The following is a 111751-nucleotide window of genomic DNA, read 5'->3' on the forward strand; positions in this document are numbered from 1 at the left end:
ACACCGGCTCGCTGCCAGCGGCGGAACAATCCATAGACCGCTTGCCAGGAGCCGTAACACTCCGGGACATCCCGCCAGGGCGCCCCGACGCGGACCCGCCAGCGGATCCCGTCGATGAGCTGGCGTTTCGTCCACTTCGACGGTCGGCCTGGCCGGGTGGGCACGGGCAGCAGGGGTTTCAGCCTCGCCCATTGCGCATCAGTCAGGTCGAACCGCCTCGTCACCGCTAGGGTGGCCACGAGGCCTCCGGTTACAGGTTCTGCTTGGTCGCTGAACCACCTACCGGAGGCCTCGCTACTTATCGAACACGACACGCCGTCATCCCGGACACAAACCGCACTTCGAGACAGCCCCTAGGTCCGGCATCTGGTACGCCATCGCCAATTTCGGGGACGACTCCCCCTACCTGTCGATCGCCACGAGCGGCGACTACGTCCAGGTCAAATAGCACGAATGGCGCGGTGGCGGCTCCGGGCAGGGCTCAGAGCCACCGCCGCACGCATCACAGGTCGTGGCCGGAGCGGATGGCGTGCAGCCAGGCGGACGCCTCGGCGAAGTCGCTGTCGTGGGTGCCCCGGCGGATCTCGATGCGGCCCTGGTCGGCGCGCGGGTAGCTGCCGAGGAACCGCACGTCGGAGCAGATGCGGCGCAGGCCCATGAGCGCCTCGCCGACCCGCGCGTCCGCCACGTGGCCCTCGCAGTCGATCCAGAAGCGGTAGCGGCCGAAGCCGTCCCCGGTCGGCCGGGACTGGATCAAGGTCAGGTTGACGCCGCGGACCGCGAACTCGGTGAGGAACTCCAGCAGCGCGCCCGGATGGTCGTCGGTGAGGTACGCCATCAGCGAGGTGCGGTCGAAGCCGGTCGGCGCCGTGGGCGGGCCGGGCGGCCGGACGAGGACGAACCTGGTCACCGCGCCCGGGCGGTCGGCGATGCTGTCCGCGGCGGGCACCAGGCCGTACCGCTCACCCGCGATCGGCGCGGCGATCGCGGCGTCGTAGCCCGAGGTGGGGTCGGCGACCGCCATGGCGGCGCCGGCGGTGGACGTCCCGGTCGCCACGTGGGCGTGCGGGAGCGTACGTGCCAGCCAGCGACGGCACTGCGCGTGCGCATGCGGGTGGGTGCAGATGTTCTTGATGTCCTCCAGCGCGGTACCCGGCCGGACGAGCAGCGCGAACTCCACGGGGAGGAGCACCTCGCCGGTGATGAGCAGCATGTCGCCGTCGGCGAGCTCGTCGACGGACGTGGGCACCGGGCCCTCGACGGAGTTCTCCAGAGGGACCATCGCGGCGTCGGCGTCACCCCGGCGGACGGCGTCCAGGGCCATCGGCACGGTGGTGAACGGCTCGCGAACGCCCTGCCGCGCCTCGGGCAGTGTGAGGAGGGCGGCCTCGGTGAAGGTGCCCTCAGGGCCGAAATACGCGAAGCGTTCGGGTCGGTCGGCCGGTGCCGCCGCGTTTCGCGGGCTGTCGTCGGTCACGGAGTCCCCTCATGCCGCTGCTGAACAGATCCGGCGTCATCCCAGGTTACGGGCGGTCTCGTGCGGATGAGCACCGGTCGCCCGTCACGTGGACGCGGGGGGTCGCCCGTTCACGCCGATGTCGCGCCCGTCGTCGAGCCGGATCTGCGGCCCCTGACCGAGCCTGGCCGCGCGTACGACCTGGTCCTCTTCCGGAGAGAGCAACTGGAGACTGCGGCCACTGCTTACGATCTTGGCATAGGTGCGGGTCTCGGTGCGCCCGTTGATCGAAGTGAGCACGATGCCGTCTCCCGCGGCGTTGAGCATGGCGAGGGAGAAGGACAGGCCGCCGGCGTCCTCGCGCAGCGCGTCATAGTGGACGATCGCGACATCGCGGATGGCCCGGCCGTCGGTGACGTCGGCGCTCGTCTCCAGGCGACGGCGCACCATCTCGACGCACTCCTCGACCGCCTGCGCCGCGCGGCGCCGAGCGGTCAGCCCGGTATAGAGGCCGAAAAGCCCGATGCCGACGGAGGCCAGGGCGATCGTGATGAGGATCACGGTCCGAGCGTACCCACCCGAGGCTCGTCACGCGACGCATCCACGCGATCACTTTCGGATTCGCGTTCCGGAATTTTCCCCACGGACCGTCGCCGATGGAACACGAAGAGGAGTCCGAGCGCCCCGAGACCGTACGCGTCCTGCACGATCCGTCCGATCGGGCGGGGGCCGATGTGGTAAGCGAGCAGGTCGATCCCCCACCACGGGATCGTCAGGACGTAGAACAGCCAAACCCCGGCGGCGAGCGCGAGCGCCTTCCGGCCGCGGCCGGTCCCGACCAGTGCGCCCAGGACGACGACCAGCCAGGCGAGATGGTGGATCCAGGACACCGGCGAGACGAGCACCCCCACCAGCCCGGTGATCGCGATCCCGCCGATCTCGTCGCCCATGAGCGCGGTACGGCGCGCGGCGCGGAAGCCGACGTAGGCGATCACGGCCGCGCACAGCAGCCACAGCGCACTCGCGACGGAGTCCGGCAGGTACGCCCGCAGCAGCATGCCCCGGATCGACTGATTCGTCGTGGCGGTGTTCGAACCCAGCCGTTCGCTGTCGAACAGGGCACGGAACCAGTAGTCGGCCGAGTCCGCCGGCAGGATCAGGAACGTCCCGAGCGAGACGACCGCCGCGCCGACGACGGCGGTGACCGCCTCCCGGCGGCGGCCGGTGACCAGGAAGTAGACGATGAAGACGCCCGGCACCAGCTTGATCGCGGTGGCGAGCCCGACGAGCAGGCCCCGGGGCCAGCGCGTACGCGGCGCGGCGCAGTCCGCCACGCACATCGCCATGAGGAAGACGTCGACCTGCCCGAACCGGAACTGGTCCCGCAGCGGCATCGGGTACGCGCACAGCGCGACGATGATCCCGGTGAGGACGGGCGCCCAGCCGGGGAAGCGCGCGAGCAGGGGACGGAACGCGTAGCGGACCGTGATCGTCAGAGCGAGCAGGATCAGCGCGGCCCAGAGCCACTGGGCGACGCTCCACGGGACGAAGGCGAGCGGCACCGCGATCAGCACGGCGAAGGGCGGATAGGTGAACGGCAGCAGTTGCGGCGGCTGGGTCATGAAGTCGTAGACCGGCGCGCCGCGCAGCACGGCCTGCCCACCGGAGCGGTAGACGTCCAGGTCGACCATCCGCTGGTCGGGCGCGTTGGTCAGCCACTGCAGCGCGAGCGGCCCCACCGCGGCCACGACGATCGCGAGACCCGCGACGACCATCGCGATCTCGCGTTTCGTCCTTCGCTCAGCCATGGGTCCATCCTGTCCCACGTCGAATACTGCTCGGAGCGACCCGGTCGGGGACCCGGCGGTACGTCGACCGGGGGCCGGGGGCGGCCGGTCGGGACGCGAAGATCGCAAAGCGGCGTACCCCGGCGAGCATGGTGGACACGGCACTAGCCTGGGGACGTCCCAAGATTCCGGAGGTGATCGTGGCACGGCCACGAAAGGCGGAACGTCACCGTTTGGGCACGGCGGTCGCCGCGTTGGTGGTGTTCACGGCCGTGTCGCTGGGCCTGCTGCCGGGAGTGGCGGCCGCCGCGCCGGCCGACCCGACCGGCCCGGTCGTGAGTCCGCCCCCCACCACCGGACCGACGGCCGCCGCGTCGCCGACACCGGGCACCGCGAGTCCCACGCCGACCACCTCCACCGGACCGGCCTCGAAGACCGCGGGCGCGTCCTCCAACGGCCGGGGGCGGGTACTGCTCATCGGCGTTCCCGGGCTGCGCTGGAGCGACATCCGCCGGACCGGCACCCCGAACCTCTGGAACCTGACCGGCCAGGCCGCCGTCGGCGCGCTCTCGGTGAAGACGGTGGCCGGCCACACCTGCCCGATCGACGGCTGGCTGACGGTGTCGGCCGGGCAGCGCTCCCAGTTGCGCCACGGCAGTTGCGGCCTGCCGGCCGCGCCGACCGGCACGACCGTCCCGGGCTTCCCCGGCATGCGCGAGGACAACGCGAACAGCAAGTACGGCTCGAAGCTGGGCCTCCTCGGTGACGCGGTGCACGGCGCCAAGGGCTGCACGCTGGCGATCGGCCCCGGCGCGGCGGTCGGCGCGGCGGACCGTACCGGCCGCGTGGACCAGTACTTCCCCTCGGTCGACAAGACGCCCGCCGACGCGTGGTCGCACTGCGCGCTCACGGTGGTCGACGTCGACGACGTCGTCCGGGCCTACGTCGACGCCGGAGTCGACGTGGACGGCCACCAGGTCCGGGTGACGCCGAAGGACCGTGCGACGGCCGCGTCGGCCGCCGACGCACAAGTCGGCCGGATCCTGCGGGCGACGCCCGCCGGCACGACCGTGCTGCTGGCCGGCCTGTCGGACAACACCGGCAGCTCACGCCTGCACGTCGCCATGGCCACCGGGCCGGGCTACACCCCGCGGTACCTGACGGCGAACTCCACGCGCACGGTCGGCCTGGTCACGCTGACCGACGTGACGTCGACGATCCTGCACACGCTCGGCGTCGCGCAGCCGAAGGACGCGGTGGGCTCGCCATGGCGGCCGGACGGCCGGAAGTCGGCGTCCGTGTCCCGCGTGGTGCACGCGATGGCGGACCGCGACACCCACGCGCGGATCTACAGCCGCTACGTCTTCCCCTTCTATATGGTCCTCATCGCGGCGCAGCTCGCCCTGTACGCGTTCGCGACGGTGGCGCTGCGCCGCAAGAGCGACCGGCGGCTCGCGGCGACCAAGGTGCTGGCGCTGGCCGCCGGGGCGCTGCCGGTGGCGTCGTTCCTGGCCAACGCCGTCCCGTGGTGGCGGAGCGGGCAGCCCGCGCTGACGTTGACGCTCCTGATCCTGGCCGGCGTCGTGGTGATCACCGCGGCCGCGGTGGCCGGGCCGTGGCGCCGGTCCGTGACCGGGCCGGGCGCGGTCGTCGCCGGGGCGACCGCGCTGTTCCTGAGCCTGGACGTGATGACCGGCAACCACCTGCAGAACTGCAGCATGCTCGGCTACACGCCGGTCGTCGCCGGCCGGTTCTACGGCTTCGGCAACACGACGTACGCCCTGTGGGTCACCGGGTTGATCATCGCGGCCGGCGCGCTCGCGGGCCTGCTGATCGCCAGGCGGGGCGACCGCCGTCTCCTCCCGCTCGCCGTCGTCGTCGCGGCCGGGGTGATCGCGCTCGTCATCGACGGCGGGCCGATGTGGGGAGCGGACTTCGGCGGCATCATCTCGGTGATCCCCGGGTTCACCGTGTTCGCGTTCATGCTGACCGGACGCCGGATCCGCCTCACTCGGGTGATCGCAGTGCTTGTGGCCGGGGCCGTGCTCATCCTGGGTATCTCGTTCCTGGACTCGCTGCGGGCGAACCCGACCCACATCGGGGAGTTCTGGAACGAACTGACGAGCGGCGACGCCGGAACGGTCGTATTCCGGAAGTTCCTCGGCATGATCGGCACGTTCGCCAACTGGAAGCTGTCGGTGATCATCGTGCTGGGCATCGGGTTCCTGTTCTTCGCCCTGCTGCGGCCGCTGGCCTGGCGCGCCGCCGCGCTGCACATGGCCTACGAGCGCGCCCCCGCGCTGCGGGCCACGCTCGCCGCGGCGCTGGTCACGACGGTGGTCGGCATGCTCGTGAACGACTCCGGCACGGCGATCCCCGCGATGGCGTTCACGGTCGCGGTTCCGCTGGCGCTCGCGGCGAGCGTACGGGCGCTGGAACTCGCCGGGCCCGAAGCGCCACCACGACCAGAGCGATCAGAAGAGCCGTCAGCAAGCACGGGGTGACCCGCGAGCGCACGTCGGTGATCAGCCAGTCGAGGGAGCGCGGGAGGCCGGCGAGCCGCGGGTCGCGGGCCGGCAGGTAGGCCAGGGCCAGCAGGCTCGTACGGGCCAGGAGCAACCCGTCCAGCCGTGACCAGGGCACGAGCGCCAGCGTCGCCCAGCCGAGGCCGTCGTACCAGGGCAGGGCGTACGGCGCGGCGAACAGCCAGGCGATCGCCAGCACGGCGCTGATCCGCAGGGCGTCCTCGCCGGCCGGATCGGCGGCGACACGGACGTCCCGTACGCGCGGCCGGGGCGCGGCGCGCAGGAGCAGGGCGGCCAGGACGGCGGTCAGGAGGATGGCGGCGTCCTGCACGGCCGAGCGCGGCAGCGTCAGCAGGAGCCCGCCGTTCGTCCCGGCGAACAGGTGCCAGGGGGTGGCCAGCGCGACCGACTTGGACGCCCGGTCGAGCTGGTCGAACGCGTGCGGCCCGGCCATGAGGTACGCCAGGCCGGTGACGGCGAGCGCCGCGCCGGGCAGCGACAGGAGCCGGACGACCGCCGCACGGGCGCCCGGCCGCACGGCCGGTCGCGCGGCGCCGGTGGCACGGCGGGCCTCCCACCACTCGCGCAGCAGGATCCAGCCCGGCCCGGCGCCGACGATCGCCACGTTGAGCTTCACGGCCGCCCCGGCGCCGATGAGGATCCCGGCGGCGGCGCAGCGGCCGAGCGTCCGGGCGTCCTGCCGGCTCGACCACGGCGGGTCGGGCAGCGCGAACACCACCAGCCCGGCGACCGCGAAGGCGAGCGCGAGGACGTCGTTGTGCGCCCCGCCGACCACCGCGTACAGGATGAGCGGGTTGGCCGACCACAGCAGCGCGGCGCGCAGCCGGCGGTCGCGGTCGCCGCGGGCGGCGTGTGACAGCAGCAGGCCGACGGCCAGGAAGGCGAGCACCTCGGTCACCGACATCACGAAGACGGTGAGCCGGGCGGAGTCCCCGCCGATCAGCGAGGCGAGGGTCTGCTGCGCCGTCGCGATCGGCCCGTACAGTGTGGGGGCGTTCCGCCAGTCCTGCACCACGCCGACCACCGGATCCGCGGGCAGGTCGCGCGCCGCCGTGGCGTACGGGTCGTTGCCGGTGACCGCCATGCGGCCGTACGCGGCGTAGTTGAGGTGGTCGGCCGAGCCGATGGGCGGCATGAACATGAACGCGACCGCCGCGACGGCACCCGCGATCAGCAGGATCCGCGGCCGGATCCACCAGCCGCGCCGGGACGCGTAGAGGCACGCGCCGAGGCCGAGCGCCGACAGTCCGACGCCGGCCGCGGTGAGCGCGAGGACCAGGTGCGCCGAGGGATGCACGGCGAGGGAGTACGGCGGCTGTCCGGCCGATCCGGGCAGGACGGGCTCCATCACCGAGGGTCCGAGCAGCGCGACGGCCAGGAAGCAGCCCAGGCCGAGCGCGCCGGCGGTCAGCCCCGCGAAGCCCAGTCGGTCAGCGCGGGTCACGACGCAGCCGGGCCAGTTGCCGCGCCACGGCGGGCTCCCGGGCGGCGAGCGCCCGCCCGACGTCCCGGAACTGCCGCGCGCGGTGGACCTGGGCACGCCAGTCGGTGCCGGTGGCACGGTGCGCGAGGGGGACCTCCACCTCGGTCACCTTGAAACCCTGGCGCAGCAGGTCGATCGTGAGGCCGGTCTCGACCCCGAAGCCGGGCGCGAGCGGCAGGGCGGCCTCGAACGCCTGGCGCGTGAGACAGCGCTGGCCGTTCAGCGGCTGCGTCGCGGTCCAGCCGGTGAGCCGCTGGATGCCGTCCCGGGACAGGCGGACGACGAAGCCATGGCCGCCGAGCTTGACCCGATCGCTGAACGCGGCGATCGTCATCGCGGCCGTGCCCGCCCGGACCGGCTCGATCAGCGGCCCCGCCTGCCGGGCGGTGTCGCCGAGGTCCGCGTCGAGGAACAGCAGATGGCGGGGCACGTCGCCGTCCAGCAATCGGACGGCGGCGGCACCCGTCTCCATCGCCGCGCCTTTGCCGCGGTTGCGCGAGTGTCGTACGACCTTCGCGCCCGCGCCCTCGGCCAGCCGCCCCGTCGCGTCGGTGGACCCGTCGTCGACGACGACGACGAGGTCCACGCCCGGCAACGACGCCGCCGCCTCCACCGTCGCGGCGATCCTGTCCTGTTCATCCTTGGCCGCGATGATGACGGCCGTGTCCGCCTGCATGAAGGCGATGGTAGTGGCGGTCAGGTGCCTTCCAGGGCCGGTAGGGCATCGTGCACGGAGAAGACCGTGTCGAGGCCCGTGACCTGGAGGATGCGGCGCACCGCCGGACGCGGCGACGCCAGCTCCAGTGTGCCGCCGTGTTCACGGAGTCGTTTCATGGCCGAGAGCAGGACGTTCATCCCTGTCGAGTCACAGAACTCGACCCCGCTCAGATCCACCACGACCCGGCCGGCTCCGTCGCGTACGAGCGAGGCCAGCTCGGCTTGCAATCTGGGTGCCGTATAGAGATCGACCTCGCCGTAGACGAATACGACGGCGTGTCCCCCCTGAGATGCGGTCGAGACCTTTAGCTCCACGAGCCGCACACTAGCGCCCTGGGAGCGGGTGAACCAGAGCCGAACGGGATTAGGTCCTGCACATTGCCGGGCTATGGGCGGCACTTTGCCAACAGGCCCGCGACTTCTGCACCTTATGCGGGAAATGTCCGTCAATTCTGGCCCTGGCGCGGCGACATGGAGATCTTCTCAATTATCGCCGTCGAAGTCCGCGAATCCGTCCACCGGCGCGTCGCCATGCGAGAAGCTGGGATGGTGACACGACGCGCGATGACCGCCCACATGTCCGGCGATTTCGGACACCGCCGTGTCCGTGAACGTCTGGAGACGATCCGCACCAGATCCGAGAAGTCCAGTTCATGGCGTTCCATGACCCAGTATGTCTCCCGCCTGGTCAACCGCGAGGGATACGTGCCGGTGAAGGCCCGACTCGCCCGCGAGGACATCGTCTTTCTCGCCGCCGCCCGCGACGACGTGATCACCTTTTGCGAGATGACCTTGCGCCTCATCGATCTTCACCAACCGCGCGACGCGGGCGGGATCACCAGTGACATCGGCAATCCGATGTGCCGGTGCCGGGCGTGCATGTGGCGCTGGCCGTGCCCGACCTTCCGCGCCATTCAGGACGCCGTCGACCGGACTCCGGGGTCCTGACCGATTCCTGTCGGCGATTTTTCCGCTCCTGTCAACCGGTCGGCCGCGGTTCGCGGGAATTCCGCGCACGAGGAATCACGGTGCCGATCGAGTGCGTCTCCCGGGAATCCCGGCCGCCGATGGAAGCGGCCGTCCACGGACGCCCCGGGGACGACTGGCACCGGACAGGGCGCCGGGACTCGACGGGGCCACGGTTATCCACAGGGTGTGGGTTCCGTCGTCCACAGGATGCGCAGCAGGGGGACAAGCGCGTTGACCAGGCGGGCACGGGCCCGCGCGCGCACGCCGCCCGGCCGCACCGCGCCGTTTTCCGTGAGTTGTCCACCGGTTGTCCACAGGGCGGCGGCTGGCGGTGGACGAACGTGAGAGGCCGAGGGAGATACGAGATCGTGACCGGGATCGGCCTGGTATGCCCCGTGACCACGGCCTGAACGCGTACGCTCGCTTCCATGGGGCGGACGATTCTCACCATCATCGGGATCCTGCTGGCGATCTGGCTGTTCTTCACGGTCCTCGGAATGCTCGTCGCCGCATTGAAGTTCCTGATCTGGCTCGGCCTGCTGGCCGTCGCCGGCGCCATCATCGTCACGGTGATCAGCAAATTGTCGAAGAGCTGACAGCGGGTCTTGTGCCTCCGCACGGCGGGCGCGGATGATTCGCGCATGGACCTGACGGGCATCCTGCGGAGCCGCGCGGTCGAGAAGCCGGACGCGACCGCCTTTCTCTACGGCGGCCTCCGCGTCACGTACGCGGAGTTCGACCGCCGGGTGGACCAGGTCGCGGCGGCCCTGCGGGCGTCCGGAGTACGGCCGGGCGACCGGGTCGCCGTGCTCGACAAGAACTCCCTGGCCTACGTCGAGCTGCTGTTCGGCGCGGCACGGATCGGCGCCGTGCAGGTCCCGATCAACTACCGGCTGGCCGCCGACGAGGTCGCCTACATCGTGGACAACGCGAAGGCGCCGGTGCTCGTCGTGGGGCAGGAGTTCCTTCCGGTGCTGGACGCCGTCGCGGATCGCCTCGAGCACACCGAGCACCTGATCGTCGTCGGCGGCGGTACCGGTCACCGCCACGTGGACTACGACGCGTGGACCGACCGGGACGCCGAGCGCGTGGACGAGCCCGGTCAGGTCTTCGTCCAGCCGTACTCCTCGGGCACCACGGGCCGCCCGAAAGGGGTCGTGCTGACCCACGAGAACTTCCTGACCGCGGTGCCGATGACCGAGGCGCTCTGGAACCTGCGTTCCGACAGCGTGCTGATGGTCGCGATGCCGATGTACCATATCGCCGGCTGCATCCTCGCCGTCATCGCGGTGTACGACGGCATCCCCTGCGTGCTCGTCCGGGAGCCCGACCCGGTGGGGATCGCGCGGGGCATCGAGGCGCACCGGGTCACCCACATCTTCCTCGTCCCGGTGATCATGCTGTTCATGCAGCAGATCCCGCAGGTGCGCGACACGGACCTGACCAGCCTGCGCCTGCTGATCTACGGCGCCTCGCCGATCAGCGAGGAGGTGCTGCACGGCGCGATGCGGATGCTGCCCGACTGCGAGTTCATGCAGGTGTACGGCCTGACGGAGACGACGGGGGCGATCACGCACCTGCCCCCGGCGGATCACGTTCCCGACGGCGGCCGGCTGCGCAGCGCCGGCGTCGCGAACCCCGGCACCGAGCTGAAGATCATCGATCCGGCGACCTCCGAGCCCGTGTCGGCCGGGCAGGTCGGCGAGATCGTCTGCCGGTCCGCCCAGAACATGTCGGAGTACTGGTCGCTCGACCAGGCCACCAGGGATGCCACGCTTCCCGGCGGCTGGCTGCGCACCGGTGACGTCGGCTACCTCGACGAGGACGGTTACCTCTACATCCACGACCGCGTGAAGGACATGATCATCTCGGGCGGGGAGAACATCTACCCCGCCGAGGTGGAGAACGTCCTGATGAGCCATCCGGCCGTGGCCGACTGCGCCGTCATCGGCGTGCCGGACGCCAAGTGGGGCGAGACGCCGAAGGCGATCGTCGTCCGCGAGGGCGAGGTCGGCGACCGCGAGCTGATCGACTACTGCCGGGACAGGCTGGCCCACTTCAAGTGCCCGACCTCGGTGGAGTGGACGGACGCCATCCCGCGCAACCCGACCGGCAAGGTGCTCAAGCGCGATCTTCGCCGGCCGTACTGGGAGCACGAGAGCCGGTCCGTTCGTTGATACCGGGCGGGGAAGGGGGTCGTACGAGGCCGAGAGGAGTCGCCGCGCGATCCACCGGACCGGTCGACGCCGGTACGGCACACCGAACCGCTTACAGGGGGAGATCTTGAACGCGTTCTCGCCAGGACCGCCGCCGGGTCCGCCCGAGCCCCCGTCGGGGCCGTCGGACTCCGCATCGTGGCCGCCGGCACCGCCGGGACCGCCCCCGCCGTCGGCACCGCCCCCGCCGCTCGGACTGCCCGGACCGCCACCGCCGCCCGGACCGCCCGGGGCGCCGCCGCCGATGCGGCCGACGCTTCCCCCCGACCAGCTCCGCGCCATCCTGCACAGCGCGATCATGCGTCAGGCGGCCATGGGATGGCGCGTGCAGGCGCAGTCCGACACCCAGGCGGTGATGTCCAGCGGCGGCCAGGTCAACCACGTTGTACACCTGCTCATCACGATCTTCCTGTGCGGGCTGTGGCTGCCCGTCTGGATCATCCTCGCCCTCACCGGGAACGAGAAACGCCTCACGATCACGGTCGACCCGTACGGCGTCCTGCTCTACAACGGCCGTCCGGTGACGCCGCTCGGGCCGCCGATGCCCATTCCTCCCGGGCCGCCGCCCGGCAACGTCAACGCCCAGGCCGTCGCCGCCGCCAACCAGCGGCGCGACCTCCGGCGCAAGGCCCGGGACCAGGCCGCGGCCGACGTCGTCCTCGCCCGTGAGCTGCGGATCGGCCGCCCGGACCTGCCACGCCAGTACGACGACGGCGGGCTGATCGACGTCAACCACGTGCCCGCGCAGGCGCTGACCCTGTTCTCGGGAGTGACGCCGGAGCTCGCCGAGCACATCGCGGCCATCCGCGAGCACGTCGGCGGCTTCTCCTCCGCGGAGGAGCTCGCGGCAACGGCGGATCTGCACCCCGACCTCCTGCCGGAGATCGCGGAGTACGCCATCTTCCTGCCCTGACCACCGATGTGACTCAGGTCACCGGAACTCGGTGGGCCGACCGGACAGTCCCGTGCCGTGGAGATCAGTATGCGTGCCCGGGTACGGGCCGGTGATCCGGACGCGTTCCGGCAACTGTTCGACGAACACGTCCGCTCGGTCTACAACCACGGCTTCCGCCTGACGGGGGACTGGTCGACGGCGGAGGACGTCGTCTCCCTGACCTTCCTCGAGGCCTGGCGGTTGCGCGACCGGGTCGACGTGGACGGGGAGGACGTGTCACTGCGCCCTTGGCTGCTCGGCATCGCCACCAACGTGTCACGGAACGTCCGTCGTGCCGCCCGTCGATACGACGGTGCGGTGGCGCGTCTCCCTCGGCAAGAGGCGGTGCTGGACTTCACCGAGGAGGTCACGGGCCGCATCGATGACCAGGAACGGCTCGCCCTCGTCCGTACGGCACTGGCCGCACTGCGCAAGCCCGAGCGGGAGGTGCTGGCCCTCTGCGTGTGGTCCGGCCTCGACTACGGCGAGGCCGCCGAGGCGCTGGGCATCCCGATCGGCACGGTGCGGTCCCGCCTGTCGAGGGCCCGCAAGAAGCTGCAGAGGCTCGTCGACGCCGGGCGGCTTCGACCGCCCGAAGAAAATCGGGAACCGCAGCCCCGCCATGGACAGGAAGCAGGTGACCGCAAGATCGCGGTCCGGTCCGCTCAGGAGAACACCCGATGAACGCCACCCCGACTCAGCCCGGCCGCGACGATCGCGAGGAACTGGCCCGGTTGCTCCCGCCACCGGCGGAGCGGGATCTGCCGAGCGGCCGTCACCGAGAAGTCCAGGAGTTCGTGATGGCACAGATCCGCGAAGACCTTCAGTCCGCCGGACCGGCCCCACGCCGTACGCGCGGGCGCCGCCCCCTCGTCATCGGCGCGGCGCTGACGGCCGTGGCCGGGGCCACCGCCGTCGCCGTGGTCGTCGGCACCACCGGAGGCAGCGGGGGTTCCGTGAATGCAGGAGGTTCCCAGGCCCACAGCTCGCCCGGTCACTCGGCGGGGTCGCTGTCCGGCCGCCAGGTACTGCTGGCGGCGGCGAGCACGGCGGAGCGCGCGCCGGCGGGTTCCGGCACGTACTGGCACGTCAAGATCGAGTACTACACCAAGACCTCCAGCGGCGCCACGGGCACCTCGGTGATCGAGACGTGGACCCGGCGCGACGGCCGATCATGGGCCAGGTCGGGCTCGCCCAACAGTCCGGTCAAGGAGAACGGCGGCAAGTACGGCTACTGGAACGACGGTTTCACCGTGGGCAGCACCCATCTGAGCTACCGGCAGATCCAGCGGCTGCCCGCCGACCCGGCCGCGCTGAAGAAGTGGATCACCCACCACAGCGAGCTGATGAAGGACGTCGGTCAACACCACGGCACCACCGTGTCCGTGGACGATGTCATCGTCGGCGGGCTGTCCGGGCTGCTCGAGATGACTCCGGCTCCGCCGGCGGTCCGCGCCGCGGCGTTCCGCGCGCTGGCCTCCCTCCCGGAGGTCCGGAACCTCGGTCGTGTCGACGGCGGGCAGGGCCTGCAGATCACCAACTCCGACGGCACGCTCAGGATGGTCCTCGACCCGGCCACCTCGCGGATCCGAAGCTCCAGCTTCACCGGCAAGGGGGCGAAGACGAAGAGCGGCACGGACAAGGTCGACGCCGCCGAGTGGACGAACGCGGCGCCCCGATAGACCGTCCCGGCAGCGGGCGGAACCTGAGACGTGCGGGACCGGCGGTCCCGCACGTCTCAGGCCGGCGTTCCCGCAGCGGTCTCCCACGGGACCGGGCGGAGGAAGCGCGTTCCGAGCAGTCTGGTGTGGTTCCACTGGTCGTCGTCCGGCGCGTCGAGGCCGTCGAGGACCAGCCGCGCGGGCGGAAACGGCCGCCCCTCGCGCAGCTGTGCCAGGTCGGCCAGGCGGGCCCGGTCGGCTGCGAGGTCGCCGGGACGGTCGAGGCTGTCCAGCGCGGTACGCAGGTCCCGGTAGAACCGCTCCTCGTCGTTCAGCACCGCGATCTCGTAGAGCTCGATCGTCACGGATCGGCCCGGCATGGACGCCAGGCCCTCCCGCAGCAGCGCGGCGTGGTCGTCCAGCGGTCCGGCGCCGTCGAAGATCCGGTTCAGCGCCGGGATGGCCGCGTCGAGCTGGGCGAGCGCGCGTTCTTTCGGCGCGAGCGGCGCGGTGGCCTCGATCGGCCCGTCCTCCTCGTCGTCCTCGTCCTCCGGCGGGAACGTCGCGGTCACCAGGTCCGCCGGCCGGAACATCGCCAGCCACAGCAACGGCACACAGAAGACGTCCTCGGCGAGCACCTGATGCTCGAGGCCGGGGATGCCGCCCTGCCATCCCGGGTTGATCCCGTCGTAGTCGCCGACGAGCAGATAGGACCGGTTCGCCATGGTCGGTGACCTTAGCGCCCGACCCGGCGCGGACAGCCGTAGTTGTGGCAACTGTTCCATTGTGGGGTCTTTGGTCTGTTCGAGACGATCTGAAGAGGTCAGGGGCTGAATATCCGGGTTAAGCTCCACCTGTGACTCATGTGCATCGCGTCGACAGCGAGGTCGGTCGTCTGCGCACGGTCCTTCTCCACCGGCCGGGCCCAGAGCTCAAGCGACTCACGCCGCGCAACAATGATCAACTTCTCTTCGACGGCATCCCCTGGGTCGGCCGCGCTCAGCAGGAGCACGACGCCTTCGCCCAGGCGCTGCGCGACCACGACGTCGAGGTCCTCTACCTGACCGAGCTGCTGCAGGAGACGCTGGAGTACCAGGACGCGCGCAGCGAGGCCATCGCCGACGTCCTGAGCGACCAGCGGCTCGGCGACCAGCTCCGCGTCATCCTGGAGAGCCACCTCGCCGACCTGACCACCGAGGACCTCACCCAGGTGCTCGTCGCCGGCCTCGCCCACGAGGAGCTGAAGACCGGCCGCGGCCTGGTCTACCGGCTGATGGACCGGCACGACTTCGTCATCGACCCGCTGCCGAACCTCCTGTTCACCCGGGACTCCAGCGTGTGGGTCGGCGACGAGGTGGCCGTCACGAGCCTCGCGATGGACGCGCGCCGCCGCGAGACCGCCCTCACCCGCGTGATCTACCGCCACCACCCGCGGTTCGAGGGCACGCGGCACCTGTACGACCCGGACCTGGAGCACATCGAGGGCGGCGACGTCCTCCTGCTGGCCCCCGGCGTCCTGGCCATCGGCACCGGCGAGCGTACGACCCCGGCGGGCGTGGAGCGGATCGCCCGGCGCGCGTTCGACGCGGGCCTGGCGCACACGGTCCTCGCCGTGCCGATCGCGCAGGAACGCGCGACCATGCACCTCGACACCATCTGCACGATGGTCGACGTCGACAAGGTCGTGATGTACCCCGCCGTCGCCTACTCCCTCGTCGCCTACACGGTGACCAAGGACAACGGCGACCTGCGCGTCTCGCGGGCGCGGCCGTTCCTGGAGGCCGCCGCCGACGCGATGCGCATCGACCGGCTCCGGGTCATCGACACCGGCCTCGACCCGGTGACCGCCGAACGCGAGCAGTGGGACGACGGCAACAACACCCTGGCCATCGGCCCGCGCCTGGCGGTCGCGTACGAGCGCAACGTCGAGACCAACGCCCGCCTGGAGGCGGCGGGCATCGAGGTCATCCGGATCCAGGGCAGCGAGCTGGGCAGCGGTCGCGGCGGCCCGCGCTGCATGTCCTGCCCCATCCTCCGCGACCCGGTGTAGCCGGACCTCGCCTCCTGACGAGCACCCGGCGCACCTCGGCGCCGGGTGCTGTTTTCGTGCGCGCTCCTCGCGTACGCGCTCCAACCGCCGTTCGTACAGCGCCCGGGAACGGCGCAGGACCGAGCCTGAGAACTCACTTCCGCGAGCCGCGGGCTCCGCGACAGCGCGGTCATGTGATGTACATCACTAATCGGCGATGTCACACAGCGGCCGAAAGCCCCGTCTCGTACATTGCACGGTCCCCGCCGCACCACATGGTGGCCCCAAAAGGGGCGTGGCGGGGGGACCGACGAAGGACGTCGGTCACGAACAAAGGAGACAGCAATGCAGACAACAACGGGCGCCCCGGGCCCTGTCGCCCGCCGGAACGGCGCGTTCGACTGGGGCCGGTTCAACGCGCGCGTCTACTGGGGCGACAACTTCTCGTCGCTGCGCGGCGACGACCGGGAGATGCTCGAACGGGGCGTGCGGTGGTTCGACGCGTCGACCGGCGGTCAACTCCTCCACGGGGTCGACGGCGGGGCGGGGGCCAGTGTCGGCCTCGCTCTCGCCACTCCCAGGGGTACGTCGTGGACGGCATCCGGTGGCCCGCCACGTCGGTCGGCGTGGATGACGTCCACGCCGCCCTGGCCGAACGCGCCACCAGGCTGCGGGTGGGCCGCCTCGACCCCGACCCCAAGCCGCTTCGCCCCGGCTACACCGGATACGTGGTCGCGACGGGCATCCGCGACCACGGCCCCCGGCCGGCCGCCGCCTGACCCGTGCGGAACGCGGCGTCCAGCCGCGTTCCGCATCGCGGATGACATCCGCATGAGCGAACACGCAGTGGAGGCGCGGTCCGCGGGCTCAGGCGGACTGGTCGAAGGCGATTCGCAGCGGCTGCATCAGGGGGACGGCATGGCCGTTGTCGGATGGCTGGGCGGCGCGGAGCTCGGCCCAGACGGTGGTGCTGTCGGACTCGTGGGAGACCCCCCACCCGTCCGAGAGCGCCTCGACGATGCTGAGGCCGCGGCCGCCGAGTGAGGAGAGGGCGGCGCGGGTGCGACGCGGCTCGGTCATCGAGCCACCGTCGCTGACGGCCAGTTGGATGAGGTCGCCCTCGTATGCCCAGGACACGCGGATGTCACCGGACGGCAGAGGACGTGCGTGCCGCAGCGCGTTGCTGATCAACTCGCTGATGATGACGGCTGCGTCATCCGCGACCTCCTCGTACACACCGGACGCGCGGAGTTCGGAACACAGGCGCTTTCGCACGTCCGAGACGCTGGACGGCGCATGTGGCAGGAACACGACGCTCGACACCCTCACCTCCCCGGGCAGTTGGCCCCGGATACTCCCCGTAACTTGGTCACCCCGGTAACGACCGAAATGCCCACTTAAAAATCCCGGAAACCGCGCCACAGGAATCTGTTACCAACACCACGTGTAACTGTGACCTCGAACACGTGGCGAAGGTCTCACCCTGCTGAGCGGTATGCCCAAGTATGGCCGGTTACGCATTGTCACGATCGCGGGGGAGGGTGAAGCGCATGCTGGTGCCCTCCAGCCCGTCCGCGCGCGGATGCGCGGAGACATCGCCCTGCTGGGCGCGGGCGAGCCGGCGCACGATGTAGAGGCCGAGTCCGAGCCCCCCGAACCGGCGACGGTCCCCCGCCTCCCCCTGCACGAAGCGCTCGAAGACCCGCTCCCGGTCGTTCGCCCTGATCCCGATCCCGTCGTCCTCCACCGTCACCGCGATCACGTCGCCCTCGACGCCGGCGCGTACGGTGATGACGCCGCCGTCCGGGGAGTACTTGACGGCGTTCTCCAGGAGCTGGCCGACGATGATGTCCGTGGCCATCGAGTCGCCCAGGGCCGACGGCAGGTCGTCGGCGACCTCCAGCTCCACGGTATGGCGCTCGGACACGCCACGGAAGCCGTACGCCGCGCCGCGCAACAGCCCGGCCAGGTCGAACGGCTCGCTCGTGACGGTGAGCCCGTTCGGGACCGCACGGGAGTACAGCAGGTTGTCGACCAGGCGGCCGAGGGCGTCCGCGCGATCGGCGATCGTCGCGACCGCCCGCCGCCGGTCCGCCTCCTCGAGCTTCTCCCAGCGGTCGACCAGCGTCTTGGCGAACCCCTGCACGACCGTGATCGGCGTCCGCAGCTCATGGCTGGTCATGGACAGGAAGAGGTCCTTGGCCGCCTCGAGGGACTTGGCCTCGGTGACGTCACGGAAGTCCACGACCACCTCGGCGTGGCTCTCGATCTCGGTGTGCAGGACGTTGAGCCAGATGCCGGACTCGAGCTGGATGGTCGGCTCGCCGTCCAGATCGGGCAGCGGGAACGGCAGCGGCCGGCCGATGACGTCCCCGGCGGCCAGGCCGGTGAGCCGCTCCGCCGCGGGGTTCCACCGTTTGACGACGCCGTCGCGGTCCAGCACCGCGATGCCGTCCGCGCTCGCCTCGATCACCGCCTGCTCGTGCCGGCGTTGCCGGACCGCCTCGTCGTAGTGCAGGGCGTTGCCGATCACCACGCCCGCGTGCCCGGCGAACAGCTCGAGCAGCTCGAGTTCGATGTGGCCCGCCCGCCGCCCGGAGAACAGGGCGTACAGCGCGCCGTACGGGCTGCCCCGGACGTTGGAGATGCCGACGGCGATCGTGTGCAGGCCCTCCAGCTCCGACCAGATCAGGTCGCCGAGGGCGCGCGTGTCGGAGGTGGCCAGCATGACCGTACGCCCGGAGCGGAGCAGCTCGCCGACGAGGCTGGCGCGCAGGTCGGCGGTCGAGTCGCGCAGATTACGCGGCAGCCCGGTCATGCTGACGAGCTTCAGCGTGTTGGTCTGCTGCTCGATGACGACGAAGCCGGCGGCGTCCGCGCCGGTCAGCTCGATGAGGCCCGAGGTGACCCGGTCCAGCACCGCCGACAGCGCCGGCTCGGTGTTGAGGTCGGCGACCACGTCGTTGAGCCGCCGGACGAGGCGGATGCGCTCGGCGGTCTGGTGCTGGACGGCCTCGTCCTCCCGCACCGGCCGGTAGAGGCCGACCCAGCCGAGGAACCCGCCGTCCTCGTCGCGCATCGCGCTGACGACCGCCCGGACGTCGAGCAGCCGGCCGTCGCGGTACAGCCGCCTGGTGAGGAACGAGATGTGGCCGCCCTCGCGGACGCGTTCGAGGACGGCGCGGTGCTCCGCGGTGTGCTCCTCAGGGATGATGCGCAGCCGCCGGCCCAGGACGTCGGCCGCGGCCCAGCCGAACACCCGCTCGGCGGCCGGGTTCCACAGCCGGACGGTCAGGTCGGCGTCCACCGCGATCATCGCGTCGGCGGAAGAGGCCACCGCCGCGCGCATCATCGCATCCGAGGCGCCCACGGAGCCCATAGTGCCACTCGCGCGGGACACCTACGCGAAGGTCAGCACCAATCCGCACTTACGGCATCGTTTCTGGTTGGGGGCCGTCTGCACCCAGTCGTGCTCACACTGCGCCATGGTGATCGCCTCCCCGCGCTCCGTACACCCATGATGACCGCCGTACGGCCGCTGCGCCCGGCTATTCGGCACTCTCGACTGCTGATCGCTGCGCAGGAAGGCCGACCGGCCGCTACCGCTCGCGGGCGCGGCATGGACGCTCCCGATAGTCCACAGCCGCCGCCGATGCACGGTGTGCCCTGCGCGCCGGGGGTGGTGCCGGCACCACCATCAACGGGGGCGTCGCCCTATCGAAGCGCATCACGGTGGCCTCTAGCTTCTTCGACATGGACGACCGCACTCGAAGGAGAACCGGCGTGGCACGACGGAAGATCAAGGGGCTCGGCTCGACCGGCTCCCGGCGGATGGCGGCGGTGCTGGGGCTGGCACTCGGTGTCGGTCTCGTGGCGGCCGGTCCGGCGTCGGCGCAGGTGCACAGAGGCGGAAGAGACACCGCGCAGGCGTCGCTGGCCCGGCAGTTGTTCGAGAGCGCCGACAAGGCCACGGCCGCCGGTGTCCCAGGGGTCATCGTCCGGGTGGACGACGGGCACGGCCCGGTCGTCAACATCGTCCGGCAGGCCTCGTGGAGCATCCCTGATCACGCACTGGCCGAGAACGACGAGTTCCGGATGGGCTCGAACACCAAGACGATCATCGCGACGCTGGTCTTGCAACTCGTCGCCGAACACCGCGTCGCGCTGGACGATCCCATCCAGAATCGGCTTCCCGGAGCCGTTCCGAACGGCCGGAACATCACCGTGCGGATGCTGCTGAACCACACCAGTGGCCTGGCCGACTACGCGTACGAACCCGAGGCGCTGGCGCTGATGACCGGCCGGCAGACGGAGCGGCCCACGGCCGCGCAGTTGCTCGCCGTGGGCACGAGGCTGCCGGTGGAGTTCCCGCCCGGTCAGGGCTGGACCTACAGCAACACCAACTACATCGCGCTCGGCCTGCTGGTGGAGAAGGTCACCGGACACAGCGTGGCGGATCTGATCCAGCACCGTATCGCCGGGCCGCTGGGGCTTCGGCACACCTACCTGTCCACCGACGCACCCGACCCCGCCGACCGCCGGTTCGCCCACGGGTATGAGCCCGACGCGGCGCACCTCGCGCCCATCCTGCCGCCCGGTACGCCGGCGGGTTTCGGTTTCGTCGGACCGGCCCGCGGCGAGCGGGTCGACGTCACCGGGATCGACCAGTCGTGGGACGGGGCGGCCGGTTCCATCGTCTCCACTACGAGCGACTGGTCCCGGTTCGACAAGGCTCTGATGTCCGGCCGGCTCTTCCCCAAGCCACTGCTCGCCCAGATGCGGGTCACCACCCAGGAGGACGAGGAGAACGGACTGAACCGCTTCTACGGGCTGGGCCTGGAAGAGGTCCACACCCCGTGCGGCACCGTGTGGGGGCACGACGGCGCACTCCCCGGATACCGCAGCGACAACTACACCGACTCGTCGGGACGGCGCACCGTCTCGGTACTGAGCACCACCCACTTCGGTCTCAAGACCGACACCGCGGCGGGGACGGCCGAGGACGACCTGGTCACCGCGGCCATCTGCACGATGCTCGACAAGCCCATCCCCGCCACCGGCTGATCCCGCCCGGGCACGCAGTTCGATCCCGTGCTCGTCGACGCCCTCATCACCGCCCTGCACCGAGACGGCTGGGTGAAGGGGACTGTACGGTTTTCGGCTCTGTCGCTCTTTCGGTGGTAACCGAGGGTGAGCTACTGGAGGAGGATGCGGTGGCGTAGCAGGTGGAAGCCTGCTCGGCCGTACATCTGCCGTTTGATCAGCTTCGTCTTGGTGTTGACGCCTTCGGTTCCGCCGTTGTGGTGTTCGCTGGTGAGGGCTGCGTGGACGGCGTCTTGGTCGAGTCGCAGACCGCGGATGAAGGAGTGGACGTGGGGCAGGTTCGCCTCTTCCGCGGTGCTGGTCCACTCCTGTAGCCGGCCGGCGTTGTCGTCGGCGGGGGTGAGGAGCTGGGCGAAGCCGCGGACCAAGGCGGCGAGCCGACTCATCTCCGGGCAGGCGCTGGTGGTCTTGGCCAGGAGTTCTTGCTGGTCGGGCCGGAGGGTGTCGGGGCGGCTGAGCAGGAGGCGGGCGAGCCTGCGGGGTGAGATGGCGGGCCGGTCCTCTTCGACGCGGCCTTGGGTGATGTAGCGGTAGAGGAGGTTCTGGCTGCCGGTGTAGCCGCGTTCGCAGATCTCGCGAAGAAGCTGAAGGACGGGGACCGCGGGGTCTTCGGCCCGGCATTTATGCAGGTACTCGCGGTGTGGGTCGACGAGGGTGGGACGGTACTGCGGCGCCCGCCGCACCTGGGCGGGCTCGGGGATTCGCGCGTAGCGTTTGACGGTGTTCAGCGCGAGGTTCAGCCGCCGGGCGCATTCGAGGAGACCGACACCGGCGTCGAGTAGGTCGTGGACCTGGTGCCACCGGGCGAGGGTGGTGGTCGTTCCGCCGTTGAGTTTGCGCACTCGGGAGACGCTGGCCCAGCAACCGCTGTGAACCGCCACTTCCTTTCTGGCCGCCTCAGCGAAGTTGTGCCAGATGTGCCACCGGTCCCCGACCTGCAGGGCAGCGGGCAACGCCTGGTGCACGGCGTCGGCGTAGCCGGCGGCGCCGTCCCGGCAGACGATCTCGACGCCCGGATGCTCACGCAGCCACGCGGCAAGAGTGTCGGACCTGCGGTCGGCCAAGACATCGACCCGCTGGCGCGTCTCGGCGTCGATCAAGACGGTGGCGTAGGTGCGCGAACGCCGTAACGAGAAGTCATCCACGCCCAGCACGCGCGGCGTTAGCACCGGCGGAAGCGCGATACCCAGCAGCGCCCGCAGCGCGGCATGGCGAGAGATCGGTACCCCCAGCGCGGGCAACACGCGGGCGCTGGCCCGGCCGGCTAACTCCCGCACCACGGCGGCGACCTGGGCGGCCAGGCGCACGGTTCGTCTTTGGTACCGCTCCAGCACCCCAGCCACCTGTTCCCGGAACGTCCGCCGGGGACACCGCCAATCGCGGCAGGCCAGTCGGCGCAGCCGCACGTTCACCACCACCGGCCGCCCGTCGAGGGCGACATCGGCCACGACCCGCTCGCACCAGGCGTGGACACGCGCGGTCTGGACGGCGCATCCCGGGCACGGCACGGGCACCTGCCGGCTACGAGCCCGCACCCGGATCCGCTCGCCCTCATCCGTCACATCGTCGATGACCAGGCCCAGTTGATCTTGCTCTGGCAAAGGACCGTTTATGCGAGGCGCCCCCGCCTACGCACCGGCCAGCGCGGAAGGACGACGGCCGAAGGAGTAGACAGATGCCCGCCGAGCAGGCCGACACACTGCTTAGGCGCTTGGCGCTTGTGCATCGAGGTTCGTGGAGCTGGTAGCCGAGACGCTGCGCGGAGGGGTGGCTGGTCGTCGGAGGTCCGGACAGTCCTGACGCGGTCTCTGCGGCCGTGTCTCGGTGAGCCCGGGTGGTGGATCACACAAGTTATCTGAACTTGCAGCCGCTGCGAGCAGCGGAAACCGTCGGTTGGTTCACGCTGTCGAGCCGGACGTGGCGGTGCTTCGATCGACCGATGAAACGGTTTTGTGCCGATCGGTGAATCAGGGCGTTCATGCACGCTGCGCGGAAGGCAGACGATGATTCGAAGGATTCGGACATGGCCGTGGTGACGCGCGCGCTATCGACGGATGTAGCCGGTGACGCCGTGGTCATCGAGCGGTCCTGGCGGGAGCCCGAGTGTTTCGCCGAGGTCTTCGACCGCTACTACCCCCAGATCTACGGCTTCGCGGCGGAGCGGCTGGGCCGGAGCACGGCCGATGACGTGGCGGCGGAGACTTTCATGATCGCGTTCGATCGGCGGGACCGCTACGACCTGTCCCGTCCGGACGCCCGGCCCTGGCTGTATGGGATCGCGGTGAACCTGATCGCCCGACATCGGCGGGCCGAGGCGCGCCAGTACCGGGCGCTGGCCCGTACGGATGTCACCGAGATCAGTGAGGGCCACGCGGACCGCGTCACGGGCCGGCTCGACGCCCAGGCCCACCGGGGACCGCTGATGGCGGCGCTGGCCGAGATCTCCGACAAGAACCGGGACGTGCTGCTGCTCGTCGCGTGGGCTGAGCTGACCTGCGAAGAGGCAGCGGAGGCTCTCGGCATCCCGGCCGCGACGGCGCGCGTGCGGCTGCACCGGGCCCGCAAGAAGCTGCGCGCCGTACTGACAAAGACCGAACCGACCACAGAGAAGGGCCGTTGACCGATGGATGACGACATGAAGGTTCTGCGCGCGGTGCGGCAGGGGCATCTGCCCTCCGACGCCGCCCACTCGGCCGCCAGGGCGGCCCTGCTCGAGCGCGCCGCCGCCGCGCCGCTGGCGGCCCCTGCACCGGTCCGCCGGTTCAGGCTGCCGCGGGTGGGCTTCCGGCTCGCGGCGGTCGGCGCCCTGGCTGTCACGATCGCGGCGGGCGTGACCGTGGCCGGGTACGTGGACGGCCCGGCCCACAGCGGCGAACACCGCCCCAGCACCCCGGGTGTGTCCGCTGCCCCGGTCGCCTACGTGCTGGACCAGGCTGCCGACGCCGCGCAGGCCCGGCCTTTCACCGCACCACGGAACGACCAGTGGGTCTACGTCGAGGTGCGATACCAGTCTCCGGGCAAACCGATCAATGGTCAGGTCCAGACGGCCGGGACACCGCTGAAGACGCGAGTCGGCCGGACATGGACGCGCGCCGACGGGACGAAAGTCGCCACCGTGGAGAACGGCAAGATCGCCGTCAGCCCCGTGGGGGGTCAGCCGCGTACGGATTACGCCACCCTCAAGGCGCTGCCGCGCAACCCGGCCGCGTTGCTGGCCTGGGTGCGCAACGAGGCCGTAGCGTCCGGTCCGCGGAAGGAACGCCCCGGCCAGAAGACAGACCACGACGCCGTGGCCTTCAGCATCTTCAACTCCATGCTGGTCAACGGCGTCATGCCTCCCGCGCAGGAGGCCGCGATCTTCCGTGCTGTGGCCAAGCTCCCCGACGTGACGGTCGACCGGAAGGCGGTCGACGTCGACGGACGACCGGTGCTGGCAGTTTCCCACGTCACTGAGGGCTGGTTGAACCAGGAGCTCCTGCTCGACCCGGCGACCTACGCGTACCTGGGCCAGCGGAACGTCGCGATCAAAGACCACACCGAGATCTGGTCCGGTGGCACGGCCACGACGAAGGAGGGCGCGATCGACGTTCTCATCAGCCGTCTCGCCGCCGGCGTCGTCGACCGGCCCGGACAGCGCCCCTGAGCCCGGCCGGATCGACAACAGGAGAGAAGACATGGTTCTGAAAAAGGCGTTCACGGCCGCTGCGCTGACGCTGCCTGCGCTCGGCGTGATGGCCCCGCAGGCGGTTCACGCGGCACCCGTGGTGGTCGCGCACAATCCGCCAGGACGTTTCGTACGCGGAGACGTGGTGACCGGCAAGACGTTCCAGCATTCCGCGCCGCGACCTGCGAGATCGCCTGCCGCCGGTACGCACACGCTGACGCTCGACGTGCTCGACCGCGCAGGGCAGCCGCCCACAGACGATCACGACGGCGTAGTGGACCTCATCTCACTGGACGGAGGAGATGACTCCTCGGCGGCGCTGACGAACGGGCACGGCGAGACCTCTGTACCGGACGGGAAGTACGCGGTGACCACCCAGGTGATCACCGCCGAACCGGGCGGCGGGACGTCGACCACCCTGATCTACCTGGCGAAGGTCTCCATCACCAGCGACGCCTCCCTCATACTGGACGCCCGCATGGCAAAACCGGTACGGGTCGCGGTCGACCGGCAGGACGCCCGGCCGACCTCGGTCGCCGTCATCGTCTCGCCGGAAGGCGGCGACGCGGACATCGTGCTCGATGGAAACGACCTGTACGTCACGCCGACGGCGGCCGACTCCGGTCTGACCTACCGCCTTCAGGCACGCCTGACCCGAAACGGCGCCCAGACGGGCAGTCCCTACATCTACAACGTCGCGACCACCGCCGACGACATCCCCGCCGATCCGGGACTGAGCGTACGGACCAAGGATCTGGCCGCCGTACGAACCGACTACGCGAGTGAGGGCGGCCCCGCCTGCGCCGGGACACATGCGGCCGTGGACTGGGGCATCGGCCTGCAGGCCGGGCTCTACGCCGGCATCGGCGCACTGCCCGCGAGCCGCGTCGAGTATTTCACCCCGGGACTCACCTGGAGCAGCGACGAGGGCGTCACCACCGCCGACTGCGGATTCGCAGGCGGCAACCTCGACGGCTTCGGACGCCAGGACGTCTTCCCGCGCGCGGGGTCCTACAGCCGGCAGTGGAACGCGGCTCCATTCGGCCCCGCGGCCGGCTACCTCGATCTCAACGACGCAGGCGGCGCGGTGCTCGATGTCCCGATGCTGTCCGGCCCCGATCTGGAGAGCGGCCCGGCACCGTACTCCTACACGACCGGCACCTCGACACTACGCGACGCCACAGGAACCGTCGTGGAGACCGCCGACCAGCCCGGCTTCGAACGGACCTGGAAAAAGCCCGCCCCAGGCAAATACCAGCTCACCGTCGACGCGCGGCGTGCGGCACCCTGGTCGGACCTGGCCACCCGCCAGCACGTCGTATGGGACCTCACGGTCGGCGACAGCGGAAAGATCACCCTGCCAGCCGTCCGCTACCGCACGACACTCGACGCGGACAACCGGGCTCACGCGGGAACCCCGCAGACGATCACGCTCGTACCGGATGGACTAGACCCATCCGCGAGCGGCACGCCGCAGCTCTGGGCGTCATACGACGACGGCGCGACCTGGAAACCGATCGCCGTCCAGACGAGCAGCGGCCAGTGGACCGCCTCCGTCCCCAACCCGGCGTCTGGGCACGTGTCGTTGCGCACGCGGATCCCAGGTCTCATCGACCAGACGGTGATCGACGCGTACGGCATCGGCTGACGAATCGAACCGCCCATCGCCGGGAGCACGCCCCTGAACGGTCCCGTCCGGTGATCCGGACGGGACCGTTCGGTTTCCACACCGCGCGGTGTCGGCGAACGACTGATCGGCTGTTCCCGCTGCGAACCCCACAATCCAAGATCATCCCAGTGTGGGTTTTGGGCTTACTTGGGCTGGACCCGATGAAAGCCCAGAGTTCGTGCGAACCGAAGGGTCCTCACGATGAACCCACGAGCCTTCAGGCTCTTTCGACAGTTCTGGCCATTGGGTTCGGGGGAACTGGCGGGGTCTTGTTTCTCGGCCATGGTCGTCAGTCACCGTGCGTTGAGCCCATCTAGGTGACGGTTCTGGCAATTCGTCGGGGGTTCGCGACCATGGCTCGTGATCTCTGACAGAGCAGGTCGATGTATGAGCCGGAGGGTCGACGAGCCTCGCCGTTGTCCGTCCGATTGACTCGACTCGCCAGCTCCCAACCCCGGCTGACGACATCGAAAGCCGCCGTGTGGGCAAATCGATGCGGGTGGCTTAAGGCCCTTGACCTCAACTTTGGTTCAGGTTTTAGGCTGAATGCATGACCTTCACCGATGCCGAGCTGGAGTACCTGACGGAGCATCCGCTCGGACGTTTGGCCACTATCGGGCCAGACGGCGCCCCGCAGGCGCACCCCGTCGCCTTCTGGGTCAACCCCGACAGCGGCATAATCGAGATCGGCGGCCCCGAGCTGTCCAAGAGCCAGAAGTTCCGGAACGTCAAGGCTGACCCCAGGGTCTCTTTCGTGGTTGACGATCAGGCCGAGACTCCCAACCCGATCGGCCAGACCGGACGAGGGATCGAGATACGCGGTCGGATCGAGATCGTCTCCCAAGACCCTCCGCTCATTCCCGGCTTCAGCCACGAAACGCTCCACCTTCACCCGCACCGGATCATCAGCTGGAATATCGGCGAGTTCGTACCGGCCGGATCGGCACATCCGGCGCACCTGCAGGGGTACAACTCCCGCGATGTCTCCCGATAGCCGTAGCCGCTGGCCCAGGCACGTAATCTCCTTATGACGAGTCCCACCTGGTTCGAGCCGGAAGACCCTTCGGTATTGCTGAATTTGGGGAACCCGGACAGATTCCCCGAGTTCGCGGGAACTGAAGGGCCCTCACGGTGAACCCACGAGCCTTCAGGCTTTATGGACAGTTCTGGCCCTTGGGTTCGGGGGAACTGGGTGTCTTCGGTACGCCTCAGGCGGTGGTCTGGCGGCGGTGGATGGTGCCGATCAGGGCGGTGACGGCCGCGGCGACGGCGAAGGAGAGCAATGAGGCGCTCATCCAGTCCGAGGGGGTGAAGTGCAGCGCGCTCTGGGCGTGCGTCCACAGGCGGGACCACCAGCCGACCTGGCCGGGGTTGATGAGCTGGTACGCCGCGATGCCAGCCGCCCAGGCGACGATCATCCCCCAGCGGGCGGGCGCCCGGTCGGAGACGTCCCAGCCGCGCCGCCCGGTGAAGCAGAAGAAGTCCACGGCCAGCACGCCGAGCATGGGCACGAACACCGACCCGATCAGCGTCAGGAAGCCGGAGTAGTTGTCCATGTTCAGCGCGAGCGCGAGCACCGTCGTCAGGGCGCCCAGCACCACGGTGAGCACCCGTCGGTCCGCGCGGGTCACGAGGTTCTGGATCGAGACCGCGGTCGAGTAGACGTTCGCGAACGACTGGTCGACCTCGCGCAGGACGAAGACCGCGAAGAACAGCGTGCCGAGGGCCACGTGCTGGAACGGGCCGAACACCTTCGAGGAGTCGCCGGCGACGAGCGCGAGCGCCAGCAGCCCGAGGACGTACGCGACGACCTGCGTCAGGCCGTACGCCACGCTCGCGGCGCCGAACGCCGCCCGCTCGGAGCGCGAGTGCCGCGTGTAGTCGGCCGCCATCGGCACCCAGGAGATGGAGACGGCCAGCGCGGCGTCCGCGCCGATCCAGAAGTGACTCCACGAGCCGTGGGTGAGGTTCGGCAGCGGCTGCCGGGCGAGCTGGACGTAGAAGTAGCCGAGGGCGAGGACGACCGCGACGGTGACGTACCGGCGCAGCACCCGCACGGAGCCGAGCGGCCAGAGCGTCAGCACGGTCGTGATCACGCCCGCCACGACCACGTACGCCCAGCGCGGGCCGCCGCCGGCGAGTTCCTTGGCCGCGCCCGCGATCGTGACCAGCTCGAACGTCCCCCAGCCGACCATCTGCAGGATGTTCAGCACGGTGGGGACGTACGACAGGCGGGTGCCGAACAGGCCGCGCAGCAGCATCATCGCCGGAACGCCGGCGCGGGTGCCGGGCACGGCGGCCAGCCCGAGCATGATCCCGCCGATCGCGGTGCCGACGACCATGGCGAGGATCCCGGCGACGATGGGGAGCCGGGGCGTGCCCTGGGCGTCCGGGGCGAGCACCGTGTACGCCCCGGAGAAGGCGAGAAGGCTCACGCCCAGGTTCGCCCAGAACGCGCTCTGGTCCCAGAAGCTGAGGACCTTCGGTGCGGGTTGGTCGAGGGTGTACGGGGCCTCGTTGTCAGACGATCGCTCTTCGACGGCGGCGCTCAAGGCACACTCCCTACGCCGGCATTACCCGGTCAGGTTCGAGCGGTCGGCGGCACCTGTGAAGCCGCCCTCTCAGCCCGGTCTTGGTCCGAGCTCCCGCGGGTCTTAACTTTTCCGCCGTAAATGTACCTCGTCAGGCGACGTATGGCTCCCCGCCCGATTCGCTGACCATCGGACGGCCCGCCGCCTCCCAGGCGTGCATGCCGCCCTGGACGTTCGCCGTCTTCCAGCCGGCGTTGTTGAACGCCGCGACCACCGACGCCGAGCGAGCCCCCGACCGGCAGATGACGAAGATGTCCTCACCGGTGGGCACCTCGGAGGCGCGGGCGCCGAGCTGGCTCAGCGGGATGTGCACCGCTCGGGGCGCGTGGCCGGCCTTCCACTCGTCCAGTTCGCGCACGTCCAGCAGGAACGCGTCGTCCGGGACCTTGGCGACCTCCACGGCGGGAATCTGTTCCCTGAAAGAGTTCACACGTCAAAGGAACCACGAGCCATCGCCCGGAGTCGAATCGTCATGAGGCAATCTCCATCCAGACTGCGACCAGCGACCCTCGCCATCCCCGGCATCGTCGTCGCCGCCCTCGCGCTGGGCGGTTGCAAGAACGGGGACGGTTCCGCGACGGCCGCGCCGAGCAAGGGCTCCGAGACCCCCACCGCGTCGGCGGCGCCCGGCACCCCGGCGCCGACGGCCTCCCCGACGGCGCCCGCACCGACCGGGTCGGCGGCCGGGACCCGGCTGACCGTGACCGTACGCGCGTCGGAGACGTCGGCGCCGAAGACCTGGACGCTCACCTGCGATCCCGTGGGCGGGACCCTGCCCAAGGCCGACCAGGCGTGCGCGGCGCTGGCCGCGGCGGCCGCGAAGGGGCAGGACCCGTTCGCGCCGACGCCGAAGGGCCAGATGTGCACCCAGATCTTCGGCGGCCCGCAGACCGCCACGGTCACGGGCACCTGGACCGGCAAGAAGATCGACGCGCAGTTCAACCGGAAGAACGGCTGCGAGATCAAGCGGTGGGGCAACCTCGTCGCGCTGTTCGGCCCGGTGCCGCCCGCAGGCTGAGCGGCACGGGGCCGCCGGTCACTTGAGCAGGCGGGACATCCGGCGGTCCGCCAGGGGCTTGCCGCCGGTCTGGCACGTCGGGCAGTACTGCAGGGCGGAGTCGGCGAACGACACCTCCTTGATCGTGTCGCCGCAGACCGGGCACTTCTGTCCGGCCCGGCCGTGCACCCGCAGGCCCTCTTTCTTCTCGCCCTTGAGGTCCTTGGCCGCCACGCCCCGGGAGCGTTCGACCGCCTCGCCGAGCGTGTGGACGATCGCGTCGTACAGCGTCGTGACGTCCTCGTCGGTGAAGCTCGAGGCCAGTTTGAACGGCGACATCCGCGCCACGTGCAGGACCTCGTCGGAGTAGGCGTTGCCGATTCCGGCGATCACGCTCTGGTCGCGCAGCAGCCCCTTGATCTGGGTGCGCCGCCCGTCGAGGATCTTCCTCAGCGTCTCCACCGTGAAGTCCGCGCCGAGCGGGTCGGGGCCGAGCGACCGGACGCCCGGCACCTCCGCGGGGTCGCGCACGACGTACACCGCGAGCCGCTTCTGGGTGCCCGCCTCGGTGAGGTCGAACCCGGAGCCGTCGTCGAGGTGGACCCGCACGGCGAGCGGGCCCTTGCCCGGGCGGGGCGGCGCGGGCGGCAGCGCGTCCTTCCACCGCAGCCAGCCGGCCCGGGACAGGTGGACGAGGAGGTGGATCCCGTCGACGTCGAGGTCGAGGAACTTGCCGTGGCGGTCGACCCCCGTGATCGTGAGACCGTTCAGCGCGGTGATCGGCGGATCGTACGTCTTCAGTGACGAGATGGCCGCCACGTCGATCCGTGCGATCGCCCGCCCGACGGCGTGCTCGCGGAGGAAGGCGGCGAGGGACTCGACCTCGGGCAGCTCCGGCATGGGTCCAAGAGTACGACTCCGTCCACAGGCTGTGGACGACCGCCGACCTCGGTGGACGATCGCGGCGGGTCTCGGTCGGGTGACCTCGGTGGGTGATCGCGGCCGTGGGACCTTGGTCCCTTGGCCGGGCGCGGTCGCCCCGGCCATCCTGGAGGCGGGAGTTCGGTGTGACCATGACGGTCGCCCTGGGCGGCGACACGATGCTGGGACGCGGGGTCGCGGAACGGATCGCGGCGTGCGGCCCGTACGGCATGTTCGCCGACGAGGTGCGGGAGATCTTCCGGTCCGCCGACCTGTCCATGGTCAACCTCGAGTGCTGCGTCTCCGCCCGCGGCGAGCCGTGGCGCGCCCCCGGAAAACCGTTCCACTTCCGCGCGCCGCCGGCGGCCGCGGAGACCCTCGCCGACCTGGGGATCGACTGTGTGACGCTCGCCAACAACCACGCGCTCGACTACGGCCCCGAGGCGCTGACGGACACGCTCGGCCACCTGGCCAGGGTGGGGATCCGGGTCGTCGGGGCGGGTCCCGACGTACGCCGGGCGCGGGAGCCGGCCCTGTTCGACACCGTGGACGGGCGGGTGGCGGTCCTCGGCGTCACGGACCATCCCGCCGAATTCGCCGCCCGCGAGAACCGGCCCGGAGTCGCGTACGCGGACCTGCGCCGCGAGGTCCCGGACTGGCTCACCGGCCGGATCCGCGAACTGTCCGCCGACGGCGCCCGCGTGCTCGTGCTGGCGCACTGGGGCCCCAACATGACCACGGAGCCCCCGCGCTACGTACGAGCCGCCGCCCGAGCGCTGGTCGACGCCGGGGCGACCCTGGTCGCCGGGCACTCCGCGCACGTCTTCCACGGCATGTCCGGCCGTGTGCTGTACGACCTCGGGGATCTCGTCGACGACTACGCCGTGGACCCGGCCCTGCGCAACGACCTCGGTCTGGTCTTCCTCGTCACCATCGCCGGGTCCGCGATCACCGGGCTGAGGGCGTCCCCGCTCACCCTGGAGTACGCCCGTACCCGCCTCGCCACCGGCACCGACCATGCCTGGATCCGGGATCGGTTCATCACCGCCTGCGCGGCGTTCGGGACGGAGGTCGTCGAGGAGGACGGCCGGCTGTCGGTGGCCGGCCCGGGACCGTCGTGAGGTCCTTCGACAGGGCCCCTGCCTTTGAAAATACCTTCACCATGACTCAAACTGGAGTTAGGGGCCACCGTAAAAAGCTGGGAGCGGCAACGGGCGGAGGTGGCCATGTCATTCGCGGAAATCACCAAGGTCCTGAGCAGACACAGCTGGTGGATGAGCGGATCTCCCGAGGAGACGCGGGAGACCCGGGCTCCGGTACCCGGTGACCTCCGCACCCTGACGGTGACGGCCGACGACGGAGTCCGGCTCCACGTCGAGGTGCGCGAGGCCCGTGGGGCGAAGGTGACCGTCGTGTTCTGCCATGGATTCCTGCTGAACTCCACGAGCTGGCACCTCCAGCGCGACGCGCTGGCCGGCCGGATCCGCGTCGTGCTCTGGGACCTGCGCGGTCACGGCCGATCGGGCTGGGGATCTCCGCCGAACGCCACGATCGACCAGCTCGGCCGCGATCTGTTCGCGGTGCTGGAGGAGACCGCGCCGCGGGGCCCCGTCGTCCTGGTCGGCCACTCGATGGGCGGCATGGCGATCCTCGGGCTCGCCGACGCGCATCCGGAGCTGTTCGGCTCCCGGATCGTCGGTGTGCTGCTCGCCTCGACCTCCTCGGGTGACCTGTCCTCCGTCACCATCGGACTCCCCGAACGCACCGCGCGGGTCCTGCACCGGATGGTCCCCGTCACGCTGAGCACGCTCCGCCACCAGGCCAGGCTGGTGGACGCCGCGCGCCGGCCGCTCGGCGGGATGTCCTTCCTGCTGACCCGCTCGTACCTCTTCGGCGCCCACGTGTCGAAGCAGGTCGCCGAGGTGACCGCCCGGCTGATGGCGTCCGTCCCCATCGAGGTGATCGCCGACTTCTACGCGGAGCTGATCGCGTACGACAAGCGGACCGCGTTGCCCGCGCTCGGCCGCGTGCCCGTGCTGGTCATGGTCGGCGACCGGGACCTCATCACGCCGATGCGGCACGCCGAGGCCCTCGCCGCGCAGATCCCCGGCGCCGATCTCGCGGTGATCCCCGGCGCCGGGCACCTGCTGACCCTCGAGCGCGCCGCCGAGGTCAATCACCACCTGTGGGCCCTGCTCCGGCGCACGACCGGCATTCGGCCCACCACCGAGCCCACCCCCATCGACGGCGAAGAACCCGCGGAGGAGGTCCGCCGGCATCGTCGGCCGCACCGCCTGATCCGACGCAGGCAGGCCGATCGATGAGCCGGCCGGGACGGCCGGCGGTCCACCGCCTGTCAGCCGCTGGCGAGCTTGATCACGGCCGCGACGCCCACACAGACGATCACTCCGCGCAGGATCGCGGGCGGCAGCCTGCGCCCCACCCTGGCGCCGAGGACGCCGCCGATCATGGAGCCCAGCGCCACGAGCAGCACGGCCCACCAGTCGACCTTCGCGACGCAGATGTACAGGACCGCCGCCGTCGCGTTCACGAGCATCGTCAGCAGGTTCTTGGCGGCGTTGACACGCTGCAGTTCCTCGTCGAGGAAGATGCCCAGCAGGCCGACCAGCAGGACGCCCTGCGCCGCGCCGAAATAGCCGCCGTAGACGCCGCCCGCGAACACGCCGAGCAGGAGCCAGGGCCCGCCGTGCGCCCGCCGAGGCCGGGAGGCGAGCCGGCGGCTGATCATGGGCTGGGTCAGCACCAGCACGCAGGACAGGCCGATCAGCACGACCACCACCGCGGTGAAGGCCTGCTCGGGCAGGTTGAGCAGGAGCAGCCCGCCGACCAGCGCGCCCAGCACCGAGGCCGGGGCCAGCCGGGCGAGCCGGCCGCGCTGGCCCGCCAGCTCGGCCCGGTACCCCAGCACGCCGGTGACGCCGCCGGGCACCAGGCCGATGTTGTTCGAGACGTTCGCCGTGATCGGCGGCAGCCCCACGGCCAGCAGCGTGGGGAAAGTGATCAGCGATCCCGATCCGACGATCGTGTTGATGGTTCCGGCCGCGATCCCGGCGGCGAGCACCGCCAGCACCGCCCACGGCCGCGCGGACAGCGCGAACACGGCGACGCATCCGGCCACCGCCACGGCGAGGAACAGGCCGATCAAGGCCCAGGGGTTGGGGGACCTCATGGTCGGCGACTCTAGAACATGTCTCGAAGATTAAGACAATCAATCTCAAACTAGGAGATTTCACACAGAAGAGCCGTACAGCACGGGGGGTGACACATGCTGAAGGTCATCGGGGCTGGACTCGGACGGACTGGCACGTACTCACTGAAAGTGGCTCTGGAACGCCTAGGCCACGGACCCTGTCACCACATGTCCTCGCTCGGCGGGGACCTCGACCGGATCCACGAGTGGGAAGCGGCCGCTCGCGGCGAACCGGTCGCGTGGGACGACCTCCTGGCGGGCTACCGCGCGACCGTCGACTGGCCCTCGTGCTTCTTCTGGCAGGAACTCGCGGACGTCTACCGGCAGGCACCGGTCATCCTCACCGTGCGCGACCCGGTCCGCTGGTACGCGAGCGTCCGCGACACGATCTACCGTTCCAGCCACCGGCAGCCGGGATGGCACGGCCTCGCGATGTGGCTGGAGGACATGGTCTGCGCGGGGCTCCGCGTCCGACGCCGGATGTGCGAACGGGTGATCTGGGAGGGCACCTTCGGCTCCCGCTTCGGCGACCCCGACTTCGCCCTCCAGGTCTTCGAATGGCACAACGCCCACGTACAGGCGGTGATACCCGATCATCGGCTCCTGGTGTACGACGTCGGCCAGGGCTGGGGGCCGCTGTGCGAGTTCCTCGGCGTTCCCAGGCCCGACGAGCCGTTCCCGCACCTCAACGACACGGCGGCGTTCCGCCGGATGGCGTCCCGGCGCCGCCGGCGGCTGCTCACGCTGCGCCCTCTCGGTTCCGACGAGCACACGGCGGTCCGATGAACGGGCGGTCGCACCCCGGCCACGGCATGCGCGACCTGGTCGCGTCGCTGAAGCCGCCGTCCTCGCGGGCCGGGCCGTACTACGCGGGCGGCCGGTGGCGCCGGGAGTCCTTCGTCGACGATCTCCGGACCGCGGCCGCGGACCTGCCCGACCGTACGATCTTCGTCAACTGGCGCCGCGACCTCGGACGCGAGGTCATCGTGACCTTCGGCGAACTGGCGGCGTACGTCGACCGGCTGTCCGCCGGGCTGCGCGACCTCGGGCTGCGCCCCGGTGACGTGGTCGCCTACCAGCTCCCGAACTGGTGGGAAGCCGCCGCGCTCGGCCTCGCGTGCCTGGACGCGGGGCTGATCGCCGTGCCGATGATGGCGACCCTGGGGGCGCGTGAGGTCGAGCGCATCCTGGCCGGGACCGAGGCGAACGCGTGCGTGGTCGTCGACCGATGGGAGACCGCGCGCCCCGCCCGCCTCCTCGCCGACCTGGACACCCGCCTGCCGAGGCTGCGCCACCGCGTGGTGCTCGGCGACGCGGCGGCGACCGGCTCGCTGGCGTTCGCCGACCTCCTCGGGTCCGACTCCCGTCCCCGGGCGCGCGTCGCCCGGGGGCCGGACGAGGTGTCCCTGGTGCTGTTCACGTCCGGGACGACGGGCGAGGTGAAGGGCGTACTCCACACCGCCAACACGCAGTACGCCTGCACCCGGCCGAGGCACCGCGCCGTACGCGACATCCCGGAGCCGCGGACGGCCACGCCGGCGAACCTGACCCACTCCGTGGGGATGCGGACGAACGTCCTGATGCCCCTGGTCACGGGCTGCAGCTCCGTGTTCGCCGACACCCGGGACCCGGACGTCTGGCTGGACCTGCTCGCCCGGCACCGCGTCACCCATTTCCTCGGCGCGCCCATGATGCTGGCCAGGCTCGTCGAGGCCCAGCGGCGGCACCACCGCCCCCTGCCCTGCCTGCACTTGATCATCAGCACCGGGGCCCCGCTCCCCGTCTCGCTCGTCGCCCCGGTCCACCGGTGGCTGTCCCCGGGCCTCGTCAACGGCTTCGGCATGACGGAGACGGGCGGCATCACCGCGACCGCCGTCGACGACCCGCCCGACTGGACGGGCCACAGCATCGGCCGCCCCGTTCCCGGCTGCGAGATCCGCCTGGTCGCCGACGAGCCGACCGCCGGGGACCGGGCGTTCCGGCTCTACGTACGCGGTCCCTCGGTGTGCGCGGGCACCTTCCGGCTGCACGACCGGCGGCCGACGTGGGACCCGGCGGCCACGGACGGCTGGTACGACACCGGCGACCTGGTAGGCGAGGACGGCAGCGGCGGCCTGCGCTACCTCTCCAGGGACGCCGACCGGATCGGCAGCCCCCTCCTGATCCCGATCCTGGAGGTCGAGGACGAGCTGCTGCGCCACCCCGCCGTCGCCGAGGTCGCCATCGTCGGCCGGCCGAACCCCGGCGGCGAGGAGACCGTGTGCGCCTTCGTGGTCCCCACCGGTCCCGCCCCTACCCTCGACGACCTGCGCGCGCACCTTCTCGGTACGGGCATGACGGAGTGGTACCTCCCGACCCGCCTCGAGTGCGTGGCCGCGCTGCCCCGCAACGAGCTGGGCAAGGTACGCAAGGCCGAGCTGCGCGACCGCCTCCGCCCACCGGAGAACGGCCCGGTCCACAACCCGTAGACCGAGAAGCCGCGCGGGCGAGATCGGTATTTGCCACGATGTTCTCCACGGAATGGGGCTGCTTTTCTCAATCCCGGTCCGGCCGAGCCGATGCTCCCCGAGAGAACGCACGTGGTTGGGGGAAGACGTGGCCTATCGCATCCACTTCACCGCGCAAGACCTGGCGCGGACACGTATAGCCGACAAGGCGATGCCGTTCCTCGAGCTGCACATCGCCATGCGGGCGGTGCAGAGCCGCACTCGGCGTGCGGCTCTGGACGCTTGGCGGCGAAGCGTCGACGCCCGGCTGACGGCGTCCGCCCGAATGGCTCTGTCACTCGTTCCCGTGGTCGGTTACGCGCAGTCGTTGTTCCCTCCCACGTGCGCCGGGGATCCGGAAGAACTACCGGACCGCGTGCTCGCCACGCCGCGCGCGGAGATCCGGGCGCAGATGAGCGCGATCGCCGAAGTACAGCCCGTGCCGTCCTGGACCCAGCGACTGGCCGATGACCGCTCGCTCCTGAAGCAGGTGGGGATCGAACTTCGCGGGCTGTACGACCACCTGCTGGGCCCCTACTGGGCGAACATCGAAGGCCTGTTCGCCCAGGACCGCACCGTACGGGCCCAACAGTGGCTCACCGGTGGCGTGGAGCGTGTCCTGGCGGAGGCGAATCCACGGTGGATGCGGTGGGACCCACCGGTGCTGGAGATCAAGATGGTGAACGGTGCTCAGCACGACCACATGCTCGAAGGCCAAGGCGTGTTGCTGCATCCGTCGGCGTTGTGCGACCGCACCATCATCGACTACGAGGTCCAGCCCCAGCCCGTCATCACGTATCCGGCGTGCGGCGACGACCCCCTGCGCCGGATGGCCGTCCTCACTCCGGAACCGGCCAGGGCCCGGCCGGGAGGCGCCGTGGCGGCCCTCCTCGGCCAGACCCGTTCGTCCGTACTGAACGTCATCGCCGAACACGCCGGCTGCTCAACGAAGGAACTCGCCGACCTCGCCGGCGTCGCCCCCGCGAGCGCCAGCGAACACGCCACCGTCCTCCGCGAAGCCGGCCTGATCCACACGGTGCGGCACCGCAACACCGTGCGCCACAGCCCGACCGATCTCGGCATCGGCCTCCTCGGTCTCGGCTGAGGAGCTCAGTGATGCCACTTGGCCCAGGTGCCCTTGCTGCCCCATTGATGCACCGGGTTGTTCGAACGCCGATCGTGATACTTCGGCTGCACGTACTTGTTGCCGCGAGGCGCCAGAAGATAGAAGTCCCGCTTTCCGGCGGCGCCGTACAGTTGGAACGACTGGTTGGTCTTGCCGTTGCACGGCCACTGCCCCAGCCTGGCGCCGTTCTTCTTGCTGCCTCCCAGTACGTCGAGGCACATGCCGCTGTGCTGGTTGACGAGTTCGTAGAGCACACCCGTGGTGCTGAGGATGGTCCACTTCTGGTTCGTCGCGCCGACGCAGCGATACAGATCGACCTTGGCGCCCTTGGCCCTGCTGGCGCCGTGGACGGTCATGCACAGGCCCGTCGCGCTGTTCACGAAGTTGGTCGGGCCCGACAGGGCGTGCACCGCTCGCGGGGACGCCTTCGACCCGGGTTCCGCCCAGGCCGGCCCCACCGCCGACCCGGCCATCGCCGCTCCGAGCGCGACCACCGTGAGCACACGCGCCTTGATGTGATGTCCCGACACCGCGGGTCCCCTTTCCGACGCTCGTACGGTCAGTGATGCCACCGGGCCCACTTCCCCTTGGCGGCCCACTGGTGGACCGGGTTGTTCGAGCGCCGGTCGTGATACTTCGGCTGGAGCTCTCGCAGGCTCACGGCGGACACGATCATGAAGCCGCCGCCGGCCATGCTGGTGATGAGGAACCGCTGATTGGACTTCCCGTTGCAGGTCCACTGCCCCAGTAGCGCCCCGTTGCCCTTCCGCCCGCCGAGGACGTCGAGGCACAGGCCGCTCTTGAGGTTCACGATCTGCTGCGTGTCGCGCATGGGAACGAGGGTCCATTTCTGGTTCGCCGCGCCGACGCAGCGATACAGATCGACCTTGGCGCCCTTGGCCCTGCTCCCGCCGTGCACGGTCATGCACAGGCCGGTCGCGCTGTTGACGATGTACCTCGGCGCCGAGCGGTACCTGGCGGCGGCCGGCTGCTGCGCGTTCGCGGGCGCCGCCAGCGCGATCCCCCCGACGAGTGCGGCGGCCGACCCGACGGCGATCAGGCCCGGTCGTACGTTCATACTTCGAGTCCTCTCTGGCATGCGAGGAACTCTTCACGCGTCGGAATGAACGCTCAAGAACGTTCGGTCTACGCCGAATAAGGACACAACAGGCACCCGTATCGCTGTACGAAGACCGGTCCCTGCTCTACGGTCCGGAGCACGAAGACGACCAGAAGGGCCGGCCGACGGCGTGACAAGGAGAAGCAGCATGGTCAGTGAGAACGCCGCCAAGCTCGCGGTCCTCATCGACGCGGACAACACGCGGCCGAGGATCACCGATGGGCTGCTGGCCGAGGTCGCCAAGTACGGCACCGCCCACGTCAAACGGGCCTACGGCGACTGGACCGGAACGAGCCTCAAGGGCTGGAAGGATCATCTGCTCGCCCAGTCGATCCAGCCGATCCAGCAGTTCGCCTACACCGTCGGAAAGAACGCCACCGACGCGGCGATGGTGATCGACGCGATGGATCTGCTCTATACCGGGCGCTTCGACGGATTCTGCATCGTCTCCAGTGACAGCGATTTCACCCGCCTGGCCGCGCGCATCCGAGAATCCGGCCTCACCGTGTACGGATTCGGCGAACGCAAAACCCCCAAGCCCTTCGTCTCGGCATGCGACAAGTTCGTCTACATCGAGAACCTTCCGTACGCGGACCGCGCCGCCACGCCCACCGACGAGACGCCCGTGCCCACCGAGCCCTCCTCCGCCGCGGCCCTCATGGCGGACGCCGGACTGCTGAACCAGCTCCGCAACGCCGTGGAGGCGGCATCCGACGAGGACGGCTGGGCCAACCTCGCGAACGTCGGATACATCGTCATCAAGCAACGCCCGGACTTCGACTCCCGCAACTACGGCTATCCCAAGCTGAGCGAGCTGATGGCCGCGATAGAGCTGTTCGAGCTCGACCGCCGTAGCCCCGGCGACGGAAAGCCGGGCGTCGTCTACGCCCGCGACCGACGCCGCCAGCCCTAGCCCACTACCGCGAACCCCGGCGCCCACAGCGGGCGCGGGATTCGGGGACGCCGTACGTCATCGGCCGACCGCTGGTGACTCCACCGAGCCGGGTGTGCGCGGGGACGCGGGCGGTTCGGCAGGCCGTTTCCGCGCGAGCCACAGGCCCGTCAGGATCGCGCCGGCCGCGGTGACGATGCCTGCGGCGAGGAACGCGGTGTCGAGTCCGGTCTCGAAGGTGGCACCGTGAGTCTGTCGGGTGCGGGCGATGGCACCGAGCACCGCGACACCCAGGATGGCGCCGATCTGCCGGGTGGTGCTGCTGACGCCGGAGGCCAGGCCGCCGTCTTGAGGATCGGCCGAGGACACGGCCGCGCCGGTCAGCGGTGACATCGCCAGACCGAAGCCGACGCCGACGACGGCCAGCCGCCACCACACGTCGCCATAGCCGGTGGCGTGCTGGACCGTGGACAGTGTCAGGAGCCCGATCGCCGCGAGGGCCAGTCCGGTGGTGACGACGACGCGGAAGCCGAATCGGGCGGCGATGCGACCCGCGTACGGGCTGATGATCACCATGGCCAGCGAGCTGGGCAGGGTTTCGATACCGGCCCGCAGGACCGAATGCCCCTGGACGAAGACGAAGAACTGGGAGAAGAAGAACGCCGAGCCCATCAGGCCGAATCCGACCACGGTCATGGCGGTGTTGGAAACGGTGAACAGTCGCCGCCGGAACAGCCGTAGCGGCAGCATCGGTGTCGCGACGCGAGCCTCGACGGCGACGAACACCGCGAGCAGGACGGTGGCCGCGGCGAGACTGCCGAGGATCAGCGGGGAGCCCCAGCCGTGGTCACCTGCTGCGATCAGACCGAAGGTGAGCGCGCCGACGCCGAGGATCGACAATGCCTGACCCGCGAGGTCGAGAGTGGGTGCCGCCGGATTGCGGGACTCACCCAGCACCCGCATCCCCATCAGCAGCGACACCACTCCGATCGGCACGTTGACCAGGAAGATGCCGGGCCAGCCGAACGTCTCGGTGAGGACGCCGCCCGCCACCGGGCCGGCGGCCAAGCCGACGCCGCTCAGACCCGCCCACAGCCCGATGGCCTTCACCCGTTCCCGCGGTCGCGGATATGCCGAGGCCAGCAGGGCGAGGGACGCGGGACTCAGCGCCGCGGCGCCGACGCCCTGCAGGATGCGCGCGGCGACCAGCCAGCCGAGCGTCGGAGCGACACTGCACAAGAGCGAGGCCAGCGTGAACACCGCCACGCCGGTCAGGAACCAGCGTTTGCGACCGAACCGGTCGGCGAACACGCCACCGGCCAACAGCAGCATCGCGACAACGAGCACATAGGCGTCCACGATCCACTGCAGACCGGTCAAGGTGGTGTGCAGCTCGACCTGCATGGTGGGCAGCGCCGCACCGACGATGGTGTTGTCGAGCAGCACCATGAACTGACCGACGCAGGTCAACGCCAGCAACGCCCGGGTGGACCGAACGTGTTCGGACACCGGCGACCCCCTCCTTCACGACCGGAACCGACGCCCCATGACGGGCGTTGGGAGGTGAACGCTAACGATTGACATCGATGTCACCTCAAGCCCAGGGCGTATCGTCGCCGTGGACAGGCGGCGCGCGACGTGAGGGGCTGCGATGCGGATCGGGGAGCTGGCGCGGCGGTCCGGAGCGAGCCCGCGTTCGATCAGGTACTACGAGTCGGTGGGACTCCTGGCGTCGCGCCGCGACAGCCGTGGATACCGCGAGTTCGATGACACCGCGATCGCGCAGATCGCGAAGATCAAACTGTTGTTGCGCGTCGGGCTGGACATCACCGACATCGTCGTGATGCTCCCTCGTGAGGACACGTCCGAGATCGTGTACTGCACTCGGGCCCAGCAGCGCATCGACGAACAGATAGCCCGCATCGAGCGCCAGCAGACGCTGCTGAGCGAAGCCCGATCGCTCCTGGTGGAACTCCAGCGTGTCGGACAGGTCACCGCCACCGTCCAGCCGTCCACCGAGCCCGTCCGAGCGGTGAGCGGCAACAGGATCGCGGGGATCCGCTGACCGCCGTCGCGTTCGAGGCGTCGACAGGCGGTGATGACTTTTGTCATCAGGGAAGCATGATCGCCGGTACTAACGGGCTGACCTGCGGATCTTTAACGTTACGGACATGACGAACACGGCATTTAACATCGCGGTCCTCGGCGGCGTCGAGCACAAGGCCGAACAGTCGATCCCCCAGCGCTTCGTCTCGATCTCCCCGATCGGCGGCGCCGACCTGGACCTGAGCCGGATCGACCACGACCTGACCGTCACCCAGATCTCCCTCGTGGGCGGCACCAAGATCACCGTGCCGGCCCACGCCAACGTGGACGTCGCCGGACTGGCCGTCCCCGGCCTCCTCGGCCGACGCCGATTCCGCGGAACCGCCGGACCCGACGCACCCACCGTCCGCGTACACCGCTACGGGATCTTCGGCGCCGTCAAAGTCATCCGCAACGCGTGAGCAGAACCCTCGGCGCCCGGCGCCGGTGTGGCACCGGGACCTTCCGAGGCGCGGCGACGTCCCGGACCTCTGCGACTCGTCAGGGCTCGAGGTCCGCCACTCCCTTGCCGCTCGCGATATCGAACGGCACGGAGATCTGGTCGTGCACGATCGACCAATCGCCGTCGATCTTCCGGAAGCAGAAGGTCGCCCGGACCCACATGCCGCCCGTCGCCGTCCCGTTCTTCAGCGTGCCGCTGAGCCGCCCGAAACCGTGCCCGAACGCCACGTCTTCGCCCGCGGTGACGGCCAGGTCGCGGACCTCATAATTCACTTCCTGGAAGAACGTGAACACGTTCGCCCAGTTCTTCAATTTCGCCGCTACTCCTACATGCTGCAGTGGCGGGTCGATGTCGAAGGACACGACATCCGTCGAGTAAAGCCGCTCCAGGCCCTCGAGATCCTTGGCTCGGATTCCTTCGATTATCTTCTCGACGTGCTGCTTGATCTTCGCTTCGTCTACCTCGCGTTGCGCGGACATCGCTCCCCGGCCCTTCCATTCGGTGTGGAATCTCAAGCGCTCACCAGTACGACGGAACGGCACCTCGGAATGTCAGGCCCACGGCCGCCGCGAGGTCAGGCGGCGCGGCGGCCTGACGATCCGGTGCGGTATCTCGTCGGACCGGTGAGAGCAATCCGACCCAGGGAGCCTCCGGAACCATGACCGACCACTCGGGGCCAGGACACGACCGGTCCGACGCGGGCCTGAACGCGATCATCAGCGAGCGGCGTCAACTGACCAATCTCGCCTACCGGCTGCTCGGCTCCCTGGCCGAGGCCGAGGACGCCGTCCAGGAGACGTACGCCCGCTGGTACGCCATGTCCCGGGAGCAGCAGGACGCCATCGCGTCCCCCGGCGCCTGGCTGAGCAAGGTCGCCGGCCGCATCTGCCTGGACATGCTCGGCTCGGCGCGGGCCTGACGCGAGCGCTACGTGGGTGAATGGATCCCCGAGCCGCTGCCCGACCGTACCGACTGGATCAGCACACGAGCGGGCACCGCCACCGCCGACCCGGCCGATCCGGCCGACCGGGTCACCCTGGACGAGTCGGTCGGCATGGCCTTCCTCGTCACACTCGAATCGATGACCCCGGCCCAGCGCGTCGCGCTCATCCTGCACGACGTCTTCGCCTACTCCTTCGCCGAGATCGCCGAGATCACCGGCCGTACCCCGGCGGCCTGCCGCGAGCTGGCCTCCTCGGCCCGCCGCCGCATCCGCACCGTCCGGCCGCCCGCGGCCCCGGCGGCCCACCAGGCCGGCCTGGTCAAGAATTTCAAGCAGGCCTGGGAGGCCGGGGACATCGACGCCCTCATCGGCCTCCTCGACCCCGGCGCCACCTTCACCGCGGACGGCGGCGGCCTGGTCATCGCCGCGCTCCACCCGATCGAAGGCGGCGAGCAGGTCGCGCGTTACATCACCGAGATCGCCGGCAGGTCATTCGACAAGGTGACGCTCCTGGAGCGCACGGTCAACGGCCAGCCCGGGCTGATGGCCCAGCTGGGGGACGTCACCGTGGGGGTGTACGCGTTCGAGGTCGCAGGTGACCGGATCAAGCACATCTGGGCCGTCCGCAACCCGGACAAGCTCCGCCCATGGACGGCAGGCTGACCCGCACCGCTCGCCCGCGAGGTACAGCGCCCGGACCGTGGAGCCCGCCCCATGAGCTCATCATCCGCGGTTCTCCTGTGGTGCGGGGGTGTTCCAGTCCCAACCGGTGATCGTGGTGCGCATCAGGCGGGCGGCGGGCGACAGGTGGCTGTCGGCGCCCCAGAACAGGGTGACCGTGCGACGGCAGTCGGCGCTGTCGACGGGGATCCAGATGAGCGGGGCGTGGGCGTCCATACGCCGGGCGAAGGCGGGGACGAGGCCGATGCCGAGTCCTGCGACGATCAGGGCGGCGATGGCGCCGAGCTCGTCGACCTCGCAGACGATCTTCGGCGTCAGGCCTCGTACGGTGAAGAGCCGATCGAGCAGGCGCCGTTGCCAGTGCCCCGTACGGGCGGTGACGAACGGCCGATCCGCGAGCTCCTCGACGCTCACCGACGTACGGCCCGCCAGTGGGTGGTCCAGCGGCACGGCCACTCCCACCTCCTCGTCGAGCAGCTGCACCCGCTCCAGTCCCTCGGCGTGGATCGGCTGGGAGGCGACACACAGATCGACGTCCTGGGCGCGTAGGCGGCGGGCCATGTCCTCGGCCGGCGACCAGTGGAGTTCGACCTCGACGGAGGGGTGAGCGCGTTTGTAGGCCGCCAGCGGCCCGGTGAGGGTGAGGAAGGTCTCCGACGCCAGCCTCACGGTGCGCACACCGTCGCTGGTGGCCTCGGCGACGGCTCGCCTGCCCGCCTCGAGCTCGCCCAGGGAGCGTTCAACGTAACCGCGGAAGAGCCGGCCGGCCTCGTTCAGCCGGAGACGGCCGCCCCGGTCGAACAGCGGCGCGCCGAGCTCGCTCTCCAGGCGGGCGATGGTGCGGCTCAGTGACGGCTGGGCGATGCGGAGCTCGTCGGCCGCACGGCTGAGGTGCTCCAGACGCGCCACCACGAGGAACTGCTTGAGCGAGTTCAGGTCCATGACCCCTCATACCTGCAGAAGCATAGCTGAATAGGAATATTGATCTTAGACAAGATAACTCACAAGTCATAACGTCGGGGCGAATCAAGAACGGAACGAGGAGGACGCCCTCATGGTCACCGGATGGGTGATGCGGGCCCTCGTCAGCGCACACGTGGTCGCGATCCTCGCCCAGCCCGTGTTCGCCGGCGTTTATCTGAGCGGTGACTTCGACGCCCTGCGCTGGCATGCGGCCGGCGCCGACGTCGTCACCTCCATCGGCTACCTGCAAGTGATCGCGGCGATCGTGGTCTGGGTCCGGTTGCGCCAGGCCTGGCCGTTCCTCGCCACGCTGGCCCTGGTGGCGGCCGAGACGGTGCAGTACTTCGCCGGGATGGACGGGGCACTGTGGCTGCACCTTCCGCTGGGCGTGCTGACCATCGTCGGGCTCGTCGTGCTGTTCATCGCCGTCTGGCGCCGGCCGGCCACGCTCGAGGAGGCCGACGTTGCGTGAGCCCATGGTGAACAGGCGCCAGGTGCTGGGGATCGGCGGAGCGCTCGGGCTGATGGCGGCCACCGGGCTGTCGACCGCGGCCGCGCTGTCCCGGCGGCCGTCGGCCACCGGCACCGAGTTGCGCAGCGCCGTACCGCTGCCGCCCGCGTTCCGGACGCCGTTGCCGCTTCCCTCCGCGCTGAAGCCGGTCAGCACCTCGGGCGGCGTCGACCGGTACGAGATGACACAGCGCGAAACGACCCTGGAGATCCTGCCCGGTGTCAGGACGCCGATGTGGACGTACGAGGGAACGTTCCCGGGGCCGACGATCGAGGCACGCCGCGGCCGCCCGATCGCCGTGACGCATCGCAACGAACTCCCCGTGCCGACCGTCGTTCACCTCCACGGCGGGCGGAACACACCGGCCTCCGACGGATACCCGACCGACCTCGTCCTGCCCCAGGGCTGGCCGGACCCCGCCGAAACGGCGCACAGCATGCCCGGCATGAGCGGGATGCACGGGATGAGCGGCATGGACGGGATGCACGATCCACGGGCGGTGGTGACGAGGCTGACCAGGGAGTACTCGTTCCCGCTGGACCAGCGGCCGACGATGCTGTGGTACCACGACCACCGGATGGACTTCACCGCTCCCGCGATCTGGCGGGGCCTCGCCGGGCTGCTGATCGTGCGCGACGACGCCGAGGACGCGCTCGGCCTGCCCGCCGGGCCGCGCGAGCTACCCCTCATGATCGCGGACCGCGCGTTCGCCCGCGACGGCAGCCTGCACTACCCCGCCCTGGACCCCACCCTGCGCGAGCGGCCCGGCGTTCAGGAGCGCTACCTCGCCGGAGTGCTCGGCGACGTGATCCTGGTCAACGGCGCCCCGTGGCCCGTGCACGAGGTCGACGCGGCCCGCTATCGGCTGCGCATCCTGAACGCCTCCAACGCCCGGCATTACGAACTCGAAGCGGTCACCGACGACGGACGCCGGCTCGACCTCGTCCAGGTCGGCGCCGACCAGGGACTGCTCGCGGCGCCGGTCACCCACTCGTCCCTGCCGATGGCACCGGCCGAACGCTACGACGTGGTCATCGACTTCTCCGGCGTCCCGGTCGGCGGCCGCGTCCGGATCGTCAACCGGCTGGGCTCCGGGCGCACCCGCGACGTGATGGCCTTCCGTATCGCGCGCAAGGCCACCGACCACAGCCGCATCCCCCGTCTCCTGTCGACCGATCTGCCGACGTGGCGCCGGTCGGACGCCGTGCGGGTGCGCGAGTTCGCCTTCCGCGCCGGGCGGATGCGCGGCGGTCACGGTTGGCTGATCGGCGGGAAACCGTTCGATCCCGCCCGTACCGACGTCACCACCCGTCTCGGCGATGTCGAGGTATGGCGGCTGATCGCCGACGTCCACCACCCCGTCCACCTGCACCTGGTCGGCTTCCGGGTGCTCTCACGCGGCGGGAGGCGGCCGCTTCCCCACGACGCGGGCCTCAAGGACACCGTCTCACTGCGGCCCGGCGAATCGGCGGAGATCATCACCCGTTTCGACGGCTACCGCGGCCGTTACCTCTTCCACTGCCACAACGCCGAACACGAGGACATGGGCATGATGGCCAACCTCGAGATCATTTAGAAGCAAGGCGGCCCAAATTCTCACCGACACCGGGCACGATGCGGGTAGGTGAGTTCTTGAGCTCGGTCAGGTCAAGGGCATGAGTCCGTACGGCCGGCGCGTCGAGTCCGGTGCGACACCCGCGGCGGACCACCGACCGCGGATCTTCCCCCTTGGCGACACCGAGGCACTGGACATGCTGCGCCAAATCGCCCCACAGCACCCGCGCAAGGCCTAACACCGACCAAGTCTCGGTAGATCTTCTCCCCAGCCCACGCATGGGGGGCTAGGGGGCAAAGCCCTCACAACCCCAAGCCCGCGCAGCGGGCGCAGGGGGGCGTGGGGGGCGCAGCCCCCCACCTCGGGGGGCTCGGGGGGTCGTCCCCCCGAAGAAACGACGAGGGGTCGACGGGAAGGAAGCGAAGCTTCCGACCAGCCGACCCCAACACCGAGTGGGCGAGGAGGGATTTGAACCCTCACGTCCTTGCGGACACACGGACCTGAACCGTGCGCGTCTGCCGTTCCGCCACCCGCCCCGGGCGCGTCCAAAGGTTAGCACCATTCCGGCGGTGGTCCGAATCGGTTGCTCGGGGCGAACCTACTCACAGATACGATCGTCTAGCAGTGGAGAGGGGAGGTGCACGTGGGTGTCCTACAGCGCTTCGAGCGTCGGCTCGAAGGCATGGTCGAGGGTGCCTTCGCTCGGGCTTTCAAGTCGGAGCTTCAGCCCGTCGAGGTGGCCAGCGCGATTCAGCGCGAGATGGACGAGCGCGCCGCGATCGTGGCGCAGGGTCGCACGCTGGTGCCGAACGACTTCGTCGTCGAGATCTCACATCCGGACGGCGAGCGGCTGGAGGTCTACGCCGACAGCCTGAGCCAGGAGCTGGCCAATCTCGCCCGTGAGCACGCGAAGGAGCAGGGTTACTCCTTCGTCGGGCCGGTGCGGGTGCGGTTCGAGAACGCCGATGACCTGCGCACGGGAATGTTCCGGATCCGGTCCGGGGTCATCCGTGGCTCCACCGTGGAGGGTGGCGAGATCCGCCAGCCGATGAGCGACATGCCGCCTCCGCCGCGCGGGTTCGCGGGTGGCCGGCCGCGGTTGCTGGTGAGCACGGAGGGTCAGCAGAGCCACACGTACGATCTGACCACTCCGGTGACGTTGCTCGGCCGGGGCACCGATTGTGATCTTCGGCTTGTCGATCCCGGCGTTTCCCGGCACCATGCCGAGATCAGAGTCGAGGGTCCGGAGGTGGTTGCGGTTGATCTAGGGTCGACGAACGGCACTTTCGTGAACGGCCAGCCGATCCGCCGTGTGACCCTGCATGACGGCTCACGCGTGACGCTCGGCCGGACAACCCTGGTGTTCCGCCGCGATAGGGAGTAGCTCCGACTCCGATGAACCAAATCACCCTGACGCTCATGAAGGTGGCGTTCCTAGCCGTGTTGTGGCTGTTCGTCATCGCGGCCGCGGGCGTCATCCGTGCCGATCTGTGGGGCTCGAAGGCCGCCGCCAAGGCCCAGCGGCCTCGGCAGGCCGCCCAGCCCGCCCGGCCGCCGCGGCAGGCGGCGGCGCCGCGCGTCAGGCGTTCGGAACCGACCAAGCTGGTCATCACCGAGGGTGCCCGGGCCGGCACGACGATGGACCTGGTCGGGACGGAGATAACCATGGGTCGTGGGAATGACGTCACGCTCCCGCTCGGAGACGACTACTCTTCGGGACGGCATGCCCGGCTCTTCTCGCAGAACGGTCAGTGGTTCGTGGAGGATCTCGGTTCGACGAACGGCACCTATCTCGGGCGCGCCAAGGTGAGCAGGCCGGAACCCGTCCCCGTCGGCGTACCGATCCGCATCGGGAAGACCGTCATAGAGCTGCGCAAATGACCATCGGAATTCACTTCGCCGCCCGGTCGGACGTCGGCATGCTCCGCGAGGGCAATGAGGACTCGGCGTACGCGGGCTCCCGGCTGCTCGCGGTGGCCGACGGCATGGGCGGCCATGTCGGCGGCGAGATCGCCAGTGCCGCCGCCATCGAGACCCTGAAGCCACTCGACCGGGACTTCCCGCCGCACGAGCTTGTCGGCGCCCTCGAGCAGGCGGTGCACCGGGCCAACGAGACCCTGCACAGCATCGTCGAGGGTGATCCGTCGCTGCAGGGCATGGGCTGCACGCTCACCGCGATGCTGTGGAACGGCCCGCAGGTCGCCCTCGTCCACATCGGCGACTCTCGCGCGTACCTCCTGCGGAACGGCGAGCTGTTCCAGATCACCCATGATCACACACTGGTTCAGTCCCTCGTCGACGAGGGCCGGATCAGCCTGGACGAGGCCGCGTCCCACCCGCAGCGCTCCCTTCTGTTGCGGGCGCTGGACGGCCGCGGCGAGGTCGACCCGGACATCTCGCTGCGCGAGGCGCAGCTCGGCGACCGCTACCTGCTCTGCTCCGACGGGCTGAGCACGGTGGTGAGCGCGGAGACCATCCACCACGCGCTGAGCACGGCGGCAGAGCCGGACCAGGCCGTACGCCAGCTCATCGACCTGGCCAACCGCGGTGGCGGCCCGGACAACATCACCTGTGTGGTGGCCGACGTGGTCGAGCTGGAGCAGCAGCAGGGCCCGCCGCCGGCCTCGATCACCGCGGGCGCCGCGCACAACGCCGGCCGGGGCCGCGGCGAGGCGGACATGCCGCCGCCCGGCGCGATGGCCGCGGAGACGCCGGCCCAGCGGGCCGCGGCGCTGCGGGAGCAGCAGCCCGCGCCGGTGACCGTGGCGGACATCCCGGCGGTCGGCCGACAGCAGCACGAGGACACACTGCCGCAGATGGCGGTCGGCCGGCGACGGCGCCGCTGGCCCTGGCTGGTCGCGGTGGCCGGTGTGGTCGTCCTGCTGGCCGCCGGCGGGTCGTACGTCGCCTGGAACACCGTCCAGGGGCAGTACTACGTCGCGGCGGACGGCGGCCAGGTCGTCATCTACCAGGGGATGAACCAGGACCTCCTCGGGTTCAAGCTGTCCCACCTGAAGGAGCGGCCCAGCCCGGCGCTGAAGGTCGCCGACCTGGCGCCCTCGGCGCGGGAGTCGGTGAACCACACGATCGACGGCCTGGGCAGCCTGAGCAAGGCCCATAACACCGTCAACACGCTGCGCAAGCAGGTCTGCCACCTCGTCGTCTCCGACAACAAGGGCGTCGTGACGATCTGGAAGGGCAAGGGCCAGCAGAGCACGCTGGGCTGTGAGGAGACGGTCGTCGAGCCGTCGAGTCCGCCGGTGCAGATCAACCTGCTGCCCAAGACGGACAAGGACAACGTGCACAAGGGCATCTCCGTCACGGACCTGACGCAGGCCCGCGCCAAGGTGCAGGAGCTCCGCGACCAGGCCGACCTCTGCAAGAAGCAGCCGGGCAAGAACGGCTGCCCTACTAAGCCGAACACCACTCACTGATGACTTCCGCAGCCGCCGAACCCGAGGTTCAGATCGCGACCCGCCCCCGGCGGAGCGCCCAGCTCGGCATGTTGATCTTCGCGTTGGTGATCACCGTCGCGGGTTTCGCCCAGGTCGGACTGGCGCGCGACGGCAGTCTGCCCGCCGGGATGTACGGATACGGCATCGGCCTCGGGATCCTCGCGGCCGGCGCCTACTTCGTCGTGGCCCGGTTCGCGCCGTACGCCGACCCGCTCCTGCTTCCGCTGGCCGTCTTCCTCAACGGCCTCGGGCTGGCGATGATCTACCGGCTGGACCTGAGCACGAGCGCCGACTGGAAGAAGGCCCTCCAAGAGGGCAAGAAGCTCTCCTACATCGGGCCGTCGACGACCGGGCAGCTCACCTGGACCGCGCTGGCGATGATCTTCTTCGCCGTCACGCTGTTCGTGCTGAAGGACATCAAGATCCTCCAGCGCTACATGTACACGATCGGCGCGGTCGGGCTGTTCTTCCTCGCCCTCCCGGGCTTCCTGCCCTCGTCGATCAGTGGCGCGCTGGGCGCGAAGATCTGGATCCGGATCGGCGGGTTCTCGATCCAGCCCAGTGAGTTCTCCAAACTCGCGTTGGTCGCGTTCTTCGCCGGATACCTGGTGAACAAGCGCCAGAGCCTGTCGATCGTCGGCAAGAAGCTCGGCCCGGCGAACCTTCCGCGCGCCCGCGACCTCGGCCCGATCCTCGTCATCTTCGTGATCTGCCTCGGCGTCCTGGCGCTGGAGAACGACTTCGGTACGGCCATCCTGTTCTTCGGGCTGTTCGTGAGCATGCTGTACGTCGCGACCGAGCGCTTCATGTGGGTGCTGATCGGCGTCCTGCTGCTGGCCTGCGCCTGCCTCATCGCCCCGGAGATCCCGCACGTCGCGCAGCGGATCGACACCTGGCTGGACCCGCAGGCGTACTTCGACGGCGGCTGCCGGATCGGCGGGAAGATCGTCAACCAGACGCACTGGGACGTCTGCAAGCAGAAGGGCGGCGTGTACCTCGCCGACAGCAGCCAGCTGATGTTCGGCCTGTTCTCGATGGGCCAGGGCGGCGTGCTCGGCACGGGCCTCGGCCAGGGCGAGCCGTGGCGCACTCCGCTGTCCTACAGCGACTTCATCTTCACCTCGTTCGGCGAGGAGCTGGGGCTGACCGGCGCGATGGTGATCCTCATCGTGTACGGGCTGATCGTGCAGCGGGGCATGAAGGCGGCGCTGGCCACGAAGGACAACTTCGCGAAGCTGTTCGCGGGCGGTGTGTCGTTCGTCTTCGCGCTGCAGGTCTTCGTCATCGTCGGTGGTGTGACGCGACTCATCCCGCTGACCGGCCTGACCACGCCGTTCCTCGCCCAGGGCGGATCGTCGCTGCTCGCGAACTGGATTTTGATCGCCATTCTGATCCGCATCAGTGACACCGCGCGGCGGCCCGCGCCGCAGCCGATCCAGGACGAGGGGATGACCCAGGTGGTGAGGACGCAGTGAACAAGCCGCTCCGCAAGATCGCGGTGGCCGGCATGCTCCTGCTGGTCGTCCTGATCGTGAACATCAACTACCTTCAGGGGTCCCAGGCGGAGAAGCTGCGGACCGACCCGCTGAACTCCCGGCAGTTCGCCCAGCAGTGGGAGCACAACCGGGGTCCGATCATGGCGGGGAAGGTCACGCTGGCCTACTCCGAGAAGATCGGCGGCAAGGACGGCAAGAACTACCAGCGGCACTACAACCAGGGCACGATGTACTCGCCCATCACCGGGTACGTCAGCGTGTTCAGCCGTACGGGCCTCGAGTCGGCGCAGAACGGCCTGCTGGACGGCACGGACAAGCGGCTGGCGCTGCACAACTGGTTCGACATGCTGGTCGGCAAGAAGGCCGCGGGCGCCACGGTGCAGACGACGATCAACCCGGACGCGCAGGAGGCCGCCTACAGCGGCATCAAGAACCGCACGATCCGGCGCGGCGGCGCGGTCGCCATCGACGTCAAGACGGGCGCCATCCTGGCGATGGCCTCCTTCCCGTCGTTCGACACGAACGACGTCGCTGTCCACGACGGGACGAAGGCGAACAAGGCCTTCACGGCGCTGAACAAGCAGAAGCCGGACCCGATGTTGAACTACGCGATGCGCGAGACCTTCGCGCCAGGCTCGTCGTTCAAGATCGTCAACTCGGCCGCCGCCATCGAGAGCGGGCAGTACAACAAGGACTCGGGGGTCGACGCCAGTGAGCTGCGGCTGCCGGAGTCGGGCCAGACGCTGCCGAACTCCGACGGCGACGAGCAGAAGTGCAGCGGCAGCCCGCCCCTGATCGACTCCTTCGCGGCGTCCTGCAACTCGACGTTCGGCCGCCTCGCGCTGAAGCAGGGCCAGGAGCAGCTCGGCGCGATGGCCGCCAAGTTCGGCTTCAACAAGCCGACCGAGGTCGAGAACGGCATGCCCAGCGCCACCAGCCAGTACCCGACCAAGCAGATCGGCGGCGACGCCCTGGCCCGCAGCGGCATCGGCCAGGAGGTCGTGACGGCCTCGCCGCTGCAGATGGCGATGGTCGCCCAGGCGGTCGCCAACGACGGCAAGATGATGAAGCCGTTCCTCGTCAAGCGAGTCGTCGCCCAGGACCAGTCAGAGCTGCTCACCGCCGAACCGAAGGAGCTCGGGCAGCCGATCAGCGCGGAGACGGCCGGCCAGCTCCAGGAGATGATGCGCGCGGTCGTCGAGCGCGGCACGGCGGCGAGCACGATCGGCGGGCACGACATCGCCGGCAAGACCGGAACCGCCGAGACCGGCGTCGGCGGGATCAACGAGGACTGGTTCGTCGGCTTCGCCCCGAAGAACAACCCCAAGATCGCCTTCGCCGTCGTCACCGAGGGCCCGGCGGGATCGAGCGGTGCGAAATTCTCGGCGCCGATCGCCCTGCGCATCGTCCAGGCGGTGCGCTGACCATGACCACCCCAGACGTCCTGAACGACCGGTACGCGCTCGACGAGCGGCTGGCCATCGGCGGGATGGGCGAGGTCTGGAAGGCCACCGACCGGCTCCTGGGCCGGCCGGTGGCGGTCAAGCTGCTGAAGCAGCAGTACCTCGACGACGAGACGTTCCGCGGCCGCTTCCGCGCCGAGGCGCGGTTCGCCGCGGCGCTGCAGCACAGCGGCATCGCGCAGGTCTTCGACTACGGCGAGCAGGACGACCTGGCCTACCTCGTCATGGAGCTGGTCGCGGGCGAGACGCTGTCGCAGATCCTCGCGCGCGACGGGCGGCTGTCCGCCGACGCGACCCTGGACCTCGTCGGCCAGGCCGCGCGGGCGCTGCACGTCGCCCACTCGGCGGGCATCATCCACCGGGACATCAAGCCCGGCAACCTGATGGTGACCGACGACGGCACCGTCAAGATCACCGATTTCGGCATCGCGCGCAGCGGTGACAGCTCCATGACCCAGACCGGCATGGTCATGGGCACCGCGCAGTACGTCTCGCCGGAGCAGGCGACCGGCAAGAAGGTGACCCCGGCCGCGGACCTGTACTCCCTGGGCGTGGTGGCGTACGAATGCCTGGCCGGAGGTCCGCCGTTCGTCGCCGACACGCCGGTCGCGCTGGCCCTCAAGCACGTGCGTGAGGAGCCTCCGTCGCTGCCGTCGTCGGTGTCGCCGGCCGTCCGCGGCCTGGTCTCCGCCATGCTGGCCAAGCATCCGGACGACCGCCCGCGCTCGGCGGCGGAGATCGCCGAGGGCGCGTACGCGATCCGCCACTCGCTGGGCGTCGGCGACGCCGTCGCCGCGGAGGAGACCGCCCTCGCCTACGGGTGGACGGTCGAGGCCCCTCTCGCCGGGGACTGGGCGGCGGGCGCCGCCGGGGACGCCCCACCGGACCAGGGCCCGGCGGCGGCCGCCGCGTTCGCCCAGGCCGAAGCCGCTCAGGCCGGCCCCGCGACCGAACAGATGCGCGCGCCCGCACCGCAGAGGTCGCATCGGGCCCGCGCCCGCCGGCGGGGGCGCGTCGGCCGGTTGGTCCTGGTGAGCGCCGCGGCCGTCGTCGTCCTCGGCGCGGGCGTGTTCACCGTCACAGCGCTCTGGAAGAGCCCCGGCCACACTAAGCTCGTGGACGGCAACCGGGTCCAGCCCGCCAGTGGGATCGCTCCGACGAAGCACACCAGGCGGCCTCGTCTTGGCGTGCCGACCGATCGGCCCGTACCCTCGGGTTCGACCTTCGACCCGACGACTCCCAGCCCGACGCCGAGTTCGGCGACGAGCTCGACGCCAGTCACGAAACCGACCAGAACGAGGAGTACCCCGACAACGACGCCTACCACACCGGCGGCGGATTCGCCGTCGACCTCTCCGGAACAGCCGCCTGTGAGCAGCTCTCCAGGCGGATAGGTTCGGAGAGCATGGTGTAGACGACGAGGGAAAGTGCGAGACATGACTCAGCCTCGGCTACTCGGTGGTCGCTACGAGCTCGATGGTGTCATCGGGCGTGGTGGCATGGCCGAGGTCTACCGAGCTCGGGATCTCCGTCTTGATCGTGTTGTCGCGATCAAGACGCTTCGGGCGGACCTGGCCCGGGATCCGACGTTTCAGGCGCGGTTCCGCCGGGAGGGCCAGTCCGCGGCATCGCTGAACCACCCATCGGTCATCGCCGTGTACGACACCGGCGAGGACATGATCGACGGTAACCAGGTGCCGTACATCGTCATGGAGTACGTCGAGGGGCGCACGCTCCGCGACGTGCTGCGGGACGAGCACAGGCTGCGGCCCGAGCGGGCGATGGAGATGGCCGACGGGATCCTGCGCGCGCTGGACTACAGCCACCGCGGCGGGATCGTGCACCGGGACATCAAGCCGGCCAACGTGATGCTGACCTCGAGCGGCGAGGTCAAGGTCATGGACTTCGGCATCGCCCGGGCGATGGCCGACTCGGCCGCCACGATGACGGCGACCGCGCAGGTCATCGGCACCGCGCAGTACCTCTCGCCGGAGCAGGCCCGGGGCGAGCGGGTCGACGCCCGCAGCGACCTGTACTCCACCGGCTGTGTGCTGTTCGAGCTGATCACCGGTCGCCCGCCGTTCCAGGGCGACTCGCCGGTGGCCATCGCCTACCAGCACGTGCGGGAGGAGCCGCCGACGCCGTCGCACATCGACCCGTCGATCCCGCACTGGGCCGACGCGATCATCCTGAAGGCGCTCACCAAGGACCCCAACTACCGGTACCAGAGCGCGGCCGAGATGCGCGGCGACATCCAGCGCGCGCTGCAGGGCATGCCGGTCTCCGCGCCGACCATGACGATGAACGGCGGCACCCAGGTCATGCAGGGCGGCCCGCCGACCCACGCGACCCGGCCGGCGACGATGGGCTACGACCTGCCGCCGGTCAACTACGCGGAGGCGGACGGGCCGGAGGGGCGTGGCAAGAAGATCGCGCTCGGGGTGGTCGTCGCGCTGCTCGCCGTGGGCGCGGTGACGGCGCTGTACTTCATGTTCAGCGGTAACGGCGGGAGTGCGAAGGACAGCACCACCGTCGCGATCCCGACCGGCATCGTCGGCGACGACCAGGACTCCGCCAAACAGCAGTTGACGACTCTCGGCTTCACGAAGATCAAGACGACGAAGAAGCCGAGCGACAGCGTCGACAGCGGCAAGGTCATCAGCGTCACCCCGACCGAGAACACCAAGATCGAGAAGGCCCAGGTGCCCACCACCGAGGTGACCCTGGTCGTGTCGACCGGCAAGCAGAAGGTCGCCGTTCCCTCGGTCCGGGGGAAGAGTGAGGACGAAGCGAAGAGCGCCCTGGAGAACGCCGGTCTGAAGGTCGGCAGCACGGACAAGCAGAACAGCTCGTCCGTGCCGAAGGGCTACGTGATCAGTTCCGATCCGAGCTCCGGCACGAAGGTGGCCAAGGACACCGAGGTCAACCTGACCGTCTCCCTCGGTCCCGGCAAGACCACGGTGCCCTCCGAGGTCGGCAAGCAGCTCTCCGACGCAAAGGCCGACCTGCGCAGCAACGGCTTCTCGGTTCGGGTGACCTACGTCGACCCGCAGAACGGCGAGGCACCGGGCACGGTCGTCGACCAGAGCCCCGGTGACGGCGACACGGCCAACCGCGGCAGCACGGTGACCCTGATGGTCGCCAAGCAGCAGACCCAGCAGCCGCCGGATCCGACCGCGGATCCCACACAGTCCGGCAAGCCGGGCTGGCCGGGCTTCTGACGAACACCGACGCGGCCTCCCTCCGCCCATCATCGGCGGGGGGAGGCCGCGTCGTTCGTACGGGTCGGTCGGATCCCTGGTCTCTGATCTCGCCGACGTCGTGTCACCCGTCGGCGGGGGCCGGGCCTCGAAGCGGGTCCGGACATGAGGGAGGGCTTCCGCCGCTCGGGGGCAACGGCGGAAGCCCTCACTCGTTGATCCGTCTTGACCCCCTATGGCGTTACACGGTCCGCCGAGAATCTTTTTACCGATGTTTTGCGGCCGGGCTCGGGGGTGCCGTAGCCGACGTGCCGCCGTCGTCCACCGTTCCGTGATCGAACTGGATCTGGGGCTCGAACCAGGGGAACACGACGTACCACAGCAGGACGCCGACGACGAGCAGGCCCACGACGGCGGTGTAGACGCGTGTCACCGTGTCGCCGGGGAGGTGCCGCCACAGCCAGGTGTACATCAGGAGGACGCTCCGTTCACCCGGGGGATCGAGCCGACCATCCGCCCGAAGACGATGAGCCGCTCGGCGGCGGAGTACTTCGGATGGCAGGTGGTGAGGGTGATCAGCCGCTGGGTCGGGTCCTTGGTGGGGTGTTCCGGCACCGGTGCGACGACGCTGACGTCACTGGGCGACACGACCTTCTTGCCGGTGACCTGGTAGGTGTACTGCCGGGTCCGGGTGTCGATGAGGATCTTGTCGCCGGGGTGCAGTCGGTCGAGGCGGTTGAACGGCGCCTGGTACGTCGTACGGTGCCCGGACACGACGAAGTTGCCGATCTGGCCGGGCATCGCGGTACCAGGGTAGTGACCGGGCCCCTTGCGCAGGTCGGCGATGGAGACGCCCTCGATGATCACGTAGTGGAAGCTCTTGCCCAGCCGGGGGATCCGGATCAGGGCGAGGCCCTGGCCGAGGCGGACGCGCTCGGCGGTCACGGCGCCCGGCGCCTTGCGCGGCGGTGGCGCGGCCCAGGCGCGAGTGAGCTCGCCGTCGAGCTTGTGCTGCGCGGCCTGCGTGTACGCGCCCGTGCCCCACAGCTCGTACGCGACGAACAGCAGCAGGACGGCCCCTGCGGTGATGAACAGCTCGCCGAGGCTACGGATGAGAGTTCGCACCGTCGGGCTCCAGCGCGGTGGCGTACTTGGGCTGCACGTTGCCCGTGTAGGCGGGCAACGTGGTCTTCTTGAGGGTTGTCACGGTGTACCCGAGTCCGTATTCGGCGACGTACTGCCGGTAGACCTGAATGGCCGGTGAGGCGTCCAGGGCCGCTCGCAGCCGGCCCGGATCTCCGACCGCGGTGATCCGGAACGGCGGCGAGTAGACGACGCCCTGGAGGATGAGCGTATTGCCGACGCAACGCACGGCGCTGGTGGAGATCAGACGTTGGTCCATGATTTGCACACCCGTTGCACCGCCGGTCCACAGCGCGTTGACGACGGCCTGGACGTCCTGCTGGTGGACGACGAGGTCGTCCGGGCCTGGGTCGCCGGGGATCCGCCGGCCGGTGGGCGCGTCGTCGAGGGTGACGCGCACGCCGTGTCCGGTGAGGGCGGCGAACCCCGTGCGGGCCGCGAGGCGGTCGGCGTCCTCCTGCGCGGCCTTGACCCGGGCGTCGCGCTGCGCGACCGCCCGTACGAGGCCCTCCACCTGCCGCCGCAGGTGGCGATAGCTCGCCTGGGAGCCCTGGTACTGCCGCTGCTCCTGGGCGATGAGCTCGGTGACCTTCGTACGGCCGCCGCCCCGCAGGTCCGTTCCGTGCGCGGTGCTTCCGCTGGCCGCGAACAGGGTGCCGGCGAAGATCGTCAGGGCGGGGATCGCGTAACGCCACGGCCGGCCGCCTCCGGTCATCCCGCCATTGCCGGGTTTTCGCCGCATCGCGACACCCCACCGCCCCCAATAAGGTCGTACGCTGCTCACCAGCGACTACGCTAACTGACAAATTGACCCATGCGCGGACCCGGCGTGCGGCCGCGTTCCGCCCGAGGAGAGACCCCGTGCCCAAGTCGAAGGTACGCAAGAAGGCCGTCTACACTCCGCCGCAGCGCTCGCAGAAGGTCTCGGTCAGCCCGAGGTGGCTGGTGCCGACGATGGTGGGCTGCTGGCTGCTCGGCCTGGCCTGGATCGCCGTCTACTACATCACGGCCAGCGTCAGCGCGACAGTGCCGCTGATCACCTCGCTGAGCAACTGGAACCTGCTGATCGGGTTCGGCGTGATCGTGGTCGGCGTGGTGCTGTCGACGCGCTGGCGTTGACTTCCCCACACGGTTATCCACAGCCTGTGGACTGCCCTGTGTGTTATCCACAGGAGTAGTCCCCAGCCTTCTCTCGTGCCGTGCGCCGCGGGCGGGCACGTCCGTGGCCGCCCGCGCGTGCGCTGACGTCGGCGGAGTGCGCTCCCTCGCGCGTCGCGTACGCGCGCGGACGTCCGTGCGGGGTGCTCTTCCTCTCGCGGCGCGCGGGTCAGGACGCGAGCGCGGTGGCCACGGCGGTGAGGATCACGAGCACCCCGGCGACGACCGCCGACGCGGCGACCTGGACGGCCTTCTGCCGCCGGCGCGGGGCGTAGGCGAACGCGACCGCGAGCACCGCGCCCGTGACCAGCCCGCCGACGTGCCCTTCCCAGGAGATCCCGGAGAAGGTGAACGTGAACAGCAGGTTGATCACGATGAGGAAGACGATGCCGCGCGTGTCGACGCCGAGCCGGCGGCCGACGACGAAGAACGCCGCGAACAGCCCGAAGATCGCCCCGGACGCGCCGACGGCGGGCTGCAGCGGGGCCACCAGGTAGAGCAGGACGTTCCCGCCGATCGCCGACAGGACGTACAGCACGGTGAACCGCACCCGGCCCAGCACGTGCTCCAACTGCGGGCCGAGCACCCACAGCGCCCACATGTTGAACAGGATGTGGGTGATGCCGAGCCCGCCGGCGTTCATCGGCACGTGCAGGAACGCCCCGGTGATCAGGCGGTACCACTCGCCGTCGGCGACGCCGATCCCGGGGAACCGGCCGCGCGCGGGCATTCCACCCACCATCTCGAACCGGTCGACGAACGCCGGCGAGGCCAGCTCCCCGAGATAGGCGAGGACGTTGAGGGCGATGAGCGTCAGCGTGACCGCCGGGCGGCCCCGCACCCGGCCGCCGAACACCGTGCGCGGCTCGCGCACCGTGCGGTTGCCGTCGTGGACGCACTCGGGGCACTGGTGCCCGACCGAGGCCGAACGCATGCAGTCCGGGCAGATCGGCCGGTCGCACCGCGTGCAGCGGACGTACGTCTCCCGGCCCGGATGCCGGTAGCACATCGGTGCCTCGGGGGCCGGGGCCTGCGCCGGATCGGTGCTCATCGTCGCCTTCTCGTCTGTGGCCGGATACCCGTCTAGGTCCGGATACCCGTCTAACGACGCTCGATCGTCACCGATTCCAGGACGATGTCCTCGGCCGGACGGTCGTTACGGCCGGTCTTCGCCTTGGCGATCGCGTCGACGACGTCGCTGCCCTGCACGACCTCACCGAAGATCGTGTGACGGCCGTTCAGGTGCGGCGTGGGGACGACCGTCACGAAGAACTGCGAGCCGTTGGTGCCGGGCCCGGCGTTGGCCATGGCCAGGAGGTACGGCCGGTCGAACCGCAGCGCCGGGTCGATCTCGTCCTCGAACTCGTAGCCCGGGCCGCCGAAGCCCTGGCCGAGCGGGTCGCCGCCCTGGATCATGAACTGGTCGATGACCCGGTGGAAGATCGTGCCGTTGTAGAGCGGGTTCCGCGACCGCTGACCGGTCTCGGGATGCGTCCACTCGATCGTTCCCTCGGCGAGACCGACGAAGTTCTGGACCGTCTTGGGCGCCTGCTCGGGGAACAGGCGGATGACGATGGGACCCATGGTGGTGTTCAGGGTCGCGATGAGCTCTCCGGCCATGAAGACCGCCTCCTCGTTTCGGAGTACGCCCTCGGTGGGCGTGTTCGGATACGTCACTGAGGTAGCCAACGCTACTGGCCTCCACCGATCCTCCGAACGACCCTCCGCCGAGGGGCTCCGACGACTGAACGGCGTCCTCACCGATCCGGTGATTGACATCGCTTACGGGGGGAAGAGGTTGGTCGAGACCGCACATAACGGAGGGGTATACATGTCCCTACGATCGACGACTCGCAAGAAGCCGCAGGTCAAGCTCAGCGGCTCACAGCTGACCCGGGCGCAGAAGCGCGCGATGCGCAGCGCACGGCAGCTGCGCCTCTCCGAGCTCAGCCGGGCACAGAAGCGTGCCATGCGATCGGCACAGCAGACCGCCCAGCGGACCGCGCAGTCGGCCCAGACCGCGGCACAGACCGCCCAGAACGCCGCGCAGCGGACGGCTGACCGGCTCGGCCCACCGGCCGGTCAGGCTCGCGACATGGCAGCGACGGGCCTGTACAACGCCCGGACCTGGGGCGCGCCGCGCCTCGACCGGGCCGGCGCGTACATCGAGAAGGAGCTCGCCCCCCGGGTCGGCTCGATGATGCGCCAGATGGCGACCCGACTCGAGCCGCCGAAGCCGCGGCGGGCCCGCCGTGGCATGGCCGCCACGCTGCTGCTGGCCGGTGGCGCGCTCGGTGCCGCCGGAGCGGTCGCGACGCGTCGCAACGCCGCGCGGAGGCAGGCCGAGGAGCCCACGTCCGCGCCGTCCGAGCACCTCTCCTCGGTGTCGGACAGCGACAGCGACAGCGACGACCGTGCTCGCACGTCCTGACGGGCGTCCATCGGCGGTGAGCCCGGCCTGACGGCCGGGCTCACCGCCGTTTTCCCCCGAAAAGGAATTCCTCGCGGGCCGGCCGGCCTTTCTCGCTGAACAGATGCAGCGCCGCAGTCCGCCCACTGGATGCCATATCGGGGATCAAATCGGACATCACATGCCGTACCGTTTCCGGCATGTCGCTAAGGTCGTCGATCGGTTCCGCGACCCGCAGGGTGGTGGCGGTGGCTCTGCACCGGGGCTGGGAATGGGTCCGCCGGCATGGCGAGATCACCCCCGGCACCCCGGCGGGACGGCGGTTCGGCCATCTGGGCAAGGGCGTCTGCATCGGCTTCCCCACCGGTGCGCTGTTCGGCGAACCCTGGATCCACATCGGTGACGACACGCTCGTCGGCGTGCACGTCACGATCTCCGCCGGTTTCGTCCCCGGCCTGGACCTGGGCCCGGACCCCATCGTGAAGATCGGCAAGGCCTGCTCGATCGGCCGCGGCAGCCACATCGTCGGCCACCAGTCGATCGAGATCGGCGACGACGTCTTCACCGGCCCGTACGTCTACATCACCGACCAGAACCACGGCTACGCCGACCCGGCCGTGCCGGTCGGCCGGCAGTGGCCGGTCAACGACTCGGTCGTCATCGGCGACGGCTGCTGGCTCGGCGCGGGCGCGATCATCCTGCCCGGTACCCGCCTGGGGCGGAACGTCGTCGTCGCCGGCGGCGCGGTGGTGCGCGGGGAGTTCCCCGACCACAGCGTCATCGCCGGGGTGCCCGCCAAGGTGGTACGGCGCTACGACCCGGAGTCCGGCTGGCGCCCGCCGTTCCCGGAGACGCCGCTGGACGAGGCCACACTCGCGGCGCTGGCCGAACTGCCGCCGATCCCGGGGTCCGGCGAGCTGGCGAGCTGACCGGCGTCCGACCCGCTCCGCCGCCGCCGTCGCCGATGACCGGCGACGGCGTCACCGACCGGCGGGTCGGGTGTCCGTCACGCGCCGACGTACGGCGGAGCGACGCCCCAGCCCCAGTGCGGCACGGGCGCCTGCTGGATCGGGTGCGCGTCCGGTTGGGAGTTGGCGAGCGCGATCCGGGTGCCCCACTCGATGTAGCCGAGGAAGGCGGCCCGGAACTCCGGGTCGTGCGGCAGTTCCACCTCGTCGGCCGCGTCGAGAAGGAGCTCGACCCACCGGCGGCGCTGCCGCTCGGTGATGGCCCTGCCCAAATGCTTGGACAGCATGTGGTGGTAGCCGCCGCGCCCGTCCGTGTAGCGCGTGGGCCCGCCGAACACCTCACTCAGCCACATGGCGACGTACTTCGGGTGGTCGCGGTCCATGTGGGCGAACAGCGGCCCGACGAGCTCGTCCTTGAGCACCTCGCGGTAGAACACCTCGGTCAGGCGCTCGAAGGCCTCCGTGCCACCGGCCCAGTCGTCCATGGTGGGCACCGACCCGCCCGTGCCCACGACGGCGGTGCGCCGGTAGTGCCGCATCTCCTCGATCTGCTCGACGTACGGGCGGATCTCGGCGAAGAACGCGGTGAAGTTCTCGCTGTTCCGGAACCCCGTCAGGTGATCGTCCGCAGAGGTCCACACGATCCGCAGGATGTAGGACTCCGGCTCGTCGACGCACCGCGTCAGTTCGTACTCCACGCACTGCGGCGCAGTGGCGAGCGGCACGGCGGCACGAGCGTACGCCGCCTCGAAGTCGTCGCACCGCTCGGCGGGTACCCGGTACCGGATGTACTCAACGATCACAGTCTTCCTCCAGAGCGCGGGGAACGCTGAAGCCATGTAATCATGTAATTTGATCAAGCGACAGCACGTCCGAACGGCTGAAACGTCGGCCCCGGGCGTAGGCCGCGTCGAAGGCGTCGGCGCCCAGCGCGGCGAGCGCGGCGGCCCGGGCCCGGTCGGTCTCCAGGCTCCACGGAGGGACGAAGCCCTGCAGGGCGTGCGCGCAGCCCAGGATCTCGGCCGCCCGGACCTGCTCGCCGCGCGCCGCCGCCAGCGCCGCCAGTCCCTCGGCGAACGCCCCCACCGTCTGATCGATCGGCAGCCGCCCGAGACCCGCGAGGATGGCGATGCCCTTGGCGTGCCAGTCGGCCGAGGAGCGCAGGTCGCCCTCCTCTTCGGCGAGACAACCGAGCCTGCCGTACACCGTCGCCACGGTGACCGCCAGATCGACCCGCGCCTTCCGCGGCTCGACGGTCTCCAGCGCGCGCTCCAGCAGCCTCCGAACCTCGCGTGGATCGCCGGACCGGCGCGCCACCTCACTGAGCCAGACGTGGCCGTGGGCGATGAGGCCGTACTCGCCCATGCGCTCACCGGCCCGTTTCGCTCGCCACAGCTCCGCACGGGCCCGTTCGGCGTCCCCCGCCTGACCGTACGCCCGGCCGAGCTGGATGAGCAGCATGCCGCCCTGCTCGGGGGTCACGCCCTCCGTCGCGTATCCGTAGGCCTCGCCGACCGCCCGGATGGCCTCCTCGGGAGCGCCGCGGACCAGGGACGACTCCGCGAGGATGCCCAGGCACGCGACCATGCCCCAGCGCTCCCCGAGGTCGTGGAAGGTCGCGTACGCCTGCTCCGCCTCGACGCGGCACCGCTCGATCTCCCCCCGGTTCACCGCCAGGTACGCGTGGAAGACGCGCACCGCGGCCCGCGTCCACGGATCCGGATGGTCGGCGATGCCTTCCAGCTCACGCCGGCAGGCCTCGAGGTCGCCGCCGAAGACGGTGGCGATGGGACGGCCCAGCGCCAGCACCGGGTGGGTCGGACGCTCGGGCAGCCGGGCCACCGCGCGCGCCATCGCGCCGCTCAGCGCTTCCAGAGACGGCCCGTCGCCGCCCGACATCTCTCTCATCAGCGCGGCGGTGAAGGCGCAGATCGCGTAGGCGTCCTCGACCCCGCCCGACACGTCGGGCGCGTCGGACCCGACCGTGTCCATGACCTCGGTGGCCCAGTCACCGGCCTCCGCCTCCATGTCCCGAAGGACCCAGAACCAGGTGAGGGCCCCGACGAGACGGACCGCCGTCGATCCGTCCCGGGTGTCGATCGAATGGCGCAGTGCCGCGTTGAGGTTGTCGCGTTCCGCGCTCAGGCGCGCGGCCCAGTACAGCTGGTCGCGGCGGCGCAGCTTCGGTTCAGCGCGTTCGGCCAGGGCGAGGAAGTACGCCGCGTGCGCGTCCTTGCGCTCCTTCTCCTCACCGGCCTCGGCGAGGCGTTCGGCGGCGTACGCCCGAACGGTCTCCAGCAGCCGGTAGCGGACCTCGCTGTCGCCCTCCGCCACCACGAGCGACTTGTCGACGAGCGCGGCGACCACGTCGATGACGTCCTCCCCGAGAACCCGCTCGGCCGCCTCCGGCGTCGCGCCTCCGGTGAACACCGACAGCCGGCGCAGCACGCGACGCTCGGCGTCGTCCAGCAGTTCCCAGCTCCAGTCGACGATCGCGCGGAGCGTCCGGTGCTGGGGCAGCGCGGTCCGGCTGCCGACGGTCAGCAACCGGAAGCGGTCGCCGAGCCGGTCCGCGACCTGCGAAGGGGTCAGTGCCCGGAGCCGGGCGGCGGCCAGCTCGATGGCGAGCGGGATGCCGTCGAGTGCGCGGCAGATCCGGACGACGGGACCGACGGTCTCGCCGTCGACCGTGAAGCCGGGCCGTACGGCCGCGGCGCGGTCGGCGAAGAGCCGGACCGCGTCATGAGCCATCGCCGTCTCGACGTCCGTGTCCTCGGGCGGCAGCGGCAGGGACGGGACCGGGCACAGCGCCTCGCCGGTGATGCCGAGCGGCTCCCGGCTGGTGACGAGGATCCGCGCGCCGGGTGCGGCGGCCAGCACCCGGTCCGCCAGCCGCGCGACCGCGTCGACCAGGTGCTCGCAGTTGTCCAGGACGAGCAGGATCCGCCGGTCCGCGAGCGCGTCGACGAGCCGGTCCAGCGGCCACACGATCTCCTTGGCCTCGATCAGCCGGACCGTCTCCATGATCCCCATGGCGACGACGACGGCCTGCGGCACCTCGGCCGCGTCCCGTACGGGCGCGAGCGGGACGAACCACACGCCGTCCGGCGTGTCGGCGACCGCCCGGGCCGCGGCCTCGATCGCCAACCGGGTCTTCCCCGCGCCGCCCGGCCCGGTCAGCGTGACGAGTCGCGAGCGGGTGAGCAGGTCGGCGACGCGACCCAGCTCGCGGTCACGGCCGATGAAGCTGGTGAGCAGGGCCGGCAGGTTGTGCATACCCTTCGCCGGGCCCGTCGCCCGACGTACGTCCGGTGGCCCGGCCGGCGGGGCGTCCCCGGCCGCCGACGCCTCCGGCTCACCGCGGAGGACGGCCAGATGGACGGCGGCGAGCTGCGGCGACGGGTCGACCCCGAGCGCGTCGGCCAGTTCCCGCCGGGTCTGCTCGTAGACGGCCAGCGCGTCCGCCCGGCGACCGGCCGCGCACAGTGCCCGCATGAGCTGCCCGCGCAGCCTCTCCCGCAAGGGGTTGCGCGCCGTCAGTTCCTGCAGTTCGGGGAGCAGACGCGCACCGTCGCCGAGGGCGAGTTCGGCGTCGACGCGGTTCTCGACGGCGGACAGCCGCAGGGCCTCGAGCCGCGCGATCGGGCCGGCGGCGAAGGCGCTGTCCGCGACGTCCACGAGCGCCGGGCCGCGCCACAGGCCGAGCGCCTCCCGGAGCAGGTCCACCCGACGCGCCGGATCGTCCTCGGCGTCGACCGCCCTCAGGAGTTCCTCGAACGCGACGGCGTCGATGTCGGCGGGGGCGACGGCCAGCCGGTAACCGCCCGGCGCCGACGCGACGAGGTCCCGGCCGCCGACACCCCGCAGGCGGGACACCAGGGCCTGCAGCGCGTTGACCGCACGGTCGGGCGCCGCGTCCTCCCAGATGTCCTCGATCAGCCGCTGGGCCGGGACCGTACGCCCCGCGTCGACCGCCAGCCGGATGAGCAGGGCGCGCAGCCGGGCGCCGCCGATCTCGACGGGTCGGCCGCTGCCGTCCCGTACGTCCAACGGCCCGAGGATGGCGATGCGCACCACGCCATTGTCTCCATGGGAGACACCGGCATCGGCGTCGTCGCCACGCTCGCCCCGGACATCGTCTCGGAGAAGGTCGGGAGCTGACCCGAGCGCTCGGCGCGGGTACCCGGCTCCGGCGATCGGCCGGCGTGGCCGACGCCGTGGCGGGACGCCCGGCTCATCCGGTGATCCCCGGTGTGCTACTGGTATGGGGTGATCACCGCCCACCTGCCCGTCCTCTTCGGGGTCGGCGCTCTGGCCGGGGTGGTCAGCACCGTGGTGAGCCTCGCGTCGGTCGTGTCCTACCCGGCACTGCTGGCGCTCGGACTGCCCGCTCTCAGCGCGAACGTGACCAACACGGTCGCGCTCGTCTTCACGGCGGTGGGCGCGACGGCCGGATCCCAGCGTGAGCTCACCGGGCAGCGGGGACTGGTCCTGCGGCTGGGCCTGCTGACGGCGCTCGGCGGCGCCACCGGCGCGGTGCTCCTCATGGTGACGCCGTCGGGCACGTTCGAGCTGATCGCGCCGTGGCTCATCGCGGGCGCGTCCCTCATCCTGCTGCTGCGGCCGAAGGCCGGGCGGCTCGCGGAACGCTCCACGGGTGAGCACGGACGGCTGCTCCGCCTGGCGCTGTTCACGGTCGCCGTCTACACCGGGTACTTCGGCGCCGCCGGCGGCATCCTCACGCTGGCCGTGCTGTCCGCGATGATCGACCTGCCGCTGGTCCGGGTCAACGCGGTGAAGAACGTCATCGCGGGCCTGGCCAACGGCGTCGCCGCGGTCGGGTTCGCGCTGTTCGGTCCCGTACGGTGGGACGCCGTCCTGCCGCTGGCGGCGGGCTTCCTCGTGGGCGGCTGGATCGGCCCCGCGCTCGTCCGCCGGCTCCCGGGTGAGGCGCTGCGCGTCATCGTCGCCGTCTGCGGCGTGGCCGTCGCCGTCAAGCTCGGCATCGACGCCTACGGCTGACGCCTCTGCCTGCGGGTATCAGCGAGGATCGTTCTCATCCATCCCGAATCACGAGGGTCCGGGCAACGGATATTTCCCTGGTTTTTAGGTAGGTATGGAATGATTGTCGCACTGCTGGACACCCAGCCGGGGAGGATGAATGGCCCTTCCGGACTTTCTGCTGATCGGTGCCCCGAAGTCGGGCACCACGGCCCTGCACGCCGCGCTCGCCCGCCACCCCGACCTGTTCATGTCTCCGGTCAAAGAGCCGAAGTTCTTCCTCACCGACGGGCCGCCGCCCACCCGCGGCGGTCCCGGTGACGCCCAGACCTACCGGGAGCACATCTGGCGGCGAGCGGACTATGAGGCGCTGTTCGCGGCGGCCCCGGAGGGGACGCCGCGCGGGGAGAGCACGCCGTTCTACCTCCACGACCGGGACGCCCAGCTCCGCATCCGCGCGCTGATCCCCGACGTGAAGCTGATCGCCGTCCTCCGGGACCCGGTGGAGCGGGCGCACTCCAACTGGACGCACCTGTGGTCGGCGGGCCTCGAGCCGATCGGGAACGTCGTCGACGCGTGCGCCGCCGAACCCGAACGGATCGCGGCGGGCTGGGCGGCGTTCTGGCGGTACGTCGACCTGAGCCGCTACGGCGAGCAGCTCCAGCACCTCTACAAGCTGTTCCCACGCGACCAGGTGCTGGTGCTGAGGTACCGGCGGATCCACGAGGAGCCCGCCGCGACCCTCGACCGGATCTGCGCGTTCCTCGGCGTGCGCACCGGTATGATCGACTCGATCCCCCGCGAGAACGTCACCAACCACGTGGCCGACTCCCCGGTCACCCGTGCCCTGCGGCAGGCGCTGCGCGCGGGCTCCCGGATCGGCCGGGACCTGCCCCTGCCGGTACGCCGGCTGGCCCGCGGTCCGCTGCTCGCCGCGCTGCACCGCGAGCGGCGCCCCCGGCAGCCGCTGACCTGGGAGGACCGGCAACGGCTGATCCCCTACTTCACCGAGGACATCCGGCTGCTGGAAGAGATCACTGGCGAGGACTACGGCGACTGGCTCAAGCCGCGATGAGCTCCGTGCGCAGCTCATGGGCGCCGTCCGCGCGGGTCGCCTCGTAGTAGAGCCGCCATCGGCCGCGTCCGAGGGGGAGGGCCGTCAGGTAGCGCAGGCCGCCGCCGGCGTACGGCGAGACGGCGGCCGGGCCGGCGCCCTGCTGCTCGAACATGCCGAACCCGTCACCGGTGGCGATGCCGGTGCGCTCCTCGTAGTTCTCCGCGGCGCTGGCCCGGCCGTCGTAGCAGGCGACGGTCCGGCCGCCGTCCGTCACGACGGACGAGATCCGTACGCCGCGCGCGTCCCACCGCCCGGGGCGTCCCGTCAGCACCGTGCCGTGCCACGTCCAGTCCAGGCCGTCGGCGCTGGTCGCGTAGTCGGTCACCATCCGGTCGGCCTCGTCCGGGTCGGCGAGCGGGTGGCAGGACGCCCACAGATGCCACTTGTCGCCCTGACGGAGGATCACCGGGTCCTTCACCCCGATCGCATCGCTGCCGGGGAGCACCACCTCGGCCGTCGACGGGTCGAAGGAGCGCGGGTGGGCGGCCTCGAGCACCTCGACGCGCCAGTGCTTGGTCCCCGGCGTGGCACAGCTGAGGTACAGCCGCCAGGTGCCCTCCGGGGTCACGACCAGCGCGGGGCGCTCGAGCGACTCCGCCGACATCCGGTCGCTGTCGATGACGGCCAGCGTCTCCGGCCGCTCGCCGCCGACCGCGTGGGCGACCACGACGGCGTAGCCCCGGCCCCGCCCGATCGGACGGCGCAGGCGGTACGCCAGATAGATCTCGCCGTCCACCACGCAGGCGCTGGGCGCGCCCGCCCAGTGCCCGGGAGTGTCCCCGGGCGGCGGAACGACGACGCGGGACCGCTCGTACGACGGCAGCGGAAACGGCATGGACCCTCCTCTGGCGGCGCCGTGCACGGGGGCCGCACCGGCGCGAACACGGCGATGATCCGCACGGCGCCCCTCGGCGGCGTACGGGGACCCACCCGACGGCCGGCCCCGCCCCTGTCAATACCAGAGTATCTAAGTAGGGAAACCCTATTTGAAGCGTCAGATAGGTCGAGACAGACGGACTGGTCCGGAGTGACTGACGCGTGTGTCGACCTCCCACCTCACCACCGCGACCAGGCGCGAAACCGAGCTCTCTGTGCCGCTCACCCTGCTGCGACCTTCACGCGGGTCGGCTCGAGGTGCTGCTGGGCCAGGTGCAGGAACGATCCGGTGGCAGTGTGCGCCGGGATGGCCGGCCAGGCCAGGTAGACCGTGACGGGGTCCGCATCGGCCAGCGGGATGTAACGGACACCGGGGTGGCCATGATGGTGGACGGTGCCTTCGGCGGTGACGCCGACGGCTTCGCCCGTGGCGATGACAGTGAGCCACTCGTCCACACCCGGGACCCGTATGGTACGGGGACTCTGACCCTCGGGCCAGAGGTCGGAGCCGGTGGTGGCGGCCGTGGAGCACAGTACGACCACCTCGCCGGTCAAGTCGGCCAGGTTGACGGTGTCGCGTTCGGCGAGCGGGTGACCTTCGGGCACGGCCGCCACGCGCCGCTCGTGTGCCAGCGCGGTGTGCGCCAGGCCGGAGTCGTCGGCGGGCCGGGTGCGCACGAAGGCGAGGTCCGCCGTCCCACGGCGCAGCGCGGCTTCGGGGTCGTCCAGGCGGCGAACCTGCACGGGAGTGCCGGGATACCGTTCACGCCAGGCGCGCAGCAGGGGTACGGTATGCCGGCCGAGCGCGGCCCAGGCGAAGGCGAGACGCAGCGGCCGGGGACCGTCCTGGGCGGCCGCCTCGGCCAGAGCGTCGTCGAGTTGGTTGAGGATGCGCTGGGCGTGCTCCCACAGGCGCTGCCCGGCCTCGGTCAGCGCGAGACGGCGGGTGGTGCGCTCCACCAAGCGGACACCCAGGCGACTCTCCAGCTGCTCCAACGTGCGGGAGATCGCGGGCTGGCTGATGTGCAGGGCGATCGCAGCGTCGGTGATGGTCCCTTCTTCACCGATCGCGACGAGGGCCCGCAGGTGCCGCAACTCCACATTCATAACCGCCAAGCATAAGTGCCGCACAAGCGGCATTTCCCTCGCACGCAGGTCGGCCTTAGCGTCGCAGGCATGAAGATTCTCCTGATCGGGGCCACCGGCAAGCTCGGCACGGCCGTGAACAAGGAACTGTCCGCCCGCGGCCATGACGTGATCACCGTCGGGCGTACCGGCGGCGACTTGCGCTGCGACATCACCGACCCCGCCCAGACCGCCGAGCTGTACAGGCGAGCCGGTCGGGTGGACGCGGTGGTCAGCGCCGCCGGTGACGTGCCCTACAAGCCACTCGCCGAGATGACACCGGAGGATTACCAGACCGCTTTCACCGGCAAGGCGTTCGCCCAGGTCGAACTCGTCCGCCAAGGCCTCGCACACGTCGCCGAGCGGGGCTCGTTCACCCTCATCACCGGCATCCTGGCGCGCGAACCCATCCCCACCGGCACCGCCGCCTCCATGGCGAACGGCGCGGTCGAGGCGTTCGTCCGTGCTGCCGCGATCGAAATCGCTCCGCAGCGCATCAACGCGGTCAGCCCTAACATCTTCACCGAGAGCCTCGCCGACTACGGCGCCTACTTCCCCGGTATGGGCTCGATCGACCTCGACCAGGTCGCCAGTGCCTATGTTCGCTCCGTCGAGGGTGGTCAGACCGGACAGGTGTACGCCCTGTAGTGGAAGCCGACCCCGTCGGCCGACCGACGGGGTCGCGGCCCATGGCATGGAGTGCGGTTCAGGTGGTCAGGTCGGTGAGGTCGTCCTCGGTGAGGTGGACGCCGGCGGCGGCGATGTTGTCCTCCAGGTGGTCCAGGGAGCCGGTGCCCGGGATGGCGAGCATGACCGGAGACGACGCCAGCAGCCAGGCCAGGGCGACCTGCTCGGGCGTGGCCTGGTGGCGCGCCGCGACCTTCGCCAGGCGGTCCCGGTCGAGCGGCCGGTTGCCGCCGCCGAGCGGGAAGAACGGCACGAACGCGATGCCGAGTTCCGCGCACTGGGCGAGCAGCCCGGAGTCGTCGCCGTACTGGACGTGGAAGTGGTTCTGCACCGCGGCGACCGGGGCGATCGCGCGCGCCTCGGCGAGTTGGTCCGCGTCGACGTTGCTGACGCCGAGGTGGCGGATCAGCCCCTCCTCGCGCAGCCCCGCCAGGACCGCGAACCGCTCGGCGATCGACTCGCCGCCGGGAACGGCCAGGCCGCCGACCCGCAGGTACACCAGGTCCAGTCGGTCGAGCCCGAGACGCCGGAGGTCCTCCTCGACCAGCCCGCGCAGTTGGTCGGGCGTCGCCTGTCCGCTCGGCATGCCGTCCGGCCCCCGCAGCGGTCCGACCTTCGTGGCGATCACCAGGTCCGAAGCGTACGGGGACAGTGCCTCGCGGATCAGTTCGTGGGCGTGAACGTCGTCACGCCCATAGAAGCCGGCCGTGTCGATGTGGTTCACGCCGAGCTCCACCGCACGGCGCAGCACCGCGATCCCGTTCTCCGGGGTACGCGTGGGCCCGTCGAAGGTGCCGACGGGGAGCCGCATCGCGCCGAAGCCGAGCCGGTTGACGCGCAGGTCGCCACCGAGGAGGAAGTCGCCGCCGTCGGCGGCCGTCACGTTCGTCGTCATGACGTCGACTCTGGCCCGGAGCCGCCGTGGGAGCGAGCGACTGGCAGCAAGCTGCCATTGCTCCCGTGCCGCCGACTGGACAGACTTGGTGGGGTGAGCGGCGATCAGCAGGTCATCACCATCCGCGGCGAGCAGGAGTTCGCCGCGCGTGCCGGGCACCTGTTCGCTGGAGCGAGTTCGGAGTTCGTCTGCGCGGCCACGGACCTGAACACCTGGTCGCGTCGCGACACGCGAGAGGCCATCGCCGACGGGATGCAGCGCCGGACGGACGGCCCGGTGGTCCGCAAGCTCTACACTCCCGCCGCGCTGACCGATGAGGAGCAGCGGAACCACCTGCTGCGGCTCGCGTCGTTGGGCGCGCGGGTCCGCATCTGCGGCACCGGACTGCTGCCGCACGAGACGATCATCATCGATCGGCAGGTCATGATCCTCGCCGGCGCCGAGGTGGCCGGCGACCGCGAGTTCACCGTCACCACGTCACCGGCCCTGATCAGTGGGGTGCACGCGCTGATCGAGGCCACGTGGGAGGGCGCCACAGAGCTGGCCGCGTACCTCCGCCGCGACCCGCCGCAGGTCGACGCGGAGGGCCGGAGAGTGCTGCGGGCGCTCGGGGAAGGACTCACCGACGAGGCCGCCGCCCGGCGACTGGGGCTCTCCCTGCGGACCTACCGGCGGCGGGTCGCCGAGCTGATGCGGCTGCTGGAGTCGGAGTCGCGGTTCCAGGCCGGCGTGCACGCCAGGGGGCTCGGCCTGATCTCCTGACGTCCCACGGTGGCCCACCGTGTCAGCGATGGACGCACCTGCACTTCTCAGGTGACTTGCGGAGCCCGGGCGGGCGGTCGCCCGGAGCTAACGGTTCCCCCGGCTGGTCGCCGTCGCGGTGCCGTCGGACCGTCGGCCGTGCCGGTCAGGCGAGGGCCAGGCCGTCCACGGTGCGCCCGACGAGCGCGCTGATCTGCTCGGCGACGCCCGGGGCCGCCGCGATGGTGGCGGCCGAGTCGGCCGTGTGCTCGCTGCCGTCCTGGTCGACCACGACGGCGCCGGCCTCGCGGGCGATGGCGACCCCGGCCGCGGTGTCCCATGGCTTGTTGGACATGCTCAGGCTGATGTCCAGCCTGCCTTCGGCGACCCAGGCCAGGTCGATGGCCGAGGAACCCAGCATTCGCACCCGCTGGACCTCGGCGGCCAGCGCGGCGGTCAGCGCGAGGCGCAGCCGGTTCTTCTCCTCCGCGTCCGTCCCGACGGCGTAGTCGCCGATGGCGACGATCGCGTCCCTCAGCCGGCCGGTCGTGCTCGCCCTGATGCGCCGCTCGCCGAGATGGGCGCCGGCGTGCTCGGCGGCCGAGTAGCGGGCGTCGAGGAACGGCAGGTCGATCACTCCGAGGACCGCGCGCCCGCTCTGCAGGAGCCCCAGGGAGACGCCGCACAACGGGACTCCGTGCACGAAGTTGGCCGTGCCGTCGATCGGGTCGAGCGCCCACAGCAGATCCCCGCCGCCGTCACCGGTGACCCCTTCCTCCTCGCCGAGGATCGGCACGCCGGGCGTACGGTCGCGTAGGTACGCCCGTACGGCGCGCTCGACGGCGTAGTCCAGGTCGGTGGCCATGTCCCGGTCGCCCTTGGCGGTGAGCAGGCCGGGTGCCCGGGAGCGGATCAGATCGGCGGCGATCGTGGCGGCGTCCAGAGCGACGGGGAGCAGCGCTCCGACGGACGTCGTCATACTGGGCGGCTCCGTTCCGACAATTCGCGGTAGATCTGCTCAAAAGTGTTATACAGCCCCGCCGTATCGGGGTCACGGTGGAGCAGGAAGGTCGGCGAGTCGACGCCGCGGGCCTGCGGCAGGTACGGCTGCATCACACAGGTCGTACCGTCGATCAGGACGATGCCGAACCGGATCGTCTCGTCATAGACCGCGAGCGAGAGCCGGTCCCGCGCCTCGGCCGGCAGCCGGTCGCGAACGCGGGACAGCACCTCGATGTTGAGCTTCGTCAGCGTGGTCAGGAAGTGGTCGGTGTAGCCCTCCTCCCGCTCTCGCGCCTGGATGGCGTCGCCGTCCGGATCGAGGAACAGGCACTCCAGCCGGGCGCCGTTCTCCAGCAGGAGCCGCAGTCGCTGATCGGGGTACTGCTGGCACAGGAGGTTGAGCGAGAGCCCGGCCGCCCTGACCTCCTTGGCGTCGTCGAACATCGCCTGCGGCGGCATGGCGTACGTGAACTCCGCCCGGGTGGTGAAGACGGCCGCCACGTCGGCCAGCGGCAGGCCGGGCCCGGTCCGCGCGTCGACCTCCACCAGGCGGTGGGCGGGCGCGGCCTCCCGCCGCGTCACCGGGGGCGTCCGGGCCGCCTGGCCCGCCGTCGCCGGAGGCGTCGGCTCGGCGGACAGGAGGTCGTCCGGGCACGGCGCGAACAGCTGGTCGGCCGTCCAGCCGGGGAACATCCTCTGCAGGACCCGGCAGTGGTCGGTGTGCGGCAGGCGCTTGAGACCACCGGAGATCCAGCGGTGCAGTTGGGCGCGGCTCGGAGCGGTGCCGATGAGTTCTCGATCGACTTTCTTCGCCGCGTTCTCATAAGCGGCACGAAACATGCCATATCGCACTAATTGCCGCTGCTGGACGAGGACGTTGAGCAGGATCGGTCGCCGCACCATGAATTCCGCCCCTCCGCCACGGTCAGTGCACGTCCAGGCTATCCATCCTTTATCCGTATGACGAGACAGAATGGAGACAGAGGCAAGACATTGGCGTCAAAAAAGCGCCTTTGATGGCATCGAGACGAAACAGCGAGACGAAGGATGCTATTGCCAGAAGGTGAGGGACCTGTTCCGGGGGCGTTGGAGGGCAGCGGCGGTGTGCGCCGATCACAGCGAGAAAATGCGGCTTCTGGTGGCGTTGTGCCGAGAACTGGCCAGGCTCGGGCTGCCGTCGGTGATGAGTGACGCCCGACCGGCGCTGTCGGTCAGTGGCGGTCCGGCCGATCCCAAAGTGTGGATCTCCGTGAGCCCCTGCGGCGAATTCTACGAATGGCGCCCGGACCCTGGAGATCGATTTCCGGCGACCAGTCCGGAATGCGCCGCCGAACGCATCGCGGGACGCCTCCGGACGCATCCCGGCTGAACCCGCGGTCGGTCCACCGGGCGTGCGGGGTGGTCAGCCGGTTCGCGGCGGCCGGTCGGTGTTCCGGGCGCGGCGGCGGTGTGCCTTCTGCCGGCAGGCCGCCCCGCAGAAGCGCGGCGGCCGTCCGGTGCGTGCGGCCGCGATGGTTCCGCCGCACTCCGCGCACCGGGGCGCCGTCGCGCCGGGCCGTGACCCGTCGGGCGCCTTCGACCGTGTTTCGTTACGCGTCGCGGCCGGGAGTTCCGTTACGGCCGGAAGCCCGGCAGGCCGCTCGGAGGCCACGGGCCGGAGTCCGTCGCAGACGATCGCGGTGGGCCGCCCCGTCGGCCCCGCCTGCTCCATTCGCACGCAACCGTGCACGAGGCGCTGGACGTCGTCCACGGTCACGTCGGCGCGTACGGCGCCGGTCCGCTGGGCCCGCTCGAGCAGCCCCGCGAGCGCGGCACGGAACCGCTCTCTGAGCTCGGGCCCGACCGTCATCGCCCGTCCCGACTCCGCCGTGAGCGCGTCACAGAGCGCCTTGTTGACCGCCACCTGGCGGACGACCATGGCGAACGCCGCGAAGAACGCCGCACCGGGATCGTCGTCGGAGGCCAGGGCGCAGGTGTCGTCGACGAGCCGGGCGATCCGGTCGATCACCACCGCCTCGAACAACGCCTCCTTGCTCGCGAAGTGCCGGTAGACCGTCCCGGGTCCGACTCCGGCCCGCCGGGATATCTCGCTCAGGGGCACCGCGAGCCCGTCGGCCGCGAAGACCTCCTCGGCGGCCGACAGCACACGAGCTCGGTTGCGCCGGGCGTCCGCCCGCCGCTCGCCGGCCGTACGGTCGGCGTCTCCGGCCATGCCTCACCTCTTCCGACCGATGCGGTCCGCATCCATTGACAACCGGAGTGGTCGTTCCGTAACGTCCACCTAACCGGAGCAAACACTCCGATTCTACCGACCCCCGACTTCTGGAGTCTGCTATGCCGACATCGACCACCGCCACGCCCCGAGAGATCGTCGAGCGCTTCCTCCGCGCCTCCGCCGACAACGCCTGGGACGACCTCGCCGACCTGTACGCGCCGGATTCCGTCATCGAGCTGCCGTTCGCGCCGCCGGGAGTCCCGAAGCGCTTCGAAGGCCGCGAGGGCCACCGGGCCCGGTTCAAGGCGGTCGCCCCGGCGCGCCGCTTCACCAAGATCGACGCGGTGGTGCTCCGGCAGACCGAGGACCCGGAGGTGGTCGTCGCCGAGTACGACCTGCACGGCACCATGACCCGCTCGGGCCGGTCGTTCGCCTTCTCGTACATCATGGTGATCCGGGTCAGGGACGGCCTGATCGTCCACTCGCGCGACTACGGCGACAACCTCGCGGGCGCCGAGTTCCGCGACGAGATCGCCGAAGCCCTCGGCCGGGGTCTCTCCGAGTAACACCGCGCACCGAGCACCGGGCTCCCATTCGTCCAAGCTCGGACCGTGGCCGTACGGGCATGGTCGGAGCATGACGAAGCAGCCGATGCCCGGAATGCGTCCCCAGCCGATGATCTGCGTGGTGGACGTCGAGCGTGCCGGCCGGTGGTACCGGCAGGTGCTCGGCGCCACCAGCGGTCACGGCGGCCCCGAGTACGAACAACTGCTGGTGGACGGCCACCTGATCATGCAGCTCCACCGGCTCGAGGTCGGGCACCACCACGGCGCCCTCGCGGACTCCGATCGACCGGTCGGCAACGGCGTCGCGCTCTGGTTCGCGACGGCCGCCTTCGACGCCGCCGTGGAGCGCGTCCGGGCCGTGGGCGCGCACGTCGTCACGGACGTGCACGTCAACCCGAACGCCGGTCACCGCGAGATCTGGCTGCGTGACCTCGACGGCTACCTCGTCGTCATCGCGGAGTCCTGAGCACCGCTCCGTACGCCCGTCCGAACGCGCCCCGCCGGAACTCCACGGCGGGCCGCCCGCCTTTTCAGGAGACGCGGCCGGCGCCCCCGGCCCGCGCGCGGCCGCGTTCAGTGCGCTCCGCTCAGGCGCCGGTCTCGGCTGCTCCGGCGCCGAGGTCGGCCGTCACGGCCCGGAACGCGTCGAGGATGTCCCCGCCGGAGGGAACGGCCTCCGGGTCGGCCATCGTCAGGGCCGCCATGCCGATGAGAAGCGCCTGATAGAACCCGCCGACCGTCAGCGCCGTGTCCCCGTCGCGGTGACCGAAGAGCTCGGACAGTCCCAGCCGCGCCTCACGCGTGGCGCCCGCGAAGCTCGCGCGAAGGTCCGGGTCGCGCTGGATGTGGGCCAGCAGCTCGAACTGCACCGCCCAGAGCGGCCCGGTCTCGGCCAGCGACCGCAGCACCTTCGCCCACGTCGGCCCCGGCCGTACGACGCTCGTCTACAGCACGGCCCGGGACGCGGGAGCGAAGGCGATGTTCCTGTTCGCCGCGGACCCCGCCACCCCCGCGCCGCGCGACCGCGCGGAGCAGCAGAGGCTGCTGGCCGAGGCGTACGCCGGCGAAGGGTGGGAGGTGCCCCGGCTGATCGAGGGCATGGCCGGTGCGCCGGACTTCTACTTCGACTCCCTGTCCCAGGTCCACATGGACCGCTGGTCGAAGGGGCGCGTTGCCCTGCTCGGCGACGCGGCGCACTGCGCGTCGGCGGCCTCCGGCCAGGGGACCAGCCTCGCACTCGTGGGCGCGTACGTCCTGGCCGGTGAGCTGGCCCGCCCCGACGGTGACCACGAAACCGGGTTCGCGGCGTACGAGCGGCTGATGCGGCCGTTCGCGGAGCGGAACCAGCGGCTCGGCCCGGCCAACGTGAAGCGGATGGTGATGCGCGGCCGGGCCCAGGTCCGGATCTCCATGGCGATGCTCGCCCTCATGGCGCGCCTGCCGGGACGCGACCGTCTCATGGCGAAGGTGATCGAGCCGATCCACAAGGCCGCGACCGCCATCACGCTGGATGACTACTCGGCGCCGTACGCGGGCTAGGGTCGTCGACCGTGATCGAATCCTCCCTGGACACCATCCGGACGGCGTACGACGACGTCGCCGTCCTGTACGCCGAGATGTTCCGCAACGCCCACGACGAGGCCCCGCTGGACCGCGCGATGATCGGCGCCTTCGCCGAGTTCGTACGGGCCGGCGGCGGGCCGGTCGCGGACATCGGCTGTGGTCCCGGGCAGGTGACCGCGCACCTGCGGTCCCTCGGCGTCCCGGCCTTCGGGATCGATCTGTCGCCGACGATGATCGAGCTGGCGCGTCAGGAGTACCCGGACCTGCGGTTCGAACAGGGCTCGATGACCGCCCTGGACCTGGCGGACGGCTCGGTGGACGGGGTGCTCGCCTGGTACTCCTTCATCCACCTGCCGCCGGCGGAGCTTCCCACGGTGTTCGCGGAGCTCGGCCGCGTGCTGGCCCCGGGCGGTCACCTGCTGCTCGGCTTCTTCACCACCGACGACGACTCGCCGAACCCGGCCGAGCCCTTCGACCACAAGGTGACCACCGCCTACAAGCTGTCCATCGACCACCTCGCGAACCTGGCACGCGAGGCCGGACTGGTGGAGCTTGCCCGGATGCGCCGGGAGCCGGGCGAGACCGAGAGGTTCCTGCACGGCCGTCTCCTCGTCCGCAGGCCGGCGGAGTGACGGCGGCGATCCTCAGCAGGCGGGCAGCCGGAACGCCGGACGCCTGCCGAGGAGGTCTCGCGCCCGGTCCCGGGAGAGGTTGAACCGGGACCATGAGTCTCCCTCGCGGAGCGATTCCGCGAGATGGCGCAGGACGCACGAGCGCTGCGGCTCGGGGAGCCGATCGAGGGCGGGAGCCCGCCTACGCCGCCGGATGCCCGTACTCGGCGGCGAGCGGCCCGAGGTCGGGGACGCCGAAGGTCTCGCACATCGACGTGAACCGCGCGACCTTGTCCGCGCCGAACCTCCGGATGCGGGCGGCGTAGGAGGCGGGGGTGACGAAGGTCGGCGGGTCCGTCTTGCTGTGGAATTTGTCGGCGTACATGACGAACTCCTCCTCGCGCGACTCCGCCACATAGTCGGCGACCGGCAGGGGGAGTCCCTGTCTCCGCACGTCGTCGCGGGTGATGCCCATCCCGGTGTGGCACGAGCAGAACCGGCAGAGGGCCTCGGGCAGCCCTTCCTCTCTCAGCAGCTCGTGGCCGAGTAGGCCGTGCCGGATGTAACCCGCCTCGTCGATCCGGCCCGCGGCGTCGTACAGGCGGTAGACGCCGATGTCGTGCAGGAGGGCGCCGGCGCGTACGAGGTCCGCGTCGACGTCCGGGGCGCCGTCGGCGAGGAGCTGTTCGGCGATCCCGCACACGATCTCGCAGTGCGTGTACACGAGCTCGAAGGCCGCCTCCGTCGGGGCGTGCCGCTCGTGCAACGCGCGGATCTCTTCGTCCGTCGGGATGATCACGCCGAGAGTCTAACGACGCGTCTCCGCCCCATGGCGGCCCCGTCCGCCCAGCTCAGCGACTTCCCTGGAGCAGACGGGAGGTCCGAAGGTGAACCTGGTGCCACCTCGAATCTGATGACCGCGCTACTGCTCTGGAGTGCCTCCGACCGCGACGCTGGTGCCGTGCCCGACAAGCCGGGCACGGAAGGAGCACCCCCCATGGCCACCAGCGCGACGTCCGTCGAGGGCCGGCTGACCGGCACCCCATGGGCGGTCCGGCTCGGTCGGAGCTCGACGGGCCGGCCCGCGCTGGAGGTGTACGACGCGGAGACGCTCGTCGACGTCGTCGTCGAGACGCCGGTGGCGCCGGAGACCCTGCGGGGCGCCCGGCGCGGCGTCTCCCCGGGCGGCCCGTGCGCCATCGCCTGGGGCCGGCTCCCCGGCGGCACGGCCCTCCCCGAGGTGCTGTTCGCGGGCTGGACGCGCCGGTACCCGGCCGACGTGTTCATGGTCGGCGGGTTCTGCTGGCTGGCCGTCGCGCACGGCCGGTTCACGACCGTCCGGGTCAGCCATCGCGGTGACTCGTGCGGACGCCTCCACATCCGGGGCGGCCTCCGCTCCTGACCGCCCTCCCCGCCGGCCCCGCCCGGCGGCCCTGACACGCCCCTCCCCTGAGATCCGGCCGGCGAGGCCGGGGTACCACCACGACATAGGCAGGCATCGAGCAGTGAACACCTCTCTCATCCGGCCCGGCGGCAGCCGCCACGTCACGATCGTGTCGGCGAGCGTCGGCGCCGGCCACGACGGCGCGGCGAACGAGCTGGCCCGGCGGCTCCGCGCGGCCGGGTTCTCGGTCGACTGTCATGACTTTTTGGACCTGCTTCCCGCCTCGCTCGGACGGCTGCTGCGGCAGTCGTACGCCGTGCAGTTGCGGGCCGCGCCGGAGAGCTGGGAACGGCTGTTCACCGCCCTGGACCGGCGGCGGAACCTCGCGGCTGCGGTGCGGGCCCTGAGCGGGCTCGCCGCGCGGCGCATCGCCCGTACGGCCGCGCCGGAGTCCGCGGCCATCGTCTCGACCTACCCGCTCGCGAGCCAGGCGCTGGGCCGGTTGCGGCGGCGCGGCGTACTGCGGGCCCCGGTCGTCACGTACCTCACCGACCTTTCCGTGCATCCGCTCTGGGTGGCCGAGGGAGTGGACGTGCATCTCGCGCTGCACCCGGCGACGGCGGCCGAGGCGCACCGGCTCGGCGCCGCCGACGTACGGGTGTGCGCGCCGGCCGTACGCCCCGGGTTCCGGCCGCCGTCGTCGGTCCTCGAGCGGCAGCTGGCGCGGCTGCGCTTCAGCCTGCCGGACGACGAGCGGCTGGCCCTGATCACCGCGGGATCCTGGGGCAGCGGCGACGTCGCGGCCACCGTGTCCGACATCGCCGCGACCGGGCTGGTGACCCCCGTCGTGGTGTGCGGCCGCAACACGGCGCTGCGCGAGAAGCTCGCCCGATCCGGCGCGGGCATCACCCTGGGCTGGGTGGACGACATGCCCGCGTTGATGCGCGCCTGCGACGTCGTGGTGCAGAACGCCGGCGGCCTCAGCTCCCTCGAGGCACTGGCGACCGGGCTGCCCCTGCTCAGCTACCGCTGCCTCCCCGGCCACGGCAGGGCGAACGCCGCCGTTCTGGAAGAGGTCGGCTGGGCGCCGTGGGCGCGTCACGCGGACCTGCTCCCGGAGGCGTTGTTCACGGCCCTGACCGGGCCCCGGACGGTGGACCGTGCGGCCGCGGCGGACCCGGCGGCGATCGTCGCCGCCCTCGCGGCCGAGCGGAGCGCGACGGTGACCGCGGACCGGGAGCCGGCGGACGCGCCGGAGCTCGCCGTGGTGGAGGCGTCCCGATGAGCGCCGCCCGGCTCCGTGCCGGCGGGCGAGGGTCGCGGGCCACCGCCGCCGCGGCGGGAGTCCTGGCCGCCGCGCACGCGGCACCGGCGATCACTTCGATCGGCCCGCTGCGCCGCCGTCTGTTCCCCGGTCTGGCCGGGGTCGGAGATCCCGGCCATGTGGCGCTCACGTTCGACGACGGGCCGGACCCGCGCTCGACGCCGGCGTTCCTGGCCGCGCTGCGCGAGTACGAGGTGACGGCGACCTTCTTCCTCCTCGGCCGGATGCTGACCGAGGCGCCGGACGTGGGAAGGGAGCTGGTCGACGCCGGGCATGAGATCGCGGTGCACGGCTGGGCGCACCGTTGCATGCTGCTGCGCGGCCCCGCCGCGACGTACGACGACCTGGCGCGGGCGATGGAGACGATCGTCGACGTCACGGGCACGGTGCCGCGCTGGTACCGGCCGCCGTACGGGGTGCTGAGCTCGTCGGCGTTGCGGGCGGCGCGCCGGCTCGGCCTCACGCCGGTCCTCTGGACGAACTGGGGCCGCGACTGGACGCGCACGGCCACCCCCGCGTCCGTCCTCGCGACCGTCACGCGCGACCTCGAAGGGGGAGCGACCGTGCTCCTCCACGACTCCGACTGCACGTCGGCTCCTGAGTCGTGGAGGAACACGCTCGGCGCGCTGCCCGCGCTCCTGGACGAGGTACGGGAGCGGGGCCTGTCGGTGGGCCCGCTACGCGATCACGCTCTCCCGAGCAGGGCCGCCACGGCGTGAGCCGTGTCGCCGTGGGCGGCCAGCAGGTCCGTGACCTGCTCGGGCTGGGCCCCGCCGCCGGCGGCCGGCCGCCACCCGGCGTCGTGCCCGAGCAGCCCGGCCACCGCGTCGCACGCCGCCGGGTGGGCCGCCAGGAGGTCCGCGGCCGCCGGGGCCGACGCCGGAACCGGAGCCTTCGCCGACGTCGCCGACCGGCGCGCCGACCACGGCGGGACCCAGGCGTCGACGGCGGGCAGGGCGGCCGGGAACACCCGGCCCGCCTCCCGTACGAGGACCGGCACCAGCTCGGCCGCCTGGTCCCGCAGCGTGGTGATCAGCTTGGGGAGCCAGGGGAGAAGGACGGGATCGGGCAGCCGGGCGAACGCCTTGGACATCACCTCCACCACGACGGGGGCCAGCGACGGGACCGGCTCGAGCGCCTGGACGAACCCGCTGAGGTAGAGCGGGATCGACGGGACGACGAGCGGGTTGGCCAGCAGCTCGTCGTACCGCGCGCGCAGCTCGGCCACCGGCAGCAGTCCGAGCTGCGACCGGGCCGCCCACAGCAGTGCGACCTTGGCCGGCGTCTCGGGGTGCGACTGCCGCACGGCGAGCTCGAGCTGCGAGTGGTCGCAGTCGAGCGACAGCGCGAGACCCTCCATGCCGAACAGGAAGCCCAGCATGGCCGCCACCTGCCGGACGCCGGTGTCCTCGTCCACGAACGCGGTCGGCAGCAGGGTGCAGTAGTGCGCGTACCCGGCGGTGACGAAGCGTCCGCACCACTCCGGCAGGGTGGACGCGGTGGTGCGGTAGTACGCGAGCAGCCTGCGGATCCGGCGCAGCACGTCGGGCGCGTCGTCCACGGTCCGCTCGGCGGCGAGGAGCTCGACGGCGCGGTTCCCGAGGTCCTCGGCGACCCGTCCGCCGCCGAGGTAGAGGATGGCGTCCTCCACGGCCTCCAGCGCCACCGCGGCGGTCGCCTTCGGATCCGCCACCGTCCGGCGCAACCGCTGTTCGAGGACCTGCTCGATCGTGACGCCCTCGTACCCGAGCTCGACGATCGACCGCTGATGACGGCCGATCGCCAGGTCCCAGCTCTCCTGGATGGGGCGCTCGCCCAGCCGCCGCGAGCCCATGATGGGGCGGGCGGCCTCCGTCGGCAGCAGGCGGCGCAGCACCCACAGCAGGTCGGAGCAGGGCCGCAGCTCCGGGTTCGCGTCGAGGTCGAGCAGCGCGCGCTGGATCGTGCGCTTGGTGAGGTCTAGCCCCAGCGGCTCCAGCCGGTCGAGCACGTCCCGCGCCAGCGGCGGAAGCGACTCGTAGCCGACCTGGCCGACGCGGTCGCCGCCGAGCAGGATCTCGCACAGCCGGCGCACGTCGCGGCGGCCCGGCACGGTGTCCTTCTCGATGCAGGTGACCGCGGCGTCCTGGAAGTCGTACGGCGTGGGGCGTCCCCGGCCGCGCAGGCCCGCCAGCAGGATCGACGTCTCGTACACGGCGATCGCGTCGGCCGTGCTCGCGAGGTAGCCGTTGCGGCGGGCCAGCCGGACGATGTCGACGCACCAGCCCAGCAGCTCGTCCTCGTCGACGCCGCTCGGCGCGGGCGGCCGGGACAGGAACCCGGACAGCCGGTCCGCGACCTCCCCTCCCGGATCGGCCGCCCGCCGGGCGCGTACGGCCTTCGGTTTGTCCCCCTTCTGGCCCTTGAGCCGGTACGGCGTGACGCCGCTGCCCTTCACCGCCTTCGCCCAGGTGGCCGCGGCGATCGACACGGACCCGGGCGCCAGGCCGAACTGCGCCTCGATGGCGGAGTGGCTCGAGGGGATCAGGCCGTACTGCCAGCGGGTCGCCGTACGCGGGCTGATCTCGAACGGCGCGTCGACGCGCAGGCCGAACTGCTCGACGCGGCTGGCCGCGTGGAACGCGCCGCAGACGTACAGGCACCGCTCGGGGTCCGCCCCGGAGGCGGCGAGGTGCTCGCGCATGCGGGTCCACATGTAGCGCTCGCGGTCCTCGTCCCGGTCGTTCCGGGCGTCGCGGTCCGGGCGCAGCCGCCGGAAGAGGCTGCCGATCATCACCATGACCTGGCGGTACGTGGCGTAGTCGGCGCCGACGAGGGGTTGTTCGACGTACTGGTCCCACCACTCGGACCAGTGCCGGACCTTGCCGTGGTGCAGCAGGTGCGCCTCGAGCTCGGCGAAGCGGGGACGCAGGTCACCGATCTCGATGCCGACCGCGTCACCGTGCAGGGCCGCGTCCTCGCCGCCGTCCGCCGCGGGTGCGGGTCCGGGTGCGGGCTCCGGCGGTGTACGAGGCTCCCACTGGAAGACGTGGTCCGTGGACCGGTCGACCAGCACCAGCTCGACGCCGGGCGTGTCGAGCGCGTACGCGATGGCCTGGTACTCGGCCGACGCCTCGGTGACGGGTGCCACCACGCTGAGCGGCGCCCACGCCGCCGGGAAGTCGTCCAGCTCGGTGGCGAACGCCTGCAGCGCGACGGGCAGCCGGCAGTTGCGCAGCTCGTCGAGCAGCGGTCGCAGGTCCTCGCAGAGTTCGAGGTAGATGACGGCCGGCCGCTTCTCGCGCAGCCGCCGCGCCATGGCCAGCGCCGAGGCGGGCGAGTGGTGGCAGACCGGGAAGATCTCCAGCTCCTCCCGCAGCGCCCGGTCGACGTCGTCGACCATGCCGGCCAGGATGCCGGGCACCGGATCCGCGCCGCCGGCGCCTTCCCCGGCGAACGCGGCGGCCGCGTCCAGGAGCTGCGAACGAAGCGCCCCGAACGGACCCGCCGGCGTCACCCCGGTCGCGGCGCCGGGCCGCCCGGCCTCGGCCCGGGCGGCAGGCGGCGCCGATTCGGCCCGGGCGCCGGCCTCGTGCGGTCCGGCGCCAGGCGCCGTCGATCCGAGTCCGCCGCCGGGCGGCGTCGATGCGACCTCGGTGTCGGGGGGTGGCGATGCGACCTCGGTGTCGGAGGATGGCGTCGATCCGCTCATGCCAGCGTGCCCAGGGCCTGCCGACCGCCCTCCAGGAACGCCTGCCAGGACCCGCCGTCGTCCTCCTTGCTGCGCGGCTCGATCACGCCGTGCCAGAACTTGTTCAGGATCGCCAGGTCCTCCGGGCTGCGCCGGGCGAGCGAACCCACCAGCGAACCCCCGAGCGTCTCCGCGCGGAGCGTACGGTCGCCGAAGAACTGGCTGTGCAGGATGGCGTCCTCCAGCACGCCGATCTGCTCGGCCGTGGACAGCGCCGACTCCAGCTTCTCGTCGTCGCTGGTGGCCGAGGCCGCCGCGGCGCGCAGGTCGGCGAAACTCTGCAGCAGGATGTCCAGCAGCGTGGGCGGCACCTCCAGGTCGATCCGGTGCCGGCGCATCAGCTCGGCCGTACGGAACCGGACGATCTCCGCCTCGCTGCGCTTGCTCGTCACCACCGGGATGCGGACGAAGTTGAACCGCCGCTTGAGCGCGGACGACAGGTCGTTCACACCCCGGTCACGGCTGTTGGCGGTGGCGATGATCGAGAAACCGGGCTTGGCGAAGACGATGTTGTCGTCGTCGAGCTCGGGGATGGAGACGTACTTCTCGGACAGGATCGAGATCAGGGCGTCCTGCACGTCGCTCGTCGACCGGGTCAGCTCCTCGAACCGCCCGATCATCCCCTGTTCCATCGCCGTCATGATCGGCGAAGGGATCATCGACTGGCGGGACTGCCCCTTGGCGATCACCATGGAGACGTTCCACGAGTACTTGATGTGGTCCTCGGTGGTGCCTGCCGTTCCCTGCACGACCATCGTCGAGTTACGGCAGATGGCCGCCGACAGCAGCTCGGCGAGCCAGCTCTTGCCGGTGCCGGGGTCGCCGATCAGCAGCAGACCGCGGTCGGAGGCGAGCGTCACGATGCTCCGCTCGACGAAGCTCCGGTCGCCGAACCACTTCTGCGAGATCTCCCGGTCCAGCCCGTCGGACCGCTCGGAGCCCAGGATGAACAGCCGGACCATCCGCGGACTGAGCCGCCACGAGAACGGCTTGGGCCCGTCGTCGACGGACTCCAGCCAGTCGAGCTCCTCGGCGTACTTGACCTCGGCCGGGGCGCGCAGCATCTCGTCGGTCATCGTTCTCCTCTTAGTCCAGGAAGTTCTTCAGCTCGAAGACGAGCTTGCGGATGTGGCCTGAGATCACGGGCGTGCCGAGATCCTTGAAACGCTGTCGGAACCAGGGGTTCACGCTCTGGTGCCCCGAGCTGTTCACCGACCCGACCGGGATGAACTTCACCCCGGACCGGTGCACCGCCTGAATCCCGTCGAACAGCGGCTGCGAGCGGTCGAACTCGTAGAAGTCGGAGATCCACACCATCACCGTGTTGCGCGGATCGGTGATCTTCGGGCGGGCCATGGCCATCGCGACCGGCCCGTCGTTGCCGCCGCCGAGCTTCGTCCGCAGCAGCACCTCGAACGGGTCGTGCACCCACGGCGTCAGGTCGAGCGCCCGGGTGTCGTACGCGATCAGGTGGACGTCGACCTTCGGCAGGCCGGCGAAGATCGACGCCAGGATCGTGCAGTTCACCATCGAATCGACCATCGACCCGGACTGGTCGACCACCACGATCAAGCGGGCCGGCGTCGTGCGCTTGGCGGTCTGCCGGTAGAACAGCCGGTCGACGTACAGCCGTTCTTCCTCCGGGTCCCAGTTCGTGAGGTTCTTCCAGATCGTGCGGTCGAGGTCGAGGTTGCGGAACACGCGCTTCGGCGGCACCGACCGGTCGACCGCCCCGACGCTGGTCTGCTGGACCTGGGTGCGCAGCACCTCGGCGACCTCGTCGACGTAGCGGCGGATCAGCGCCTTGGCGTTGGCCAGCGCCACGCCCGACAGGTTCGACTTGTCGCGCAGGAGTTGCTCGATCAGCGACATGCTCGGCGTGAGCTGCCGGGCCAGCGCCGGATCGGCCAGCACCTCACGCAGCCGCATCCGGCTCACGAGGTCGCCCTCCAGCCCCGACAGCACCCCGGCCAGCTCGCCCGCGCCCTCCGCGCCGAGCGCCCGCTTCAGCCACCCGGCGTCCCGCTGCCAGTCGGCGAGCCGGCTGGCCGTCACGCTGCCGGACCCGGTCGACATCACGTTGAGCAGCAGTTTCGAGACGAGCGCGGCGCGGCGCACCCGCTGGTCGTCGTCGCCGGCGGTCAGCAGCCCGTCCAGCTCCGCCTGCAGATCGGGGAAGCGCTGGACCAGGTTGTCCACCGACACCGACGGATCGAGCAGCGCGGGCGGCAGCCCGATGTCCTCGACGATCGCCACGCTCGCCGCCTCCAGCGCGGGCTGCTCCTCATGGTCGAACATCCGCGCCAGCAGCCGCCAGTAGAGCACCTGCCGCCGGTTCTCATCCGGCGTGTGGTCGCTCATCGCCGCAACAACCTCCCCGCCCGCTCGCGCAGCACGGCCACCGCGTCACCGGCCCTGGCCTCGGCCTTCACGACCTTCGGATCCGTGGGGCCGAGCGCCCAGTCGCCGCCGTGCGCCTCCACGGCCTTGCGCTTGACCGTCGCCCGCACGGCGAGCGGCTGCAGCGTCCACCGGCCGGCCTCCCACCGGACCAGGCCGACGCAGGCCGAGGAGGCCGCCACCAGTTCCGAGGTCAACGGCCCGCAGCTCGGCAACCGCTCCAGGTCGACCGGGAGGGTGTGCCCGTCCAGGGACAGGGCGTCGCCGTCGACCGTGTACCCCTCGAGCAGGACGGGCTCGGCGATCCGCACCGGGTGGCGCTCCAGGGGAGGGACCGCCGGAGCGAGCGCGTCGGTGAGCCGGAGCCGGGCCGTCGCGAACGGATCCGCCGGCTCCCCCAGGGTCGCCTGGTCGTCCCGCCAGATCAGGTCCCCGCCCGCCGTGACGGGCAGCTCCGCCAGGTCCACGCTCCGGTGCTCGGCCAGTGCCTTGAGCAGCACGGGATGCCCGTCCAGCAGCCGCCACAGCGTCGGTCCGACGATCGTGTCGACCTTGGCCGCCGTCACGCTCGCCCGTACGAGACGGGCGGCGGTACCGTCGGCGGCCTCGAGCACCCCATGGACCTGGACCTGCACGGCCGTACCGTGCTCATGGACGTCGACGCCGAGCGGCAGCAGCCTCCCCGAGACCACGCCGACGCGCGCGGGGCCGCCCGTCCCCGGCTGGGAGAGCAGCAGGGCGCGGGCCCACAGATCGGCCCAGCGCCGGGCGGGCACGCGGTCCATCGTCGCCACCGGGCACGAGGCCCGCAGCTCCGCGGCCAGCCCGTCGAGCAGCACCGCCGCCCCGCGCAGGCGCGGCTCGGCCAGCAGGGCCGAGATGGCCTGGTCGGATGAGGAGACGAGGTCATGGTCGACGCCCCGCCAGCCGGTGATCGCCAGCTCCTGCAGCCACGACCGGCTCGCGCCGAGTGGGCCCTCCACCGGTGCGGTCGGTGTCTCCTCCCACGAGGCCCTGGCCCGGCCGAGCGCCGCGTCGAACCGGCCGAGCTGTGCGTCGTGCACCGCGCCGAGCAGGGCGGTACGGGCGCCGGCGAGCGTGGCCAGCTGCTCGTCCCCGACCGAACCCGCCGTGATCTTCTCGACCGCCTCGCCCACCGCGGGTCCGAGCGGCGTGTCGCGCAGCGCGCCCGCCATCGCGGCGAGCCGTCCCGTCTGCTCCTCGTCCAGCCGGCCCAGGCCGTACACCAGGGCGTCGTCGAATCCGGCCACCAGGTCGAGGGTCTCCGTCACCCCCGGCACCGCGCCGTCGAGAAGGGCCGCGAGCTGCACCCCGAGCATCAGCCCACCTCCCTCGTGGCCGGGAACCACTGCAGCTCGGCGATCGGCTCCGTCGTGTCCGGAAGCTCCAGATAGGCCAGGTGGCGAAGGAAGCGGCTGAACACCCCCGCGGCCGGCGCGCGCTCCGGCCCTCCGTCCAGCCGGCTGATCAGGTCCTCGCCCTCACCGACGTCCACCCGCAGGTAGCGGGCGACGCGGTCGAGGCCGTACTGCAGCACCGCCTCGCTGACGAGCGCCCGCAGGTGCTTGCACGGGGCGCCGTACAGCCCGCCGCAGGGCCGGTTGTTGTTCGTACCGCAGCTGTACGCGTGGGTGCCCGCCGCGATCGAGGACACATAGACCCGGGCGATGTCCGATCCGCTGGACACCACACCCTGCAGCCGCCCCTCCGCCAGCTCCACGAAGGGGACCTTCGCCAGCTTCCGCGGCCGCGCGGGCGGGACCACCCGCACCACGCTCCGCCGCTCCCACTCGGTCATCGCCGGCGCCCTTCGACACGCGCCCGGCACGGCCGGTCAGCGGCCGGTGACCCGTCCCAGAACGGGACCGATGAGTCCACTGACCGTCCCGTACGCGCGCCTGCGCGCCGGCCGGAGACAGGGATCGACATGGGGAGGCCTCTCTTCTCGGGGAACCCGCGAGAGAGCATGGCCGATCCCGCCGACATTTTCCGGCCCGCTGATGGGCGGCTCTGGAAGTGTCGGTGCCGACTGTCAGGATGCCCAGGAGCACCTCATGAGCCGCGCTATGCGAGCGGCGAGATCTGCCAGGTCAGCGGGGATTTCCGTCGGCTTCACCGCATGGTCGCCCCCGAATTCCGCAGCCGGATAACGGGCGAATATCGCAAGTCTCGCATAGACGGCGTGTCTTGATCGTTACCATCGGTTGCCATGAGTCGATCTTTGAAAGGGACAATCGCCGTAATGGCGGGCGGTGCGGTCGTCGCGACGGCGGCCGTGGCCCTCGCGCAGACGGATACGAACACGGTGACGCCGACGGCGGCCACCAGCGGCGACCTCAAGGCCGACATCGACAACATCCTCACGGACAGCCGCCTCAAGGGCGCGAGCATCGGTGTCATCGTGCGCAACGCCAAGACCGGCGCGGTCCTCTACGACCGTGACTCCGACGCGCAGAAGATCCCGGGCTCGAACAACAAGATCGAGACGTCCACCGCGGCCTTCGGCATCCTCGGTGCCGGCTACCGGTTCCGTACGAACGTCTACACACGCGGCGGGAACCTGTACCTGAAGGGCACGGGCGACCCGACCCTGCGCGCGGCCGACTACGACAAGCTCGCCGCCGCGGTCGCGGCCAAGGGCATCAAGAAGATCAAGGGCAACCTGGTCGCCGACGACACCTGGTTCGACCGGCAGTACACCCCGCCGGGCTGGGACCCGTCGGACCTGCCCTACTCCTACGCGGCCGGGATCTCGGCGCTGAACGTCTCGCCGGACGACGTGTTCGACGCCGGATCGATCGGCGTGACCATCACCCCGGGCCAGGAGGGACAGCCCGTCAACGTCACACTGAATCCTCCGACGAGCGTCGTGAAGATCGATAATCGGGCGACGACGGGGAAGGCGGGAACGGGCTCGACCGTGTCGGTCGACCGTACGAACGGCACCGACACGATCGTCATCACCGGGTCCTACCCGGCGAACGGCGGGAAGGAGGACCATCTCTCGACCGCGCCGAACCCGACGCAGTACGCGGCCGACGTCTTCCGCAGCGCGCTCAAGGCCCACGGAGTCACCGTCGTGGGGGCGACCAAGCGGGCCGCGACCCCCAAGACCGCCAAGATGGTCACCACCCGGCGGTCGATGCCGCTGTCCCAGCTGGCGACGCCCTTCCTCAAGCTCAGCAACAACCAGATCGCCGAGATCCTGACCAAGGCGATCGGCCACAAGGTCGCGGGCAAGGGCACCCGCGCGGCGGGAATCGCCGCGACGTCCCGGTACCTGAAGACGCTCGGCGTCGACACCACCAAGGTGAAGCAGACCGACGGCTCGGGGCTCTCGCGTACGAACCAGACGACGCCCCGGCAGGTGAGCGTCATCCTCAAGGCCGTACAGACGAAGCCCTGGTTCTCGACCTGGTACAACGCGCTGCCCATCGCCGGCCAGCCCGACCAGCTCGTCGGCGGCACCCTGGCCTCGCGGATGAAGGGAACCCCCGCGGCCGGGAACGTCCACGCGAAGTCCGGCACGCTCACCGGCGTGACCGCGCTGAGCGGCTACGTGAAGGACGACACCGGGCAGCCGCTGATCTTCTCGATCATGTTCAACGGCTACCAGGGCGGCGCCCCGAAGGACATCGAGGACAAGATCGCGGTCCGACTCGCGGGAGGCACGTCCGCCGCCGCGCAGAACACCGTCCGCAAGGAGACGGCGACGCGGAACGGTGGAGACCTCGAATCCACCTGGACCAAGGGCAAGGCCACGAGCCGCTGACCGCGGCCACGAGCCGCCGAGCGGCCCTGCCGGAGCGGTGCCCCGTACGCGCGGACCTGCGCGTACGGGGCACTTTCCGTCCGCGCGGGTTCGGCGTCCCGAAATGGCACCGGCCGTTGCCGCCACGACCGCGCGCGTACGCCCGAGAGCCTTGATGTTCCTGGTCGCTGCGGAAGACTGGGGCCGTGATAGTCGAGACAGTGCGGCCTCGTGACTACAACGACGTCCGGTACGTGGGGCACTACTTCCGTAAGGGCGTTCTGGTCGTGATGGACCTCACGGCGATGACGGACGACGAGGCCAGACAACTCGTCGACTTCTCCGCCGGCCTCATCTGCGGGCGCGGCGGCGACATGGAACGCCTCAGCCCCAAGGTCTTCCTCCTGATCCCCTCGACACCAGCCGAGCCGGGCACCACGACGGGCATCGTGAAGAGGCTGCGGCCACGCGACTACAACGAGGTGCTCCATGTGGGGCACTACTTCCGCGAGGGTGTTCCGGTCGTGATGGACCTCTCCGCGATGACGGACGACGAGGCCAGACAGCTCGTCGACTTCTCCGCCGGCCTCATCTGCGCGCGGGGCGGCGACATGGAGCGCCTCAGCCCGAAGGTCTTCCTGCTGGTCCCCGCCGGGCCGGCCAAGCCGGACGCCGCCGCACTCCAGCCTGGGGAGACCGCCTCAGAACCCGCCTGATCTACGAGGACACTGCCGTACGCGATCGCGGCGCGAGCGCATCGGCGCGGGCGAAGCACGCACATCGGACGATAACCCCACATACGATCGCGTCATGATCGTCCGAGCCGCGTTAGCGGCGGCGGCCCTGGCGGCGTGCACGGGTGGATCGCCTCACCCGTCGGCCTCCGGCCCCGTACCGATCACCCGTACGCCGGCCCCGCACCTGACGCCCGGGCCTGGAAGGTGGGACCTGGTCGGAGAGTCGGGTGACCCGATCATCCACTTCGACGGCCGCAGGTGGCTGACCGAGACGGTTCCCGACCGAGTGACGGATCCGCATGTCGAGGCCATCGCCTGGCTGCCGGGCACCGGCCGCGCACTCGCCGTCGTCGACATCCCGCAGTACGAGGAGGACAACATCGGTTTCCTCTGGATGCGCCGCTGAGAACGGTCCCGGCCGTACGGGCCGGCAAACCCATCCCGACGATGGGTCGGATGGCGATTCGCAACGGAGGGCTTGGGATGGATCGGGTGGAACGCGGCGTGGTCAGGCACGGCGTCCGGCTGATGGTCCGCGATTACGGCGGGTCCGGGTCGCCGGTCGTAATGCTCCATGGGCTGGCCGGTCACTCTGGTGAGTGGGATACGACCGCCGGGTGGTTGCGGGAACGACACCGTGTCCTGGCCTTCGACCAGCGTGCGCACGGGGCGAGTGAGCGGCGTCCGGCCGATGTGTCCCGAGCGGCCTACGTCGCCGACGTCGTCACCATCATCGACGAGCTGGAATTGGGAGAGGCCGTCCTGATCGGGCAGTCTCTGGGCGGTCACACGGCCATGCTCGCGGCGGCCGCCCGCCCCGACCTGGTCCAGGCGTTGGTGCTGATCGAAGCCGGTCCTGGAAACCCCGACGCCGACCTCCCGAACGCCATCAGGAATTGGCTCGCGTCATGGCCCGTGCCATTCGGCTCGCAGGATACGGCGATCGAGTTCTTCGGCGGCGGCCCGGTGGGCTCGGGTTGGGCGGCCGGCCTGGAGGAACGGCAGGACGGTTGGTGGCCGCGCTTCGAACCCGAGCTCATGGTCCGGTCCGTGGTGGAGCTGTCTCGGCGTTCGTTCTGGCCGGAGTGGAGACAGGTGTCCTGTCCGACCCTCGTCGTGCTCGCCGAGTCCGGCTTCTTCTCCGCCGACGCCGCGCGCGAGATCGCGCGTGATCGGCCGAACACGACCATGGTCACGGTGCCGGGAGCCGGTCACGACGTGCACTTGGAGAGACCGGAGGCGGTCCGAGCCGCCGTCGCGGAGTTCCTTCAAGGGCTTGGGGGTAACCGGAGCGGGCGCGGAGTCGGCCGGAATGTACGGTCACGAAGCGGAATTCAGTCGGAAACGCACACGTGTGAAAAGCTCGGACAGTGATCGTCCGTTTCATCATGGCGCTCGTCGTCTGGGTGATCGTCGGGGTGCTGGTCGCAGCGATGGGCAGTGTTCAGGTACCGCCGGATTACTCACTGACCGTTTCCTACGGTGTGTTGTTCCTCGCCTGGACGGTCAGCTACTGGATACGCGCGCGTTCCGATACTCCACGACGGTGGTGGTGGCTGGGCGGAGTACCCGAATTGGTGCTGCTGGCGTTCGAGCGCCGGCGACCGCTTTCTCGCCAGAGGACGTACGGCGGCGCCCAGCCACCGGGGAACGAGGCTGCACCGCCGACCACCCGATCGGGACCGCCGGAAGGACTCACCCGCGAGCCACGCCCGTAGGCGCGACCAGTGCGTTCCGAGCCGAGGCGATCGCTGGGAGAGCTGCCTTACGGTACGGCCGTGGACCGGCGGGTCTTCGACGGCCGGGATCTGTCGTCGGTACGGACGCAGCACCTGAGGTTCGATCGCTGCTCTTTCATCGGAACCGACCTCCGCCACGCCACTCTCGACGGCTGTTCGTTCAAGATGTGCGACTTCCGAGGCGCTGATCTACGAGGCGCGTCGCTGAGAGGCGCGAACTTCGCCGCCTGTGATCTGCGCGAAGCCGACCTCCGGAACGCCGACCTCACCGGAGCCCGGCTGGGATACGTCAACACAGGCATCCGTCCCTACGGACTGTCCGACGTCACGGGCGCGAAACGCGCCAACGCCGTTCTCCGGAATCTTCATCTCGACCAGGTGATCGGGTGGCCCGAGTAAGAGACCGGAGGTCCACCCGCCGGGTTGTGGCGAACGACGGGTGGACGTGCGGCGGGTTCAGGACGAGGGAGTGCCGCTCGAGCCGGTGCAACCGAAGGCTCTGCCCCAGTGCAGCTCGCTGTCGTCAGGCCCGTCGACGGAGATGTTCTCCGTGGCGATCCCGTAGTTGCCGCCCTGCAGTTTGCTGTCGTTGACCAGCACGCCGAACGTCCCCGGCGGCCCTGCGCCCTGCGAGGCTGTCCCATATCACTATCTGCGACGGCGGTGGTCCATCCAATCAGTGCCCGGTCCTCGGACCGTACGTGAGAAGGCGCGGTACGCATGAATATCGCGTTGGGTCTCGCGAATCGGTCGCCATATGCGCCCTGCGCTCTTCGGACTCTTTCCCCGGCGACGACCTCGTAGGTCGGAGACGGCGGCGACCGCCAGGAGCAGCACGACGATTCCTGCGAGCGTTAACACGTACCAGAGCATGATCACAGTCTCCTTCGCCGCTGCGGCGATGTCCACGACGCGAGATGCGATAGGTAAGGCCGGCCCGGCCCGCCCACTCGGCAGATCCGGAGGAAACCTTGCGCCCATTTGGGTGACCGTCGCTGATCCCTGACCGCCTTACGCGCCACGCGGCTCGTTAGGCGTACCGGCTAGGATGCGGCCGCGGTTGGGCGGGTCCCGAGGAGGGCGTTGCGTGGAACGAGCCGACGAGGCGTTGACAGGAAGTGCCCCTGGACCATTCGGCCCGCTCGTTACCGCCGACTGGCTTGCGCGCCAGTTGGCTGCGCCCGGCCTGGTCGTGCTTGATGCGTCGGTGGGAGTGCACCGCGGCGCCCCTCGGCGGATCCCGGGTGCACGGCCCTTCGACATCGACGGGGCACTGTCCGACCACTCCAATCCGCTGCCCCATGCGATGCCCGGGGCAGACCGGTTCACCGACGAGATGCGCTCCCTCGGACTGGACGACGACAGCACGGTGATCGTCTACGACACGGCAGGGATCTACTCCAGCGCCCGAGCCTGGTGGATGCTCCAGGCGATGGGCTTCGACCGGGTTGCCGTACTCGACGGTGGCCTGCCCGCCTGGGAAGCAGCCGGGCTGCCGGTGGAAAGCGGGCGGCCTGCGCCCGCACCGCACTCTGGGAGCTTCACAGCCCGCCCGCGACCGGGGTGGATCGTCGGCGGTGACGAGGTGGCGGCCGCCCTGATCGATCCATCCTCAACGGTCCTCGACGCCCGTTCTCGGGACCGATTCTCCGGTACGGCCTCTGAGCCCCGTCCGGGACTGCGCGGCGGCCATATGCCTGGCGCGGTCAACCTGCCGTTCGGCGAGGTGCAGCGGGAGGGACTGATGCGCCCCACCGCAGAGCTGAAAGGCATCTTCGCGGGTCTCGTTGAGGATCGCGAAAAGCTGACCTTCAGCTGCGGTTCGGGGGTCACCGCCTGCGTCCTGGCATTGGCGGCCAGGCTGGCCGGGTACCGGGAGCTGGCCGTGTACGACGGGTCCTGGAGCGAGTGGGGAATTCCCTCAGACCGCCCCGTGGTGACCGGTCGGTAGCGCGGCGCGGAGGTCCTGCAGCCTGTGTACGCCGCTTCCGGCGGTGTCGGCGCCTCGATGGTGCCGCTCTGCTCGGCCTGGGCATTCCGGAGCCTGTGGGCCCCACCGGAGGTGCTTCTCGGTCAGCCGGATCGGCGATTGTGACGGGCTCGCCGGTACCAGACCGCGGCGATGGCGGGAGCCGGGAGAACGAGGAAGAACAGGTTCCCGGTGAGGGCGGCGAACAGCGATACGAGGATGGCAGCGGCGACCGTACGGGCGATGTCCATGCGGAGCGGCGGCAGCGGCCGGTAGTAGAGCCGGGCTCCCAGGAGTCGATCGTCGAGTCGCATCAGCGCGCGGACGGGGCTTCCTATGCGCGACATGCTCGCACCTCCGGAGTCCGATGGGCCAACCATAAGCCGCAGGAGCCGGGCCGGCGGGCAGCCGGCCACGACGTATCCCTGGAAAGGCCGGATCCGATCCGCCATCACGGACTTCCTGCGAGGCCTTGGAATCTGATCAGCCGCGGTTGATGTCGAGGCCGTGCCAAAAACTCGGCAACAGGCCGCTCCGCAAGGCGACTCCTCCCGATAAGGCCTGCGCCAGGGCCGGCCTCATGCACGTTAATTGCACAACGCCCCCGTCCCTTGATCGGGACGGGGGCGTTCTGGCTGGTGGAGCCACGGGGATTTGAACCCCGGACTTCCTGCTTGCAAATCATGCCGGGACACCCATCTATGGCCGCTGACCTGCACGGACATGTGCCCGTGAGTAACCGCTGTTGACCCCTGATCGCCCTGCCTAATTGCACGCTAATTGCACGCCGGTCCGCTCCGCCGACCTTGACGGAGCGGCCTCATCCTTATCAGTTCGATCTTGGTCAAGGTGATCAAGCCCTGGGCGAGATCGCTCCGTCTCCTCGCGACCGGCTTGATCTGTCTCCGTCTGCCCGTGTTGCCGTCAGCGTTGCCGTCACTGCCGTCACCTTGGCGGCCGGAGATGTCCAGGCGTACGCACGCCACAGCACCGCCTGCCGGGTCATCCCCTCTGCCTTCGTCCCACCCCGGAGGGGAAGCGGGCCAGGCCCTACGGGTCGAGGTGGAGCGCCCCGCGGACGAACGACCTCGACCCGTAGGGCCTGGTCTGCTGGGCTTGTCCTGGGACGGAGGCAGAGGGGATGACCCGGCTTCCACCCCAGCCACCGACCACCGTGCGCCTCGTGCGGCCCAACTCCATCCCCGAGCCTGAGCGCCCCCGCCGGAGGCGTTTGAACGGATCCTTTTGGTGCCGGAGAGCCGTCATTCGGGGGTTGGGCTGGTTTGACCGCTGTAGTCATTGCGGGACGTTGCCGGGCGCGGACTGTTGTGAGCGATGGCCTCGCCATAGGGGTGAGTCATCTGACCAAAGGAGAAGCCATGAAGCTTCCGATGCTCCTCGCCATGGGCAACGGCGAACTGGCCGCCAAGGCGCACACCGGGTTCGGCCTCATCGGGGCGTTCAAGGAGTGGGTTCAGGGGCTCCCGCTGTGGGTTCTGCTGCCGGTGGGACTCCTGTCGCTCTTCGTCTCCGTCGTGATGGCCCTCCTGGCCTGGATCGTGGTGGAGGCGGGAGGCGAACGCGCCTGGATCCTCATCCTCGGTGCGCTGATGTCCGGTGGTGTCGCGGCGTTCCTCCTGCTCTCGGTCTCGTTCTGACCGGGGCTGGCGCACATCGCTATCTCGCCCCGGTCCGTTCCACGGACCGGGGTTTCGCCGTTCACGACAGGTGTTCAAGCGGGCAGGCTGCTTTGGGGACGCCCTGATCGACCTTTCAAGGGGACGAGGCTGTGGGGTGTGGCATCCGCCGGCCGCCCTGTACACGTTTCGTAAGCACGACCCGGCCAGATGATGCTGGGGGAAATCCACGGTTGGTTCTTCGTTCGCCGGGCCGCCTGATCGGCACGGCCGGAGGGACCGGCGCCCACGCCGCACGCCCGTAGGGCGTGCCGGAGCGGGCGGCCTGCGGCGGCGATTGCGCCGCCGCCTTGATCCAATACAGCGAAATTCGGCAACTTTCCGCGCTGCCGCAGAGCGCCGCGCAGTTCGCAACATGCTGTCGTGACATCGCGGACGCCAGGCTGTCGCTTCTCAGCGCTCCTGGTCATTCAGCCGGATAGCACCGACGGGTTCCCAATCCCAGAGCCGTTCTGGACCCCACTGCACTACGAGACTCACGGCGGCAATGCGTACCGCGCGGGGAGGCAGGTCCTTCCCGAGCTTCGAGATGATCGGCCCTGCTGGCTGCTCGGCAGTGCTGTATGCCACTGTCACATGTGGGTTCCATATGCCCGAAGCGTTGCGGACCTGGCCGGTCGACCCGATCACCTCGCACGTGCTTGCCTGTACGGCCTCGCGGATGGGATCAAGTGCGCGCTCCGGTGAAATCCCCAGCATAATTGCTTCGGGATGGTACAGAACTCTGCCAAGGGTTACCGACATCGGGGAGACGTCTTCCAATGTTTGGGATGCATGGTGGAGCATCGCGCTCATCCGGTCTCGGGATATCTCGCTGGTTGTACCCGCGATCAGGATCGTCGCATGAAGCCACTTATCTGGCGTGATGTGGAATCCGGGGAATCCCGAGATTCTCTTTCGAACCTGCCGAGCTAGGTCACTCACTTCGGGGTGGCCGTTCATTAGGACATGCCAGTAGATCGTCCCTTGCCCTGGCTCCGCCTCCTTCCTGCTCTGCCAGCGATCACGGAAATTCGTCGGGAGCGGGCTCATCTGCCACCTCAGGGTTCGTTCGATATGACTGGTGCGGCAGAGTTAAACGTCCGTATCTTCTGCCTCAGTTCGATGGCGTCTCTGCTGCTCCTGAAATCGGGATGACTTAGTCGTCGTTCCAGGTTTTCAAGGAAGGCGGTGACTGTCGAGACCCGGAACTCCGGGGCCAGCGTCAAGACTGCCTTTAGTTCCTCGATCGTTCCGTCGAGCGAGCCGTTCATAAGGTGTGCGATGGCCGCACCGGTTCGGATTTGCGCCCAGGTCGCGAGTACCTTGGGGGTTCCGGAGGTCCATGCTGCGTCGGCCATCTGGGCTGCTCGAAGCGCCGCTTCGGGGTCGTCGGCATTGATCGCAACCGACTGGTTGAAGAGTGCCTGCCGGGTCACGGGGAACGACCATGCGGAGAGACCGGAGTCTGCCGCTACCGTCTCGGCGGCTACTTCGGATCTTCTTAGCGCCTCTCGCGCTCTGGGGATGTCACCCATCAGCGCGGCGGCGTTTGCTTCCTGGCTGGCAAGCTGCACCCGTATGGGAGTGGCAGGGCTGCAGTCGTAGCCGCGCCGCGCCATGTCGGCGGACTCGATGAATCTGTTCTGCCACCTGAGCGTCTTTGCGCGTGCGCTCCATGACACCGCCTCGTTCGCGCCAGCTTCCTGGGCATATAGGACTGATACCGCTCCGTATTTGTCGGCGGTCGAGTTCTGTCCGAGGTCGCCAAGAAGTAGGCACGCGTGAGCGAGAAGCTGTGATTCGACTCGGTATAGCTCACGCTGCTGACTCAACCTCTGTCGATGCGCCAATAGCTCCCGAGCCTGCCCGTGAAGCCGTAGAACTTCGGCGATGACCCTGCTTGCGGGGACTCGTGTGTGTGATTCCGCCAGCGAATGCGTTGCGCTCGCGAGTTGTTCGATGACGTCGCCCTGGGTATCAGTGGCGGTTATTTCGGTGATGAGTTCGTCGATGCGCTGTTCAGGGGAGTCCACGCTTCGATGCGCCCGCGGCTGGGAGACTTCTGCGGTGATCGTGCTGGCCGGCGCTAGCCCGAGACAGATTCGGGCGTCGTCTGGCATGTTCAGTCCATCGGCGATGCGCTCGAAGACCTCAAGCTGGAGGATTGGGCCGCCGGTGCCCCTCATGAGCGCGTTCACTCTGGGCTGGGGTACTCCGGTTGCCGCTGCGATGCGGTTCTGACTCGCACCCGCGTACTTCTTCGCGAGATGGAACAGGCCACCGACGTCACGGGCACGCAGGAGGGCTCTGGTCTGCTCATGCCGCCATACCGAACCGGGCAGCTTGATCGACTCGAACGCTGATCCGGACATTCGGCGCCATCCCCTCGCAAGGCTCCGTAAACACGCCGCGTAACCCTCGCTGTTCGGAGCCTATCCAACCGATGGATAACCGGAGGCCATTGGTTTACCTCCCGGCGCTCGCGAGCCTGTGGGCATGAGCGGCGACGACGAAGAAGCCCCCATGACCTGCGTGGCTTGTGAGGGGCGGCGGTGGAAGTACGTGACGCCTCGGCGCGGTCTGATCGTTTCGCGGGCGGGCGAATCGGTGAGCGCGTCGGCGGTCCGGGAACCGTGTTCGCGCTGTTCAGGCACGGGTCGCGAAATTGTCGGCGACCTGATGAGCTGCGGGGCCGGTGGCGCTGACGGGATGCTTCTCGTCGCTCACACCTGCGCCACCGGTCCCGCACCGAACGGGAGGGAACAGGGGTGAACGGGTCGAATCATGGTCGGCAGGTTGGTCTTTTGACCGAGTTGTGCCGCGAGCTGGCCAAGCTCGGGGTCAAGGTCGGGATGAGTGACGCGCGTCCGGCACTGTCCGCGCGGGGAGCGCTGGCCGAGCGGAAGCTTTGGATCGAGGTCGACCTGTCGGGCGGGTCGTTCGTGTGGCGGTACGACGGCCAGGCCCGCCACGGATTGGACGACCCGGCGGGGGCGGCGGCGCAGATCGCCGAGTACTTGAAGCTTCGTGACGCGGGGCCTGGCGTCCGGTCATGACCGTCGATGCGCTGGCCGTGCTGACGCGCCGTTTCCCCGGTGTGGTGATCTGGTTCGGTGCGGCCACGCGATCATGGTGGGCAATGGTGTGGGTGGCCGGGCGATGGCGTCTGGTGGAAGCCAAGGATCCCGACGAGCTGACCAAGGCGATCTTGTCGGCGGCGTCCTGGCCCGCCCCTGGCTGGCCCGTGGACCCGTCCGGTAGTCGTGACGGCCGGTTGGCTCGACGCTAGGCTGTCGACCAGTCGAGTTGATGGCAGGTCGTCATGGAAGACACGGACTACGCGCCTCCCAAGTACATCCAGATCGTCCAAACGATCCGGCGGCGCATCAAGGACGGCACGTATCCGCCGGGGTCCATGCTCCCGTCAGAGACACGACTGATCCAGGAGTTCGGCGTCTCTCGGCCGACCGTCGTCAAAGCGCTGGACACCCTCAAGCTACGCGGCGAGATCGATCGGGAGCACGGGCGAGGGTCGTTCGTTAAGGCGTCTGCGGGCAGCGCCGAGGATCACCAGCGCCCCACGCGTGCGGTCCTGGACGAGCCCGTGTCCGGTGCCCTGCTGACGCTCGATCGGCGTCCGGCTCCAGCGTCGGTCGCGGCGCTGCTGGAGGTGCCGCAGAACTTCCCCGTGCTGCTGCGGCAGCACTTGGCGTTCCAGGATGACGCGCCGTTTGAGCTGGTGTCTTACTGGGTCCTGCCGCATATCGCTGAGGCGGCCGGCCTCGATCAGGACACCCCCTCCTCGGCTGGGGTGCGTCAGCGGTTGCAGTCGGCGGCGAACGTCCGGCTTGGCCGCGTCACCGAGCGGCTGACCGCACGCCGCCCGACCGGCGAGGAAGCCAACGCGCTCAGCCTCGGCAAGACCGCTCCGGTGCTCGGCGTGACCGCTGCGGTCTACGAAGTGACCGGCCGTCCCGTGCTCGTCGTTGAGCTCGTCCTACCCGGCGAGCTGCACGAGCTTGAGGACGAATACACCCTCTGATCAGCACGAATCTGGCATGTGATCCAGATCACTCACTCAAGATCCAAAGTCGACTTGTCGAGTTGACGAGGGCGACTTATCGTCGAATCACTCGATAACACGAGTTGTCGGGCAGTCGGCGAAAGGTAGTTCGATGGCATTGCAGGGTCCGATCCCCGTGGACTTCGGGTTCGTCTTCCCGCACGGGGCGTTCATCCGGTGCGAGGTCGAGCCGGTTCGGGACTTCGACAAGTCAACCAAGGACAACCCGGTGCAGGCGCGGGACAAGGAGACCGGCGAGCGGGTGTGGCAGGTCGAGGTCATCGACGCCGACCCGGCCGCCAAGGGCTCGGTCAAGGTCAAGCTGTTCGGCGAGCACCAGCCGGTGCCGCCTGCCCCGCCGGCGGGGTTCCCGTTCGCGGCGGTGGAGTTCGACGGCCTGACCGTCACCCCCTACGTCGACAGCAAGTCCAACCGCCTGGCGTACTCGTTCCGGGCCAAGGCGATGCGCGACCCGAAGGGCGCGGGCAAGACCGCTGCTCCTGCGGCCGGTAAGGCGGCTGCCTGATGCCGGGGCGGGCCTCGGCGCTGTCCCTGCCGGTTCAGATGCGTTCGCGGGTGGCGCTCCAGTCGTACGCGCGCCGGACGCCGGTCTTCACCTTCGCCTCGGGCGGGGTGCTGGTGTCCCTGACCCTGCCCGAGCGGGTCTCGGCGGCGCATGTGGAGTTCGCGCGCTCGCTGGCTGAGCAGGCGGCGGCGTACGCGGTCGAGGTCGAGCGGCTGTACCGGAACGGCGCGAGCAGGAAGGCTGCGGCCTAATGGACAACTACTCCGGCTACACCTTCACGACGATCACCGGTCGGCCCGGTGAGGCGATGTCCGTCACGACCTCCTTCTACCTGGACGAGACCGCCCGGATCGACCTGCACGGCGCGGGCAAGGACCGGCCGTTCCTGGGGATCGATCACGGCGAGGTCAGCGTGAACATCGGCCCGCGCCCCAACGTCGCGGTCACCGCTCAGGACGTCGCGCTGGTCCGCCGGTTGGCCGATGTGGCGGCGGCGCTGCTGGCCGAGGTCGAGCGCCTGCACGCCGACCAGTCCGGTCGCGCTGCGGCGTGACGTAGGTGGGGCGGCTGGAAGCTCTCACCCTTCCGGCCGCCCCTTTGCTCTCTCACTCCCGGCCTTCACTCCTGGAATGGAGACGATCCATGTCTACCCGACCCAAGCGCCCCCGCTGCACCGTGTGCCGTAATCCGCTGCCCAAGGACGCCACCGGCCCCAAGTGCGGGCCGTGCAAGGGCCAGACCGTGCTGTTCCCCAAGCGCACCGCCGAACGCCTCTCCCGCCCGACGCGCACCACTGGGGGTGGTCAGTGATGGGTCTTCGCAAGGACGCTCCGTCTGACAACGTGATGGTCCCGGCGTCGGCTGACCCATTCGAGGGGCCGCGCTGGGCTCCGCCGGTCTGGCACATGCCCCAAGGCCTGGTCCTGCTCGTCAACCTCGTCCGCGCTCTCGTGCGCCTGGTCGTCTTCCTCGCCCGCCACTCCATCTCCGCCGCTGTGGCCGGCGGGGCTGGCTGGCTGGTGTACGCGGTCGGCTGGCAACTGCCCCTCTTCCTCCTCGGCCTGGTCCTGCTCGGCCTGGGCTGCTGGGCGGCGTACTGGCGCGCCTCGTTCGTGCGCCTGATCGCCCGCCCGATCCGCGCTCGCGTCCGGCACGTGCTGGTGTACCGGCGGAACTGGCAACCGGTGATGGTCATGTCCGGGCTGGCGTTCTACCGCAACGCCCGCGAATACCTGCCCGCCATCACGCGGGTCCGCGTCACCGCGACCACCGATCAGGTCCTGGTCAAGATGCTGTCCGGGCAGGCTCCGGGCATCTGGCGAGACCACGCCGAAAACCTCGCCCACGGCTTCGGGGCCGCACTGTGCCGGGTCCGAACCGCCGACAAACCCGGCTTCGTCTGGCTGGAGCTGGTCCGCCGTGACGCCCTGGCGATGCCGCTGCCCGCACTCCCCGTGCCCACCTCTGCGGATGACGTCGACCTGACGGCGTTGCCGGTCGGCAAGCGCGAGGACGCCTCGCCATGGCTGCTACGCCTGCTCGGCACGCACGTGCTGATCGCGGGCGCAACCGGGGCCGGTAAGGGCTCGATCCTGTGGGGCCTGGTCCGGGCGCTCCTTCCCGCGATGCGCGCGGGCCTGGTCCAAGTCTGGGGCCTCGACCCCAAGCGCATGGAACTCTCCTTCGGGCGGGGCATCTTCAACCGCTACAGCGACGACGGATCCGGCGGCATGGTCCAGCTCCTGGAGGCCGCCGTGGCCGAGATGCACAAGCGCGCGGCCCGGTTCGGCGGCGTGACCCGCACCTTCCTGGCCACCGCGGCTGACCCGTTCATCGTCGTCATGGTCGATGAGCTGGCGTTCCTGACCGCCTACTGCCCGGACCGTGATCTGCGCAAGCGCGCTGACGCGGCGCTGGCCACCCTGACCTCTCAAGGCCGCTCGGTCGGCATCTGCGTCGTAGGCGCCCTCCAGGACCCGCGCAAGGACGTCATCAACATCCGCAACCTGTTCCCGACCCGGATCGCGCTGCGGCTGGATGAGGCCGACCAAGTCGACATGGTGCTCGGCGACGGCGCATACGAGCGCGGGGCACTCGCCGACCAGATCTCCCCGATTCCCGAGGTCGGCGCGGGCGTCGCATACGTGCGACTCGAAAACTCCCCCGACCCGATCCGGGTCCGCGCGGGCTTCGTCTCCGACGACGACATTGCCGCGATGGGCGAGTACCTGACGGGTGAGGCCGCTTGATGCCCAACCACTCACGACGCGAGGGGATCGCGGCCTGCCAATCGCCGAAGGCGACCCGAAGGGTGAACGAAGTGAATTGGCCGACGGCGGTCCCCGGCACCGACAAGACCAGGGAGGCGAAGTGACCGACGAGACCACCACCACGGAGGCTCCGCACAAGGTCCGGCCGCCGCTCGCGCGTGAGGTCGTCAAGGCCGTCGCCGTCGAACACGGCGTGTGCATCCGCCCCGTGGCCATGCGCCGGACGGATCTGGTGACCGGTGAGACCGAGATTGTGAACATGCCGTGTGGGCACACCCTGGCGTCGGTGTGCCCGCCGTGCGCCGAGCGGAAGCGCAAGCTTCGGGCGACTCAGTGCCGGGAGGGCTGGCACCTCGAAGCCGAGCCGGTGATCGAGCGGGCCGACCCGGACGAAGAACAACGCTTCTGGATGGAGAAACGCGCCGAGGTCCAAGCCTGGGCAGACCGCGCTGAGGCGGCTGGCGAGGATGCCTCGGAGTGGCGGGAGCTGCTGACCGAGATCAACGCCGAACTGACCCAGACCGGCGTCGTCGGCCGCCTCCCCACCGAAAAGCCCGAACGGCCCAAGCGGTCCACCAAGCGCCGCCAGGACGTGCCCGACCTTCCCCGCCGTCCCGTCGCTGCCCGGACCGTGGGCAAGGTCTACACCGCACCGGACGGCAAGACCTTCCGCCCGTCGCTGTTCCTGACCCTCACCCTCGACTCCTACGGGCGCGTGAAAAACGACGGGACGCCGGTCGACCCGGCCACCTACGACTACGCCCGTGCCGCGCGGGATGCGTTGCACTTCTCCAAGCTGGTGGACCGGTTCGTGCAGAACCTGCGCCGGTTCGTCGGCTATGACGTCCAGTACTTCGCCGCCGTCGAACCACAGAGACGGATCGCCCCACACCTGCACATGGCAATCCGCGGGACCATCTCCCGCGCCGAACTGCGTCAGGTCGTCGCGGCGACCTACACCCAGGTGTGGTGGCCACCGACCGATCGCGTCGTGTACGCGGGGGAGCGTCTGCCGTACTGGGACGCCTCAGCGCGGGTCTACCTCGACCCGGACACTCACAAGCCCCTCACCACCTGGGCCGACGCTCTCAAGGCGCTCGATGACGACGACGCTGAACCACTGCACGTGGGGCGGTTCGGTCGGCAGATCGACGCGCAAGGCGTCATGGCGGGCACGCCGGAGTCCTCCCGGCTCATCGGCTACCTGACCAAGTACCTCGTCAAGGACATCGCCGAATGCCACGACGCCCAGACGGCCGCGCAAGCTGATCACGCTGACCGGCTACTGGAGGCGCTGCGGTATGAGCCGTGCTCGCCGACGTGCGCGAACTGGCTGCGCTACGGCATCCAACCCAAGAATCCACGGCACGGACTGACGCCCGGCTACTGCAAGGCCAAAGCACACCGCCGCGAATACCTCGGCTACGCCGGACGCCGCGTCCTGGTCTCCCGCAAGTGGTCGGGCAAGACCCTGGCGGACCACAAGGCCGACCGGAAGAACTGGGTCCTCGCCCGCCTGGCGGAGGCCGGCGTTTCGGCAACCGGCCACCCCACCACGCCCGGCCGGTTCGCCTGGGAACTTGCACCCCCGGATGACCCGGACGTGAAACCGGTCGAACAACGCCTACTCGCCTCCATCGCCGAACGGGTCGAGATGCGACGCCAACTCGACCATGCCAAGACCACCCTCGATCTTTCGGCAACTCAGGAGGCCGCGTGACCAACCTCGCTGATGACCCGCTCCTGACGGTGGCCGAGGCCGCCGAACTGCTCAAGACCTCCGAACGCTTCCCCCGCCGGCTGATCGCCGAACGACGCATCCGCTTCGTCAAGGTCGGCCGGTTCGTCCGCATCCCCGAATCCGCACTGCGTGAGTTCATCGCCGCCGGCCTGGTCGAGCCCATGCCCGCGTCCGACGTCTGGCGCGGTCGGAAAGCCGCCTGATGGCCAAGGGAAACAAGCCAGGGCATCGCCGTTTCGGCAACGTGCGTGTTCTTCCTTCCGGACGCCACCAGGCGAGCTACCTGGGTCCAGACGGGCGGCGACACACCGCACCCGAGACCTTCGAACGGAAGTCGGACGCGGAACGGTGGCTGACGCTGGTCGAGGCACAGATCTATGCAGGGGACTGGACCGACCCTCAGCGCGGCAAGATTCCGCTCGGCGAGTACGGGGCTGCGTGGATCAAGGAAAGGCCCAACCTGCGGCCGAAGACAATCGAGCTGTACACCTGGCTCTTCGAACGCTTCATCGTGCCGCCGCTGGGTCGTGTCCAGGTCGGCAAGCTGACCACGCAGATGATCCGCACGTGGCGTGCCGATCTCCTCGGGACCGGCGTGTCCGTCTCGACTACGGCAAAGGCGTACCGCCTGCTCCGGGCGATCCTCATGACGGCGGTCGAAGAGGACAAGCTGATCACGCGGAACCCGTGCCGTATCCGTGGGGCCGATAACGAGCGAACGACCGAACGGCCCATCCTCAGCCTCACCCAGGTCCTCGAACTCGCCGACCTGCTCGGCCGTCGCCCTGTCGGCAACGTCCGCAAGCTCAAGGCCGGCGGTTTCCAACTCCGTTACCGGGAGCCGGACGGGGAGACCTGCGCATCCCCGGTCGTGTACCCGAACCGTGCGGCGGCGGAACGGGCGCTGTGGCTGCTCGCGGCCGAGGACCAGGTGCTCATCGAGCATGACCGGCGGTACCGGGCGCTCGTGCTGCTCGCCACCTTCGCCAGTCTGCGATGGGGTGAGGTGACCGCGCTACGCCGGCCGGATCTCGACCTGAAGGCACAGACCGTCCGCGTCCGGGAACAGCTCATCGAGCTGGACGGCGGACAGATGGTGCTGGCTCCTCCGAAGTCCCGCGCAGGTCGACGGATCGTCGGCTTCCCCGCTGTGATCGTTCCGGACCTGGCCGAACACCTGAAAACGTACGTGGCGGACGACCCGGACGCGTTCGTCTTCCTCGGCGCGAAGGGCGGATTCCTGCGAGGCAGCAGCTTCCGCCGCGCCTCCAACTGGGGTCAGGCGCTCGCCGAGATGGGCCTGTCCGATCTCCACTTCCACGACCTTCGACACACGGGGAACACGCTCTGCGGCGCAGAGTGGTGCGAGCATCGCTGACCTCAAGGCGCGGATGGGGCACGACAGCGATCGGGCCGCGCTGATCTACCAGCACGCGACACGCGACGCTGACCGCAAGATCGCGGATGCCTTGGACGCTCGGATCAAGGCCACCCGACAGGGCGGTGATGCCGCGACCGGCACCAGGGCCTCGGCGGTCTAATTGCACGTTAATTGCACGACACCCCCGTCCGACGATCCGGACGGGGGTGTTTTGGCTGGTGGAGCCACGGGGATTTGAACCCCGGACTTCCTGCTTGCAAAGCAGGCGCTCTGCCAACTGAGCTATGGCCCCTAGAGATCGCCCTACAGCCTACCGGGGGATGGGGACTGTCCGCTCGTCATGGTGCCACCTGATCGCCGTACGGCGTGGTGACGGGGCGTCCTACGGCTTCGACGACCTTGGGAAGTTCGGTGATGCTGCTGAGGATGTGGGTCGCGCCGGCGGCGTCCAGGCGGGCGCGGTCGTGGGCGCCGGTGAGGGTGCCCGCGACGATGGAGGCGCCCGAACGCCGGCCGCTGCGCATGTCGCTCTCGGTGTCACCGCACACGGCGATGTGGCGGACGTCGTCGACCTGCACGTGGAGCGCCGCCTTGAGGATCATGTCGGGGTACGGGCGGCCGCGGCCGCCCGCGTCGGCGGGGCACAGGAGTAGGTCGGCGCGTTTCCACCAGCCGAGGGTGTCGATGATGTGGCCCAGCGTCCGGCTGCCGAAGCCGGTCATCAGGCAGATGCGGACTCCGGACGCGGCGAGTGCGTCGATCGCCGCCTCCGCACCGGGGATCGGGGAGAGGCCGACCCGGTCGATGATGGAGTCGTACGCCTGCTCGAACGCGTGGTTGGCGGCCTGGGCACGGTCCTCGTCCGCGAAGACGTCGCGGAGGATGTCGATTTTTGACCTGCCGCGGGCGGCGTGCACCCGGGCCATGGCACGGCGGTAGGAGTCGGTGCCGGCGACGATGCCCTGGGTTACCAGGGCCTCGGTGAAGGCGCGCTCGGCCATTCCGTCGTCGGCGACGGTCGTACCGGCGAGGTCAAGACAGGCGAGCGTGATCCGCGAATCGTCGTCCACGCCCACCCCCCGTATGCCCTCGCCGGCACGGTCAAGACATCTCTCAGCTGTCGGACGACGTCGCCTCGGTCCACAGGTCCAGCTCGGCCCGGTCCTGCTGAAGCCGGCGCCAAACCGCGAAACCACCGAGGGCGACCAGCGCGAGAACGATGAGCTTCTTCACGATGGGAACCCCTTCAAACCTCGACTAGCACTGCGTTACCGCAGCCTAGCAACCACTCCGGCACGCCCGTGCGCCTTCCCCCTGTGGGTCGCGGAACATCTGGATTCCATGGTTCTTCAGCGTCGAGGCGGTCAATTGCCTCACAATCCCCGTATACCCGGTTGAGGCGCACCTGCTGCGAAGGCATCGACGTCTCGTTCGCTCGATGATCAGAGAGTGAGCCGAGGCCGGACCACCCGGTGGACATCATGTGGACACGGATGCCCCGGGACGGCACGGCGGTGAAGGACGGCGCCCGGTGCGGGACGTACGGCGCGGATCCGCGGGGCCCCTCACGGTCTCCCGTTCCGATCAGACGGAGACCCGCACTGACCTGCGGTTTCGGCTCTGGCGTACGCCTCCGGACCGGTCCCGCGCACATTGTCCGGATCGCCGACGGCCCGGATCACCCTGTCGACCTGAGGATGTTCTCCACCGCCTGTGGATAACCGACCGTTTCGGCGGTCCGCAGCCCGACTTCGTCGCCACGGACGCGCCCACTTATCCACACACCCTGTGGACAACTCGGGGATGGCCAGGCCGCAGCGGTGCGCCGGAGCGGTCGCCCCTACACCGATCCGCGCGATCGAGCACTCCAACCCCGGCCCACCGCCGCTGGCTCGGCGAGTGGATCATCGACCCTCCGGACCCTCGCCGAGGGGTGACACCACCCGCAAAGCGCAGTAAATGGCGCTAGTTACCACTTGACTCACATAACGCCATACTCGGTTCACTCTGTGATCGCTCCGGCGTGGCTCGGGGGAGCGACTCTCGCGCGTGGGAAGCCCCCCGAGAGGAGATTGCCCGTGAGACGCGCGATCGCCGTCACCACCCTCCTGCCCGCTCTCCCCCTACTGTCCGTCGCCCTCGCGACCCCCGCCTCCGCCGCACCGCCATCGCCGCCCACCACGGCGACGGCGAAGAAGGAACTGGCCAGGCTGAAAGTACGTCGCGAAGGCACGCTCTCCGGGTACAGCCGCGCGAAGTTCCCCCAGTGGATCGACCAGGGCCACGGCTGCAACACCCGCGAGGTCGTCCTGAAGCGCGATGGCGCGCACGTTCGCGTCGGCTCCGACTGCTACCCGGTGAAGGGCCGCTGGTACAGCCCGTATGACGGGAAGTACCTCACCGACCCCCACAAGGTCGACATCGAGCACCTCGTAGCGCTGGCGGAGGCCTGGCGTTCCGGCGCGAGGTCCTGGAGCACCGCCAAGCGCCGCGCCTTCGCCAACGACCTGAAGCATCCCGAGCTGTGGACCGCCGACGACCCCGTCAACCAGCAGAAGGGCGGCAAGGACCCCGCGCGTTGGCTGCCGCCGCGCCGCGCCTTCCGCTGCACCTACATCCGCGCCTACGTCAGCGTGAAGTACGTCTGGGGCCTGTCCGTCGACTCCGCCGAGAAGAAGGCCATCAGCGCGGTGCTCAAGAAGTGCTGAACACCGCGGCCCCCGCCTGACCTCCGGGCCGTCACGGCACCAGGACCACCTTGCCGACGGTGGCGCGTGTCTCCAACGCGGCGTGCGCCGCCACGGCGTCCTTCAACGCGAACGTCTGCACGGCCGGGACGAGGCGGCCCGCCGCCGCCTCGGCGAGCGCCCTCTCCTGGAGACCGCGCAGACCGTCCGGACGGCGGAGGATCCCGGGGCCGAGGGCGACGGACGCCGACAGGCTGCGCTTGAACAGGTCCGCGGAGTCGAACCGGATCGGTTCACCGCCGGACCAGCCGAAGACGACCAGCCGGCCCCCGGGAGCGAGCAGGTCGAAGGCGGCCTGTCCGGCCGGGCCGCCGACACCGTCCAGCACCAGGGTGATCCCACGGCCCTCCAGCGCGTCCCGTACCCGGTCCGTCCAGTCCGGCGCCGTGTAGTCGACCGCGACCGTGGCCCCGGACTCCCGTACGCGGGCGACCTTCGCGGCACCGCCGGCCAGACCGACGACCGTGGCGCCGAGGTTCCGCGCCGCCTGCACGAGCATCGTGCCGATCCCGCCCGCGGCCGCCGTCACGAGCACCACGTCCTCCGCCGTCGGCCGCGCGACGTCGAGGATGCCGATGGTCATGCGGCCGGTCCCGACCATCGCCACGGCGGCGGCGTAGTCCAGGTCGTCGGGGAGCGGGTGCAGGTCCGTCACGTTGGCGACGGCGCGTTCGGCGTAGCCCCCGCTCGCCATGCCGAGATGGACCACCACGCGCCGGCCGAGCCAGCTCTCGTCGACGCCGTCGCCGAGGTCCTCGACCACCCCGGCCACCTCACGGCCGGGGGTCATCGGCAGGTCAGGCAGCGCGAACGGCCCCTCGTACGTCCCCCTGCGCAGCATCGTGTCGACCAGGTGCACCCCGCACGCCCGTACGGCGACGCCCACCTGTCCCGCGCCGGGCCGCGGGTCCGGGACCTCCTCGTATCGCAGGTTCTCCGGCGGGCCGAACTCATGCTGTCGGATGGCGTGCACGGAATCTCCCTCGCTCGATCACGTCCGGTGCTCCACCCTGCAACCTCAACCATGCTTCAGGTCAATCTCGCCGAACTCCGTGCGAGACTGGCGGCATGGCCGAGGGACACGAGCACGACCCGGCATGCGCCGTCGCGCACGGCGAGGCCCCCGGCGACGTGGGCGACCGTACGCTCGTCGCGGTGTTCGCCTCGCCGGTGGCCGACCACCTGCTGCGGTTCGGCGGCGAGCTCGGTTACCGATGTCTCCTGCTGGAGCCGGACGCCGAGCGCGCGGCCACCGCGGCGCACGACTCCGCCGCGGTGGTGACCGCCCCGCCCGCGGACCTGGACGGTACGGCGGACGTCGTCGTCACCGACCACCACCGCTCCGACCTCGGCGTCGTCCTGCGCGACCTGCTGACCCGTGACGTCCGGTGGATCGGCGTGCTCGGCAATCCACGCCACCCCGGCCCGCACGTACGGCTCCTGACGGAGCTGGGCGTACCGGCCGAGGAGATCGCACGGGTCCATCGGCCGGTCGGCCTGAACATCGGCTCCCGTACGCCCGCGGAGATCGCCGTCGCGACGCTGGCCGGGCTCATCGCCGACCGCAACGGGCGGCCGGGCGGCTTCTCCTTCTGACGCCCTCCGCACCGGCGTGCCGCAGCGCGTCCGCCGGCACGGGTCGGCCTGCGACGGCTCACCGGCGTCTGCTCACGGCGCGAGTTCACGTATCTACAATTCGTTATTTCCCGGCGCTTGCCACCCGATCCGTCACGGCGGATGTTTAACCGCTTTCCTGTCGGTCATGAAGAGGACGCCAGACCCGAAAGGAGAAAAAAGTGCCCCTCTTGATCGCGGTTC

The 111751-nt window shown here is 70.3% G+C and carries 118 protein-coding genes, 2 tRNA genes and 1 riboswitch (1 of these 121 cut by a window edge); of the genes, 71 read left to right on the forward strand and 49 right to left on the reverse strand.

Features of this window, described 5'->3' with window-relative positions; all coding sequences use genetic code 11:
• From AB0L00_RS23605 to AB0L00_RS23620, 4 genes are all read right to left on the reverse strand, one after another.
• The coding region (locus AB0L00_RS23605; RefSeq protein ID WP_364437926.1) for a transposase at positions 1-239 on the reverse strand (239 nt) is incomplete at its 3' end.
• A gap of 263 nt (positions 240-502) precedes the next feature.
• Positions 503-1477 carry a prephenate dehydratase gene (gene pheA / locus AB0L00_RS23610; RefSeq protein WP_364437929.1) on the reverse strand — a complete coding sequence of 325 codons (975 nt, stop codon included), beginning with the start codon at positions 1475-1477 and terminating at the stop codon, positions 503-505.
• A gap of 84 nt (positions 1478-1561) precedes the next feature.
• A complete protein-coding gene (locus tag AB0L00_RS23615) occupies positions 1562-2017 on the reverse strand; it encodes a DUF4446 family protein (RefSeq protein ID WP_364437932.1) in 456 nt (151 codons plus the stop codon).
• Entirely contained in the window at positions 2014-3264 is a 1251-nt protein-coding gene (locus AB0L00_RS23620; protein ID WP_345366542.1) for a glycosyltransferase 87 family protein, read from the reverse strand. The genes AB0L00_RS23615 and AB0L00_RS23620 overlap by 4 nt, the downstream gene beginning before the upstream one ends.
• Positions 3265-3476: 212 nt before the next feature.
• Between AB0L00_RS23620 and AB0L00_RS23625 the strand changes: the two genes are divergently transcribed.
• Positions 3477-5747, forward strand: coding sequence for a hypothetical protein (locus AB0L00_RS23625; protein WP_364437935.1), 2271 nt, complete (start codon positions 3477-3479; stop codon positions 5745-5747).
• Here the strand turns inward: AB0L00_RS23625 and mptB are convergent.
• The 3 genes from mptB to AB0L00_RS23640 are packed head-to-tail and all read right to left on the reverse strand — an operon-like array spanning position 5632 to position 8304.
• The gene (gene mptB, locus AB0L00_RS23630) at positions 5632-7233 is read right to left on the reverse strand and encodes a polyprenol phosphomannose-dependent alpha 1,6 mannosyltransferase MptB (RefSeq protein ID WP_364437938.1); all 1602 of its coding nucleotides are present in this window, start codon (positions 7231-7233) and stop codon (positions 5632-5634) included. The two genes, AB0L00_RS23625 and mptB, sit on opposite strands and share 116 nt — an antisense overlap.
• Positions 7220-7948 carry a glycosyltransferase gene (locus AB0L00_RS23635; protein WP_364437941.1) on the reverse strand — a complete coding sequence of 243 codons (729 nt, stop codon included), beginning with the start codon at positions 7946-7948 and terminating at the stop codon, positions 7220-7222. The genes mptB and AB0L00_RS23635 overlap by 14 nt, the downstream gene beginning before the upstream one ends.
• A gap of 20 nt (positions 7949-7968) precedes the next feature.
• The gene (locus AB0L00_RS23640; RefSeq protein ID WP_345367426.1) at positions 7969-8304 is read right to left on the reverse strand and encodes an STAS domain-containing protein; all 336 of its coding nucleotides are present in this window, start codon (positions 8302-8304) and stop codon (positions 7969-7971) included.
• A gap of 156 nt (positions 8305-8460) precedes the next feature.
• Here AB0L00_RS23640 and AB0L00_RS23645 point away from each other — a divergent pair, with 156 nt between their 5' ends.
• From AB0L00_RS23645 to AB0L00_RS23670, 6 genes are all read left to right on the forward strand, one after another.
• Entirely contained in the window at positions 8461-8937 is a 477-nt protein-coding gene (locus tag AB0L00_RS23645; RefSeq protein WP_364437944.1) for a hypothetical protein, read from the forward strand.
• Between the two features lie 449 nt (positions 8938-9386).
• Positions 9387-9554: a hypothetical protein gene (locus tag AB0L00_RS23650; protein WP_345366530.1), complete on the forward strand. Its 168-nt coding sequence runs from the start codon at positions 9387-9389 to the stop codon at positions 9552-9554.
• 45 nt (positions 9555-9599) lie between these two features.
• Entirely contained in the window at positions 9600-11135 is a 1536-nt protein-coding gene (locus AB0L00_RS23655; RefSeq protein WP_364437947.1) for a long-chain-fatty-acid--CoA ligase, read from the forward strand.
• 283 nt (positions 11136-11418) lie between these two features.
• Complete coding sequence (locus tag AB0L00_RS23660) at positions 11419-12087, forward strand: helix-hairpin-helix domain-containing protein (RefSeq protein ID WP_364437950.1); 669 nt, start codon at positions 11419-11421, stop codon at positions 12085-12087.
• A 57-nt stretch (positions 12088-12144) separates the two neighbouring features.
• Positions 12145-12792, forward strand: coding sequence for an RNA polymerase sigma factor (locus tag AB0L00_RS23665; RefSeq protein WP_364437953.1), 648 nt, complete (start codon positions 12145-12147; stop codon positions 12790-12792).
• A complete protein-coding gene (locus AB0L00_RS23670) occupies positions 12789-13790 on the forward strand; it encodes a CU044_5270 family protein (protein WP_364437956.1) in 1002 nt (333 codons plus the stop codon). The genes AB0L00_RS23665 and AB0L00_RS23670 overlap by 4 nt, the downstream gene beginning before the upstream one ends.
• 56 nt (positions 13791-13846) lie before the next feature.
• Here the strand turns inward: AB0L00_RS23670 and AB0L00_RS23675 are convergent, their stop codons facing one another.
• Positions 13847-14494, reverse strand: a complete 648-nt coding sequence (locus AB0L00_RS23675) for a hypothetical protein (RefSeq protein ID WP_364437959.1) — start codon at positions 14492-14494, stop codon at positions 13847-13849.
• A gap of 131 nt (positions 14495-14625) precedes the next feature.
• Here AB0L00_RS23675 and AB0L00_RS23680 point away from each other — a divergent pair, with 131 nt between their 5' ends.
• Both AB0L00_RS23680 and AB0L00_RS23685 read left to right on the forward strand, forming a co-directional pair.
• Positions 14626-15819, forward strand: coding sequence for an arginine deiminase (locus tag AB0L00_RS23680; protein WP_364395580.1), 1194 nt, complete (start codon positions 14626-14628; stop codon positions 15817-15819).
• Positions 15820-16388: 569 nt separating this feature from the next.
• Positions 16389-16577 carry a hypothetical protein gene (locus AB0L00_RS23685; protein ID WP_364437962.1) on the forward strand — a complete coding sequence of 63 codons (189 nt, stop codon included), beginning with the start codon at positions 16389-16391 and terminating at the stop codon, positions 16575-16577.
• 88 nt (positions 16578-16665) lie between these two features.
• Here AB0L00_RS23685 and AB0L00_RS23690 read toward each other — a convergent pair whose 3' ends face one another.
• A complete protein-coding gene (locus tag AB0L00_RS23690) occupies positions 16666-17127 on the reverse strand; it encodes an ATP-binding protein (RefSeq protein ID WP_364437964.1) in 462 nt (153 codons plus the stop codon).
• A 184-nt stretch (positions 17128-17311) separates the two neighbouring features.
• A complete protein-coding gene (locus tag AB0L00_RS23695) occupies positions 17312-19177 on the reverse strand; it encodes a PAS domain S-box protein (RefSeq protein ID WP_364438465.1) in 1866 nt (621 codons plus the stop codon).
• A gap of 404 nt (positions 19178-19581) precedes the next feature.
• Here AB0L00_RS23695 and AB0L00_RS23700 point away from each other — a divergent pair, with 404 nt between their 5' ends.
• Entirely contained in the window at positions 19582-20862 is a 1281-nt protein-coding gene (locus AB0L00_RS23700; RefSeq protein ID WP_364437967.1) for a serine hydrolase domain-containing protein, read from the forward strand.
• Positions 20863-20993: 131 nt separating this feature from the next.
• Here the strand turns inward: AB0L00_RS23700 and AB0L00_RS23705 are convergent, their stop codons facing one another.
• Positions 20994-22502, reverse strand: coding sequence for an ISL3 family transposase (locus AB0L00_RS23705; RefSeq protein ID WP_364437970.1), 1509 nt, complete (start codon positions 22500-22502; stop codon positions 20994-20996).
• A 422-nt stretch (positions 22503-22924) separates the two neighbouring features.
• Between AB0L00_RS23705 and AB0L00_RS23710 the strand changes: the two genes are divergently transcribed.
• From AB0L00_RS23710 to AB0L00_RS23725, 4 genes are all read left to right on the forward strand, one after another.
• A complete protein-coding gene (locus AB0L00_RS23710; protein ID WP_364437973.1) occupies positions 22925-23521 on the forward strand; it encodes an RNA polymerase sigma factor in 597 nt (198 codons plus the stop codon).
• Between the two features lie 15 nt (positions 23522-23536).
• Positions 23537-24544, forward strand: coding sequence for a CU044_5270 family protein (locus AB0L00_RS23715; protein ID WP_364437976.1), 1008 nt, complete (start codon positions 23537-23539; stop codon positions 24542-24544).
• Between the two features lie 31 nt (positions 24545-24575).
• A complete protein-coding gene (locus AB0L00_RS23720) occupies positions 24576-26213 on the forward strand; it encodes a hypothetical protein (RefSeq protein ID WP_364437979.1) in 1638 nt (545 codons plus the stop codon).
• A 571-nt stretch (positions 26214-26784) separates the two neighbouring features.
• Positions 26785-27228 carry a PPOX class F420-dependent oxidoreductase gene (locus tag AB0L00_RS23725; RefSeq protein ID WP_364437982.1) on the forward strand — a complete coding sequence of 148 codons (444 nt, stop codon included), beginning with the start codon at positions 26785-26787 and terminating at the stop codon, positions 27226-27228.
• A gap of 214 nt (positions 27229-27442) precedes the next feature.
• On the opposite strand, the gene AB0L00_RS23730 is transcribed toward AB0L00_RS23725, so the two are convergent.
• Positions 27443-28786 carry a cytosine permease gene (locus AB0L00_RS23730; protein WP_364437985.1) on the reverse strand — a complete coding sequence of 448 codons (1344 nt, stop codon included), beginning with the start codon at positions 28784-28786 and terminating at the stop codon, positions 27443-27445.
• Positions 28777-28893, reverse strand: a riboswitch (TPP riboswitch). (Overlaps the previous gene by 10 nt.)
• Positions 28894-28916: 23 nt before the next feature.
• Positions 28917-29255 (reverse strand): rhodanese-like domain-containing protein, encoded by a 339-nt coding sequence (locus AB0L00_RS23735; protein WP_345366506.1) that lies wholly within the window; start codon positions 29253-29255, stop codon positions 28917-28919.
• Positions 29256-29297: 42 nt separating this feature from the next.
• Here AB0L00_RS23735 and AB0L00_RS23740 point away from each other — a divergent pair, with 42 nt between their 5' ends.
• The gene (locus AB0L00_RS23740) at positions 29298-29843 is read left to right on the forward strand and encodes an SSI family serine proteinase inhibitor (RefSeq protein ID WP_364437988.1); all 546 of its coding nucleotides are present in this window, start codon (positions 29298-29300) and stop codon (positions 29841-29843) included.
• 18 nt (positions 29844-29861) lie between these two features.
• Here the strand turns inward: AB0L00_RS23740 and AB0L00_RS23745 are convergent, their stop codons facing one another.
• Positions 29862-30722, reverse strand: coding sequence for a DNA-formamidopyrimidine glycosylase family protein (locus tag AB0L00_RS23745; protein WP_364437990.1), 861 nt, complete (start codon positions 30720-30722; stop codon positions 29862-29864).
• A 173-nt stretch (positions 30723-30895) separates the two neighbouring features.
• Here AB0L00_RS23745 and AB0L00_RS23750 point away from each other — a divergent pair, with 173 nt between their 5' ends.
• The gene (locus AB0L00_RS23750) at positions 30896-31864 is read left to right on the forward strand and encodes a CapA family protein (RefSeq protein WP_364438468.1); all 969 of its coding nucleotides are present in this window, start codon (positions 30896-30898) and stop codon (positions 31862-31864) included.
• 105 nt (positions 31865-31969) lie between these two features.
• On the forward strand, positions 31970-33067 hold the full coding sequence (locus AB0L00_RS23755; protein ID WP_364437993.1) for an alpha/beta fold hydrolase: 1098 nt from the start codon (positions 31970-31972) through the stop codon (positions 33065-33067).
• Between the two features lie 32 nt (positions 33068-33099).
• On the opposite strand, the gene AB0L00_RS23760 is transcribed toward AB0L00_RS23755, so the two are convergent.
• Positions 33100-33933, reverse strand: coding sequence for a sulfite exporter TauE/SafE family protein (locus AB0L00_RS23760; RefSeq protein ID WP_364437995.1), 834 nt, complete (start codon positions 33931-33933; stop codon positions 33100-33102).
• Positions 33934-34029: 96 nt separating this feature from the next.
• Between AB0L00_RS23760 and AB0L00_RS23765 the strand changes: the two genes are divergently transcribed.
• From AB0L00_RS23765 to AB0L00_RS23775, 3 genes are all read left to right on the forward strand, one after another.
• Positions 34030-34740 carry a sulfotransferase family protein gene (locus tag AB0L00_RS23765; protein ID WP_364437998.1) on the forward strand — a complete coding sequence of 237 codons (711 nt, stop codon included), beginning with the start codon at positions 34030-34032 and terminating at the stop codon, positions 34738-34740.
• Positions 34737-36422: an AMP-binding protein gene (locus tag AB0L00_RS23770; protein WP_364438001.1), complete on the forward strand. Its 1686-nt coding sequence runs from the start codon at positions 34737-34739 to the stop codon at positions 36420-36422. The genes AB0L00_RS23765 and AB0L00_RS23770 overlap by 4 nt, the downstream gene beginning before the upstream one ends.
• A gap of 127 nt (positions 36423-36549) precedes the next feature.
• Positions 36550-37545, forward strand: coding sequence for a winged helix-turn-helix domain-containing protein (locus AB0L00_RS23775; protein WP_364438004.1), 996 nt, complete (start codon positions 36550-36552; stop codon positions 37543-37545).
• Positions 37546-37550: 5 nt separating this feature from the next.
• On the opposite strand, the gene AB0L00_RS23780 is transcribed toward AB0L00_RS23775, so the two are convergent.
• The gene (locus AB0L00_RS23780) at positions 37551-38096 is read right to left on the reverse strand and encodes an RICIN domain-containing protein (protein WP_364438006.1); all 546 of its coding nucleotides are present in this window, start codon (positions 38094-38096) and stop codon (positions 37551-37553) included.
• Between the two features lie 29 nt (positions 38097-38125).
• Positions 38126-38644, reverse strand: coding sequence for an RICIN domain-containing protein (locus AB0L00_RS23785; RefSeq protein WP_364438009.1), 519 nt, complete (start codon positions 38642-38644; stop codon positions 38126-38128).
• Positions 38645-38834: 190 nt separating this feature from the next.
• On the opposite strand from AB0L00_RS23785, the gene AB0L00_RS23790 reads away from it, so the two are divergent.
• Positions 38835-39599 (forward strand): NYN domain-containing protein, encoded by a 765-nt coding sequence (locus tag AB0L00_RS23790; protein ID WP_364438011.1) that lies wholly within the window; start codon positions 38835-38837, stop codon positions 39597-39599.
• Positions 39600-39656: 57 nt separating this feature from the next.
• On the opposite strand, the gene AB0L00_RS23795 is transcribed toward AB0L00_RS23790, so the two are convergent.
• Positions 39657-41087 carry an MFS transporter gene (locus AB0L00_RS23795; protein WP_364438013.1) on the reverse strand — a complete coding sequence of 477 codons (1431 nt, stop codon included), beginning with the start codon at positions 41085-41087 and terminating at the stop codon, positions 39657-39659.
• Between the two features lie 142 nt (positions 41088-41229).
• Between AB0L00_RS23795 and AB0L00_RS23800 the strand changes: the two genes are divergently transcribed.
• Positions 41230-41643 carry a MerR family transcriptional regulator gene (locus AB0L00_RS23800; RefSeq protein WP_364438016.1) on the forward strand — a complete coding sequence of 138 codons (414 nt, stop codon included), beginning with the start codon at positions 41230-41232 and terminating at the stop codon, positions 41641-41643.
• A 106-nt stretch (positions 41644-41749) separates the two neighbouring features.
• Positions 41750-42085: a hypothetical protein gene (locus AB0L00_RS23805; protein ID WP_364438019.1), complete on the forward strand. Its 336-nt coding sequence runs from the start codon at positions 41750-41752 to the stop codon at positions 42083-42085.
• A gap of 79 nt (positions 42086-42164) precedes the next feature.
• Here AB0L00_RS23805 and AB0L00_RS23810 read toward each other — a convergent pair whose 3' ends face one another.
• Positions 42165-42605 (reverse strand): nuclear transport factor 2 family protein, encoded by a 441-nt coding sequence (locus tag AB0L00_RS23810; RefSeq protein ID WP_364438021.1) that lies wholly within the window; start codon positions 42603-42605, stop codon positions 42165-42167.
• A gap of 179 nt (positions 42606-42784) precedes the next feature.
• On the opposite strand from AB0L00_RS23810, the gene AB0L00_RS23815 reads away from it, so the two are divergent.
• Together AB0L00_RS23815 and AB0L00_RS23820 are read left to right on the forward strand one after the other, a co-directional pair.
• Positions 42785-43045: a sigma factor gene (locus tag AB0L00_RS23815; protein WP_364438024.1), complete on the forward strand. Its 261-nt coding sequence runs from the start codon at positions 42785-42787 to the stop codon at positions 43043-43045.
• A 12-nt stretch (positions 43046-43057) separates the two neighbouring features.
• Positions 43058-43732 (forward strand): sigma factor-like helix-turn-helix DNA-binding protein, encoded by a 675-nt coding sequence (locus AB0L00_RS23820; protein WP_364438027.1) that lies wholly within the window; start codon positions 43058-43060, stop codon positions 43730-43732.
• Between the two features lie 60 nt (positions 43733-43792).
• Here the strand turns inward: AB0L00_RS23820 and AB0L00_RS23825 are convergent, their stop codons facing one another.
• Positions 43793-44692: a LysR family transcriptional regulator gene (locus AB0L00_RS23825; protein ID WP_364438030.1), complete on the reverse strand. Its 900-nt coding sequence runs from the start codon at positions 44690-44692 to the stop codon at positions 43793-43795.
• Positions 44693-44804: 112 nt separating this feature from the next.
• Between AB0L00_RS23825 and AB0L00_RS23830 the strand changes: the two genes are divergently transcribed.
• Both AB0L00_RS23830 and AB0L00_RS23835 read left to right on the forward strand, forming a co-directional pair.
• Positions 44805-45185, forward strand: a complete 381-nt coding sequence (locus AB0L00_RS23830; protein ID WP_364438033.1) for a hypothetical protein — start codon at positions 44805-44807, stop codon at positions 45183-45185.
• Positions 45178-46800 (forward strand): multicopper oxidase family protein, encoded by a 1623-nt coding sequence (locus AB0L00_RS23835; protein WP_364438036.1) that lies wholly within the window; start codon positions 45178-45180, stop codon positions 46798-46800. The genes AB0L00_RS23830 and AB0L00_RS23835 overlap by 8 nt, the downstream gene beginning before the upstream one ends.
• Before the next feature lie 432 nt (positions 46801-47232).
• Here AB0L00_RS23835 and AB0L00_RS23840 read toward each other — a convergent pair.
• A tRNA-Leu gene (locus AB0L00_RS23840) sits at positions 47233-47315 on the reverse strand.
• A gap of 107 nt (positions 47316-47422) precedes the next feature.
• Here AB0L00_RS23840 and AB0L00_RS23845 point away from each other — a divergent pair.
• From AB0L00_RS23845 to pknB, 7 genes are read left to right on the forward strand one after another with little or no spacing between them, the layout of a single operon-like run.
• Positions 47423-48163, forward strand: coding sequence for a DUF3662 and FHA domain-containing protein (locus tag AB0L00_RS23845; protein ID WP_345366472.1), 741 nt, complete (start codon positions 47423-47425; stop codon positions 48161-48163).
• A gap of 11 nt (positions 48164-48174) precedes the next feature.
• Positions 48175-48660, forward strand: a complete 486-nt coding sequence (locus tag AB0L00_RS23850; RefSeq protein ID WP_345366469.1) for an FHA domain-containing protein — start codon at positions 48175-48177, stop codon at positions 48658-48660.
• Complete coding sequence (locus AB0L00_RS23855; RefSeq protein ID WP_364438039.1) at positions 48657-50213, forward strand: PP2C family serine/threonine-protein phosphatase; 1557 nt, start codon at positions 48657-48659, stop codon at positions 50211-50213. The genes AB0L00_RS23850 and AB0L00_RS23855 overlap by 4 nt, the downstream gene beginning before the upstream one ends.
• On the forward strand, positions 50213-51709 hold the full coding sequence (locus tag AB0L00_RS23860) for an FtsW/RodA/SpoVE family cell cycle protein (protein WP_364438042.1): 1497 nt from the start codon (positions 50213-50215) through the stop codon (positions 51707-51709). Before AB0L00_RS23855 ends, AB0L00_RS23860 begins: the two co-directional genes overlap by 1 nt.
• Positions 51706-53154: a penicillin-binding protein 2 gene (locus tag AB0L00_RS23865; protein WP_364438044.1), complete on the forward strand. Its 1449-nt coding sequence runs from the start codon at positions 51706-51708 to the stop codon at positions 53152-53154. The genes AB0L00_RS23860 and AB0L00_RS23865 overlap by 4 nt, the downstream gene beginning before the upstream one ends.
• Before the next feature lie 2 nt (positions 53155-53156).
• A complete protein-coding gene (locus tag AB0L00_RS23870; RefSeq protein ID WP_364438047.1) occupies positions 53157-54587 on the forward strand; it encodes a serine/threonine-protein kinase in 1431 nt (476 codons plus the stop codon).
• Between the two features lie 42 nt (positions 54588-54629).
• Positions 54630-56414 carry a Stk1 family PASTA domain-containing Ser/Thr kinase gene (pknB, locus tag AB0L00_RS23875; RefSeq protein WP_364438050.1) on the forward strand — a complete coding sequence of 595 codons (1785 nt, stop codon included), beginning with the start codon at positions 54630-54632 and terminating at the stop codon, positions 56412-56414.
• 244 nt (positions 56415-56658) lie between these two features.
• On the opposite strand, the gene AB0L00_RS23880 is transcribed toward pknB, so the two are convergent.
• Genes AB0L00_RS23880 through AB0L00_RS23890 form a run of 3 tightly spaced genes read right to left on the reverse strand, consistent with a single transcriptional unit; the run spans position 56659 to position 58278 of the window.
• On the reverse strand, positions 56659-56865 hold the full coding sequence (locus tag AB0L00_RS23880) for a hypothetical protein (protein ID WP_345366457.1): 207 nt from the start codon (positions 56863-56865) through the stop codon (positions 56659-56661).
• The gene (locus tag AB0L00_RS23885) at positions 56865-57518 is read right to left on the reverse strand and encodes a class E sortase (RefSeq protein WP_364438053.1); all 654 of its coding nucleotides are present in this window, start codon (positions 57516-57518) and stop codon (positions 56865-56867) included. The genes AB0L00_RS23880 and AB0L00_RS23885 overlap by 1 nt, the downstream gene beginning before the upstream one ends.
• Positions 57499-58278 (reverse strand): DUF881 domain-containing protein, encoded by a 780-nt coding sequence (locus tag AB0L00_RS23890; RefSeq protein ID WP_364438056.1) that lies wholly within the window; start codon positions 58276-58278, stop codon positions 57499-57501. The genes AB0L00_RS23885 and AB0L00_RS23890 overlap by 20 nt, the downstream gene beginning before the upstream one ends.
• A 119-nt stretch (positions 58279-58397) precedes the next feature.
• On the opposite strand from AB0L00_RS23890, the gene AB0L00_RS23895 reads away from it, so the two are divergent.
• Entirely contained in the window at positions 58398-58655 is a 258-nt protein-coding gene (locus AB0L00_RS23895; protein ID WP_345366451.1) for a cell division protein CrgA, read from the forward strand.
• Positions 58656-58863: 208 nt separating this feature from the next.
• Here the strand turns inward: AB0L00_RS23895 and AB0L00_RS23900 are convergent, their stop codons facing one another.
• Positions 58864-59745, reverse strand: a complete 882-nt coding sequence (locus AB0L00_RS23900; RefSeq protein ID WP_364438059.1) for a rhomboid family intramembrane serine protease — start codon at positions 59743-59745, stop codon at positions 58864-58866.
• 50 nt (positions 59746-59795) lie between these two features.
• On the reverse strand, positions 59796-60314 hold the full coding sequence (locus tag AB0L00_RS23905; RefSeq protein ID WP_364438471.1) for a peptidylprolyl isomerase: 519 nt from the start codon (positions 60312-60314) through the stop codon (positions 59796-59798).
• A 211-nt stretch (positions 60315-60525) separates the two neighbouring features.
• Between AB0L00_RS23905 and AB0L00_RS23910 the strand changes: the two genes are divergently transcribed.
• Together AB0L00_RS23910 and AB0L00_RS23915 are read left to right on the forward strand one after the other, a co-directional pair.
• On the forward strand, positions 60526-61125 hold the full coding sequence (locus AB0L00_RS23910) for a hypothetical protein (protein WP_364438062.1): 600 nt from the start codon (positions 60526-60528) through the stop codon (positions 61123-61125).
• A 179-nt stretch (positions 61126-61304) separates the two neighbouring features.
• The gene (locus AB0L00_RS23915; protein WP_364438065.1) at positions 61305-62033 is read left to right on the forward strand and encodes an acyltransferase; all 729 of its coding nucleotides are present in this window, start codon (positions 61305-61307) and stop codon (positions 62031-62033) included.
• Positions 62034-62110: 77 nt separating this feature from the next.
• Here the strand turns inward: AB0L00_RS23915 and AB0L00_RS23920 are convergent, their stop codons facing one another.
• A complete protein-coding gene (locus AB0L00_RS23920) occupies positions 62111-62875 on the reverse strand; it encodes an antibiotic biosynthesis monooxygenase (protein ID WP_364438067.1) in 765 nt (254 codons plus the stop codon).
• 40 nt (positions 62876-62915) lie between these two features.
• Complete coding sequence (locus tag AB0L00_RS23925; RefSeq protein ID WP_364438070.1) at positions 62916-66146, reverse strand: BTAD domain-containing putative transcriptional regulator; 3231 nt, start codon at positions 66144-66146, stop codon at positions 62916-62918.
• A 177-nt stretch (positions 66147-66323) separates the two neighbouring features.
• Between AB0L00_RS23925 and AB0L00_RS23930 the strand changes: the two genes are divergently transcribed.
• Both AB0L00_RS23930 and AB0L00_RS23935 read left to right on the forward strand, forming a co-directional pair.
• Positions 66324-67094 (forward strand): sulfite exporter TauE/SafE family protein, encoded by a 771-nt coding sequence (locus AB0L00_RS23930; RefSeq protein ID WP_364438073.1) that lies wholly within the window; start codon positions 66324-66326, stop codon positions 67092-67094.
• A 139-nt stretch (positions 67095-67233) separates the two neighbouring features.
• Complete coding sequence (locus tag AB0L00_RS23935) at positions 67234-68148, forward strand: sulfotransferase (RefSeq protein WP_364438076.1); 915 nt, start codon at positions 67234-67236, stop codon at positions 68146-68148.
• Here the strand turns inward: AB0L00_RS23935 and AB0L00_RS23940 are convergent.
• On the reverse strand, positions 68135-69025 hold the full coding sequence (locus AB0L00_RS23940; protein ID WP_364438079.1) for a hypothetical protein: 891 nt from the start codon (positions 69023-69025) through the stop codon (positions 68135-68137). The two genes, AB0L00_RS23935 and AB0L00_RS23940, sit on opposite strands and share 14 nt — an antisense overlap.
• Before the next feature lie 263 nt (positions 69026-69288).
• Positions 69289-70173 (reverse strand): LysR family transcriptional regulator, encoded by an 885-nt coding sequence (locus AB0L00_RS23945; RefSeq protein WP_364438082.1) that lies wholly within the window; start codon positions 70171-70173, stop codon positions 69289-69291.
• A 69-nt stretch (positions 70174-70242) separates the two neighbouring features.
• On the opposite strand from AB0L00_RS23945, the gene AB0L00_RS23950 reads away from it, so the two are divergent.
• The gene (locus tag AB0L00_RS23950) at positions 70243-70839 is read left to right on the forward strand and encodes a short chain dehydrogenase (protein WP_364438085.1); all 597 of its coding nucleotides are present in this window, start codon (positions 70243-70245) and stop codon (positions 70837-70839) included.
• A 58-nt stretch (positions 70840-70897) separates the two neighbouring features.
• Here the strand turns inward: AB0L00_RS23950 and AB0L00_RS23955 are convergent, their stop codons facing one another.
• Positions 70898-71773: an aldo/keto reductase gene (locus AB0L00_RS23955; RefSeq protein WP_364438088.1), complete on the reverse strand. Its 876-nt coding sequence runs from the start codon at positions 71771-71773 to the stop codon at positions 70898-70900.
• Between the two features lie 93 nt (positions 71774-71866).
• Between AB0L00_RS23955 and AB0L00_RS23960 the strand changes: the two genes are divergently transcribed.
• Entirely contained in the window at positions 71867-72535 is a 669-nt protein-coding gene (locus tag AB0L00_RS23960) for a DNA-binding response regulator (RefSeq protein ID WP_364438090.1), read from the forward strand.
• Positions 72536-72680: 145 nt separating this feature from the next.
• Here AB0L00_RS23960 and AB0L00_RS23965 read toward each other — a convergent pair whose 3' ends face one another.
• Together AB0L00_RS23965 and AB0L00_RS23970 are read right to left on the reverse strand one after the other, a co-directional pair.
• Entirely contained in the window at positions 72681-73493 is an 813-nt protein-coding gene (locus tag AB0L00_RS23965; RefSeq protein ID WP_364438093.1) for an inositol monophosphatase family protein, read from the reverse strand.
• Positions 73490-74419 (reverse strand): DUF5919 domain-containing protein, encoded by a 930-nt coding sequence (locus AB0L00_RS23970; RefSeq protein ID WP_364438096.1) that lies wholly within the window; start codon positions 74417-74419, stop codon positions 73490-73492. The genes AB0L00_RS23965 and AB0L00_RS23970 overlap by 4 nt, the downstream gene beginning before the upstream one ends.
• A gap of 70 nt (positions 74420-74489) precedes the next feature.
• Here AB0L00_RS23970 and AB0L00_RS23975 point away from each other — a divergent pair, with 70 nt between their 5' ends.
• The gene (locus AB0L00_RS23975) at positions 74490-74885 is read left to right on the forward strand and encodes a hypothetical protein (RefSeq protein WP_364438099.1); all 396 of its coding nucleotides are present in this window, start codon (positions 74490-74492) and stop codon (positions 74883-74885) included.
• A gap of 33 nt (positions 74886-74918) precedes the next feature.
• Here the strand turns inward: AB0L00_RS23975 and AB0L00_RS23980 are convergent, their stop codons facing one another.
• Positions 74919-75728: a helix-turn-helix domain-containing protein gene (locus AB0L00_RS23980; RefSeq protein WP_364438101.1), complete on the reverse strand. Its 810-nt coding sequence runs from the start codon at positions 75726-75728 to the stop codon at positions 74919-74921.
• 122 nt (positions 75729-75850) lie between these two features.
• Here AB0L00_RS23980 and AB0L00_RS23985 point away from each other — a divergent pair, with 122 nt between their 5' ends.
• Both AB0L00_RS23985 and AB0L00_RS23990 read left to right on the forward strand, forming a co-directional pair.
• Positions 75851-76297 carry a nuclear transport factor 2 family protein gene (locus AB0L00_RS23985; RefSeq protein ID WP_364438104.1) on the forward strand — a complete coding sequence of 149 codons (447 nt, stop codon included), beginning with the start codon at positions 75851-75853 and terminating at the stop codon, positions 76295-76297.
• Between the two features lie 70 nt (positions 76298-76367).
• Positions 76368-76763, forward strand: coding sequence for a VOC family protein (locus AB0L00_RS23990; protein WP_364438106.1), 396 nt, complete (start codon positions 76368-76370; stop codon positions 76761-76763).
• A gap of 121 nt (positions 76764-76884) precedes the next feature.
• On the opposite strand, the gene AB0L00_RS23995 is transcribed toward AB0L00_RS23990, so the two are convergent.
• Positions 76885-77166, reverse strand: a complete 282-nt coding sequence (locus AB0L00_RS23995; protein WP_364438109.1) for a hypothetical protein — start codon at positions 77164-77166, stop codon at positions 76885-76887.
• Between AB0L00_RS23995 and AB0L00_RS24000 the strand changes: the two genes are divergently transcribed.
• Positions 77141-77836, forward strand: a complete 696-nt coding sequence (locus AB0L00_RS24000; protein ID WP_364438112.1) for an FAD-dependent monooxygenase — start codon at positions 77141-77143, stop codon at positions 77834-77836. The two genes, AB0L00_RS23995 and AB0L00_RS24000, sit on opposite strands and share 26 nt — an antisense overlap.
• 11 nt (positions 77837-77847) lie before the next feature.
• Positions 77848-78492 (forward strand): class I SAM-dependent methyltransferase, encoded by a 645-nt coding sequence (locus AB0L00_RS24005; protein ID WP_364438114.1) that lies wholly within the window; start codon positions 77848-77850, stop codon positions 78490-78492.
• A gap of 181 nt (positions 78493-78673) precedes the next feature.
• On the opposite strand, the gene AB0L00_RS24010 is transcribed toward AB0L00_RS24005, so the two are convergent.
• A complete protein-coding gene (locus AB0L00_RS24010) occupies positions 78674-79270 on the reverse strand; it encodes an HD domain-containing protein (RefSeq protein ID WP_364438117.1) in 597 nt (198 codons plus the stop codon).
• A gap of 198 nt (positions 79271-79468) precedes the next feature.
• On the opposite strand from AB0L00_RS24010, the gene AB0L00_RS24015 reads away from it, so the two are divergent.
• From AB0L00_RS24015 to AB0L00_RS24025, 3 genes are all read left to right on the forward strand, one after another.
• Complete coding sequence (locus AB0L00_RS24015; RefSeq protein WP_364438119.1) at positions 79469-79873, forward strand: hypothetical protein; 405 nt, start codon at positions 79469-79471, stop codon at positions 79871-79873.
• Between the two features lie 103 nt (positions 79874-79976).
• A complete protein-coding gene (locus AB0L00_RS24020; protein ID WP_364438121.1) occupies positions 79977-81140 on the forward strand; it encodes a hypothetical protein in 1164 nt (387 codons plus the stop codon).
• Positions 81137-81898: a polysaccharide deacetylase family protein gene (locus AB0L00_RS24025; RefSeq protein ID WP_364438123.1), complete on the forward strand. Its 762-nt coding sequence runs from the start codon at positions 81137-81139 to the stop codon at positions 81896-81898. Before AB0L00_RS24020 ends, AB0L00_RS24025 begins: the two co-directional genes overlap by 4 nt.
• Here the strand turns inward: AB0L00_RS24025 and AB0L00_RS24030 are convergent.
• Genes AB0L00_RS24030 through AB0L00_RS24050 form a run of 5 tightly spaced genes read right to left on the reverse strand, consistent with a single transcriptional unit; the run spans position 81865 to position 89128 of the window.
• The gene (locus AB0L00_RS24030) at positions 81865-84870 is read right to left on the reverse strand and encodes a hypothetical protein (protein ID WP_364438126.1); all 3006 of its coding nucleotides are present in this window, start codon (positions 84868-84870) and stop codon (positions 81865-81867) included. The two genes, AB0L00_RS24025 and AB0L00_RS24030, sit on opposite strands and share 34 nt — an antisense overlap.
• A complete protein-coding gene (locus AB0L00_RS24035; protein ID WP_364438129.1) occupies positions 84867-85985 on the reverse strand; it encodes an AAA family ATPase in 1119 nt (372 codons plus the stop codon). The genes AB0L00_RS24030 and AB0L00_RS24035 overlap by 4 nt, the downstream gene beginning before the upstream one ends.
• Before the next feature lie 10 nt (positions 85986-85995).
• On the reverse strand, positions 85996-87270 hold the full coding sequence (locus tag AB0L00_RS24040) for a VWA domain-containing protein (RefSeq protein WP_364438132.1): 1275 nt from the start codon (positions 87268-87270) through the stop codon (positions 85996-85998).
• Positions 87267-88649, reverse strand: coding sequence for a hypothetical protein (locus AB0L00_RS24045; RefSeq protein WP_364438135.1), 1383 nt, complete (start codon positions 88647-88649; stop codon positions 87267-87269). Before AB0L00_RS24045 ends, AB0L00_RS24040 begins: the two co-directional genes overlap by 4 nt.
• The gene (locus tag AB0L00_RS24050; protein ID WP_345366389.1) at positions 88649-89128 is read right to left on the reverse strand and encodes a hypothetical protein; all 480 of its coding nucleotides are present in this window, start codon (positions 89126-89128) and stop codon (positions 88649-88651) included. The genes AB0L00_RS24045 and AB0L00_RS24050 overlap by 1 nt, the downstream gene beginning before the upstream one ends.
• 444 nt (positions 89129-89572) lie before the next feature.
• On the opposite strand from AB0L00_RS24050, the gene dacB reads away from it, so the two are divergent.
• The 6 genes from dacB to AB0L00_RS24080 all read left to right on the forward strand — a co-directional run bounded on the left by dacB (position 89573) and on the right by AB0L00_RS24080 (position 93956).
• Positions 89573-91102, forward strand: coding sequence for a D-alanyl-D-alanine carboxypeptidase/D-alanyl-D-alanine-endopeptidase (gene dacB, locus AB0L00_RS24055; protein WP_364438138.1), 1530 nt, complete (start codon positions 89573-89575; stop codon positions 91100-91102).
• 200 nt (positions 91103-91302) lie between these two features.
• Positions 91303-91797 carry a cell division protein SepF gene (locus AB0L00_RS24060; protein ID WP_364438141.1) on the forward strand — a complete coding sequence of 165 codons (495 nt, stop codon included), beginning with the start codon at positions 91303-91305 and terminating at the stop codon, positions 91795-91797.
• A gap of 94 nt (positions 91798-91891) precedes the next feature.
• Positions 91892-92224, forward strand: a complete 333-nt coding sequence (locus AB0L00_RS24065; protein ID WP_364438144.1) for a hypothetical protein — start codon at positions 91892-91894, stop codon at positions 92222-92224.
• 77 nt (positions 92225-92301) lie between these two features.
• Positions 92302-93192: an alpha/beta hydrolase gene (locus AB0L00_RS24070; protein WP_364438147.1), complete on the forward strand. Its 891-nt coding sequence runs from the start codon at positions 92302-92304 to the stop codon at positions 93190-93192.
• Positions 93189-93536, forward strand: coding sequence for a hypothetical protein (locus AB0L00_RS24075; RefSeq protein ID WP_364438150.1), 348 nt, complete (start codon positions 93189-93191; stop codon positions 93534-93536). The genes AB0L00_RS24070 and AB0L00_RS24075 overlap by 4 nt, the downstream gene beginning before the upstream one ends.
• Before the next feature lie 60 nt (positions 93537-93596).
• Positions 93597-93956, forward strand: coding sequence for a pentapeptide repeat-containing protein (locus tag AB0L00_RS24080; RefSeq protein ID WP_364438153.1), 360 nt, complete (start codon positions 93597-93599; stop codon positions 93954-93956).
• A 57-nt stretch (positions 93957-94013) separates the two neighbouring features.
• Here AB0L00_RS24080 and AB0L00_RS24085 read toward each other — a convergent pair whose 3' ends face one another.
• On the reverse strand, positions 94014-94157 hold the full coding sequence (locus AB0L00_RS24085) for a hypothetical protein (protein ID WP_364438156.1): 144 nt from the start codon (positions 94155-94157) through the stop codon (positions 94014-94016).
• A gap of 487 nt (positions 94158-94644) precedes the next feature.
• Between AB0L00_RS24085 and AB0L00_RS24090 the strand changes: the two genes are divergently transcribed.
• Positions 94645-95508, forward strand: coding sequence for a sulfurtransferase (locus tag AB0L00_RS24090; RefSeq protein ID WP_364438159.1), 864 nt, complete (start codon positions 94645-94647; stop codon positions 95506-95508).
• A gap of 122 nt (positions 95509-95630) precedes the next feature.
• Here the strand turns inward: AB0L00_RS24090 and AB0L00_RS24095 are convergent, their stop codons facing one another.
• Positions 95631-95873 carry a hypothetical protein gene (locus AB0L00_RS24095; RefSeq protein WP_364438162.1) on the reverse strand — a complete coding sequence of 81 codons (243 nt, stop codon included), beginning with the start codon at positions 95871-95873 and terminating at the stop codon, positions 95631-95633.
• Between the two features lie 1032 nt (positions 95874-96905).
• Between AB0L00_RS24095 and AB0L00_RS24100 the strand changes: the two genes are divergently transcribed.
• Positions 96906-97184: a hypothetical protein gene (locus tag AB0L00_RS24100; RefSeq protein WP_364438165.1), complete on the forward strand. Its 279-nt coding sequence runs from the start codon at positions 96906-96908 to the stop codon at positions 97182-97184.
• A gap of 432 nt (positions 97185-97616) precedes the next feature.
• Here AB0L00_RS24100 and AB0L00_RS24105 read toward each other — a convergent pair whose 3' ends face one another.
• A complete protein-coding gene (locus AB0L00_RS24105; RefSeq protein WP_364438168.1) occupies positions 97617-98255 on the reverse strand; it encodes a 2'-5' RNA ligase family protein in 639 nt (212 codons plus the stop codon).
• Positions 98256-98263: 8 nt separating this feature from the next.
• The gene (locus AB0L00_RS24110) at positions 98264-99577 is read right to left on the reverse strand and encodes a hypothetical protein (protein ID WP_364438171.1); all 1314 of its coding nucleotides are present in this window, start codon (positions 99575-99577) and stop codon (positions 98264-98266) included.
• A gap of 432 nt (positions 99578-100009) precedes the next feature.
• Between AB0L00_RS24110 and AB0L00_RS24115 the strand changes: the two genes are divergently transcribed.
• From AB0L00_RS24115 to AB0L00_RS24165, 11 genes are all read left to right on the forward strand, one after another.
• Positions 100010-100261 carry a hypothetical protein gene (locus AB0L00_RS24115; RefSeq protein ID WP_364438174.1) on the forward strand — a complete coding sequence of 84 codons (252 nt, stop codon included), beginning with the start codon at positions 100010-100012 and terminating at the stop codon, positions 100259-100261.
• Positions 100258-100494 (forward strand): hypothetical protein, encoded by a 237-nt coding sequence (locus tag AB0L00_RS24120; protein WP_364438177.1) that lies wholly within the window; start codon positions 100258-100260, stop codon positions 100492-100494. Before AB0L00_RS24115 ends, AB0L00_RS24120 begins: the two co-directional genes overlap by 4 nt.
• Positions 100495-100527: 33 nt before the next feature.
• Positions 100528-101247: a GntR family transcriptional regulator gene (locus AB0L00_RS24125; RefSeq protein WP_364438179.1), complete on the forward strand. Its 720-nt coding sequence runs from the start codon at positions 100528-100530 to the stop codon at positions 101245-101247.
• Positions 101248-101380: 133 nt separating this feature from the next.
• Positions 101381-101794: a plasmid replication, integration and excision activator gene (locus AB0L00_RS24130; protein WP_364438182.1), complete on the forward strand. Its 414-nt coding sequence runs from the start codon at positions 101381-101383 to the stop codon at positions 101792-101794.
• Complete coding sequence (locus AB0L00_RS24135) at positions 101794-102045, forward strand: hypothetical protein (RefSeq protein WP_364438185.1); 252 nt, start codon at positions 101794-101796, stop codon at positions 102043-102045. Before AB0L00_RS24130 ends, AB0L00_RS24135 begins: the two co-directional genes overlap by 1 nt.
• Positions 102045-102347 (forward strand): hypothetical protein, encoded by a 303-nt coding sequence (locus AB0L00_RS24140; RefSeq protein ID WP_364438187.1) that lies wholly within the window; start codon positions 102045-102047, stop codon positions 102345-102347. Before AB0L00_RS24135 ends, AB0L00_RS24140 begins: the two co-directional genes overlap by 1 nt.
• Before the next feature lie 89 nt (positions 102348-102436).
• Entirely contained in the window at positions 102437-102604 is a 168-nt protein-coding gene (locus tag AB0L00_RS24145) for a hypothetical protein (protein ID WP_364438190.1), read from the forward strand.
• A 95-nt stretch (positions 102605-102699) separates the two neighbouring features.
• Positions 102700-104043, forward strand: a complete 1344-nt coding sequence (locus AB0L00_RS24150; protein WP_364438193.1) for an FtsK/SpoIIIE domain-containing protein — start codon at positions 102700-102702, stop codon at positions 104041-104043.
• Positions 104044-104164: 121 nt separating this feature from the next.
• A complete protein-coding gene (locus AB0L00_RS24155; protein ID WP_364438196.1) occupies positions 104165-105784 on the forward strand; it encodes a replication initiator in 1620 nt (539 codons plus the stop codon).
• Positions 105781-106008: a helix-turn-helix domain-containing protein gene (locus tag AB0L00_RS24160; RefSeq protein WP_364438199.1), complete on the forward strand. Its 228-nt coding sequence runs from the start codon at positions 105781-105783 to the stop codon at positions 106006-106008. Before AB0L00_RS24155 ends, AB0L00_RS24160 begins: the two co-directional genes overlap by 4 nt.
• A 41-nt stretch (positions 106009-106049) precedes the next feature.
• Positions 106050-107183 carry a tyrosine-type recombinase/integrase gene (locus tag AB0L00_RS24165; RefSeq protein ID WP_364438202.1) on the forward strand — a complete coding sequence of 378 codons (1134 nt, stop codon included), beginning with the start codon at positions 106050-106052 and terminating at the stop codon, positions 107181-107183.
• 219 nt (positions 107184-107402) lie between these two features.
• On the opposite strand, the gene AB0L00_RS24170 is transcribed toward AB0L00_RS24165, so the two are convergent.
• The 3 genes from AB0L00_RS24170 to AB0L00_RS24180 all read right to left on the reverse strand — a co-directional run bounded on the left by AB0L00_RS24170 (position 107403) and on the right by AB0L00_RS24180 (position 108419).
• A tRNA-Ala gene (locus AB0L00_RS24170) sits at positions 107403-107478 on the reverse strand.
• A gap of 46 nt (positions 107479-107524) precedes the next feature.
• Positions 107525-108256, reverse strand: a complete 732-nt coding sequence (locus tag AB0L00_RS24175; RefSeq protein WP_364438204.1) for an HAD family hydrolase — start codon at positions 108254-108256, stop codon at positions 107525-107527.
• Positions 108257-108299: 43 nt separating this feature from the next.
• Positions 108300-108419: a DLW-39 family protein gene (locus AB0L00_RS24180; protein ID WP_252785262.1), complete on the reverse strand. Its 120-nt coding sequence runs from the start codon at positions 108417-108419 to the stop codon at positions 108300-108302.
• A gap of 845 nt (positions 108420-109264) precedes the next feature.
• On the opposite strand from AB0L00_RS24180, the gene AB0L00_RS24185 reads away from it, so the two are divergent.
• A complete protein-coding gene (locus AB0L00_RS24185; protein WP_364438207.1) occupies positions 109265-109894 on the forward strand; it encodes an HNH endonuclease family protein in 630 nt (209 codons plus the stop codon).
• A 31-nt stretch (positions 109895-109925) separates the two neighbouring features.
• Here the strand turns inward: AB0L00_RS24185 and AB0L00_RS24190 are convergent, their stop codons facing one another.
• On the reverse strand, positions 109926-110906 hold the full coding sequence (locus AB0L00_RS24190; RefSeq protein WP_364438210.1) for a zinc-binding dehydrogenase: 981 nt from the start codon (positions 110904-110906) through the stop codon (positions 109926-109928).
• 95 nt (positions 110907-111001) lie between these two features.
• On the opposite strand from AB0L00_RS24190, the gene AB0L00_RS24195 reads away from it, so the two are divergent.
• Both AB0L00_RS24195 and AB0L00_RS24200 read left to right on the forward strand, forming a co-directional pair.
• Positions 111002-111529 carry an XdhC family protein gene (locus tag AB0L00_RS24195; protein ID WP_364438213.1) on the forward strand — a complete coding sequence of 176 codons (528 nt, stop codon included), beginning with the start codon at positions 111002-111004 and terminating at the stop codon, positions 111527-111529.
• 200 nt (positions 111530-111729) lie between these two features.
• Positions 111730-111751, forward strand: the beginning of a protein-coding gene (locus AB0L00_RS24200) for a hydrophobic protein (RefSeq protein ID WP_364438216.1). The gene runs 152 nt beyond the window's last position; 22 of the gene's 174 nt are visible here — the first part of the coding sequence; the start codon lies at positions 111730-111732; its stop codon lies beyond the right edge, outside the window.

The sequence above is a fragment of the Actinoallomurus sp. NPDC052308 genome, from assembly GCF_040679195.1.
GTDB lineage: Bacteria > Actinomycetota > Actinomycetes > Streptosporangiales > Streptosporangiaceae > Actinoallomurus > Actinoallomurus liliacearum.

Excerpts from the sequence above, each read along its gene's own strand:
- AB0L00_RS23620 (WP_345366542.1), bottom strand. The coding sequence starts at position 3,264 with ATGGCTGAGCGAAGGACGAAACGCGAGATCGCGATGGTCGTCGCGGGT.
- AB0L00_RS23635 (WP_364437941.1), bottom strand. The coding sequence starts at position 7,948 with ATGCAGGCGGACACGGCCGTCATCATCGCGGCCAAGGATGAACAGGAC.
- AB0L00_RS23645 (WP_364437944.1), top strand. The coding sequence starts at position 8,461 with ATGGAGATCTTCTCAATTATCGCCGTCGAAGTCCGCGAATCCGTCCAC.
- AB0L00_RS23650 (WP_345366530.1), top strand. The coding sequence starts at position 9,387 with ATGGGGCGGACGATTCTCACCATCATCGGGATCCTGCTGGCGATCTGG.
- AB0L00_RS23655 (WP_364437947.1), top strand. The coding sequence starts at position 9,600 with ATGGACCTGACGGGCATCCTGCGGAGCCGCGCGGTCGAGAAGCCGGAC.
- AB0L00_RS23660 (WP_364437950.1), top strand. The coding sequence starts at position 11,419 with ATGCGGCCGACGCTTCCCCCCGACCAGCTCCGCGCCATCCTGCACAGC.
- AB0L00_RS23670 (WP_364437956.1), top strand. The coding sequence starts at position 12,789 with ATGAACGCCACCCCGACTCAGCCCGGCCGCGACGATCGCGAGGAACTG.
- AB0L00_RS23675 (WP_364437959.1), bottom strand. The coding sequence starts at position 14,494 with ATGGCGAACCGGTCCTATCTGCTCGTCGGCGACTACGACGGGATCAAC.
- AB0L00_RS23695 (WP_364438465.1), bottom strand. The coding sequence starts at position 19,177 with ATGGGCTCCGTGGGCGCCTCGGATGCGATGATGCGCGCGGCGGTGGCC.
- AB0L00_RS23710 (WP_364437973.1), top strand. The coding sequence starts at position 22,925 with ATGGCCGTGGTGACGCGCGCGCTATCGACGGATGTAGCCGGTGACGCC.
- AB0L00_RS23715 (WP_364437976.1), top strand. The coding sequence starts at position 23,537 with ATGAAGGTTCTGCGCGCGGTGCGGCAGGGGCATCTGCCCTCCGACGCC.
- AB0L00_RS23720 (WP_364437979.1), top strand. The coding sequence starts at position 24,576 with ATGGTTCTGAAAAAGGCGTTCACGGCCGCTGCGCTGACGCTGCCTGCG.
- AB0L00_RS23725 (WP_364437982.1), top strand. The coding sequence starts at position 26,785 with ATGACCTTCACCGATGCCGAGCTGGAGTACCTGACGGAGCATCCGCTC.
- AB0L00_RS23740 (WP_364437988.1), top strand. The coding sequence starts at position 29,298 with ATGAGGCAATCTCCATCCAGACTGCGACCAGCGACCCTCGCCATCCCC.
- AB0L00_RS23745 (WP_364437990.1), bottom strand. The coding sequence starts at position 30,722 with ATGCCGGAGCTGCCCGAGGTCGAGTCCCTCGCCGCCTTCCTCCGCGAG.
- AB0L00_RS23750 (WP_364438468.1), top strand. The coding sequence starts at position 30,896 with ATGACGGTCGCCCTGGGCGGCGACACGATGCTGGGACGCGGGGTCGCG.
- AB0L00_RS23755 (WP_364437993.1), top strand. The coding sequence starts at position 31,970 with ATGTCATTCGCGGAAATCACCAAGGTCCTGAGCAGACACAGCTGGTGG.
- AB0L00_RS23760 (WP_364437995.1), bottom strand. The coding sequence starts at position 33,933 with ATGAGGTCCCCCAACCCCTGGGCCTTGATCGGCCTGTTCCTCGCCGTG.
- AB0L00_RS23765 (WP_364437998.1), top strand. The coding sequence starts at position 34,030 with ATGCTGAAGGTCATCGGGGCTGGACTCGGACGGACTGGCACGTACTCA.
- AB0L00_RS23770 (WP_364438001.1), top strand. The coding sequence starts at position 34,737 with ATGAACGGGCGGTCGCACCCCGGCCACGGCATGCGCGACCTGGTCGCG.
- AB0L00_RS23785 (WP_364438009.1), bottom strand. The coding sequence starts at position 38,644 with ATGAACGTACGACCGGGCCTGATCGCCGTCGGGTCGGCCGCCGCACTC.
- AB0L00_RS23790 (WP_364438011.1), top strand. The coding sequence starts at position 38,835 with ATGGTCAGTGAGAACGCCGCCAAGCTCGCGGTCCTCATCGACGCGGAC.
- AB0L00_RS23800 (WP_364438016.1), top strand. The coding sequence starts at position 41,230 with ATGCGGATCGGGGAGCTGGCGCGGCGGTCCGGAGCGAGCCCGCGTTCG.
- AB0L00_RS23805 (WP_364438019.1), top strand. The coding sequence starts at position 41,750 with ATGACGAACACGGCATTTAACATCGCGGTCCTCGGCGGCGTCGAGCAC.
- AB0L00_RS23810 (WP_364438021.1), bottom strand. The coding sequence starts at position 42,605 with ATGTCCGCGCAACGCGAGGTAGACGAAGCGAAGATCAAGCAGCACGTC.
- AB0L00_RS23815 (WP_364438024.1), top strand. The coding sequence starts at position 42,785 with ATGACCGACCACTCGGGGCCAGGACACGACCGGTCCGACGCGGGCCTG.
- AB0L00_RS23825 (WP_364438030.1), bottom strand. The coding sequence starts at position 44,692 with ATGGACCTGAACTCGCTCAAGCAGTTCCTCGTGGTGGCGCGTCTGGAG.
- AB0L00_RS23830 (WP_364438033.1), top strand. The coding sequence starts at position 44,805 with ATGGTCACCGGATGGGTGATGCGGGCCCTCGTCAGCGCACACGTGGTC.
- AB0L00_RS23850 (WP_345366469.1), top strand. The coding sequence starts at position 48,175 with ATGAACCAAATCACCCTGACGCTCATGAAGGTGGCGTTCCTAGCCGTG.
- AB0L00_RS23855 (WP_364438039.1), top strand. The coding sequence starts at position 48,657 with ATGACCATCGGAATTCACTTCGCCGCCCGGTCGGACGTCGGCATGCTC.
- AB0L00_RS23860 (WP_364438042.1), top strand. The coding sequence starts at position 50,213 with ATGACTTCCGCAGCCGCCGAACCCGAGGTTCAGATCGCGACCCGCCCC.
- AB0L00_RS23870 (WP_364438047.1), top strand. The coding sequence starts at position 53,157 with ATGACCACCCCAGACGTCCTGAACGACCGGTACGCGCTCGACGAGCGG.
- pknB (WP_364438050.1), top strand. The coding sequence starts at position 54,630 with ATGACTCAGCCTCGGCTACTCGGTGGTCGCTACGAGCTCGATGGTGTC.
- AB0L00_RS23880 (WP_345366457.1), bottom strand. The coding sequence starts at position 56,865 with ATGTACACCTGGCTGTGGCGGCACCTCCCCGGCGACACGGTGACACGC.
- AB0L00_RS23890 (WP_364438056.1), bottom strand. The coding sequence starts at position 58,278 with ATGCGGCGAAAACCCGGCAATGGCGGGATGACCGGAGGCGGCCGGCCG.
- AB0L00_RS23900 (WP_364438059.1), bottom strand. The coding sequence starts at position 59,745 with ATGAGCACCGATCCGGCGCAGGCCCCGGCCCCCGAGGCACCGATGTGC.
- AB0L00_RS23905 (WP_364438471.1), bottom strand. The coding sequence starts at position 60,314 with ATGGCCGGAGAGCTCATCGCGACCCTGAACACCACCATGGGTCCCATC.
- AB0L00_RS23910 (WP_364438062.1), top strand. The coding sequence starts at position 60,526 with ATGTCCCTACGATCGACGACTCGCAAGAAGCCGCAGGTCAAGCTCAGC.
- AB0L00_RS23915 (WP_364438065.1), top strand. The coding sequence starts at position 61,305 with ATGTCGCTAAGGTCGTCGATCGGTTCCGCGACCCGCAGGGTGGTGGCG.
- AB0L00_RS23935 (WP_364438076.1), top strand. The coding sequence starts at position 67,234 with ATGGCCCTTCCGGACTTTCTGCTGATCGGTGCCCCGAAGTCGGGCACC.
- AB0L00_RS23940 (WP_364438079.1), bottom strand. The coding sequence starts at position 69,025 with ATGCCGTTTCCGCTGCCGTCGTACGAGCGGTCCCGCGTCGTCGTTCCG.
- AB0L00_RS23945 (WP_364438082.1), bottom strand. The coding sequence starts at position 70,173 with ATGAATGTGGAGTTGCGGCACCTGCGGGCCCTCGTCGCGATCGGTGAA.
- AB0L00_RS23950 (WP_364438085.1), top strand. The coding sequence starts at position 70,243 with ATGAAGATTCTCCTGATCGGGGCCACCGGCAAGCTCGGCACGGCCGTG.
- AB0L00_RS23955 (WP_364438088.1), bottom strand. The coding sequence starts at position 71,773 with ATGACGACGAACGTGACGGCCGCCGACGGCGGCGACTTCCTCCTCGGT.
- AB0L00_RS23965 (WP_364438093.1), bottom strand. The coding sequence starts at position 73,493 with ATGACGACGTCCGTCGGAGCGCTGCTCCCCGTCGCTCTGGACGCCGCC.
- AB0L00_RS23970 (WP_364438096.1), bottom strand. The coding sequence starts at position 74,419 with ATGGTGCGGCGACCGATCCTGCTCAACGTCCTCGTCCAGCAGCGGCAA.
- AB0L00_RS23975 (WP_364438099.1), top strand. The coding sequence starts at position 74,490 with ATGGAGACAGAGGCAAGACATTGGCGTCAAAAAAGCGCCTTTGATGGC.
- AB0L00_RS23980 (WP_364438101.1), bottom strand. The coding sequence starts at position 75,728 with ATGGCCGGAGACGCCGACCGTACGGCCGGCGAGCGGCGGGCGGACGCC.
- AB0L00_RS23985 (WP_364438104.1), top strand. The coding sequence starts at position 75,851 with ATGCCGACATCGACCACCGCCACGCCCCGAGAGATCGTCGAGCGCTTC.
- AB0L00_RS23990 (WP_364438106.1), top strand. The coding sequence starts at position 76,368 with ATGACGAAGCAGCCGATGCCCGGAATGCGTCCCCAGCCGATGATCTGC.
- AB0L00_RS24000 (WP_364438112.1), top strand. The coding sequence starts at position 77,141 with ATGTGGGCCAGCAGCTCGAACTGCACCGCCCAGAGCGGCCCGGTCTCG.
- AB0L00_RS24015 (WP_364438119.1), top strand. The coding sequence starts at position 79,469 with ATGGCCACCAGCGCGACGTCCGTCGAGGGCCGGCTGACCGGCACCCCA.
- AB0L00_RS24025 (WP_364438123.1), top strand. The coding sequence starts at position 81,137 with ATGAGCGCCGCCCGGCTCCGTGCCGGCGGGCGAGGGTCGCGGGCCACC.
- AB0L00_RS24030 (WP_364438126.1), bottom strand. The coding sequence starts at position 84,870 with ATGAGCGGATCGACGCCATCCTCCGACACCGAGGTCGCATCGCCACCC.
- AB0L00_RS24035 (WP_364438129.1), bottom strand. The coding sequence starts at position 85,985 with ATGACCGACGAGATGCTGCGCGCCCCGGCCGAGGTCAAGTACGCCGAG.
- AB0L00_RS24040 (WP_364438132.1), bottom strand. The coding sequence starts at position 87,270 with ATGAGCGACCACACGCCGGATGAGAACCGGCGGCAGGTGCTCTACTGG.
- AB0L00_RS24045 (WP_364438135.1), bottom strand. The coding sequence starts at position 88,649 with ATGCTCGGGGTGCAGCTCGCGGCCCTTCTCGACGGCGCGGTGCCGGGG.
- AB0L00_RS24050 (WP_345366389.1), bottom strand. The coding sequence starts at position 89,128 with ATGACCGAGTGGGAGCGGCGGAGCGTGGTGCGGGTGGTCCCGCCCGCG.
- dacB (WP_364438138.1), top strand. The coding sequence starts at position 89,573 with ATGGCGGGCGGTGCGGTCGTCGCGACGGCGGCCGTGGCCCTCGCGCAG.
- AB0L00_RS24065 (WP_364438144.1), top strand. The coding sequence starts at position 91,892 with ATGATCGTCCGAGCCGCGTTAGCGGCGGCGGCCCTGGCGGCGTGCACG.
- AB0L00_RS24070 (WP_364438147.1), top strand. The coding sequence starts at position 92,302 with ATGGATCGGGTGGAACGCGGCGTGGTCAGGCACGGCGTCCGGCTGATG.
- AB0L00_RS24095 (WP_364438162.1), bottom strand. The coding sequence starts at position 95,873 with ATGTCGCGCATAGGAAGCCCCGTCCGCGCGCTGATGCGACTCGACGAT.
- AB0L00_RS24100 (WP_364438165.1), top strand. The coding sequence starts at position 96,906 with ATGAAGCTTCCGATGCTCCTCGCCATGGGCAACGGCGAACTGGCCGCC.
- AB0L00_RS24105 (WP_364438168.1), bottom strand. The coding sequence starts at position 98,255 with ATGAGCCCGCTCCCGACGAATTTCCGTGATCGCTGGCAGAGCAGGAAG.
- AB0L00_RS24110 (WP_364438171.1), bottom strand. The coding sequence starts at position 99,577 with ATGTCCGGATCAGCGTTCGAGTCGATCAAGCTGCCCGGTTCGGTATGG.
- AB0L00_RS24120 (WP_364438177.1), top strand. The coding sequence starts at position 100,258 with ATGACCGTCGATGCGCTGGCCGTGCTGACGCGCCGTTTCCCCGGTGTG.
- AB0L00_RS24125 (WP_364438179.1), top strand. The coding sequence starts at position 100,528 with ATGGAAGACACGGACTACGCGCCTCCCAAGTACATCCAGATCGTCCAA.
- AB0L00_RS24130 (WP_364438182.1), top strand. The coding sequence starts at position 101,381 with ATGGCATTGCAGGGTCCGATCCCCGTGGACTTCGGGTTCGTCTTCCCG.
- AB0L00_RS24135 (WP_364438185.1), top strand. The coding sequence starts at position 101,794 with ATGCCGGGGCGGGCCTCGGCGCTGTCCCTGCCGGTTCAGATGCGTTCG.
- AB0L00_RS24140 (WP_364438187.1), top strand. The coding sequence starts at position 102,045 with ATGGACAACTACTCCGGCTACACCTTCACGACGATCACCGGTCGGCCC.
- AB0L00_RS24145 (WP_364438190.1), top strand. The coding sequence starts at position 102,437 with ATGTCTACCCGACCCAAGCGCCCCCGCTGCACCGTGTGCCGTAATCCG.
- AB0L00_RS24150 (WP_364438193.1), top strand. The coding sequence starts at position 102,700 with ATGCCCCAAGGCCTGGTCCTGCTCGTCAACCTCGTCCGCGCTCTCGTG.
- AB0L00_RS24195 (WP_364438213.1), top strand. The coding sequence starts at position 111,002 with ATGGCCGAGGGACACGAGCACGACCCGGCATGCGCCGTCGCGCACGGC.